Here is a 113,278-nt window from a genome sequence, read left to right as displayed (position 1 = left end):
AGATCATCCTGTGTGACGTTAGGGGGGGGGCGATGCAGTGTGCGCAGCGCGGTGTGGATATCCATCAGCGAGAAGCGCTGACGCAGAGCGGCCGGCACCAGTTCGGGAAGGGCTTCAGGGGTGTCGTCGAGCATCGACAGTGCCTGTTTGACCAGCGCGCGCAGACGCGGCTGGGTCAGCCCTTCTGTGGTGGGGTAGATCGGTGTGAGCGCATCATCGGGGGCCGGAGCATCGTGCACGCTGTCCAGCAGCTGGTATTCGGGATGATACATCTCGATACCCGTGCTGCCCGTCCGTGCCTCACCGAACAGCCTTACTCGCGTGCCGCGCGTGAACTGCTGCACCTGCGCCATCGCGAAATGGAAGAAGCGCAGCGAAACGACACCGCTGCCGTCACGCAGCCGTACCAACAGACTGCGGCGACGGCCCTGTACGATATCCGCAGCGGTGACTTCACCCTCGATGACCGCTTCCTGCCCTGCGCGCAGCGATGCGATGGGTACCACGCGGGTGCGGTCCTGATAGCGCAGCGGTAAATGGAACAGCAGATCCATCACGCGCTGAATGCCCAAGCGTTCCAGCTTGGCAGCCAGCGCATCGCCTACACCGGAAAGCGTCGTGATATCGGCATCAAGCGTGCGCATGGTTCATTCCTTATCGCGTTGTGGCTGCTATCCTTAACGTAGGGACAGCGAATGAAGAAGCTTAGCGCCGGTGTTCGGGCAGTTCGAGGTTGCTGCTTCCCGGAGCCTCTCCCAGTGGCTGGCAGTGCCCGATGGCATTGGTCAACACGTCGATGGCTTTTGGACGCGGGAAGCTAGTACGCCACGCCACGGCAATCGAGCGCCCCGGTGCAGGGTTACTGAACGGACGCGTTGCCAGCATGCCAGAATCGTATTCGTGCACGCCAGTGGCCATCTTCGGCAGTACGGTAATGCCGAGACCTGATGCCACCATGTGGCGAATGGTTTCCAGCGATCCGCCTTCTGCCACCAGTGCCTTGTCAGGATGATTGATCTGGTGGGCAAGCGCTGGGCAAGCATCCAGAATCTGATCGCGGAAGCAGTGCCCTTCACCCAGCAACAGCACGCGCTCCTCGCTTAGCATCTCGCGGTCGATGGATTCGCGTTCCAGCCACGGGTGCCCCGCGGGCAGCAGCACTTCGAACGGTTCTTCGAACAGCGGTTTGGTGAGCACGTCCGGTTCGGTGAACGGCAGCGCCACGATGATGACGTCCAACTCACCCGCGCGCAGCTTGCGACGCAGCAGCCCGGTCGTGTTCTCTTCGATGTAGAGTGGCATCTGTGGCGCTAGCTCGTTGAGTGCAGGCACCAGATGCGGAAAGAGGTATGGACCGACGGTATAGATGGCGCCGATGCGCAGCGGGCTGGAGAGTTGATCTCGCCCCTTATGCGCCAGTTCTTTGATGACGTTGGCTTGTTCGAGGACGCGGTGCGCCTGTGCCACGATCCGCTCCCCCATTGGGGTGACCTGCACCGTGGACTTGCTGCGCTCGAACAGGGCGACGCCCAGTTCTTCTTCAAGTTTTTTGACCGCGACCGAAAGCGTCGGCTGCGAGACGAAGCAGCGTTCGGCTGCACGGCCGAAATGGCGTTCTTGGGACAACGTCACGATGTAGCGCAGTTCTGTCAAAGTCATGATTCAAACCCATCTGCGGGGCGAGAGTCTCGCCCGGTACCCTTGGTCCTGACATGAATCCCGGCATGTGGCAGCGTGCCTTTCGGCAGGATGCCGGCACATTGCACATGCTTTCAGGGCCTTGCATCACGCCTACCAAGGAGAGGTACAACGGTGAATTCTACAACGCTCATACTCGGTTGTGGTGATATCGGCAGCGCACTCGGCGAGCGCCTGCTCGCGGCAGGCCATCGCGTGATCGGTGCGCGGCGTCATCCTGAACGGCTACCTAGCGGTATCACACCGCTGGCCTTCGATGTGACACAACCGCCGGAGGCGTTACCCGATGCCGATATTCTAGTCTATGCCGTCAGCGCCGAGCGTTTCGAGGAATCGGCCTATAAGACGGCCTACCCCGAGGGGCTGGATGCCGTTTTGACGCTGGCAGAGCAGCAGAAGCGTCCGCCGCGTCATGTCTTCTTCGTGTCATCGACATCCGTATATGACCAGAATCAGGGTGAAGAGGTCGATGAAGAGAGCGCAACGGAGCCCAAAGGGTTTTCGGGACGATTGATGCTTGAAGCTGAGCGCCGACTGCTGGCGAGTCCGCTTCCGGGAACCGTGGTACGGCTGTCTGGCATTTACGGCCATGGCCGTGAAAGATTGATCAGGCAGGTCGGAGAGGGGCGCATCGCGCCGCAGGTCCCCATGCTGTATTCCAACCGCATTCACCGTGATGATGCGGTTAACGTACTGGCCTGGCTGATCGAGCGCGTTATCGAAAACGATACGCTGGATGACTGCTATTTGGCATCGGACCTTGAACCGGCCCCGCTGCACGATGTCATGACGTGGCTGGCGCAGGAGCTGAAGGTCGAGCCGCACGACTATATCCAGTCGCCGCTGCGTCGGCGCTCAAGCAAGCGGTGTAGCAGTGCTCGGCTGGTGCGCCAAGGGTATCGCTTCCTGTATCCCACCTATCGTGATGGGTACCGGCAGATCCTTAAAGCGCGCGGCTAGCCGCGGGCATGCAAGCCCAGGCATCCCCACGGGCTTGCATGTTGACGGCCGCCGCTAGGACGACGGTCTCAGTCGCCCAGTACCATGATGCCTTCGGCTTCGAGCAGGCTGCCTTTCGGAAGCTGGCTGATGCCGATGGCCGCACGTGCCGGATACGGTGCGTCGAAGAATTCCTTCATCGCTTCATTAACGGCTTCGAAGTTGGCGAGATCGGTCAGGTAAAGGTTGAGCTTGACCATATCGCCCAAGGAACCGCCTGCGGCTTTGCAGACAGCCGCCATGTTTTCGAAAACACGACGTGCCTGGGCTTCGATGCCGCCGTCGACCAGCGTCATGGTTGCCGGGTCGAGCGGAATCTGACCGGACAGGTAGATGGTGTTGCCTGCCTTGATGGCCTGTGAGTAAGGACCGATCGCTGCAGGGGCTTTGTCAGTGTGAATGGCAGCACGGTTGCTCATCTTGTTGTACTCCTCAAGAGGTTCTGCAATGACAGAAGGAAATGAATAACGCCAGAGCAAATGCACTGGCGCCTACTGTCGGAAGTGAACTGAAACCATATCCTACTCCCTTCATCGTCGCCAGCCGCTAGATTCTTGAGTGCTAACTTACACTGGCGTACTGGGAGCCGCAGGGGTGTTGATGACGCGTGTGATGCGCTCTAGCCCCGGAACACCGCGCAATCGCTTGATGACGCGTGCTAGATGGACGCGGTCGCGTACCGCCAGCGTCAGTGTGACCACCGACAGGCGGGCATCGTGTTCCTGAATGCGGATCTGCTCGACGTCGGCATCGCTAGAGTCGATGCGCTCCGTCAGCTCGGCCAGCAGACCGCGGCGTGTTGCCACATCCAGTCGCAGTGCCGAGGGAAAATCCTCGTCCAGCGTGTTGGGCCATACCAGCGCTAGGCACTGATCAGCTTCGCGGCGGTAGAACTTCTGTGCCTGTTGACATTCACGGCGGTGCACTTCTAGCCCGCGTCCCGCATTGATATGCCCGATCACCTCGTCGCCCGGCAGCGGATAGCAGCAGCGCGCGAAATGGACCGCTACGTTGTGCGGATTGATCTCAAGTGCATCCTGCTGCGGCAGCGTAGGGTTGTCGAGCGTCATTTGCTCGTCGACCAAGCGCCGTGCCGTGCTATAGGAAATGCGGTTGCCCAGTCCAATGGCATGCAACAGATCATCGACGTTCTCAAGCTGCTCCTCATGGAGGAAGGCTTCCATGCGGCCCGGTGGCAGCTCTTCAAGCCGCGTTCCGAAGGCGCTGAGCGCCTTGCTGAGTAGACGACGCCCCAGTTGGACAGAATCACTGCGTTCTTGGTGCTTCAGGTAGTGGCGGATCGATGCGCGTGCCTTGGCAGTTACCACGAACGATAGCCAGTTGATATTGGGTGTCGCACCGGGAGCGGTGATGATTTCAACCGTCTGCCCACTGGTCAGCGGTGCTGACAGTGAGGCCAAGTGACGGTTGATGCGGCAGGCGATGCAGCTGTTGCCGATGTCGGTATGCACAGCATAGGCGAAGTCGACGGCCGTCGCGTTGTGCGGCAGCTCCATGATGTGTCCTTTAGGTGTGAACACATAAATATCGTCAGGGAACAGGTCGTTTTTGACGTGTTCGATGAACTCCAACGAGCTGCCGGCATTGCGCTGAATTTCGACCAGATTTTTGACCCATTCCTGAGCGCGTGCGTGGCTGCCGTCGCCCAGCGGTCTGTCGGTTTGGCCTGCCTTATAGAGCCAGTGCGCCGCAATCCCGTTGTTGGCCATGGTGTCCATATCGCGGGTGCGGATCTGCACCTCGATCGGGAACCCGTTAAGGCCGAACAGTGTGGTATGCAGGCTTTGATAGCCATTGGCCTTCGGAATGGCAATGTAGTCCTTGAAGCGGCCCGGTACCGGCTTGTAGAGCCGGTGCACGATGCCGAGAATGCGATAGCAGTCGTCGATGTTCTGCGCAATGATGCGGAAGCCGAATACATCCATCAGTTCGTTGAAGGAACGCTGCTTGCTGCGCATCTTGCGGTAGATCGACATCAGGTGCTTCTGGCGCCCATGCACCTTGGACTGTAAGCCCGCATCGTCCAGCCCTTCCTGCAGGCGGTGCTGGATATTCTGCATCATTGAGCGGCGCGTACCGCGTGCTGCGGCCACCGCGCGCTGGATGCGTTCCGCGCGCATGGGATGGATGGCTTTAAAGGCCAGGTCCTCAAGCTCAATCTGGATGGTGTTGATGCCCAGACGGCTGGCGATGCGCGCATACAGCTCCAGCGTTTCGCGAGCGATACGGCGTTTCTTGTCGGGGCGGAGCGATCCCAGCGTGCGCATGTTGTGTAGACGGTCGGCCAGCTTGACGATGATGACGCGAATGTCACGCGACATTGCCAGCACCATCTTCTGGAGGTTTTCCGCCTGCGCAACGGCCTTGTCTTGGAACGCAATCTTGGCCAGTTTCGATACACCATCCACCAAGTTGGCGACATCTTCGCCGAACTGTTTAGCCAGCGCATCGCGCGGCACATGGGTGTCTTCGATAACATCATGCAGCATGGCGGCCATCAGGCTTTGATGGTCCATGTGCATGTTCGCCAAGATATTGGCAACGGCCAGCGGGTGGGTAACGTACGGTTCGCCTGAGCGGCGACGCTGACCGTCGTGTGCCTGTTCGGCAAAGTAGAAGGCCCGCTTGACCTGTCGGATTTCATCATCGGGCAGGTAGCTGCCTAGGCGGTCCGCCAGATCATCGATAGTGAACATGGGCGTGGCTCACGATTGCGGGCATAGGGTATGAGCGATGGCCGCTTATACGTTGCTGTCGGTCTGAGGCATGCGACGCTGCGGCATGGCTTCGAGCGGTTCTTCGAGCACGCTGACATCGACCTGACCGGCAGCGATTTCACGCAGTGCCATGACGGTCGGTTTGTCGTTTTCCCAAGGCAGGTCGGGGGTACGGGAGCCGCGGGCCAGCTGACGAGCGCGCTTGCTGGCGATCATGACCAGTTGGAAGCGGTTTTCGACGTTTTCGAGGCAGTCTTCGACGGTTACACGTGCCATGGAGAATCACCTGATCCTAGTGGTGACGCGGTGTGCGCCACCAGAAAAAAGGAAACACCCGCGCGATCCGATGAAACATCAGGCCGCGACAGGTGAGTTGTTCGCTTGTCTTTCAGTCTACTCGACTATGTCAAGAAGTGACAAGCGCTTCGAGCAGAGCGGCCTGTGCTTTGCCGATACGTTCACGGCGCACGCGCTCTGCGCGGATGATGCTTTCGAAGTCGCGTAAGGCTTCGTCGAAGTCATCGTTGATGACAACGTAATCGAATTCATCGTAGTGAGACATCTCGCTGACGGCATCGCGCATGCGGCGCGCGATGATCTCGTCGTCGTCCTGACCGCGGCCCTGCAAGCGGCTTTCGAGCGCTTCGCGCGACGGCGGCAGGATGAAGATGGAGATGGCATCGGGGCAAACGGCACGCGTTTGGCGAGCGCCCTGCCAGTCGATCTCAAGGATTACGTCTTCGCCGTTATCGCGCTTTTCGCTGACGGCGCGGTGCGACGTACCGTAATAGCGGTCGAATACACGGGCATGCTCGAAGAATTCGCCGCGAGCGATCATTGCTTCGAACGCTGCGTCGTCAACGAAATGATAGTTCACGCCGTCTGCTTCGCCGGGGCGCATGGCGCGCGTGGTGTGCGATACGGAGACACCAATGCGGTCGACGCGCTCCAGCAGCGCTTTCACTAGGCTGGTCTTGCCGGCGCCGGAGGGCGCAGACACGATGAACAGCGCCCCATGATCAAGGGATGCAGTGGAAGGAGTGTGTGCCATGGTTGTTCATAATCCTCAAGAGCCAAGGACACAGTATGCCATAGACGCTGGGTCTTCCAGAACGGCCGTGGCTTTGAAGGCGTGCACGCGTCAATAAGCGCGCACTCTTATCCGTAGCGATATGAAGCTGCGGCAATATTGCCCTACACGCAGACTGTGCAATTCGGGATGATGGGCAGGTTAATCCTATAGATAATAAGTGGTTTTCACGCGGAAAGTGCGTGTGGAACAGTGCGTGTGGAAGACGCGCGCTTTCATGTCAGAGGGGAAAAACGATGAGCTATACCGGTGTTCTGGATATGCAGGTTGGGGTCGAAGAGGCCTACAAGATGCTGCGCTATATGATGCTGGATCTTGATGCGACTATCGCGTCAGAGAATGCGGCGCAGCATACGCTGCTGGCCAAGAGTGCGCCGTCCATGTGGACGTACGGCTTCAACTTCAACTGCAGTATCGAGGCCGTCACGGAAACGACCAGTCGCCTGACGGTCAATACGACGCTGCGCAAATGGAGCCTGATTGACACTCAGAGCAAGCGCTATACGAAGCGACTGCTGACGGTGATGGAGGCCTATGCGGCTAACAGCAATAAGGGTGAGGACAATCGCGCCGATGCGCTTGCCAATGCTGAGGTTCAGCGCGCGTTCAATTCCGTACACGGGCATCGACAGGCGTTCTACATCATCGTGCCGATCGTACTGGGACTGATTGCGGTGATGAAAATCGCCATCTTAAGTCGTTAAACGCGCGTAGATCACGAACGGATGAAAGAAAGGGAAGGCGTTAGCCCTCCCTTTCTGCTTTCTGGGCTTCAGACGATCAGATCGCATGTTCGTCATAGAGCGGGATATTGCAGCGCTCGGCCATGCGGCGGCGGTAGGTATCGACTTGTGTCGGGTACTGAACGCCCTTGACGACGGACAGCTGATGCAACAGCGGAAAGACGCTGAAATCGTCGAGCGATAGCTCACCGTTCACGGCATCGTCCGCTTCGATCAATGGTTCGAGTTGAGCGAGGGCGCGGTGTACGTCGTCCAGCAGTTCCGGCGTTTGGCGCAGCAGTGGCTTGAACGGCCCCACCCAAGCTTCCTTGCCACGAACGTAGAAGGCCTTCGCACTGGGTGTTGAGAACTCGTGGACGGGCATTTCACCCCAGCGGCACATCGACAGCTGATATACCGTGTACTCAATGGCACTGCACCACTGAGCGATTTCGCGACGACGCTTGCCAGTGATCACGGCCGAAGTGTCCGGTAGCGCATCGACGTAGTGCACGATATCCATGCTCTCGCCCATTCGGCTGCCATCGTCTTTTTCGAGAATTGGCAACAGTTTGCGCCCGATCAGTTGGGTCGGGGTACGGATGTCGTCGTCCAGCAGAACTTCCATGTCAAACGACAGCCCTTTGAGCGGAAAGATCATGCGCGCCTTGATGCAGAACGGGCAGTATTCATAGACATAGAGTTTCATTGAAACAGTATCCTTGCGGGAAAGAAGCGAGTCGCTGCCCGTTGGCCCCATGTTAGGCGACAACGGGCATGCTGATTGGAAAATGGTGAGATCAGAGCGCCACGCTGGTGTGTAGCGGGATATCCGTGCGGGCTGCCATGTGATGCAGGTAGGCATTAACGGCTGGTGGGAAGGTCAGGCCTTTCACGACGGTCAGTTGGCGCAGTACGGGGAAGAGGGTGAAGTCGTCTTCGGACAGTGCGCCATTCACAGCTTCAGGAGAAGCGATCAGCGGGACGAGGGCATCTAAATGAGGCTGGAGTTCGGTCAGCAGGCTATCGGTCTGGGCCAGCGCTTCATCGAAGCTGATGCCAATCATTTTCTCCTTATTGTGACGGAAGTAGCTGCGTGCGCTTTCGGTCGCGAATTCCTTCAGCGGTACTTTCACCCAGCGCGGCATCGTTAGGCGCATGAGGATTGGCATGACGCTCTTCGTCCATTCGGCGATCTCGGGCCGCATTGGCCCCGCGAGGCAGGACACTTCTTCGCCATCCGGCATCGGGTAGCGTTCGTCGATGTAGCGCACGATATCCATGCTTTCGCCCATCGCGGTGCCGTCGTCTTTCTTAAGGATCGGCACCATCTTCTTACCGACCAGTGCCGTGGGGGTTTTGACGTCATCGTTGAGCACGGTTTCCAGCTCGACGGGGACCTGTTTCAGACCGAACACCATGCGGGCTTTAATGCAGAACGGGCAGTGGTCGTAAACATAGAGTTTCATGGGGCCTCCCGGCGAAAGCGTATTTCGATGCGTCGTTAGCACTTCTTGATAACGAAGATGGGTCTATTGAACGCAGACTTCAATTATTTCCTTATGACTTTTTTTTCTTAATGTGTTCAGCCCTCTAATGACGCGGTGTCAGAGCTTAGCAGCAGGCCGAGATTGCCCTCAATCCAATCTACCAGATCGGCTATGCGGCCGGCCACTTCCTGTCCGGCGGCGGTCAGGCGATAGTCCACGTGCGGTGGCACAACAGGATGCACGGTACGCGAGACGAATCCATCGCTCTCGAGTGTGCGTAGGGTCTGGGCCAGCATCTTTTCGCTGATGCCGCCGATGCGGTGCCTGATTTCACTGTAGCGCAACGTACCCCGGCGCAGGACGGTCAGCACCAGCACGCCCCACTGACTAGTGACGTGGCGCAGCAGCGCGCGCGATGGGCACTGGGCGGCCATCACGTCGCCGCGTTCCAGCCGATCGGTCAATGTGTCTGGGGTCATCGTCATTTTATACTAACCTTTTGGTGCGTACTTCCATGATAGAGAGTGTCAGTCTACAGTGAATGCAAGACGGCGACTACGGGCCGTCGTGACGACTTTCGATCTTGTAGCGGTATGCGGATAGACACAGAGGAGTACGACGATGATTGCCATAACAGGTGCAACAGGGCAGCTTGGCCGACACGTAATCGAGTGGCTCGTGCAGGCGGGAAAACAGCAGGAGATCGTCGCACTGGTGCGTTCGCCCGAAAAAGCGGCGTCGTTGGGTGTGGACGTGCGTGAAGCGGACTATGACCGCCCAGATACCCTTACCCGCGCGCTGGCCGGTGTAGACGTGCTACTGCTGATTTCGTCGAATGAAATAGGCCAGCGTGCTGCCCAGCATCGCAACGTTATTGCGGCTGCCAAAGCGCAAGGCGTGCGGCGCATCGTCTATACCAGCCTACTGCATGCCGATCGTTCGGTGCTGAACCTAGCGGAAGAGCATCGCGATACCGAGGCGGTGCTGCGGACCTCAGGGCTTTCCTACACGATTCTGCGCAATGGTTGGTATACCGAAAACTACACTGACAGCCTAGGCAGTGCGCTTGAGCACGGTGCGGTAGTGGGCAGTGCCGGCAATGGACGCATTTCATCGGCCATGCGTAAAGACTATGCCGAAGCCGCGGCGAAGGTGTTGACGCATGATGGTTTCGACAACAAAACGCTGGAACTGGCCGGTGATGAATCGTGGACGCTGAGTGATCTGGCCGCCGAAGTGTCGCGCCAGACGGGCCGCGATATCCCTTACCGCGATCTGCCGGAAGCCGATTACGCCGCAGTGCTCGAACAGGCAGGACTGCCTAAACCGGTAGCGGACATGATCGCGCACTGGGACGTTCAAGTAGCGCACGATAATGCCCTGTTCGACGATCAGCACGGGCTGTCGAAACTGCTGGGCCATCCGTCTACATCGCTGGCGGACGCGGTGAAGGCGGCACTGGCACACCGTTAACGCCTTGCGCTGGACATGCTTTCCCTCGCCCGGGGGTGTGGTAAATGTGGGGGTAGTACAGCAGGACAGGCGGTCGTGATGTAGCGTTGTGGCGGGTAAGATAAAGGCGACTCGGTATCGAGCCGCCTTTTTGTTTATGGGAGGTAGTGCCATGGCTGTTCCCCAAACACAGCAGGAACTGTTGCAGGCTATCCAGACGACTTATGCAAAGCTCGTGGCCGATCTGGCAACCGTGCCACCGGAACGTGCGCGTGAAGCGACGATGGAAGGTCATGCCAAAGGCACGCTGATGAGTGTTGCCGACTTGGTGGCGTATTTGGTGGGCTGGAATGCACTGGTGCTGAAATGGTGTGAACGTGATGCGCGTGGTGAACCGGTCGACTTTCCTGAAACGGGGTTTGGCTGGAACGAACTGGGGCGGCTGGCACAGACGTTCTATGCCGATCGCGCTGATCTCTCTTTTCCTGTGCTGCTTCAGCAGCTTGCCGACGTTAATGCACGCATTGTAGCACTGGTCGCTTCCGGTACCGATGCGTCGCTCTATGGATGTGACTGGTATCGCACCTACACCAAAGGCCGGATGATTCAGTTCAACACCTCGTCGCCCTATGCCAATGCGCGCACGCGGTTGCGCAAGTGGCTGCGGGCACAAGGTATCTAGATAACGAAGGAGGCCTTATGGTCAATACCACTCGGCGTATCCAGTCCGTCGAGCGAGCGCTTAATTTGCTGGAAGCGCTGGCATCCAGCGGCGGTGAAGCACGCCTGTCTACTCTTGCCGAACTCACGTCATTAGATAAGGGCACGGTACACGGCCTACTCAACACGATGGTGTCGATGGGCTATGTAGCGCGCCACGGTACGGACTATGCGTTGGGCCTGCGGTTGCGCGACCTAGCCCAGCCCTTAATGGATGCCGATGCTGAGCTGCGCCAGTGTTTTTCCCCCGCGCTTCATGATCTGGCACTGCGCAGTGGTGAAACCTGCTATCTGGCGGTGCCCTGCGGCACGCGTGAATATCTGTGCGTAGACGTGGTGAGCTGTCAGAGCGCGCTGTGCGCTGCCGTGCCGCGAGGCTGTCGGCAGTCGCTGACGGCCTCTGCCATCGGACGTGTGTTTTTGGCCCACGACCCTGATCTGGTGCGCAGCCTGCGTCGTGCAGGCGATATGCCTGCCGCACTGGAAGCCCGGTTAACCGATATCGTCGAACAGGGCTATGCGCTGGATATTGAAGAGGCAGAGCCGGGGCTGCACTGCATGGCGGTGCCGCTGCGCCAGCAAGGGCGGGTTGTGGCGGCGCTAGGTGTCGCGGGGCCAGCACAGCGGCTGCCCGTAGAGCGGCTGAAGCGGCTGGCCGCAGAGTCGATGTCCTGTGTGTTTGATATTGTCAAAAAATAGCCGCATCGTTGCGTGGCGCCTTCACTCGCCCTGTCTTCCTGACGATGATGAAAGCCTTCATTTTTCGTCAGGGGCTCTCTTATGACTCATTCGCTTACCGAAACGCTTATCCAGCAGACCATTGCCCGCGCCCAGACGCGCGCCCGCGAGCAGGGCTATGCCGTCTGCATTGCGGTGGTCGACGATTCCGGCCTGCTGCGTGGTTTCCTGAGAATGGACGATGCCGTTCCCGGCGCATCGATCAAGAAGGCCCGTACCGCCTCCCTGTTCCGCACTGACAGCCTTGATCTGGGTCAGATGGCACAGCCCGGCGGTGCGATCTACACGCTGGAAGCTACTAACGGCGGCCTGATCAGTTTCGGCGGTGGGATCGTCCTTCATGGCGATGATGGCCGTATGATCGGTGCCGTTGGCGTTGCGGGTGCTACGGTACCGGACGATCAGGCGCTCGCACTGTATGCAGCGGGGCGCGTATGACATCATCAACGTCAACGCGTATCCATCGCGGCGTATGGGCACTGGCGATTATGGCGTTCGCCATCGGAGTGGCGGAGTTCATTGTCGTCGGGGTGTTGCCGTCTATTGCTGATGACTTCGGATTGCCACTGGCGCGCGTCGGCGGGCTGGTCGGGCTGTACGCCTTTGCACTCGCTGTGGGCACGCCCATTGTGGTGCTCGCGCTGGGCCGTTGCCCTCGTAAGCGGCTGCTGATCGGTTTAGTCGCGGTCTTCCTTGCTGGCAACCTGATATCTGCGGCGGCCAACAGCTACAGCTTACTGTTGCTGGGACGCTTGATTACTGCCGTGGCACACGGCAGTTTCTTTGCCATTGGCGCGACCGTTGCGGCACGATTGGCTCCCAAGGGGCAGGCCAGTCGCGCCATTGCATTGATGTTTGCAGGCCTGACACTGGCCATGGTCATCGGTGTACCGCTGGGTAGTCTGGTGGGCAACTCGCTGGGCTGGCGTCTGCCATTCTATGGTGTGGCGCTGCTGGCGGCTCTGGCGCTGATCAGCGTCGCGTTGTGGGTGCCTGAGCTGCCCGTCACCACGGTCAGCAAGCCTAAGGATGCACTGGGAGCACTGGTGAAGCTGCCGATTCTGGCCATGATGGGCATTACCATTCTTGGCTTTGGTGCCAGCTTTGCCGCTTTCACCTTTATCACCTCGATCATGGTGGATATCACGCGATTTTCGACCAGTATGGCAAACGTACTACTGGTCGTCTTCGGCGTGGCGACGCTGGTCGGTAACCTGCTGGGTGGTCGTCTCGCGGCGCAGTGGGGCTGGCCGACGGCACTGGCGCGTTTGCTGGCAGGGCTTCTGATCGTGCTGGTGGCACTGGCGATGGCCATGTCGCATCAGGTGGCAATGGTGGTTGTGCTGTTTATCTGGGGTCTGCTGGCGTTTGGTATGTCGCCGGGCTTTCAGGCGGGCATGCTGGAAACGGCCGAGCGCTGGACACCGCGTGCGATCGACTTTGCTTCGGCGCTGAATATCTCCGCCTTCAATCTAGGCATTGCGCTGGGTGAGGCACTGGGCGGTCTGCTGGTGGCTCATGGCCGACTGGATATGACGCCGTGGGCGGGCATCTGGTTGGTAGCCTTGGCGCAGCTGCCACTGGCATGGTTGACCTTCCGTCATCGACAGGCCGCACAGGGTTAGCGGCTGGCAGATCCACTGCTAAAACGAAAGCCTTCGCCCCCTTCCTGGGAGTGAAGGCTTTTTATGGCCGTATGCTTGTTATGGTGGTGAGGCCCGCTAATCAGCGGATGCCGTTCGCCAATATCGGTGTGATGGACGACGCTCCAGCCGATGACCGTGGCGTTTACTGAACGCTTACCGGCCCCATTTATGCCTAGTCCAATGTCACTGAACGGCTCCCTGCCCGATTTTTCGAGGCTGACGCCAGTCATGATGTGTTTTCGTACAAGCAGCATGGAATAAAGAGTGCCATAGGATTGCTTTGCAGCATCTTAATGGGCTTCAGACCAACCGTTCTTTTTCCTTCTTGCTTGGGAATATCAGGCTGATGATCACGCCACCTGCAATTAGGCCTAGCACAACGGCAAGGCTGATGAGGTGATTGATAGTGAACAAACCGAACGCACTGCCCGCCAGTTTTGCGGCGATGAACACCAGCACCAGCGCAACGGCTTTCTCTAAGTGTACGAGGTATTTCGCAGCAGCAGACAGCATGAATTAGAGATTGCGCAGGCCTAGAATGGCGAAGATGACCGAGGCATAGACCAGAAACGGCTCCTTGGTGACCGCGATGATGGCGGGCACGCTATCGAAGCTGAAGATGACGTCGGAAATTTCGATGCACATCAGGCACAGCAGCATCGGCGTAGCGTACATTACCGCACGTTTCGGCAGCGAAAAGCCCTCCTTGTGGGCCACGTCTTCCGCATGCTTGCGGCTGACGACAAAATGATGGCCCATCAAACGCGGCGTGACCGGCATAATACGGTTGGCCAGTCGAACCGACCAGTGGTTGGAATAGTCCTCCGTGTCATCGCCTTCCTCGCTGCCCATGAACATCTTGACCCCTGTCCACAGCACGATGGCGGCGAAGATCGCTTCCACCCAGTGAGAGATACCGAAGATCCACGTACCGACAGCCACGAAGAGGGCGCGAAACAGCAGCGCGCCGATGATTCCGAAATACAGAATGCGGTGCTGCAAGATCCCCTTGATGTTGAAGCTCGCGAAGATCGCGACGAAGACCATCATGTTGTCGATAGAGAGGGCTTTTTCCAACACGTATCCCGACAGAAACAGGCTGGCCTGCTGTGGGCTGTGGCGCAGGAACAGGTAGGCGTAGAACGACAGGGCCAGCGTGATCCATACACAAGACCAGACCGCTGCGTCTTTAAACGTGATTTCTTTGGCTTTCCGGTGAAAGAACAGATCTATCCAGACGGACACGGCAACAGTGACGGCAAGTATCATGCCGGCTTCAAATGTGAGGGGAACATCCATATCGCCATTTACCCTTGGTTTTGTTGTAGTCCTGCCGTGTTTTCAAGCACTGATGCATGAACCGTAATCTTCTTTCAACGCACCAGAAGCGCTATTCATTTCTGACGTGTCTTTCGCATCATAACTTACCCATTCCCTTTACCAATGCAGATTGAACGGTAACGATTTCTATAACGTTGCCAGAGGCTCAGCAGAGAATTTGTTGATGATCATAACCGGGTAGGCCGGGATATCGGCCGCTTACGTTGGGTGAGGACGTGAACGGGTGCTCTTCACGTAGAGTCGGCAACAACGCACGGCGAATAACGAAACCTTAAGGTAAGCGGCAAACGTTGATGCGAAAGAGAGGGCCAATCGTTTGCCGCTTTATGGTTGTGCACCTTGCTGGCGATGAAGATAGGCCTCGGTCAGCGAGGCATGGCATAGCTGCCGTTTTCGAAGAAGTCGCGTGCTCGCTCATTGTCTTCGCCGTGAGCGATCAGTCCTTCCCATGTGATTGTGGCACTGTCCTGTAGCAGAAGCGCGACAGTGGCCAGTACGGCGTGGCGTGTGGCGGGCACTTCGATCCAATCCTGGCCGAGGCAGCCCGACAGCATCGGCAGCGGTGTCAGCCCACCGAATGTTCGGGGAGACGTTGGCGCGAGCATCATTGCGGTGAGAGACGGCGCATCACTACAGCGTGGGGATGCAATCTCCGCACGGCCAAGGGTCATTTCGGGTCGCCCGATGCGGCGCACGTCCAGCGCACCAATGAAGAGTATCTGGCGAGGGTCGTACCACGACTCTTTGACCAGCCACGTTGAGCCGTCAGGGCGTGGGTTGGGGTGCCACGCTTCTCCCGCATGATGCTGGTCGACGATGTAGTACGCCAGCCGATGAGCCGAAAGCGGCAGTGCCATGATGAAAAGCGCTATTAAGGCCACCCCGCCATAGGGCATGGCATTGGCCTGCGGTACATGAAAGGGCGAAGTACGCGAAAAGGCCAGAATCGCCGTGATAAGAGGGAACAGCAGCGCGCACAGCCAGACCACACTCACCCCGCTTGATGAGATGAGGATGGCGATGAGGCATACCGGTACCATCGCAATCGTCAGCGCCTTCATCAGTCCCTGTAGAAATGACATCCGCGCTGTCGAGTCGTGTTGGTGGTAGAGCCAGGCCCACACACCGGCCAGCAGGATCACGAGTGCGGCAAGCAGCAAACCGCTGAACCAGCCAGCCCATTCCAGATCATGATGCATTGGGTCCCTCTATGGTCGAGGAAAAGGGAATCGTAACGCCATGTCCGCAGCGAGCGTCATGGCTGAGGCATAGTATTCTATATGGAGTTGATACCTGCTGTAACATTGAAACACTAGGTATGCATCACCGTAACCCTTTAAAACCGTGGGTTTCCAAGGATTGTTACGATGAAGGAAATAAATGACATGCCTATACGAAAAGAACAGAAATAGGAAAGAAAATAGAGCGTTCACTTACTGGGAATGAGAATGCATGAAGACCCTATACCTTTCGGCACAGGGTCTTCGAAAAGTGGCGCCCTCGCCTGTCATCACGCACAAGGGCACCTTGGGATCAGGCGGGCAGCAGGCTGTAACCGATCTCACCCAAGCGGGTTGTCGTGCCATCAATATGCAACTGCACGCTCGGTCCTGCCGTGCGGCAGCGCTGCACGCCACCTCGCCCATCACTGCAATAGTTGGCGTAGGTGATCACGCTCATATCTGGCAGTACCAAGAAGGAATAGACGTTCTGCGGGTTGCTACCCTCACCGCCGGCCCCGTGGTGCTGACGGATGACCACACCGCTGTCGTTGAGCGGCACATACTGGCCGAATAGGCTACTGGCGCGGAACCCCAGCATGAACGCGCTATCAAGGATGGCGCTGTTGGTCAGGGTCATCTTGCGGGCGCGCGTGACGCAGAACAGATAGTAACCGCCTTTGTGAACAATGATGTTGGCGCGCTCGATCTCATCGGTGACCATGTTCGCAGTCAGCAGGGGCGGCAGATACTTGATCGTCCGATAGGTGGTGTTGGTCAGCTCCGCAATCCCGATACAGCCATTGGCCTTGTACGCATCCGTGGTGGGCACATAGCGAGGTTCGTAGCGGCTGCTACCGACATAATCGCGACTCGTGGACGCTTCGGCACAATAGTCCGAACCCGTATTGGCTTCAAAAAGCAGGTAGGTCTTCTTGGTCGCCGGGTCCTTGAAGAAGTGCGGGTCACGGAAACAGAAATTGTTGGTCTTGTTGTTGCCGACTTTGCCCTTGGCGGCCGGGTGGCTCTTTTCATACTGGTGCGCCTGCTGCGGCGTCTGGTAGTAGTGGCCATCTGGTGTGGCCAGCAAGGCATGGTACAGAGGCTTCTGAAGCACCAGCTTGCCACCCGTCACTGTGACTTTTTGAGTCAGTGTGGCCAGACGCTGGTCTTTCTGGGTCGACGCCGTGCTGGAAGCTTTCGCGATGGTGTAGAACGTTTGCAGTGTGCCATCGGCACGCAGGATGGTAGAGCCGCTCCACTCACTTCCATCCTTGTCCAGAAGGCGATCAGTGACATAGCCCCCTTTTGTGTAGTTCACACCATCTTTTGAATAGAAGTAGTAAAGACGCGTAGGGACATTCTTGTCGGTGGGAGCAACCAGTGCGACCAGTACGCGGTATCCCTGTACGCTGGCGATCTCGCTGTTCTCGTCCAGCACAATCCAGTTATCCCAGACATTGTAGCCGGGGATCATGGCCCCCAGCCGTGCGGGATCGAAGGTAGGAAACGTCGTTGCGGTGCTGGCGTTAATCTTCGAGGCCTGTTCACGAGTCCAGTGGCTGATGACGGGAGATGTGGTATTTGTTGCCATTATTATTATCCGTTGATCGTCTCGTTTTTCGTAAAGATATCTTTCGATATCAAAGGTGTTTCTTAATGAATGCGTATCCTGACGCCATTGTTTTCAAAAGGAAACGATAACGAGTTGTAATTGATGTCATGCAGACACCTTTGATACAAGCGCACTACAAGATCGTTTGTAAGATGCTAGAAAGGCACGGCATGGACAGCCGTCTAGAAGAAGAATGGCATGCTAGAAGGCCTCTCCGCGTTGCCGCGAAGAGGCCTTGTCGTAGAAAAAAACGTACGTTTATGCAGGCAGAATGTTGTAGATCACCTCGCCTACATACGAGCGGTTGCCTTTGATGTGCAGTGACAGCGTCGGACCCGCAGAGCGATTCTTCTGCAGGTTGCCATCGGCATCGGTGCTGTACTGGGCATAGGTCAGCACGGTCAGGTCAGGCTGAAGCAGATAGGAATAGACGCTCTGGGTATCAGAGCTGTTCATCATATCGCTGCTGAAAGATTGCTGGCGCAGCACGACACCGTGGCGGTTGAGCGGCGTGTACGGACCGAACAGCGAGCGAGAGCGGAAGCCCAGCATGAAGGTACTGCGTTCCAGCGCTTCACAGCTCATCGCCATCTTGCTGACGCGGCCGATGCAGAACAGGTAGTAATCGTCCTTGATCTTGAGCATGTTAACGCGCTCAATTTCGTCGGTCACCAGGTTAGAAGTCAGCAACGGCGGTAGGAAGCGCGCAGCGGTGTAACCTTCATTGGTCAGCTCGGCGATACCGATGCAGCCATTGGCTTTCAGCTCATCGGGGGTCGGCACATAGTCGGGTTCGAACGAAGCGCTGCCGATGTACTCACGGCGTACGCTGCCTTCAGGGCAGATGGCGTTGCCGGTATTGGCTTCAAACAGCAGGTAGCTGCGGCCGTCGGACGGGTCCTTGAAGAAATGGGGATCGCGGAAGCAGAAGTTGTTGCTCTGAGTGCTGCCCGTGGTGCTGGACGTGGGGAACAGCGTTTCTCGTTCGCTGGCCTGAGTCATGGTCTGGTAGTACTGACCGTCCGGCACAGCCAAAATGGCGTGATAGCGCGGTTCAGCCAGCGACAGGCGGTTGCCTGCGATGACGACATCTTGGATGGCGGTTGCCAGACGCTGGTCGTTCTGTACGGCCCCCATCTGACCTTGCCCTGGCATCTGGCTTTGTGAGCTGCCCTGAGGACCCGCGGCCTGTGAGCCTTGTGCTGACATGCCTGCGGGCGGCATGCCTTGGCTGCCCTGACGAGAACGATGGCTGCGGCCGGAATAGTCACCGCTTTCCTTGACGACGGTATAGAAGGTCTGCAACGCACCGTCATTGCGCAGGAGGGTGGAGCCGCTCCATTCCTGAATGCCGCTCTCAAGCGGGGTGGTAAAGACCTTGCCGCCAGCCTGGTAATGAAGGCCATCGCGAGAATAGAAGTAGTACAGGTTGGTTTCGTCGAAGCTGTCAGATGGTGCCGCCAGCGCGACCAGTACGCGGAATCCCTGAACGTCAGCAATCTGGTTGTTTTCATCAAGGGCGTACCAGTTGTCCCAGACATCATAGCCGGGCATCAGTACCTTGACCTGTTGAGGGTCGAAATGCGGAAAGTCGATAGCGTCATCGGCCTCGATCTGGCTGACCTGTTGGCGAGTCCAATGTGATACGCGGGCTTTGTTAGCGGGATGATGGTGTAAATGTTTCATACCACTCCTTTCCTCTCTCTTTGTTGTGCTTTGTTTTTGAAGCCGCTCACAGCGCTATGGGCGATTTACCTTTCGTAAAGGCGCCGGTACTTTAAAAGTTTTTATCAAAAGGGTTAATTATTTTGTTTTGTATAAAAAGAACTGATAAATCAAGACGCTGTGTATTTAAGAAAAAGGCTGTAGTCGCGATTGAGACGACAAAAAACGTATAGATGAAAAGAGGAGAAAAAGGGGCGGTGGAACGGGGGACTACTGAACGGAGCGTATGGGCAGTGGTGTCGGAAAATGTAGGAGGGTAAAGGGCGCTCAGAGGCGCTCCAAGGGTAGAGGAGTAATCAGGCGATTGTCGGGAAGACCAGCGGCGGTTCAACGACGGTGGCCGGCAGGACGTTGTAGTACAGGTCAGTGATGCGCGTTTCCAGACCGTCGATTTCGAGCTGTACGGACGGACCCGCAGTTTTGACCGATTGCAGCGTCCAGTCAGATGCCGTAGAGAAGTTGGCATAGCTGACGACAGACAGATCAGGCAGTACCAGCCAGGAGTAGATGTACTGGCCGTTTTCGGACTGACCGTCGTAACGGTTGCCCAGAGATTTCTGCTGAATGACAACACCGGTTTTGTTCAGCGGTTCGTACTGACCCAGCATGTCTTTGGAACGGAAGCCGAGCAGGAAGTCACGGTTGATGAGATCTTCGTCCGGGATCGTCATTTTGTTGCCGTGGCAGACGCAGAACAGGTAGTAGTGGTTGTCGTAAACCATCAGCTTGATGCGTTCGATTTCATCGGTCACCAGGTTAGTGGTGAGGACCGGCGGCATCAGGTTGACGAAGGTGTATTCGTCGTTGGTGAACTCGGCCATACCGATGCAACCGTTGGCTTTCAGGTCGTCGGGGGTCGGTACGTATTCGACGTCGAAGTCTTCGCTACCGATGTATTTCTGTTTTACTGAACCTTCAGCGTCCAGCAGGCTGCCCGTGTTCGCTTCGAACAGCAGGAAGGTTTTGCCCGTTTTCGGATCCTTGAAGAAGGACGGGTCACGGAAGCACAGGTTGTTGGTCTGGTCGTCGCCGAGTGCCAAAGAGTGTTTGGTCGGTGCACGAGATTCGCCCGCGTCGGATTCCCAGATTGTCTGGTAGTACAGACCGTCTGGCTCAGCCAGCAGTGCGTGGTACATCGGGTCAGCCAGGCTCATGCCAGATTCGGTGACAGCGATAGTCTGGATCGCGGTAGCGAAGCGCTGGTGAGTCTGCCAGCCAGAAGACAGCTCAACACCCATTGCAACGGTGTAGAATGTCTGCAGGCGGCCGTCGTTACGCAGGATGGTGGAACCGCTCCATTCCTGTACATCGCTGAAGAGGCTTTCGCGGAATACGAAACCGCCGGGGATGTAGTGAACACCGTCTACGGAGTAGAAGTACGCGATTTTTGCGTGAGCGCTTTCTTCGTCGTCAACCGGACGAACCAGAGCGAACAGCACGGTGTAGCCATAGATGTCAGCAACGTTGCCTTCTTCGTCCAGTACGAACCAGTTGTCCCATACGTGGTAGCCAGGCATCAGCGCTTTGATTTTACCCGTGTCGAACGGAGGGAAAGTGTTGGTAGCGGTCGGGCGGATGCGAGTCGCGTTTTCGCGAGTCCAATGGCTAGCCTGGGAGACCGGGCGTTCTTCGATATCACGAACCGTGATGGTGTCAGCTTTGCGTGTCATAACATGTTTCCTTTTGTTGTTGTGCAACTAACTGTTATCAGGATGAGAGGTGAGTCATGCTCGATGCGCCGGGCATTCCGGCTGCGCCTTGGCAGGCGTCGGCTTGAACTCGCTGGAGCGGAAGCTGTTCACGGTCTTGCAGCGAGGACACTTCACTTCCAGGAGGCTATAAACCTCAGCCTTGAGCAGCAGGCGTCCGCAGGACGCACAACGTATCGGTTTCATCTCTATATGTTCACTTATGTTTCCTGTGTCGATCGAACCCGCCATATCCACGGTTGGATGAGTCGCTTCACGGCGGGGCTAGTGCGGCCAGTGGTCGAGTCAAACCTGATTGGCTAACTCGGCTGGCAGAAACATAAGAACACAATCGGCTACGTTTGAAACGCGACTGGATTTGTAATGGGGTTAATCACTATTTGCTTGAGTAAAATTCTTTCTATTTCAGCATGTTACATTTTGTAAATGCGGTTGTGGAAAGGCGTTTTACACGCCGCTGAAATGCCCTTTTGGTCAGGTAGCTGTGGCAGAATCGGAGTGGGACAGAACTCGTACTTTTCGTGCGCGATCAGTACGGCATCTGGGCATTTCGTGTTAATCTAAGCGCATCAGAGGACAGATGAGCCGCTAGCCGCTCAGCGTCCGCGATAGGCACAGGCGGGCATCTTCACGGAGATGTGTGCGCTGGCCTGCACACATCATGGAAAAAAGTAATGACAGATCAAGCAGTTGTCGGTGATGTTTCCAAGCTGAGAAACGTCGCTATTATCGCGCACGTCGACCACGGTAAAACGACGCTCGTCGACAAGCTTCTTCAGCAGTCCGGTACGCTCGACCGTAAGAACGAAGGTCAAGAGCGCATCATGGACTCCAACGACCAGGAGAAGGAACGCGGTATCACCATCCTGGCGAAGAACACAGCGATCCAGTGGAAGGACTACCACATCAACATCGTGGATACGCCTGGACACGCTGACTTCGGTGGTGAAGTCGAACGCGTTATGTCCATGGTTGACTCCGTGTTGCTGCTGGTCGACGCCGTCGATGGCCCGATGCCGCAGACACGCTTCGTTACACAGAAAGCGTTCGCACAGGGTCTGAAACCGATCGTGGTCATCAACAAGATCGACCGCCCGGGCGCGCGTCCTGACTGGGTTATGGACCAGATTTTCGACCTGTTCGACAACCTCGGTGCTACCGATGAACAGCTCGACTTCCCGGTCGTCTATGCATCCGCTCTGAACGGCTTCGCTGGTATGGATCCGGATGACATGGCAGATGATATGGATCCGATGTTCCAGGCCATCGTCGACATCGTTGAGCCGCCGGCCGTTGAAGTCGACGGTCCGTTCCAGATGCAGATTTCCGCCCTGGACTACAACAGCTACGTTGGTGTTATCGGTGTTGGTCGCGTTAAACGCGGCAGCGTCAGCCCGAACCAGCAGATCGTCGTTGTTGATGCCGAAGGCAATACCCGTCGCGGCAAGGTCGGTCAGGTCATGACCCACCTCGGCCTCGAACGCGTACAGACCGACAAGGCAACGGCAGGCGACATCATCTGCATCACCGGTATCGACTCGCTGAACATCTCCGATACGCTGTGTGATCCGGAAGCTGTTGAAGCACTGCCGGCACTGACCGTTGACCAGCCGACCGTTTCTATGACCTTCCAGGTCAACGATTCGCCGTTCGCCGGTCGCGAAGGTAAGTACGTCACCAGCCGCAACATCAAGGATCGCCTCGACCAAGAGCTGATCCACAACGTTGCACTGCGCGTACAGCAGGGCGAAACGCCTGAGAAATTCATCGTATCCGGCCGTGGTGAGCTTCACCTGTCCGTCCTGATCGAAACCATGCGTCGCGAAGGCTTCGAGCTGGCCGTAGGCCGCCCGGAAGTCATCATCCGTGACGTCGATGGCGTCAAGGAAGAGCCGTACGAAGAAGTCATCATCGACTGTGAAGAGCAGCATCAGGGCTCGGTCATGGAAGAGCTGGGCTACCGTAAAGGTGAGCTGACCAACATGCTTCCGGATGGTAAAGGCCGTATCCGCCTTGACTACATCATCCCTGCGCGTGGCCTGATCGGCTTCCGTGGTCAGTTCCTGACCATGACGTCCGGTACCGGTATCCTGACCAGCCGCTTCGATCACTATGGTCCGCTCAAACCGGATGCAGCGATCGAACGTCGCAACGGTGTACTGGTCTCCATGGCGACCGGTAAAGCACTGGCATACGCACTGTTCACGCTGCAGGAACGTGGTCGCCTGATCGCTGAACACGGTACTGAGGTGTACGAAGGTATGCTGATCGGTATCAACAACCGTGCGAACGACATGGTCGTTAACCCGACCAAAGGTAAGAAGCTCGACAACATGCGTGCCTCTGGTAACGATGAAAACATCGTCCTGACGCCGCCGGTCCGCTTCACGCTGGAACAGGCGATCGAGTTCATCGATGACGACGAACTGGTCGAAATTACGCCGATCCACATCCGTCTGCGTAAGAAATTCCTGACAGAACAGGAACGTAAACGTTCTAGCAAGAAGTAACGCTAGCGTTTGACGCTTCCAACGAAACGTCCTGCCGGTAACGGTGGGGCGTTTTTTTATGCCTAGAGGCCGACAAAAGAAGCACTACTCGCACCATGCCGATGAAGGGCAGCAGCGTACGCTGTGCGGTGTCGGGCATGCGCAAGCCCTAGCAGGTGCTGCACCATGCATATTGCTCATGATGGAGCAATTGCCGCGAAGCTTGCGTCCGTGCCTATACTCCAGACAGGCCACGCAGCAGGAATCGCCCTGCCTGCGCCTTCGTTTTTCACGCTGATGAAAGGACGCTTCGATGAGCAAGGTACTGGTGCTGTATTACTCCATGTATGGACATATCGAAACCATGGCGAACGCCGTGGCGGACGGGGTGCGTAAGGTCGACGGGGTGCAGGTCGACATCAAGCGCGTTCCCGAGCTGATGGATGAGGATGCTTTTCGCAAGGCGGGGGGGAAGGCGGATCAGTCTGCACCGGTCGCTACACCGGACGAACTGGTCAACTACGATGCGATCATCCTTGGCGTGCCTACCCGTTTTGGCAACATGGCGAGCCAGATGCGCAACTTCCTCGACCGGACTGGCGGTCTGTGGGCGCAGGGCAAGCTGTTCGGCAAGCTGGCGAGCGTCTTTGCTTCTACAGGAACAGGCGGCGGTCAGGAGCAGACCATCACCTCGACATGGACGACCCTGGCCCATCACGGCATGGTGATCGTTCCGATCGGCTATGGTGCGCCGGGAATGGGCGGCGTAGAAGAGCTGCACGGTGGTACGCCTTACGGGGCCACTACGATCGCGGGTGCAGATGGCTCACGCCAGCCGTCCGAAGTCGAGCTGACCATTGCCCGCTTCCAAGGTGAACACGTGGCCAAGCTGGCAAAAGCCCTCAAAGGCTGAGGATCGACTGTGGCGCTTCGTTCGCCGCTAGTCGCATTTGGATACGCGAAGGCCCCGATGGCATAACCATCGGGGCCTTTGTTGTCTTCCGCTGTACGGAATCAGCTATAGCGCACCACGGTACGTTTTTTATCCGGCACGATGACGGTGTCACCGGCCTGCAGATCGTGCTGGACGCTCTGGTCGTCGACGCCGATGACTTTTGCCACCGAGCGCTTGTCGCCGTCGCGGTCAATGACCTTCATGCGGACGTTGGTACCATGATAGCGCGCGGTGATGATGCAACCCGCTCGGGGAGCGGTTTTCACCGGGCGTCGAGAGTCGAACATGCCGCTTAGGCCGCTCGCAGGAGAATCCCAGTTAATCGTACGTGCATTCATGACAGCCTCGCTGAACCCAAGGCCCGAAGACAATGGGAAATCGATCTGAAGTGTGTAGCACATCGCACGGACGCAGGGGCCCCTAGGCGATGTCAGGTGAACAGCAGGCGAAGATACTCCTGTGCTCACGGTGCTGTCACGGGAATTCTATTGTCATGCCGAATCGGCATGACATGCGAAATAGGTATAGCGGTCGGGTACGGTAGAACCGCGGAACGCGTGGCTTACAGGCCCAGTGAGCGGCACAGATCGGGCTGGACGATTTCGATCCAGTAGCCGTCGGGATCCTTGACGAAGGCGACGTCGCGCATTTTCCCCTGCTCTGGGCGCTTAACGAACTCGACGTTGTTGGCATCGAACCATTCAACGGCGGCGCTTAGGTCTGGTACGGCGAAACAGATATGACCATAGCCCTGCGGCTGAGCGTTGCCGTTGTGATAGTGGAAATCGGCGTCATCTTCCGTGCCCCAGTTATGGGTTAGCTCCAGCAGGCCTCGCTGTGAGAACGTCCACTGGTTGCGGTCAGCGGTGTCGCTGGGCACGCTGGCATCCTCGTCCAGATTAGCCAAGAAGTAGAGCGAGAAGGACATTTCCGGGAAGTCGAGCTTGCGCAGCAGTCGCATGCCAAAAATTCGCGTATAGAAGTCGAGCGTGATCTTCGGATCCTTGATGCGCACCATGCTGTGGTTGAGCGTGAAGCCCTTGGTCTGCGGCGCGACCTGTTCGCTGACGCCGGCAGCCTGTTCGGTGAAAGCCATTATGCAATTCCTTCTCTACGCGTGTGATGTTGGCAAGAACATAAGGGCTTCACCGTTCTCTATCAAGAATAAAATCACTAACTGTTAAAGTGTTACATTAGCTGCTTTGCAGTAATAGTGAGATGAAAAAGGAGGGGGGATGAAAATTGATGAACTGATTGAAAAGCAGCGTCGGCGCAATGCTGAGAGAGGATGGTGTGTGCTGATCATTGCTTTTCTATTTGTATCAGTCTGCGGGATAGGTGCTTTGCTCGGCTACTTTAACATCATGACGCGCTTCCGATTATTTCACGAAGAAGCCCAGCGCGAGCTTGATGATAAGGCTCGGGCTAAACAGAGAGAAGAGGAGCGAGTGGCCCATTTCTGGGAAACAGAAGAGGGGCAACGTCGCGCTACTTGGCTAGATCGTCCTTTGCTGTCGCCTCAAGCTCATAATTTATACAAAGAAATTCTTGTGAAAAACTATGGCGAAAGTCCATTGCACCCTAGTGATGATGATCCTGTCGTAGCGCAGCTGCTTGAGCAGTACCCTGTGATCAAATGGTCTGATGACAACCACGCTGTACCGTTTAAATGCCAACCTGCTGGCGGAGAATGCCATCCCTCTGAGCCAAAGGATGGAGACGCTGTAATTGTTGCTGGGTGCCAGTCTCAAGTGGTCAAGCGGCGTGGAAGAACATTATCAACTTACTGGGATAATGGCATTCCTATTCAGTTTCGGGCTGCAGCTGATGACAATGTTACTATGAGTTATATCCGAGATTATAAAGATAGTAGATTCTTTTTGGGTGGAAATTATCAGATGACACTCTGCCGATATCATGTGTTACCTTCCAATAAAGATGATAAAGAAGTTATTTTAGATCAATGTATAGCGCCCTCACGTGTAACTGCTCCTGTTGTGGAAAATTTAGCTAACACTACACAGCAGCTGACTTACCGTGATATATGGTATCTGCTTCATCAACATCAGGAAACGCAATATAGACAATCTATTATTGATTGGCCTTTTAGCAAACCAGGCGATGATAATGTCGCGCCAGAACATAAAGTGAAAGGGGCTGATTTCTATACTTATGCAGTGTGGGCGGCCATTGCTCAGCAGGATAAAAAATGTAATATTCGCCATTTTAATAACTGCCCTAATGTAGGCGACGATGATGTTATTGACTACTTCCAGTCGGTGTTTAGTGATAATGGCATCCCTGATCCCTTTGGGGATAATAACTTGACGGATATAAATATCAAACGTCAAGGAGAATGGTAATGAATAATAATATATATCGATATGTTTATCGATTTACCCTTTTTGTGTTTTACATACTATTATTTATCAATATATTGCTTTGTTTAGATGCTACGATACGTGTACTAAGCTTTGATCAATCAAATCATTTTGCCCCATTCGATACGTTCTACATCGGAACAATCAGAACAAATAGTACGGCTGCAATATTTCTGAGTTGGATGTGGTTTATTCCGTTGGCTACTTCCCTACTGTTCCTCCATTTCATGTGGCGAGCTCAGCGAAAGTTATTGGCATGCTACGGAAGTTGGGCAATATTGATTATTGGCATATGTTCTGCGCTATCAATAACACCTGGCCCTTATATTTTTAAGGTCGAACTTGAAGATCCTTATCGCTATATAACAGTGGCTTCACCTTATTCTAATTTGAGCGGTGTGTTCGATAAGCATGAGCTACCTTATCTTGATATTTTTAGCACTAACTTCTCCCTTGTTGGTGACGATGATGAGATGAACGAGCCTTGTGTTGACCGCTATATAAGGTTCCGTTGGCCGGTGTATATAGAGACCAGCTGGGTGTGGTGGCACTCTTATAGAGAAGAGGAGGATAGAAGTAACCCTTATCACGATAGCTCCCATTATCGCCAAGAGGAGAAATCTCCTCAGATGATTGAGCGTCGGCGCCAGCAGTGCCGTGCTGTTACCGCTTCGTTTAAATAAATATGAAAAGGCCCCGCTCGAATCATCGAACGGGGCCTTTTGGGTCAGCAGTAAGGCTTATTCGCCAGTCGCTTCGTTGATGCGGTCAGTGGCCTGCTGTTTCTGTTCTTTGATGGTGTCGCCTGCTTTCTGCTTGGTTTCGGACGCTTTGTCCTGCGCTTTCTGCGCTACACCGCTTTTGTTGCCTGTGTTGGTTTTGGACTGCACTTTGCGGCGTGCATCGTGGGATGTTTTGGTTGCAGATTCTTTAGCGCTATCGGCTTTCTTCTGAGCGGCTTCTTTGGTGTGGTTCGCTTTCTGCTGCAGCGTGGTAGCTGTGTCAGTAGCGCCAGCAGTGGTCGGTTCTGCTGCCAGAGCGACGGAAGAGAAACCCAGAGCGCTGATGATTGCCAGGGTGCTGCCGATGCGACGAGAAACTGAAGACATAGTGATGCTCCTTGCTTTCTTTTGATGCGAAAGGATACCCCGCCTGCTGGTCGCTATCGTATTGCGCCATCAGGAAGATGTGTTCATCTGCTAGTGGTGTCCCACTGTAGGCTGAGACTCGGTTGTGTAGGGGGAGTTCACTTAAGATCCGCTTCAGTTTCATGTGTTCATATTTTTTCCTTATTTTTGCCGGTGGCATGACTGGGCACGCAGACTGACTGGTGGGCCTTCATGTTGAAGGCTAATTCGCTGTTTATGAACACTTTTATTTGTGGGAGAGAGTAGCGCTATCGGGGGCGTGAAACGGGCGCTGGCAGCTATACGCTATACATACGCTAACAGAGCACTTTGGCCGATCAATGAGTCAGGGGACAATCGTCGTTGACACGGGTCTCTATCATTGAAGAGACGCTGCGACGGGTCTGACGAGCTATGCTTTCACACTGGGAATACCGTGGATGAACGAGATAAGCGGCAGAGAGAGGAAGGCTATGGCGGCACTGGGGCGTTGGATAGTGATGATGAGCATGCTGCTGCTGATGGCAGGGTGCGCAACGACGGCATCGCGTGCACCGCTCAAGGTGACCGACGGCCCAGTTGATGGGCGACGCCAGAAGGTCATTGCCACGGCTCAGCGCAGCGTTGGGGTGCCCTACAAGCTAGGGGGAACGTCGATCAACGACGGCGTCGATTGCAGCGGCCTTGCCCTTCTTGCCTATCGTCAGGCAGGCGTAGCGCTGCCGCGCAGCAGTAACCAGCAGTACCACTTCCTTCCCAAAGCGCGTGTTGCTCAACCGGGCGATCTGCTGTTCTTCGGCAGCAAGGGCCAGGCTTGGCATGTTGGGCTGTACGTGGGCAACAACACCATGATCCATGCGCCTGGAAAAGGGCGGAAGGTGCAAAAGACATCACTAGACGTCGCCTACTGGAAATCGCACTACCTCGGTGCGGGGCGATTAGCGCCCTGACCCCCATATCTTCATATTCCCACTGCCTTGCAGTGCGAAAGCGTTCGGTCAGGGACAGGGCGCTGTAGCCCTACTGCGCTATCAGGCGTCGTCCGACGTCTGCTGCTGCGAACTCTTCAGGCGGGCATGCCGCTGACGGTAGCGGGCCAAAAAGTCGGCGATGCGCCCGATGGCTTCGCGCAGATCGGATTCGTAAGGTAAGAACACGATGCGGAAGTGATCCGGATCGGGCCAGTTGAAGCCGGTCCCCTGCACGAGCATGACATGCGTCTCTTCCAGCAGTTCTAGGAAGAACTGTCGGTCGTCGGCGATGGGGTATACCTCAGGATCGAGGCGCGGGAACATGTATAGCGCCGCGGCTGGCTTGACGCAGCTCACGCCAGGAATCGCATTGATCAGTTCATAGGCCAGATCGCGCTGACGGCGCAGTCTGCCACCTTCCTTGACCAGCTCTTCGATACTCTGGGTGCCGCCTAGCGCTGTCTGGATTGCCCACTGCCCCGGCACATTGGCACACAGCTTCATATTGGCGAGCATGTTCAAGCCTTCGATGTAGTCCTTGGCCGCCTGCTTATTCCCAGACACGATCAGCCAGCCCGCGCGGTAGCCGCAGGCGCGGTAGCTTTTCGACAGCGAGTTGAAAGTGAGGGTCAGTACGTCGGTGGACAGGCTGGCGAGTGCCGTATGCTTTGCACCTTCATACAGGATCTTGTCGTAGACTTCGTCAGCAAGAATGACCAGTTCATACTCGCGTGCGATCTGAATGATCCCTTCCAGCACGCTGTCAGGGTAGATGGCCCCCGTCGGGTTGTTAGGGTTGATCACAACGATCCCTTTGGTGCGGGGTGTGATCTTGCTGCGGATATCGTCCAGATCGGGTATCCACCCTTCGGCCTCGTTGCACCGATAGTGCACTGGCTCGCCCCCTGACAGGCTGGTGACGGCGGTCCACAGCGGATAGTCCGGGGCTGGGATGAGCAGTTCATCGCCGTTGTCGAGCAGGGCATTGGTGGCCATTGCGATCAGCTCGGAGGCACCGTTCCCCAGATAGACGTCGTCCATCGTGACATTGGCGATACCCTGGGTCTGCGAGTAGTGGACGACAGCCTTCCTTGCTGAAAAATTGCCCTTGCTATCCGAGTAGCCTGACGACTGGGGAAGGTTGCGGATCATATCCTGCTGCACTTCCTCTGGGGCGTCGAAGCCAAAGACCGCTAGGTTGCCAATGTTGAGTTTGATGATCTTGTGACCGTCATCTTCCAGCTGCTTGGCTTTGTCCATGATCGGACCACGGATGTCGTAAAGCACGTGGTTCAATTTGTTTGACTTCGTGATGGCTCTCAATGCCTTCTCCTTGTTCGCTGATGAACCCTTTCCCCGCGTGCGCCTAACGTTGGCCATCTTCATCACTGTCGCGCTGTCGGGGGGCATGACAGCGGGCGGAGCGTGGTCTCAAGCAGCGCTTTCAGCGGCGAGCGCTCCTGTCCGGACAGTGCCTTCAGTGGTTGGGGCAGGCACGGCGACGCTACGATACCCAGTCGCTCTGCCATGGTTGCAGTGACGCGCAGGCTCCCGTAACGCTGGAACAATTCCCATAGTGGTGCCAAAGGCGCGTCGAGGCGACCGATTTCGTTCCTATCATCGTCTCGGGCTGCCTGATCGTACCTGTGCTTGTCATTAAATGATCATAAGGTTGCTGGCCTGTGGTCTCAATGTCGTTACCAGCAGTGCTGTGTATAAGAACATGAATTCAATAGCATGCTGATGGGAAATATAGGTGCCTATGCCGTTCAGTAAGCCACATCGACAATACTGGTTTGCGTTAAGGGGGGAAGAACGGTTGGCTCGGCGACTGACCGTCCATCGGGCGACTGGCCGAAAAAAGTACCGTCGGCTTGGTTCGAGCGGATGAAGATTCCTGTTGCTTGAAAGCATGGGGGATAAGGGGGCTTGTGGCGCAGCTCCGTTGATTTTGCAGCCTGTTAGGCAGATAAAGGGGAGCGGTGGGTGGGCTTAAGTGTGATTCTCCACCGCCTAGATTAGGGTTAGGCTGACGTGTCGCAAGACGCAACGTGATGGCTGTGGCCGCCTATTCTTTCGCACGGACGAAAGCGATGGCGAACGGCCTAGCGCAATAACAACAGTGCAATAACGACAGCAGGAAAGGCACCGTGCTTCGCGACCGTGTCTTTCGCAACGATCGACTGCCCCGTGCCCAGCGTGCGGGACGAATGACAGGATTCAATAACAATGACAGATAGAATTGCAGTTATTCGCGGTGATGGTATCGGCCCTGAAATCATGGAGGCTACGTTGCATGTACTGGACGTGCTGAAAGCCGATCTTGAGTATGAGTTCGTCGAGGCAGGGATGAGCGCTTATGAAAAGACCGGTGAGCTGCTGCCGCAGGCCACGCTGGATACGATCGCGCGGCTACGCGTGGCGCTCAAGAGTCCACTGATGACGCCGATTGGCGGTGGCTTCTCTTCCATCAATGTGGCGCTGCGTCGTCACTTCGATCTTTATGCCAATGTGCGCCCAGCCATTAGCTTTCCCAATACGCAGGCCCGCTATAGCGATCTGGACCTGATCGTGGTGCGCGAGAATACCGAAGGGGCCTATCGCAGTGAAGGGCAGACGCTGTCCGACGACGGTGAAGAAGCCCACGGTGATATCTGTGTTACCCGTAAGGGCAGCGAACGCATTGCGCGCTATGCGTATGACATGGCGAAGAGCACCGGGCGCCGTAAGGTCACCATCGTGCACAAGGCCAATATCATCAAACAGGCCTCCGGGCTGTTTCTTGAGACAGCACGGCGGGTGGCCGCTGAGTATCCTGAGATCGAGACCAACGAGCTGATCGTCGATAACACCTGTATGCAGCTGGTCATGAAGCCCGAGCAGTTCGATGTCATCGTGACCACCAACCTGTTCGGCGATATCCTGTCCGATCTGTGTGCGGGTCTGGTCGGTGGGCTGGGCATGGCACCGGGGGCCAACATTGGCCAACGCGAGGCTATCTTCGAAGCTGTGCACGGCTCTGCGCCGGATATCGCGGGTCAGGGCAAGGCCAACCCCTGTGCGTTGATGCTGGGAGCCGCCCAGATGCTTGATCACCTTGGCAAGACCAATAAGGCCGCTACGCTGCGTCGGGCGATCCGTGAAACGCTCGAAGCGCGCGATCATCTGACCCCTGATTTGGGGGGCAAGGGCACCACGATGTCCTTCGCGGAGGCCGTCGCGCGTCGCTGCTGAGCGACACCGCTTTCTTTCCTGACTTCGGAGTGACAGATGTCCCGACTGACAGCTCGACATTGGGTCTTCGACATGGATGGCACCTTGACGCGGGCTATCCACGATTTCGACCTGATGCGGCGCACGATGAGCGTCCCGGCAGGAATCGATATCCTCGATTACCTGAATGCCCTGCCTCGCGATGAGGCGGAGCGCCATTTCCAGTGGCTGCGCCAGTACGAGTACGAATTGGCCGAGCAGGCCCAGCCCGCAGAGGGCATCCACGACCTGCTGTCGCAGTTGCTGGAGCAGGGCGTCACGCTGGGACTGCTGACCCGCAACATGGCACCCCTGGCGCGCCTGACGCTGGAGCGTGCCGGACTTTCCGGCTTTTTCCCCGATGAAACGTTGCTGGGGCGAGACGATGCCGAGCCGAAGCCCGATCCCGATGGCCTGAACCGTCTGGCCTCGCAGTGGCAGGTTGCTCCGTCGTCGCTGGTGATGGTCGGCGACAGCATTATCGACGTGATGACCGGGCGCGCTGCGGGGGCCTATACGGTCCTGATGCACTCTGATGACGAAGAAGCGCAGGCGCTGGCGGATCTGAGTGTCACTACGGCGGATGCACTGATCGCACGGTTGGGTCGTCGCGCATGATGGCGACCGCTTAGCGCATGCTCTGGCAGGTAGGATGGCGCTGGCACTGTCCGTTTCGGGCGGTGCCAGTCGCTTTTCTGCAGGATGATTTCGATACGTGGGCGCTTGAACCGCGCCTGATTCATAAACGACAAGGACCCTCAATGAACAGCATTCTCGTCCTCAACGGCCCCAACCTGAACCTGCTGGGCAAGCGCGAGCCGCATATCTACGGCCACGAAACGCTGGCTGATGTCGAACAGAGCGTCATCGCTCACGCGGCAGGGCGCGCAACGGTGGTCTGTCAGCAGTCCAACCATGAAGGCACGCTGGTTGATCTGATCCAAGACGCACGCGGCCAGTTCGACGGCATCATTATCAATGCTGGAGCTTATACCCATACGTCGGTCGCCATTCTTGATGCGCTGAATGCGTTCGAAGGAAAGGTAGTCGAGCTGCATATCTCTAACGTCCATCGCCGCGAAGCATTTCGTCACCATTCCTACTTGTCAGTGCGCGCTGACGCTGTAGTCGCTGGTATGGGGACATTCGGCTATCTGGCATCGCTTGATTATCTATTAAAGGTACTCGGCGACTAGCCGATAGGGTCAGGGCAAGGATTAATCGGCATTATCAGCGAAGATCGCGTCATTATCTGGTGATTTGTCAGCATCTTTTCTGTTATTTCAGCCGGTTGCGCCTTACAGAAATCTTATGGCCACTGCCGTGGCCATCTAGTCTGACTGCGCCCTCCCGATGTCCGCCCGTCCGGAAGAGGGCTGAACACGAGTGCCCTAGCCATGCGTCTATCTTTTTGCCTTGTCCCTGTTACGATCGCGGCCATGCTGGCCGGCTGTGCGCAGTCGTCGCTGGTCGATAACGTTGCTTCCTCCAACAAGCGTCTCGACCCGTGGCTGCCGCCGCTGCCTACGCCCGTACCGAGCTTCCGTGCTAATGACTGGGCGATCCAGCCTCAGCCAGCCGCTCCTGTTGCACAGCGTGTGCAGCCTGCGCCGGTAGCGGCTCCCGTTGCTGCGCCGGTTGTTGTACCGCCTCCCGCTGCGCCTGTTGCTGTGGCTGCTTTGACCTCTGAACCGGTCAAGTGGATGCGTCAGGCCAACAACTGCGAGAACAACGAGCGCTGTGCCGAAGTCAGTGTCGAATACCCACGCTTCCCGCAGGATCAAGAGCTGACCGGTGCGATTGAACGTCAGCTGGGAGCTGTTCTGACCGGCTTGACCCAGCCGCAGCTGATCCAGCCCGCTGTCTCTAGCGCTAGCTATACCGTTGAAGCCAGCGTTGAACGCTACCTGACCGACTCCTACTCCGAAGGGTTCGTCGAGCTGTCCGCCGATGTACTGCGTGCCGATGCTCAAGTGGCTGTGCTGTCCGTCAATGGCACACTGCACCGTGCTGCTCGTGATGTGAGCGAAACCCAGTACCTGCTGTTCGACCGTACCCAGAAACGTCTGGTCGATCCGTCTGAGCTGGCTCAGTCCGGCACGCTGTCGCATCATGTTGCACAGCTTCTGCGCGATGGCGCACCCAGCGAGAACCTGAGCCGTGCTGCCGGTGCCCTGCTGAGCGAAGATGCCATTGCGGGTGGCGAATAAGGGCTGAACGGCTTCATCCAAGTGCATGCTGGACGAGGCGAGCAGGCTGAGAGGCATAGTCCCTGCATGATGGCAGGGGTATGCTGTGGATCCCTGTTCAAATCAAGAGGATATTGCCATGATGGATATGTCTGACCCGCGGCCTCGCCACCATCCTCTCGAGGATGCGCTGGCGCTGGTCATTGGTATCCTGTTGATCTCCTTTGGCGTGCAGTGTTACCTGTTCCAGCATTTCCTGACCGGTAGCACGGCAGGCATGGCCTTTCTGATCAGCTACGTCTCTTCGTGGTCGTTTGGTTCCTGTTTCTTCATCATCAACCTGCCTTTCTATGTGCTGTCGTTCATGAGAATGGGGTGGCGGTTCACTGTGCGCACCTTCATTGCCGTGGCGATGCTGTCCTGCGTGTCGAATGTGCTGTCCGGTAAGCTCACGCTGTTCGGTCATCACATGGAACCGTTGCAGGGCATGCAGATGCACCCGCTCTACGCCAGCGTGATGGGTGGGTTGTTGATGGGCGTCGGCTTTCTGATCCTGTTCCGGCATGGGTTCAGCCTCGGGGGCATCAACATTCTGGCGCTGTTTTGTCAGAAGCAGTTCGGCATTCGCGCCGGGTTGCTCCAGATGATTATCGACCTGTGCTTGATGGCCGTCGCGTTCACGCTGTTGCCGTGGGATGCCGTGCTGTATTCCGTGATTGGGGCTGTGCTGCTCAACCTGGTACTGCTGATGAACTTCAGTAACAAGCGGTATATTGCATTCAGCTAAACGTATTCTTGTCATCATGATGCTATCAAAGGCGCCTTCAGGCGCCTTTTTTGTCTCTGGCCTGTGCGAACGATACGCGTGGTAGCATGCGTAATACCCCCCTTTATGGACCAGGAGCGTTTCATGTCACATGCCGTGCCCCAGAGAGAGGAAGATCCCGCTTTATCGTCGCAGCAGCGAGGCGCGCTGATTGCTGTGGCGATCGGACTGTCCATGATTACGCTGGACGGCAGTGCACTGAATCAGGCGCTGCCCGCCATTCAACGAGAGTTGATGGCCACCTCGACTCAGCTGCAATGGATCGTGACGGCCTACACGCTGCCGCTGGCGGGCTTGCTGTTGCTGGCAGGTGTGCTCGGGGACCGTTGGGGGCAGGGGCGACTGTTCACCGGTGCGCTACTGGGGTTTGCCGCAACATCGCTGTGGTGTGCGCTGGGGCAGTCATCGGGGGCACTAATTGCCGCGCGCACTGCACAGGGTATTGCCGCCGCTGGCATTCTACCCATGACGCTGTCGCTGATGGGGCAGCTCTTTCCCGAACGCGCTGCCCGCATTCAGGCCGTCAATACCATCTCCATCGTGGCGTCCGTTGCGATGGTGCTTGGACCGTTCATGGGCGGCGTGCTGACCCAGCTAGTCGGGTGGCGTTCGATTTTCTGGCTGAACGTGCCGGTCGGTCTGTTCGGTGCGTGGCTGGCATTCCGTCATCTGCCGCATTTCCCACCGCATCGGCGGCCCATGGATCTGGCGGGCACGCTGGTCGCGATGCTGTCGCTGTGTGTTTTCATCGGTGGCCTGATCGAGAGCAGCTCGCTGCCGTGGTTGCATCCCCGTGTACTGGGAGCACTGGTGCTGGGTGTGCTGGGGGCGGTTGTATTCGTCATGATTGAACGGCGCGTGCACCATCCGATGCTGCCGCTGACGATCTTTCGCCACGGCCTATTTACTGCCGCCTCGCTGAGCGGCATGGCGTTTCAGTTCGCGGGGTACGGCATTCTGTTTCTGGTAGCGCTGTTTTCGCAGAAGGCATGGCATATGAATGCGCTGGACGCCAGTCTGCTGGCGTTCCCCTTTACACTGATGCTGGTGATTGTGTCGCTGTGGGTGAACCCGCGCTTACATCTGAGTGCGCGGGGACGCATGCTGATCGGTAGCAGCATTGCCCTGTGCGGCAGTCTGCTGATGGCGTTTCTGAGTGGCCGCGATAGCTGGCCGCTGATCGTCATCGGTCTGACCCTGATGGGCGGTGGGCTGATGCTGTATTCGCCAACCCTTAACGTGGTCGCAACCTCCTGCCAGGACAAAGCCTTCGGTGGAGGGTTGGCCTCCGGTATCTACCATACGTCTCGACAGATCGGTATGGCGTTCGGGATGGCACTGCTGGGCGGGCTGGGCACTATTAGCGGCGAGTGGGCGATCTGGGGCGCGCGCGCAGGCATGCTGCTGATTTCTCTGGCTTCCTTTATTGTGCTGTTGTTGGCTTGGCGCTGGATAAAGACATGACGGGACAGCGTGACATGAGCGTGCGAACGGGACGATTGACGGTTTTGCTGGGGGCCGCGCCGGGCGTGGGAAAGACGCATGCGATGTTGACCCGTGCGCACGAGCTGCTGCACCGAAACGCCGATGTCGTAGTGGCGGCCGTCAATACGCATGGCAGCAAGGCGCTGGAGGAACTGCTGGCCGCACTGCCGCACCATGAGCGTGAGGGTTGGGATACGACCGAGCTGGACCTGGATGGCATTCTGGCACGGCGTCCTGAAATAGCGCTGGTCGATGACCTTGCTCACCGCAACCCTATCGGCTCGCGCCACGAACACCGCTGGCAGGATATCGAAGAGCTGCTGGATGCCGGTATCGACGTACTGACCACCGTCAATGTGCACCATCTGGAAAGCCTTAATGACGTGGTCGAGCAGATCACGGGCATACGCATCAGCGATACGGTGCCTGATGCACTGTTCGACCGCCTGCACGATATTCGCCTCGTTGATCTGCCTGCGCGTGAATTGATCGAGCGTCTGAGTCAGGGCAAGGTCAGTTTGCCCGAGCCGAATGCCTCGCAGGTGCGGGCTTTCTTCAAGCCGTCTCATCTGATGGCGCTGCGTGAGCTGGCGATGCAGACCGTGGCCGAGCATGTGGATGCCGACCTGCGTGAGCGCCGCAGCGAGGCTAAGGCCAGCAGTGCCATTCAGCGCCATGTGATGGTTGCCATCGACGGGCGGGGGCAGTCGGACTATCTGGTGCGTGCGGGCTGCCGCATTGCCGAACGGCGCGGTGTACCGTGGTCGGTGGTGACCGTGAAGTCGGCAGCAGAAAGCACCTACAAAGGCACGCGCCGTCGTTTCCAGTGGCATCGACGGGCCCGGCAGGCGCGCCAGCTCGAAATCGACCGTGCTTTTGCGCTAGCCCGCAGTCTGGGGGGCAGCACGACGGTGCTGCACGGTGCCGATATTGCAGCGACATTGCTGAACGCCGCGGATGCGCGTAATGCCCGTACCATCGTGATTGGCCGTACGCGCCGCCGCCCTCTGGCGAAGCTGCTGACCCGTAGCCTGACGCAACAGCTGCTGCTGCATGGTGCACGCTATGAACTGACCATTGCTAGCCTACCTCGGGGGCGCGAAGAACCGCGTCCCTTGCCGCCATCGATGCCGCCGCGCTGGACGCTGCGTGAGCCTGCGCTGTTGATTGGTGGCACGCTGGCAGCCGTTGTTGCTGCGTTGGCTGGCGAACATCTGCTCAACCTAGCCGACATCTCGATGGTCTTCATTCTGGCCGTGCTGCTGGTCGCCTCGCGCACGCGCATGGCCGTGGCGCTGATGATGGCGCTAGTGTGCTTTCTGGCCTACAACTTCCTGTCGATTGAACCGCGTGCCACGTTCTATATCGGTAGCCCTCGTGGCATCACGACCGTCGCGATGTTTTTGGCTACGGCCCTGATCGCAGGACGGCTAGCGTCGCGGCTGCGTTCTCAGGTGGTGGCACTGCACGCGGCCAATGCGCACGCGGTTGCCATGCAGTTGCTGGGGCGTCAGCTGGCGCAGGCCGCCGATCTGGGACAGGTTATCTCGGCCAGTGCGCAGGTGTTGCAAGGCACGCTCAAGGTCGAGGTTTGGATGTCGATCGGTGAGGAGCGCTATCCGCCGGGGCCTGATGACCCTTTAAGTGCGCGCGGTCGAGAGGCTGCTGAATGGACGCGCCAGCACGGCCAGCCCAGCGGGCGCTTCACCGATACACTGGCGCAGAGCCGCTGGTGGTGCCTGCCCGTGGCTTCCGATCGAACGGTACTGGGGGTCATCGCACTGAAATTTCCCGACAAGGTGCGTTCGCTGACGTTTGAGCAGCGTCGTCTTGCGGAAGGGATGGTGATGGACATCGGCCAGGCCGCACTGCGCACGCGGCTGGTTGAAGACCTAGAAGCTGCGCGCGTCAGTTCCGAGACTGAACGACTGCGCGCTGCGCTGCTATCATCGGTCTCACACGACCTGCGTTCCCCTTTGTCGTCCATGATCGGTGCCTCGGACAGCCTGCTGCATTATGGGTACGCGATGAACGACGATGACCGTACTAGCCTGCTTGAAACGATCAAGATCGAAGGCGAACGGTTGGATCGCTATATCCAGAACCTGCTGGACATGACACGCCTCGGGCAGCCAGGGCTGACCTTGACGTGGGACTGGATCGGGATTGACGAATTGATTGGTTCAGCCGTGCGACGTCTGAACCGCTATGTGCCGCATGCGCGTGTGGCGATCCAGATGCCTGAGCGCTTGCCGCCCGTGCAGGTGCATCTTGCGCTGCTGGAGCAGGCGATCTTCAACGTGATGGAGAACGCGGCCAAGTTCTCGCCCAACGCTCCGATCGACGTGCAGGTCTCGCGGACCGAGCAGGACTGGCTGCGGATCGACGTTTCTGATGCGGGCCCCGGTATTCCTGCCCATGAGCGTCATCGTGTCTTCGACATGTTCTACAGCGTCGAACGAGGGGACCGTGGTCATCACGGTACGGGATTGGGGCTGACCATCGTACAGGGCATCATCAAGGCCCACGATGGGCAGGTCGAAGCGCTGCCGGGGCCACAAGGCACCGGTACTACGATAAGAGTGGAGTTGCCGTGGCGAGCATCGACGCGGCAGGAGGAGGCCCATGTCGAAGAGCATTCATGACCCTTCACTGACGTTACCCCCCGCCCGGATTCTGGTCATCGACGATGAACCGCAAATACGGCGTTTTCTCGACATCAGTCTGCGTGCACAGGGGTATCAGACCTTGCTGGCTGCCACGGGGGAAGAAGGGCAGCGATGCCTAGTGGAAGAGGGAGCCGATCTGGTCATTTTAGATCTGGGGCTGCCCGATCAGGACGGCCGCGACGTGCTGAAAGCGATCCGGCTGTGGTCGGATGTCACCATCATCGTGCTGACCGTTCGCGCCGATGAGCACCAGAAGGTGGCGCTGCTGGATACAGGGGCCAACGATTACGTGACCAAGCCGTTCGGTATCGAAGAACTGATGGCCCGTATCCGTGCCTTCCTGCGCAATCGCAGCCAACCCGAAGATCTTCAGCAGCCCCTGTATGACGACGGTCATTTGCGCATTGACCTGATGCGCCACGAAGTGGCGCTAAACGATGAGCCGGTCGCCCTCACCCCGAAGGAGTTCGCACTGCTGGCCTTTCTGGTACGCCAGCCAGGCGGCATCGTGACCCAGACCCAGCTGCTGCGCGAGATATGGGGACCGACGCATCAAGATGACGCCCACTACCTGCGCATACTGGTGAATAAGCTCAGAAGTAAACTGTGCGACAACGCCTCGTCACCGCGGTATATCATTACCGAACCCGGGGTTGGGCTACGCTTCCTTCCTCAGCGTTGATAATGACGCTGCTGATGGGTGCGGGCATGATGTCTGACCGCGGGTTCTGCACGCAGAGATGACCCACCTTTTTAGCTTTCAACGGCCATTACGATACTCGAATAAAGGAGCCGCTATGTCTTGGATGACCAGAACAACGACCGCGTTCACTGCCTCACTGATGCTGCTGACGGGCACGGCGTGGGCCACGCCGCTGGACTGGGCTACCCCTGAAGGGGTCAATCGCCTGAGCCAGTCCACCAATAAGCAGGACTTGTTCACCCTTGCGCCGCAGTTCGAAGGCCAAGTCAATAAAGTGGACTGCGGCGTTGCCAGTGCGGTGATCGTGCTGAACGCCCTGCGTGCCGGCAAGGACGGCGCGAACATTCCGCTCGACACCTCTGTGATCACGCCGGAGGAGCAACAGTATCTGCCGCACAAGGAAGGTTGGAGCCCGTTCTGGAACCGCTATACGCAGAACGTCGTGCTGGATCACCTGCCCAAGCCTCGACAGGAAATCTTCGGTAAACCGTCCACTGAAGGCGGCCCCTCGCACTACGGCCTTGGACTGGCTGAGGAAGTGGCTCTGTTGAAACACTTCCAGCTTGATGCCCAGCCGTACTACGTCAGCTCGCTGACGGGTGAAGCCAGAACTAAGGCCAAGCAGGCCCTGATCGACGCACTGGCGGCTCCCGACACCTTCGTGATCGCCAATATCTACCGCCCGGCACTGGGCCAGAAAGGGGGTGGCCACTTCTCACCGCTGGGCGCATATGACGCCAGAAGTGACTCGTTCTTGATGATGGATGTCTCGAACACCACCTTTACGTGGGTCTGGGTCGATAGCGACGAACTGTTGAAATCGCTGAATACCGTTGATGGCGATAGCGGCATGTATCGCGGATTTGTCGTGGTGAAATGAGCGCAGGATAGGGAAGGCGCACTCATGCCTTCCCTTGCGGGCCTCCGAGATTTGACCGCGCTAGGCAGGCCAATACAGCCTTTTCAACGGTACAAGCCTCTTGGTTGCCGTATCCGTTTGATCATAGTGTTCGACCAGTGCGCGTACGACGTTGTTTGACGTTTTCCCTTCATATGGACAAATGACCATGGCCTTTACCCATCAGGACGGTGCCTTTCACGATGCTGCACATGGGGCACAGCTCTACTACGAGCAGAAGGGCAATCCTCAAGGGTTTCCTCTGCTGTTTCTGCATGGTGGCACCTGTGACATGAGTTCTTTCAATGCCATGGTTGAGGTATTGGGCGAACGCTATCGTTGTATCGGGCTGGACACCCGTGGCCACGGACGCTCTACGCTGGGCAGTGCGCCGCTGTCCTATGCTTTGCTTCAGCAGGATGTCGAATCACTTCTAGCGGCGCTAGGTATTACATCGTGTCATGTCATCGGCCATAGCGATGGCGGCATTGTGGCGCTGCGCATGGCCGTTGCCCGTGCGTGTCTGTTGAACAGAATCGTTGTTATCGGGACGCACTGGACGATTGCAGAGGATACGGCTGTCGCTGAGCTGTATGCCGATGTGTCGCCTGAATTCTGGCGCCAGCACCTTCCTCAATTGGTCGATCAGTATGAGCGGCTTAACCGTGAGCCGGACTTCGATCGGTTACTGTCGCATCTGAGCGCCATGTGGCTTGACGACAGTGGCGACGGTTATCCTGGCAACCGCGTGCAAGGTATCAACGAAGAGGTGCTGGTCGTACGCGGTGACGACGATCCCTTGGTATCGCTGGCGCATACGGCGGCTTTGGTGGACCAGCTTAAAGAGGATCACTTCTTGAACGTCCCTTTCTGCGGGCACTCTGTTCATGAAGAAGCCCCCGAGCTGGTCACTCAGGTAGTCAGCGAGTTTTTAGCATAAGGTCTCGCGCTTTAGAGGCACTGCGTTGATCAATGCCTCGCTTATCGGGGCTTGGACTGCGCCATCACCGTCTCGAACAACAGTTGATCCAATGCCGCTGTTTCCGTATAAGCGGCTGGGTCAATATCCGTACGCATGGCGGCGGCATCAAGCTCGCGGGCAATGAACGCATGCAGTTGTTCGCAGCAGGGGGCGTAGTGACTCTCACCCGCCTGCTGCTTGGTGTCGAGCAGGGCTTCCAGCTCGCTGTATGCCGCAGCAGGCAGGGTCGATCCCGCCAGCAGCTTGCCGAACGGCATGGGGGGAATGCCTTTCCCCTCATCTATCCACTTCACGGCCAGTAATGGGCGCAATACGTAGAAGTATTTCTTCAGCCGGATGCTATCGCCCTGCAAGTGCTCCTTGAAGTTGCGTTGCGCCATCGACAGGTAGTGGTAGCGCGCCTTCAGTGGCGAGAAGAACTGTGGCAGTGTCTGGCGAAGCCGATTCATCCACAGGGTGTCTTCACGGTAGATGATCGGGGAATCTTGCCACTCAATCAGCGTTGGGTTGGCACGCTTCAGTAGCCCCAGCGCCTTGCGCCATTCCCAGCCGCTAATATCCAATTCATCGCTGATCGGACGTTCGATCACATCGCGCTGCGGCTCGACTTTCAGATACCACTCCGGCCGGTGCACATACAGAAAGCGCACATCGTAATCGCTGTCGGGAGAAGCAAACCCCCAGCCGCGGCTGCCTGATTCACAGGCAAACAGCACTTTGACATCGTGCTCGCGTTCGATGCTATCGAGCGTCTCGTTGACGCGCTGGCGCATGGTGTCATCGACACCGTGAATGTTCAGTTTCATGGTTTCCCCCCTGCAGGTAAGCGCGCTTTCTTCACGCTTTATCGTTGACACGAATGATAAATACGGGTGATAGCAACGCTTTTATTCAAATGGCTCATAAATATGAATATCGACCGCCTCCAGTCTTTGCAGCTGTAGTTCGATTAACGCTTTCACTTCATCCCAAGGCAATCCCCCATTGCCTGCACCTAATGCAGGAATAGCGATCGACTGGATGTGATGTTGCTCGATCACGCGTTTAAGATCGGTCAGCCCTTCCTCAATCCATGCCATTTGGGACTTGCCGCGCCAGTGGCGCTTGGTCGGGAAGTTAATGATCCACTGTGGGCCAGATTCGGCATGTGTTGCCGTAATGAACATTCTGCCCGGCTCTAGCTCGCCTGCTTTGCACGCTTTGGCATAGGCCTCCATGTTGTCGGGAAAGCATTGCTTGAAGGCTAGAGCGATGCCTTTACCCATCACGCCGACCGTGTTGACGGCGTTGACCAGTGCATTGACGTTAGCCTCCAGTAGATTGCCTTGGGTGTAAGTGATCATGAAAGCCCTCATCTCTCGTGAAAAGTTCGCCATTATACAAGCGAGTCGAAGTGGCTCTGCCCATAAATACACAGAAGCCGCTTTCCCTAAGGAGAAAGCGGCTTGAGCAGCTCAGTAAAGATCACACGCTATGGCGGAGGCTGATCCGGTAGGTAATGAAAGCCAGCAGTGCTGCCATGAGCAGCAGCAGGGCGCTGGCTGAAAACGTCGCTGAGTAACCGTGGCTGTCGAACAGCAGGCCTCCAAGCGTTGCGCCCAGTGTGATGGCCAGTTGGATGATAGCAACGATCAGTCCTCCCCCTGCTTCGGCATCGTCTGGCAGGGATTCCGCAAGCCATGTCCACCAAGCCACCGGTGCAGAGGTAGCGATCAGTCCCCATACGGCCAGCAAAATAGCGGTCATGAACAGTGAATAGCCCACCGCGATAAGTGCAAGAGCGATGATGGCCATTAGTGCAGGAATCACTATCAGTGTGCGATAAGGCCCACGCTTGATGAACATGCCGATCAATGTGGTACCGATGAAGCCCGATACGCCCACGACCAATAGCATAAGTGACAGCATCGTTGGTCCTGTATGCGTGATGGTCTCAAGAAACGGGCGCAGATAGGTGAACAGCGTGAACTGCCCCATAAAAAAGAACGTGATTGCCAGCATGCCGACAGCAATCAATGGGCGTTTCAGCAAGCCAAAAACGTTCTTCGTTGCCGCTCTTTGTACGGGCAGTGACGGCAAGCTTATCCACAGCCATGTGAAGGCAATGATCGTCACGGGAACGATACAGAAGAATGCACCGCGCCAGCCAATGACGGCACCTAGAAAGCTGCCCAGTGGTGCTGCAATTACGGTAGCCAGCGCGTTTCCGCCATTCAGAATTGCTAGGGCTTTCGGTACGCTTTCCTTCGGTACGAGACGCATAGCCGTAGCCGCTGACATCGACCAGAACCCCCCGATGGCAATCCCGATTAATGCTCGCCCGACCATAAATACGATGTAACTGGGCGCAAACGTTACCACTAGCCCCGAAGCAATCATGATCAGCGTGAGCCCCAGTAACACTAATTTTCGATCTACTCGGCCGGCTAAGTATGAAATGAACAGACTGGTGAACAGTGCGAAAGCACCAGAGATAGAAATCGCCTGCCCTGCGCTTCCTTCAGAAATATGCAGGTTGGCGGCAATGGGCGTCAGCAGGCTGACAGGCATGAATTCCGATGCGATCAACGCAAAGGCGCATAGCGTCATGCCAAATACAGCGCTCCATGAATGCTGACGTGATGAAGAAGAATTCGTCATTTAGCGGATCTCGAACATCTGGATGAGTAATGCGGAGTTGAGGGAATGCAGTGCTAGTTCAAGGCTGCATGCCTCTTTTCAGTCTTTGCAGGAAAAAATCCGAGCTCAGGGCTGACAGACCTAGAGCTCGGCACAGGGGTAAATCGATATGGTAGTAATGTTTAGAGAAGGTATTACAGGTTCTTTTTGAAGAACTGAGTCAGTTTGTCGAAGGGAATCAGGTCCGTGCGATCGTAGAGGTCGACATGGCCTGCTCCGGGAACAACCACCAGCTCTTTGGGTTCGCCTGCACGCTGATAAGCGTCTTCGCTGAATTCGCGTGAGTGGGCTTCAGCGCCTGTAATGAACAGCATCGGTCGTGGCGAAATCGTCTCGATATCGTTGAACGGATAGAAGTTCATGAACTTGGCATTACTGGTCAACGTCGGGTGGGTCGTCAGCGCTGGAGAAGACCCCTTCGGCGTAAACTCACCGCGCGGCGTGCGATAGAAATCATAGAACTCGCGCTGGATCGCCGGCGTGTCCGCAGTCAGCTCGTGCACTGTGCCACCGGTGTAGGCCGTCTTGCCGCCAGTGAACTCGACATAGCGTTGTTCGGCAGCGGCGGCGATAGCCTGCTTGCGCTGCTCAAGTGTCTGGCCGTGGCGCAGCCCGTTGCGGTTGGCCGCTCCCATGTCATACATGCTGACTGTCGCGATTGCTTTCATACGTGGATCGATCTTAGCAGCACTGATGACGAAACTGCCGCTGCCACAGATACCCAAAGCACCGATGTGGTTCCGATCCACGAAATTGCGGGTGCCGAGGTAGTCCACGGCAGCACTGAAGTCTTCAGCGTACATATCTGGAAGCACAGCGTTGCGCGGCTGGCCTTCGCTTTCACCCCAGAACGACAGATCAATGGCGAGCGTGACGAAACCCTGTTCTGCCAGTTTGGTGGCATAGAGCGTCGAGCTTTGCTCCTTGACGGCGCCCATAGGATGGCCGATGACGATGGCCGGTGCCTTGGCGTTCTTGTTCAGCGCCTTGGGACGGATGAGATTGCCAGTGACCTTCATATGGTACTGGTTCTGGAAGGTCACTTTTTCCACTGTGACCTTATCGCTTTTGTAGAAATTATCTGCTCCATTCGACATGTCTGCCGCCTCCGCAAAGAGTGAGTGAAATGTCCCGATAAAAATGCCAAGCAGTAAGAACAATCTTTTCATAGGGCGATGCTCTGTATAGGGGTGAGGAGATAAGACTGCTACCTTCACCTAATCTGTTACGGAGTAGCTAGGCTAGCGTTGTCGATCACGAAGCGATATTTGACGTCGCCCTTGAGCATGCGCTCATACGCGTCATTGATATCCTCTGCACGGATCAGCTCGATGTCGGCAACGATGTTGTGCTGCGCACAGAAATCCAGCATCTCTTGTGTTTCGGGGATGCCGCCGATCATCGAGCCTGCAATGGCGCGGCGCTTGCCGATGAGGTTCATGACGGACGGTGACGGATGAGGAGAGGACGGCGCGCCGACCAGCGTCATTGTGCCATCGCGTTTGAGCAGCGTTACGAACGCGTCTAGATCATGAGGAGCCGCTACGGTGTTCACGATCAGATCAAAGCTCTTGGCGTGCGCCTGCATTTCCTCAGCGTTACGCGAGACTACGACCTCATCGGCTCCCAGCGCACGTGCTGCCTCACGCTTGGTATCGGAGGTAGTGAACGCTACGACGTGCGCACCCATCGCATGGGCCAATTTGATGCCCATATGGCCAAGACCACCAATACCGACAATGCCGACCTTCTTGCCCGGGCCTGCCTGCCAGTGGCGCAGTGGTGAATAGGTCGTGATGCCAGCACACAGCAGCGGTGCAACAGCAGCCAGATGTTCCTCGGCGTGGTTGATGCGCAGCACATAGTGTTCATGAACGACGATCGTTTGGGAGTAGCCCCCCAGCGTCCAGCCTGGCTCGTCCTGTGTCGGGAAGTTGTAGGTGCCGATCATGCCGTCGCAGTAGTTTTCCAGCCCGTCATCGCACTCTTCGCAGTGCCGACAGCTGTCGACAATGCAGCCGACACCGACCAGATCGCCTACCTTGAAGCCAGAGACGCTCGCGCCCAGTGCGGAGATACGGCCAACGATTTCATGGCCCGGAACACAAGGGAAATGTGTGCCAGCCCATTCTGCGCGTACCTGATGCAGGTCCGAATGGCAGACACCGCAGTATGCGATGTCTATCTGTACATCGTCTTTACCAGGCGTGCGACGGGTGATTTTAAGCGGCTCAAGCGGTTTGTCACCGGCATAAGCGCCATAAGCATTTATATGCATGATATTGCTCCCATACGCTGAAATAATTCCACTAGAACTTTTAAATATGAGTGTTAAATATGCTAGATTATTGCAATGGATAAGAATGAATATGAATATTTAATGCTGATATTAATCAGCCTAGCAGAGTTTATAAAAAGAGACATCTTAATTCAGTTGTAAGTTGTACTAATCAATCCAAGGAAAATGAAGTTGATGACCAGACATAACCTGAATGACCTCTGGGTTTTCATATCCGTGGCCAGAGAAGGCAACTTCACGCGAGCGGCTGCTCGGCTGGGGGTTTCACCGTCGGCTGTCAGTCAGGCGATCGCAGGGTTAGAAGAGCGCCTTAAGATCAGGCTGTTGACGCGTAACACGCGCAGTGTCTCGCTGACGTCAGCGGGGCAGATACTCTTCGAATCCGTACTTGATCCGCTAGAAACGGTATCGAACAAGCTGGACGAACTGGCAGAGCTGCGCGAGCGTCCCGCGGGTACTGTGCGCATTACATGTGGCGACTTTGTACTACAGGATTTATTACTGCCTAAACTGGCGCCGGTACTTAAGCAATACCCTGATATAAAAATTGAGTTCGATATAAACTATGGATTGCGGGATATTGTTGCTGACCGTTTCGATGCGGGTGTGAGATTTAATGAAACCGTTGAGAAAGATATGATTGCCATACCTATCGGCGCGGAACAGCGAATGGCTGCCGTTGCTTCACCTGATTATATTCGCCAGCATTCTGTACCTATAACACCACGCGATCTTGTTCATCATAACTGCATTAATATAAGAATGCCGACATATGAAAAATTATATGCGTGGGAGTTTGAAAAGGAAGGCAAGAAGCTAAATATTCACGTGGATGGACAGCTTATCTTCAATACTTCGACGCATATCGTGGCTGCTGCGGTCAGTGGGTTGGGAATCGCTTTTCTGCCCGAAGAAGAATTCTCACCCTATATCGAACAGGACAAATTGGTGAAGATGCTCGAAGACTGGTGCCCGCCGTTCCCCGGCTATCACTTGTACTACCCTAGCCGCCGACAGCCTTCGGCGGCCTTTTCCTTGGTCATCAATGCATTGAAGATATGACGCCCCCTGTATTGCATATGGTTTGAGGCGCCATCAAAGCATTTACTTTCCAATGCAGAAGCTTCCAAATATCTCGCCCAGCAAATCATCGGCGGTGAACTCGCCCGTGATCTCGCCCAGTGCCTGCTGTGCCGCGCGTAAATCTTCTGCCAGCAGTTCGCCTGCCATCGCGCCATGCAGCTGCGCTGCGCCGTTCTCCAGAGCTTCCTCGGCGCGTGCGAGTGCGTCCAGATGGCGACGGCGGGCGGAGAACAGTCCTTCGGCGGTGCTGTCCAGTCCCATCACGTCTTTGAGGTGCTGCTTCAAGTTATCCACACCGGCTTGCGTGGCGGCGGAAATACGAATCACCGGAGGGGTTGTGGATAAATCAGCATCCGTGCCTTCGCTGGTCAGGTCGACCTTGTTGCGCACTAGCGTCAAGCGGCTGGGGTCGGGCAGGCGCGAGACAAACTCGGGCCAGATTTTCATCGGCTCAAGCTCGGCAGTATCGCGGGCGTCGACCATCAGCAGCACGCGGTCGGCCTTTTCGATTTCACTCCATGCGCGCTGAACGCCGATCTGTTCGACGGCATCGGGGGTGTCGCGCAGTCCTGCGGTGTCGATCACGTGCAGCGGCATGCCATCAAGGTGGATGTGCTCGCGCAGTACGTCGCGGGTGGTGCCGGCGATATCGGTGACGATGGCGCTGTCGCGTTCGGTCAGTACGTTCAGCAGGCTTGATTTACCCGCGTTGGGGCGACCCGCGATGACAACGCTCATGCCATCGCGCATCAGGGCGCCCTGTGCGGCGGAGGCCTTCACGTTGGTGAGGTTGGCCTGTACGGCAGCTAGCTGGGCCGCCACTTCGCCATCAGCCAGAAAGTCGACTTCTTCTTCGGGGAAGTCGATCGCGGCTTCGACATAAGTGCGCAGGCCGATCAGTTCCTGTACCAGCGCGGTCACGCGCTTTGAGAACTCGCCTTGCAGTGAGCGCATCGCATTGCTGGCCGCTGCGCGCGAGCTGGCTTCGATCAGGTCGCTGATGGCTTCGGCCTGGGCCAGATCGAGTTTGTCGTTGAGGAAGGCGCGTTCGGAGAACTCGCCGGGATTGGCGAGCCGTGCGCCAAGGCGCAGGGTGCATTCAATCAACCAGTCCATGATGACCGGACCGCCGTGGCCTTGCAGTTCGAACACGTCTTCGCCTGTGAACGAATTAGGGCCGGGGAAGTACAGCGCGATGCCTTCATCCAGCACTTGCCCGTCATCGCTCAGAAACGGCGTGTGATGGGCGTGGCGGGGGCGGGGATAGAACCCCAGCATCTTTTCCGCGATCTCGCCTGCACGAGGCCCAGAGACGCGTACGATGCCGACGCCGCCGCGTCCCGGAGCTGTTGCCAGTGCGGTGATGGTGTCGTTGGACAAGTTGTCGAAGGCAGCCATGGAAGAAATCCCGTCGTGAAGCGAAGCGCTCGCCCGCAGTGGGCCAGCGCCAGAAATGAGTGAACATGTTGCCACAGACGACAACGGCCCCGCACGCGAATGCAGGGCCGAAGGTCTTCATGCTTGCAGTCGGTCAGATCAGAGCTTGCTCTCGATCTGCTTCGTGATGAAGTACTGCTGGGCAATCGACAACAGGTTGTTGGTGATCCAGTAGATGACCAGACCTGCCGGGAACCACAGGAAGAAGAAGGTAAAGATGACCGGCAGCATGCGCATCACCTTGGCCTGCATCGGGTCCGGCGGTGCTGGGTTCAGCATCTGTTGCAGGAACATGGAGATCCCCATGATGATCGGCAGGATGAAGTACGGGTCCTGTGCCGAAAGGTCATGGATCCACAGCATGAACGGTGCATGACGCAGTTCGATGGATTCGGAAAGCATCCAGTACAGCGCCAAGAAGACCGGCATCTGGATGACCATCGGGAGACACCCACCCAGCGGGTTGATCTTCTCTTTCTGGTAGAACTCCATCATCTTCTGGGACATCTGCTGACGCTCGTTGCCGTACTGTTCTTTGATGCGCGCCATTTCCGGACCGAGCTTACGCATCTTGGCCATGGAACGGTACGCTTTCGCAGACAGCGGCAGCAGGATCGCCTTGACCACGCAGGTCAGCAGCACGATGGACCAGCCCCAGTTGCCGATGACGCTGTGGATCTTGGTCAGCAGCCAGAACAGCGGAGAGGCGAGGAACCACAGCCAGCCGTAGTCGATGGTCTTCGACAGGTAAGGGGAGACCTTTTCGAGCTGTGCCTTCTCTTTCGGGCCCATGTAGATCTGGGCAGAAAGGTCGAGCTGCTGGCCCGCTTGGATGGTCGCATCCGGCGTTTCGTAGCTGACGTGAGCGCGTTGGCGAGAGTCCATCGACGCTTTGTAGGTCACGACGTCCTGCGCCTGCGGAACCAGTGCGGCCAAGAAGTAGTGCTGGCTCATAGCCGCCCAGCCTTCGGCTGACGTGATGCCGCCGAATTTGCCATCCTTGATGTTGCTCAGGCTGACTTTCTGCGCACGTGCATTAGGAGACGAGAAGATAGCACCCAGATAGGAGTGGATGCCGCCAATGCCTTTGCTGGAACTGGTCGGATCGGCACTCTGGTCGCGGATCAGCTCGTTGACGACGCGTGCATCGACCGCGTGGCTGTTCTGGTTGTTCAGCAGGATGTCCTGCTTCACGGCATAGTCACCACGAGTGAACGTGAAGCGCTTGATGACGTCTACGCCGTTGAGCGTGCCGTGCAGATCGACGACCAGCTGGTTCTGGCCATCTTCAAGGCGGTAGTCGGTGCGGTCGGCCGCGAGGGTCAGACGATACTGGCCATCAACGAAGACGTTCGACTGAGCCACGTAGTACATAGAGCTGCTTGTCGACATCAGCACGAACGGTTCTTCGCCATGCAGCTGGGCTTTCTGCTGCGGCAGAGCGGCGTACACGATAGCGCCGTCGTTCGGATTGATCCGAACGTTGAGAACGTCGGTGTTCACGCTGACGAGTGCTGACGAATTGGCCGCGCGGGCGTTATCGGCAGCAGGAAGTTCGGAGGCGGTCGCGGGGGCCTGTGTCACGTCGTCAGGCTGCTGGGCATCGCTCTGGGTGGCCGTCAGGACACTTTGAGGCGCCTGCGACTGGGGAGTGTCCTCGTTCCACTTGATGACGAGCAGGTACGCTACGATCGCCAGTGGAATGAGCAGGATGATGCGTTTCACGTCCATGAGGGAAAACTCGGTGGAATAGAGTGTCGTATCAACGTGATGCCTGACGTACAGGCACGAACGCCATGAGGGTTATCAAGACAGTCGCTGTTCCGGCGGCTTCCGCTGGGCACAACGCAAGAAAGCCCGTCGGCACCGGGCCGTCAGGCAGAAGTCTTGGCGTCGGCTGCGCGCTTCACGTCCTTTTCAAGACGTCGCCACATACCATGCAGTTGACGTGCGAGGGTCTGGCGATCCAGCTCGAGAACACCACGTCTAGACAGAACGACTATGTCGACCGCGGGCAGCCGATGCTGCTGCAGTCGAATTGACTCGCGCGTCAATCGCTTCAGCAGATTACGATCCACTGCGCGACGTGCATTCTTCTTGCTGAATACCAGACCGACGCGTACGTGCCCCACATCATTGGGGCAGGCCAGGGCCAGAAGACCCTTGCCGTGCACCTTGAAGCACGCACTGTCAAAGACATGGCGGTATTCGCGGCTGCTGAGAATACGCAGTTCACGCGGAAAACCGAAGGTCGGTGTCGAACCGCCCATGCCGATAATGATCAGGCGCTCAGGCGTTTGCGGCCTTTGGCACGACGACGTGCCAGAACCTGACGGCCACGCATGGTAGCCATGCGAGCACGGAAACCGTGGTTACGTTTGCGTTTCAGAACGCTGGGCTGGAAAGTACGTTTCATTGGATCGAATTCCTGTTGTAGAAGGATGTCGAGTCAGCTCGGCTTCCCTCAAACAGGGAATGACACGGGCTGTCAAGAGCGGCGATTTTAGAGAATCCCCGCCACAGGTGCAATTCCTGTTGTGTCATGGACACATCAAAATTATCACCTGCCGATGCAAGCTGCCCATCGGTAGAGCCGATGGGCAGCAGGGCAAGGGACCCCAAGCCAAGCTTGGAATCCCTTAGGCAGCAATTACTTGGCTGCGTCTTCCAGTGCTTTTACAGCTGGAAGAACTTTGCCTTCGACGTATTCAAGGAATGCGCCGCCGCCAGTAGAAATGTAAGACACTTGGTCTGCAATGCCGTATTTGTCGATAGCGGCCAGCGTGTCACCACCACCTGCGATGGAGAACGCTTTGCTTTCTGCAATCGCTTTGGACAGTGCTTTGGTACCTTCTGCGAACTGGTCGATTTCGAATACGCCGACCGGACCGTTCCACAGGATGGTGCCAGCGCTTTTCAGAGCGTCAGCGAAAGTAGCGGCCGTTTTCGGACCTACGTCCAGAATCAGGTCGTCATCAGCAACGTCGGCAACGTCTTTGACAGTTGCTTCGGCTTTGTCGGAGAACTCTTTGGCTACGACAACATCGACCGGTACCGGGATGTTGACTTTGCCCATCAGGTTCTTAGCAGCATCGACCAGATCAGCTTCGTACAGGGATTTGCCCACGTTGTGGCCAGCCGCTGCGATGAAGGTGTTGGCAATACCACCGCCGACGATGATGGCGTCGCATTTTTCGGACAGCGCGTTCAGCACTTCCAGTTTGGTGGATACTTTGGAACCACCAACGATAGCCACCATCGGGCGTTTCGGTTCAGCCAGCGCTTTGTGCAGAGCGTCCAGCTCGGATTCGAGCAGCGGACCTGCAACGGCTTCAGGCGCGAAACGAGCTACGCCATGAGTAGAAGCCTGGGCGCGGTGAGCGGTACCGAAAGCGTCCATGACGAAGATGTCACACTGGCTAGCGTATTTCTTGGCCAGCGCTTCATCGTCTTTTTTCTCGCCTTTGTTGAAGCGAACGTTTTCGAACAGGACGATGTCGCCATCGTTCAGTTCGACTTTCTTGTCGAGGTAGTCTTTTTCCAGACGAACCTGAACGCCGAGCAGTTCGCTCAGGCGGTTAGCAACCGGTGCCATGGAAGAAGCTTCATCCGGTTCGCCTTCAGTCGGGCGGCCCAGGTGGCTCATCAGCATCAGTTTGGCGCCAGCGTCGTGGGCCATTTTGATGGTTTTGAGGCTTGCGCGAATACGCGCGTCAGAAGTGACACGACCGTCTTTGACCGGAACGTTCAGGTCTTCACGGATCAGGACGCGTTTTCCTTTGAGGTCCAGCTCGGACATCTTGCGCACTGTCATGGCAATAGCTCCTGCATGTATGAGATTGGAAACAGCAAGGTTTTTCGGCAAGTCGCCGCAACTACTTGATGCCGCAGCTTGCCAATGGAAGCTTGTCTTGTTGGTGGACGCCGTCGTCAGGGCGTCCACACCGTGGGCTCAGTATACGGAACCTGTCCCACCCCCACCTGCTACAAATTGACTCAAAAACGATGGGGCAACAGAAGGGTACGCGTGTCGAGCGTTTCCCTCAAGACAGCATCTCTTCAGCGACCTTCACGACGTTCTCGACCGTGAAGCCGAACAGATGCGCCAGATCTTCCGGCTTGGCCGATTCGCCGTACGCTGTCATGCCAATAATGCGGCCATCCAGCCCGACATATTTGTACCAGCCATTGATGGACGCCGCTTCGACGGCCAGACGCTGGGTGATATGCCGCGGCAGTACCTGTTCGCGGTAGTCTGCATCCTGTGCATCAAACACGCTGGTGCACGGCATGGACACGACGCGGACGCGGCGGCCCTTGGCTTCCAGTTCAGCAGCGGCGCGCACGGCCAGTTCAACTTCGGAACCGGTCGCGATGATGATCAGTTCAGGTTCGCCTTCGCTGTCACGCAGAATGTAGCCACCGCGCGCGATGTTCATCAGCTGCTCGTCGGTACGCGGCTGCATGGGCAGTCCCTGGCGGGACAGGGCCAGCGCAGTCGGTCCGTAGCGGTGCTTGAGCGCTTCCATCCATGCCATGGCGGTTTCGGCCGCATCGGCAGGGCGCCAGGTGTGGAAGCCCGGCAGGGCGCGCAGCGCTTCGAGGTGTTCGATGGGCTGGTGAGTCGGGCCATCTTCACCCAGACCGATGGAGTCGTGGGTGAACAGGTGCACGATGCGGGTGTGCGTCAGTGCCGACATGCGCAGTGCGTTGTACATGTACTCCATGAACACCAGGAACGTGGCGTCATAGGGGATGAATCCGCCGTGCAGTGCGATACCGTTGGCGATCGCCCCCATACCGAATTCACGTACACCGTAGTGCAAGTACGCGCCGCCATGACTGTCCTTACTGATCGCCTTCACGCCTTCCCATTTAGTAAGGTTGGACGGTGCGAGGTCGGCGCTACCGCCGAACAGTTCGGGCATCATTGGGCCGATCAGGTCGAGTACGTTCTGAGAGGCCTTGCGGGTTGCGATTTTCTCACCGCGAGCCTGTACGTTACGTACGACGGCCATCGTATCGAAGCCTTCCGGCAGGTCGCCACGGTAGCGGCGCTGCAGCTCGCGGGCTTCTTCAGGATACTGGCGTGCATAGGCGGCCATGCGAGCATCATGCTCGGCCTGAAGCAATGCACCACGCTCACGGGCATCCCAGGCAGCATAGATGTCGTCGGGAATTTCGAACGGCGCATGTTCCCAACCCAGAATTTCACGGGCGCGGGCAACTTCTTCCTCGCCCAGCGGTGCGCCGTGGGAGGTTTCCTTGCCTGCTTTGGTGGGAGCACCGAAGCCGATCACGGTCTTGCAGATGATCAGTGACGGGCGTTCTGTCTCGGCCTTGGCGGCTTCGATGGCCGCGTCGATGGCTTCAGGGTCGTGGCCGTCGATCGGTCCGATCACGTGCCAGTTGTAGGACTCGAAGCGCTTGACGGTGTCATCGGTGAACCAGCCTTTCACATCGCCGTCGATGGAAATGCCGTTGTCATCGTAGAACACGGTCAGCTTGCCGAGGCCGAGTGTACCGGCCAGCGAACAGACTTCGTGGCTGATGCCTTCCATCAGGCAGCCATCGCCGACGAAGGTCCAGACACGGTGATCAATGATGTCGTGACCGTCACGATTGAATTCTGCGGCCAATGCACGTTCGGCAATGGCCATACCGATACCGTTGGCAAGCCCTTGGCCAAGTGGTCCTGTCGTCGTTTCGATACCGACCGTCAGACCGTGCTCTGGGTGGCCGGGGGTTTTGGACCCCAACTGCCTAAACTGACGCAGTTCTTCCATGGGCAGATCATAGCCGGTGAGATGCAGCACGGAATAAAGCAGCATCGACCCATGACCGTTGGACAGAATAAATCGGTCACGATCAACCCACTGCGGATTCGCAGGGTTGTGTTTGATGTGACGATTCCACAAGACTTCGGCAATGTCGGCCATGCCCATAGGCATACCTGGGTGACCTGAATTGGCGGCTTGCACGGCGTCCATGGACAGCGCCCTTATGGCGTTGGCGAGCTGACGTCGGGATGGCATGAGGTTCAAGACTCCTGAGATGTCGGCGACCGTTTGAGCGTAAGAATCACAAGGCTGTCATCATAACAGTCGTGATGAGAGGGGTCGTCCTACATGAAAACGTACCCTTATTCCGAACAAAACGCCACGCCTGGATGGCAATTCCTATCACTAACGGCAGTGCTAGGCACGTCTGTAAAGGCCATGTACACTGCTAAGCTGTTCGCTTGCCACACAGGGTGCTTGTCTTGGCGAGAGTCTGTAATACCAGCGCTCACAATAAGTTGGGGCGAAAATCCTGGCGAACACTGTCCCCATGACCGGAAGGTCCCCCTCCCGGCCTCTCATGAGCCAACAACTATGAGGGTAGACACGTAATGAGCGACTCCTACCTCTTTACTTCGGAATCTGTATCCGAAGGGCATCCCGACAAGATCGCGGATCAGATTTCTGACGCGGTACTGGACGCCTTGATTGCACGTGACAAGCAGGCACGTGTTGCGTGTGAAACGCTGGTCAAGACTGGCGTGGCGATAGTGGCAGGCGAGATCACCACAAGCGCATGGGTTGACCTGGAAGACTTGGTTCGTAACGTGATTCTCGATATCGGTTATACCTCGTCTCAGGTCGGTTTCGACGGCGCAACGTGCGGTGTCATCAACCTGATCGGCAAGCAGAGCGTCGATATCGCTCAGGGCGTCGATCGTAGCCGCCCCGAAGATCAGGGTGCCGGTGATCAAGGGCTGATGTTCGGCTATGCCACCAACGAAACCTCTTCGCTGATGCCTGCGCCGATCCATTACGCACACCGACTGGTCGAACGTCAGGCCGAGCTGCGCAAGGATGGCACGCTGCCATGGTTGCGTCCGGACGCGAAAAGCCAGCTGACCTTCCGCTACAACGCCAAAGGCGAGCCGGAAGCGGTCGAAGCGGTCGTGCTGTCCACTCAGCATGATGAAAACGTGTCTCAGGAAAAACTGCGTCAGGCCGTGGAAGAGCTGATTATCCGCGATGTACTGCCGGCAGAATGGATCACCAAAGACACCCGCTTCCACATCAACCCGACCGGCAACTTCGTCATTGGTGGCCCGGTGGGCGACTGTGGTCTGACTGGCCGCAAGATCATCGTTGATACTTACGGTGGCATGGCGCGTCACGGTGGCGGTGCGTTCTCCGGTAAGGATCCGTCTAAGGTTGACCGCAGCGCTGCTTACGCTGGCCGCTATGTCGCGAAGAACATCGTGGCAGCGGGTCTGGCGGATAAATGCGAAATCCAGGTCTCCTACGCCATCGGTGTGGCGGAACCGACGTCCATCTCCGTCAACACCTTCGGCACGGGCCGCATCAGCGACAGCCGTATCGTCGAGCTGGTACGTGAGCACTTCGACCTGCGTCCGTACGGCATCACTAAGATGCTCGACCTGTTGCACCCGATGTACCAGCTGACCGCTTCTTATGGTCACTTCGGACGTGAACCGTTCGAACACCGCTATGAGTGGACCGACACTCAAGGCCAGCCGCATGTCGAAACCTTCACGGCATTCCCGTGGGAGAAAACCGACAAAGCCGCTGATTTGCGCAAAGCCGCGGGCATCTGAGTCAAACGTCGCCTAGCGTCATCCAACAGCGCCTGAGTAGCCATACTCGGGCGTTGTCGTCTTATTTCCCCGCTGTCTCACCTATTTTCTATACGATACGGCTGGTGTCGTGTGTTCATTGACGACGGTCGAGGAGATGCCGCGCGCTGCGTACTGCGTCATACTGCATCTCGACGTCACACGACGTATCACTCATCTTTTACCGAAAAGGTAGTGTTCATCCTGTATGATGCGTCTCCTGCCTTTATTGAAAGCCCTGCAATGAGAGAGTCATGAATCTTTTCAGACGCAAGAATATTGATGCCATGGTGACGAGTGCCCCAGGCCCTTTGCGCAAGGTTATGGGGGCCACCGATCTGGTGATGATGGGACTGGCGGCCATGGTGGGAACGGGCATCTTCGTGGTGTTGGGACGTGCGGCGCTGAGCGCCGGCCCGGGCATCACACTGTCCTTCCTTGCCGCGGGCGTTGCCTGTGCGCTAGCTGCGCTGTGCTATGCCGAATTTACGGCCATGATTCCGGTTGCTGGTTCTACCTATACCTACGCTTATGCTGCGATTGGGGAAATCGTTGCATGGGTGACAGGCTGGAGTCTTATCGCTGAGTACGGACTGGCCGCCTCTTCGATGGCGGTGGGCTGGTCAGGTTATTTTCAGACGTTCCTGTCCACGATCGGCGTTCATCTGCCTGTCGCGCTGACGGCAGCGCCGGGGGCGCAAGAAGGGCATATGACCTTCTTCAACCTGCCGGCCTTCGCGATCGTCATGCTGGCGACTGCACTGCTGTCGTTGGGCGTGCGCGAATCCAAACGCATCAGCAACCTGATGGTGCTGATCAAGGTCGCGGTTATCGTGTTGTTCATTGCGGTGGGCATCTGGCACGTCGAACCGACCAATTGGACGCCTTACATGCCAATGGGAATGGGCGGTGTCGTCAGCGGTGCAGCCATTGTCATCTTCTCGTTCCTCGGGTTTGACGTTGTGTCTTCGGCCGCCGAAGAGGTGAAGAATCCACAGCGCGATCTGCCTATTGGTCTGCTGGGTTCACTGGTGATTTGTATTTTGCTGTATGTGGGCGTTTCTGCGGTCGCAACGGGGATCGTACCGTTCATGGACTTCCGCGGCAGTGATAGCCCGCTGGCGCTGGTGTTGCAGCGAGCTGACATCCAATGGCTGGCCGAGCTGGTGCTGCTGGCGGCCATCTTCGGCATGGCGTCGATGGTGATGGTAATGGGCTACGGCATTGCGCGTCTGGTGTTCGCGATTTCCCGCGATGGCTTGCTGCCCAAGTTCCTGTCGACCGTCAATCATCGTCAGGTGCCGATTTGGTCCACGTGGCTGCTGGGAACGTGTTCCGCGCTGATGGCGGGTCTGTTGCCCCTTCAGGTGCTGACCGAGCTGATCTGCATGGGAACACTGCTGGCCTTTATCATCATTGCGGCTGCCATCCCGATTCTTCGCCGTACACAACGTCATCTGAAGCGCCCGTTCCGCGTCCCGTTCTCGCCGTTCGTACCGCTTCTGTCGATCATCATTAGTGTCGTTCTGATTTGTAGCCTGACGCAGCTGACTTGGATTGCCTTCGGTATTTGGCTGCTGATCGGGTTCGTCATCTATTTTGGCTACTCACGTCGACACTCGAAACTGCGCCGCGCCTGACGCGGAACGCAGTCGCTCGCAGGCGTGCTCCTGAGAGTCACCCATAACAACGGACGTTGAGGGATACGTCCTGCCCGATCCTTGTCAGGGCCAGCAAGTGCCGGGTAATCACAATGCCATGGCCCGAGACAGGATCAACGCATGTCTTTTCAACAATCTTTCTCCTATCGGAACGCTGACCGTCAGCGTTCCGCTTTCCACTCACGCGCACTAAAGGGCTGTCTGTGGGCCTGTGGGGCTTTGGCCGCGGTGCCTTTCCTCGCGCCTTCCGCTGCTCATGCGTGTCAGACTGAATGCACGCCACGTACGGCATTGATGACGGCCTATACCACTGAGATACAGCCGCTAATCAAAGCGACGAAGGATCGTCATGAATACCGCATCCAGGGCGTCCGATTCACGATCGGATCGCTCAATGGTGAGCCTGTCGTCGTCTTTATGAGCGGGGTGAGTACCACCAATGCTGCGATGAATGCGCAGCGGGTGCTCGATCAGTTCAACATCAAACAGATCGTGTTCAGTGGCATTGCCGGCAGCGTGGATGCCTCACGCAATATCGGTGATGTCGTCGTGCCTTCGCGCTGGGCTAACTATGGCGAGAGTCTTTACGCTCGTGAAACGGATGCGGGCTATCAGCCGTCGACTACCGTACGCAAGGCGGGGTTGGCCGCCTATGGCATGATTTACCCGCGGCTTACCGATGTGCTCAGTGCGCGGTCGCGCAACAAGGAAGAGCGGCTATGGTTCCCTGCCAGTGAGTCCCTGCTGGCGCTTGCCAATACGGTTAATGGCGTTGCCTTGGAGTCGTGTGCCTCGGCGACCCAGTGCACCCGCGATAAACCCGTTCTGAAGGTGGGGGGAAGTGGTGTTTCCGGCTCGATCTTCATGGACAATGCCGACTATCGCGATTACCTGCACGATGTATTCGATGCTCAGATCGCCGATATGGAAAGCGGTGCCGTGGCCCAAGTGGCCTATGCCAATCAGGTCCCCTTTATTGCGTTCCGTAGCGTGTCTGACCTGGCTGGAGGCGAGGACGACCAAAACGGCAAGCACATCTATTCGAGCATGGCGGCTAACAATGTCGCGGCGGTCGTGTGTGCCTTCTTCAAGCAGCTTTCAGCGTCGCCTCTTTCTGCCAGCAAGGTGTAAAGAATAAGCGCATGACGTAGTGTCATGATGTGAGGGCGTTTAGCACGTCCTCACCTATGTTTCTGTGCCGCCCTCGTACTGAAATTTCCTTCCTCTCTCCCTTACCTTTTGCATGGCTTTCCCGATTGAGTTGCTAGGCTCATATGCATGGGGCCAGCACCTATTCACAGAATAAAATTTTTATCGCGAAAGGCTGTGGAAAACTGTGTGTGTATCCTGTTGTACACCTGTTTCTTGCTTGTGAAATACCTGCGTCAATAGTGCACAGTAGAGGGCTTTCCCCCTTGTTGCATGGAGGCTTTTAGGGCGCGCAAGGCTGTGCATATCTCGGGGGATAGTTGTAAATTGAGAAAGTGGCCAAAGGCACTATATATAGTGTGGTAATGGGTTCTCTTGGCCTATATGTGGTGGTATGTCAAGAGTGGAGAGATGGCCATTTTGAGTGTAGAATCGCGCACCACAACGTGGGTCAAAGTTGCACATTGACAAACAGCCGTGACAGGTAGGTTTGTGGCTGTTTTTTTACCGTCTTTGTGGTTCTGCACCTTGCCACTTATTGATCATGCCTATCCTTTTTCAACTGCCGGAAAAGGACGCGTGCATACCGGATAGCTAGCGAGATTTTATGACTTTCATTGTTAAGGATAACGGCAAGCGCCAGATGGCTTTCGAGCGCGCACGTCTCGAGCGCTATCTGGACAATATCCACGCTGAATTTCCGCAGCTGGATATCGAAAGCTACAAGCGCAAAGTGTTTTCCTACATCGAACGCCGAGAATCCATCGCGGCTGACGATATGGTCGACTACCTGATTCGCGAAGCGGAATCGCTGACCGATATCACGACGCCCGAATGGGAAATGTTTGCTGCACGCCTGTACCTTAACAAGCTGTACAAGAAAGCCAGCAAAAATCGCTTCTACAACGATGACGACAAGTACGGTTCCTACGTTGGCCTTCAGGAAAGCCTAGGTGAACGTGGTATCTACTCTGGCGATATCCTGCGCAACTATTCCAAAGATGAGCTGCTAGAAGCCAGCGCGGTCATTGAGCCGGAACGTGACAAGCTGTTCACGTACAACGGCCTGTACCTGCTGGCAACGCGCTATCTGGCATCTGATCACACTAAGAGCGTTTACGAGCTGCCTCAGGAACGCTGGCTGACCATTGCACTGTACCTGATGCAGGATGAGAAGCCGCGTGAGCGTCGTATGACGCTGGTCAAGGAAGCGTATTGGGCACTATCCAACCTCTACATGACCGTGGCAACGCCGACACTGGCCAATGCCGGCAAGATCGGCGGTCAGCTGTCCAGCTGCTTCATCGATACCGTCGATGATAGCCTGCAGGGTATCTACGACAGCAATACTGATATCGCGCGCGTGTCCAAGCACGGTGGTGGCGTCGGTGCCTACCTCGGCTATGTACGCTCTACCGGCTCCGAGATCCGCGGTGTCAAAGGCTCCAGCGGCGGTGTCGTGCCGTGGATCAAGCAGCTCAACAACACGGCAGTCAGCGTTGATCAGCTCGGTCAGCGTAAAGGAGCCGTGGCGGTCTATCTTGATATCTTCCATAAAGACATCGAGATGTTCCTCGACCTGCGCCTGAACAATGGTGACCAGCGCCTGCGTGCGCACGACGTATTCACGGCCGTCTGCGTTCCCGACCTCTTTATGGAAGTGGTTGAGCGCCGCGGTGATTGGTATCTGTTCGACCCGCACGAAGTGAAACAGAAGAAAGGCTGGTACCTGCAGGACTTCTTCGACGAGCGTCGTGGTGAAGGTTCTTTCCGTCGCAAGTATGAAGAGCTGGTGGCCGACGAGAACATCAGCCGTCGCGTCGTGAAGGCGATCGATATCTTCAAGCGCATCATGATCAGTCAGCTGGAAACCGGCAACCCGTTCATGTTCTACCGTGACGAAGTCAACCGGATGAACCCGAACAAGCACAAGGGCATGGTCTATTCCAGCAACCTGTGCACCGAGATCCTGCAGAATATGAGCCCGACCCGCCTGATCCAAGAAGTGATCAGCGGCGATCAGATTGTGATCACCAAGCAGGCCGGCGATTTCGTTGTCTGCAACCTGTCTTCCATCAACCTAGGACGCGCGGTCACGGCCGAGTCCGATCTGGTGGAAGAAGACATTCTCGAGCGTCTGATTGCTATCGAAGTGCGCATGCTCGACAACGTTATCGACCTCAACAAGCTGCCCGTGCCGCAGGCGACCATCACTAACCGTCGCTATCGCTCGATCGGCTTGGGAACGTTTGGCTGGCACCACCTGCTGGCCCAAAAAGGCATCGACTGGAATTCGCCCGAAGCCGAGCAGTACGCGGATGAGCTGTACGAGCGCATTAACTACCTCGCCATCAAAGCAAGTAACGCGCTGGCGAAGGAAAAAGGCTCTTACGAGCATTTCGCAGGCAGTGACTGGCAGACGGGTGAATACTTCGAGCGCCGTGACTACACTTCCGCAGCGTGGAGCACCCTGGCCGCCGACGTTGCCGAAAATGGCGTGCGCAACGCCTATCTGATCGCCGTCGCGCCGAATATGAGTACCGCCCAGATCGCAGGTTCTACCGCGTCGATCGACCCAGTCTTCAGCGCCTTCTACTATGAAGAAAAGAAAGACTATCGCCGCCCGGTCATCGCGCCTGATCTGTCGCTCGATACCTACCCCTTCTACGAGAAGGGCGCTTACAAGGTCGACCAGTTCGCTAGCATCCGTCAGAACGCGCGTCGTCAGCGCCATGTCGATCAGGCGATCAGCTTCAACTTCTACGTGCCGAGCACGATTCGTGCAGCAACGCTGCTGAATCTGCACATGACGGCATGGAAGGAAGGCATGAAGACGTCGTACTACGTGCGCTCCAACGATATCGATATCGAAGAATGCGAGTGGTGCGCTAGCTGAGGACACCTCCTCCTCGCCGCACCTCATCAGAAGAAGCACAGGAGCCCATTCTCCTGTGCTTTCGCCATTCTTTAAACCCAGTTTTCAGTAGGTAAGTGTCATGTCCAACGCCAACGGCCACCTCAAGCGTATCAAGATCCTCGAACCGACTTTCCCGAACCGCTCCACCGGCATCATCAATGGTGAAACCAGCGGTATCCTGAACTGGAACGACATTCCGTACCCGTCCTTCTATCGCGCGTACAAAGAACTGTCGACCAACTACTGGATTCCCGATGAAGTCGACATGAAAGGGGACGCGCGTCAGTACGAGGAGCTGGATCGTCACGAGAAGTACGCCTTCGATGCGATCATTGGCCTGCTGGCGACGCTGGACTCCCCGCAGACACGCTTTATCTACAACATCGCGGAATACATCACCGATCCTGCTGCGCATGCCAACGCGGCGATCATCGGTCAGCAGGAAGTGATCCATAACGAGAGCTATTCTTATGTGCTCGCGTCGATCACAGGTCTGCAGGATCAGAAGCGCGTGTTTGAACTGGCGCGTACCCATCCGACGATCATCAAGCGCAACCAGCCGATCATGGACGCCTACAACGAGTTCATGACAGAGAAATCGCCAGAAACCATGCTGAAGGCGCTGGTTCAGTCGTCGATCCTGGAAGGCATCAACTTCTATTCCGGCTTCGCATACTTCTACAATCTGGTGCGCCAGAACCGCATGACGGGTACCGGTAAGATTATCAGCTTCATCAACCGCGACGAGCTGGCCCACTCCAAATTCATTTCTGAGTTGATTCGCGCCATTCTGGCTGAGAACAACCAGCTCAATACCGATAACCTGACGGAATACGTCCACGAAGCGTTCCGCCACGCGGTCGATCTGGAAACCATCTGGTCCGGTGAAGTGCTCGATAAGGTGGATGGTATCGACGTCGATGAAATGATCGGTTACGTGAAGTACCGCGCCAACAAGATGGCGGGCATGCTAGGCATCGAAAGCATGTACAGTGAAAGCAGCAGCAACATCATGCCGTGGATCAAGGCCTACGCAGACAACTTCACGCATACCAAGACGGACTTCTTCGAAATGCGTAACGCCAGCTATAAGAAAACTAACCTTGATAACGGCTTCGACGATCTCTGATCGACGCCGCAGGGCATGTCGGCGGTTCTTGCCGTACGCTGCCTTCTGGTAGAACGGTCGATTCTTGGAGTGGCCGTCTGCCATGCCATATTCCGATATGAATTCGGGCAGGAACGGGCCTGCCCATGAAAGGTCTTCATCTGGGGGAGCTCGACAATGCGTGTGCTGATGGCCTATGACTCATTAAGCGGCAACACGAAGGAAGTGGCCGATATTGCGGCTGCCGAAGTGCGCCGCCTGGGCCATGCGCTGGACGTGACGTATGCCACCATCGAGCACTATCAGGAACGAGGCGACTACGACCTCTACCTGCTAGGTAGCTGGACCAGCGACTATGGCCGCACGCCCCCTGAAATGAAGGAATTCATCGCCGAACTGGTCGATGCCAAGGGCAAGCCCGAGCACGTGGCCGTGTTCGGCACGGGTGAAACCCAATGGGGCATGGAAGTGTACTGCGGTGCCGTTAACCGTATGGCCGCGTTCTTCGGCTCGCACTACCCCACGCTCAAGATCGAACAGATGCCTCATTCGGCAAAGGATACTGCTGCTATCCACGATTGGGTGCAGCGCGTCATCGCACAACGAGAAGAGTCTCCGCTCGCATGAACAAGATCGAAATCACGACCGTTGAAGCGTTTCACGAAGCGCTGGCCGCACACGACTACGTACTGGCGGATTTCTACAAGGACAACTGCCCGGGCTGTAAAATGCTCGATATGTCCCTGAACCGCTTTGCCACGACACCTGCGGCCGAAGGCGTTACGCTGCTGAAAGTGAAGCTGGAAAACGTGGGTGAGGCGTTCTTCCATGAGTTGAAGCTGCGCCAGACACCGACGCTGATCATGTATCGCGGCAGTGAAGAGCTTGGCCGCCAGCCGGGATTCGCCCAGCCCGCGCAGATCGAAGCGCTGGTGGCACAGCCTGCATAAATTGACGTTGCCTCGTTAGTGTCTGCTATCGCGCCATTCCCAATAGTACAGGTATATTGGCCGGGCAGAATATAAAGGGTGGTCTATAGTGAGTAGTGTGTTGTCACCCTTGATGATTGGGCAGCGTTGATTGGTCGTACAGGTACCCTCCTGTGCGGCCTTTTGTTTATGGGGAGCGAGTGCTCATGATGAGCGGAAGTCTCCACGGGTATTGGAACAAGGCATATGACACGCAATGGATTTTGCAGGACGCTATCGGCGTTGGCGACAGGAGTGGTGGCGCTGATCGGTACGTTCATGATGGTGGCTTCATGCCGTGCGCATGCCACTTCCCAGCCCGCTTTTCAGTTTCCGACCTCGGTGCAGCAGGGCAGCCTGATCATTGGGCGTGTGGCCGCGGGTATCAAAGAAGTGCGCTATGACGGGCATGTGCTGCGTATCTCACCAGAAGGCTGGGTTGTGTTGGGGGTAGGGCGCAATGCTGAGCAGCCTGCCGTTGTCGATGTCGTGACCAGTAGCGGTCAGCGCAGTCAGGCGCATATTGACGTCACTCCGCGCGACTGGCCAATAGAAAACGTCAACGGTGTCCCACCCAAAACGGTGGCACCTCCGCCTGCTATTGCCGAGCGTATCAAGCGTGAGCAGGCCGAAGTCACGTCGGCACGTCTGCGTGATGATGCACGCACTGACTTCGCTACACGGTTCATATGGCCTGTGGAAGGGCGCATCAGTGGCCGATTCGGCAACCAGCGCGTCTATAACGGTACGCCAGGTACTCCTCATTCGGGAATGGACATTGCTGCCGCACAGGGGACGCCTGTTAAGGCGCCAGCAGCGGGTTTGGTCACCTTCGCCAATGCGAACCTCTACCTAACTGGAGGCACCATACTGATTGATCACGGGCAAGGGGTCAGTTCGAACTTTCTGCACCTGTCACGTATTGATGTGAAGCCGGGCCAGTACGTACAGCAAGGCCAGGTCATCGGTGCCGTCGGTGCAACAGGGCGCGCGACAGGGCCTCATCTGCACTGGGGAATGAACTGGTTCGACGTACGCGTCGATCCTCTGTTAGTGCTGGAAGCCACAAAGGCCATGCCTCGCTAGAGGCACAGCCTTTGCTGTGAATGTTGCTCTGTAAAGATTAGAGCATTAGTTGACGACCACCTCCGTATTAACCTCGCTGGCCGTAAAGTTGGTCAGCGTGCTCAGCATGCCGCGCCCTGTCATGTAGACCTTGTTGCCACCGTTGCCTGAGCCGGTCAGCGAATCTGCGGCATACATCGAATTGCCGCGGATATGCCAGCCATCGGTGGCGTTGTTGGTCGACGTGCTGGGGTGGAACATGACCGCATGGTTGGCCACGATGAAGCCGTGAATGCGGTTGTTGTTCGCCGTCGCACCATTGATGTCCATTGCGGAGGCGTGCCATGCGCCGAAGCCGTAGTTGTTGCGCTCGGCCGTGGAGTCAAAGGCCAGCAGATAGCTCCCATCGGTCGCGACGAATCCGCAGTCGGGGTTGTCGTAAGCCTCACTTTTATTGGCTTCCATCATCCCTCCATTGAGGGCATAGAACCCGTGGGTGATGTTGTTGTGGGACTTGCACCTCGAGGCCCACATATGGCCGCCATTGCTGTAGAAGCCTGCCTTGTAGTTCCCTGTCGCTTCACTGTTCGTTGCGTCAACGAATCCGCCTGCTTCGGCTGTTACCCCGAACCCTAGCGACGTGCCATCACGACAGTCGGTGACCTTGATACCGTTGCACTTGATGCTAGCAGCATACGCATGCACGCCGCAGTCTCCGGCGCGGTTGATGATGATGCCCTCATCGCAGTTGACGGATGCACCGAACTTGGCCTGGATGCCGTAATACATGTCGTTGATGATCATGGCACCGCCAATGTTGACGGAGCTGCCATCGGTGACGTGAATACCACAGCCATAGCACTCCGAGTTCCAAGTGCCATTGTCCGCATGGCCGTTATAGCCTTGGATGGTGAATCCATTGATCTTGCCCAGAGAGTGGCCTTTCTCGAGGTTAAAGCAGCTCTGGTTGCTGGTGCAGGCGATCTTCAGCACGCAGTTGCTTGGCGTGCTCGTGTTGCCCAGAATCGCGACGCGCGGGCCGATGTTGATCTGCGGCGACATCTGCGCCACTTCATAGGTGCCATCGGCGACCTGAATGTTGCAGAATCCGTCGTGGATCTCGAACAGCTCGACGCAGGCAATGGCCTCGGCCAGTGTCGCGAAGGTGTTGGGTACATGGATAGTGATTGTCGAATGGATGGGTCCCACCAGGAACGACTGTCCGTTGTAGACCAGAGCGCCAGCGCCTCTAAATGAGCATAAATGTTTCAGTAAGGTGTTATCTGTGATCAGATAGTTACCTTCTGGAACCATAAGAACGCCTTGCTCAAGAGCGCGGCGGATGGCATCGGTATCATCATGCTGGTTATCGCCCAGAGCGCCGAACTGACGGACGGATTGTGCAGATCCTTCCGCCAAGCGCCAGTGGCGTACCTTGTTGGTGCTGATGATGACGTTGCCGCCACTGTCTTCGGTCCAGTTGTCGCCATCCTGATAGGAATAGATGCCGCCACCGCCGTCTCCGGGGAAGTAGTAGCCTAGGGTCATGACAGCCTTGATGCTGGCATCTTCGATCGTACGCAGTACGCTAACGTTATCAACGACCTGGATATTGGAAATATCGGTCATAGGGACTTTCCTTTAAGAATATAAGTTGGGCGCTGCAGCAGTGCGCGCTCAGTGATTCGGGTATCAATTCAGGAAGGGAAGGCGCTATGGCAGAAGTGAAGCGCAGTGAGGTCGTGACGTAAAATCACGATGAATTCACATCGTCTGCATGCTTGCTCTGGTCGATAACATATCCTCGGCTTTATGATTCAATGCAATGACAGCAAATGGCCTAAGCAAGGAGATGCCATCATGAAGCGGCTAGGTACGATGCTGCTATTCCTGTTCACACTGACGGGCTGTAGCCTGAATCCGTGGCAGGAATCCCAGCCAAAGCGTCAACCTTTTCCTGAAGACGTGTATAAGACTTTGCCGAAGACCGGTGATTCCTCTTTATCCGGTGTGGTTATGGTGTCTACACAACAGGGCGAGGTACATTACGGTAACCGTGTCGAAGTGGTTGCTGCTCCGGCAACGTCTTATTCACAAGAGGCGTATGATGCACTGAGTAAAGGGCAACCTGTACCTTCGGCAGACCCTCGGGCACAGGCTTACACCCGCCATGCTCAAACCGACAAACAGGGCTTCTTCCGCATGATGTACATGCCGGCGGGACGCTATTTCGTTATCAGTCAGGTGCGCTGGAAAGACGAGCAGGGTGAACAGCATCAAATCGTGCGCGATGATGTCACGTTGAAACCGCACGAAACGACCTACGTCAACCTGATGAATCCATAATGGTCTATATATGAGCGATTTCGATATTTAACATCGAAATTAATCGGTGTTTTCCTGCCTCTAGAACATACAGAATCGAAGTTATTCATCTTCAATGTATCTATAGCAGGAAGCCCCGATGTCCAATGCTCTGGAAACCAGCTTTGAATTCTTTCCGCCCAGGACACCCGTCGGGCAGGAAAAACTGGCCTCATTGTGCGACCGTCTGGTGGCCTATGATCCTACTTTCTTTTCGGTAACTTACGGGGCGGGTGCCTCCGTGCGCGAACGCACGCTGGATGCCGTCATTCGTGCGCGCCGTGGCAATGTCGATGCGGCCCCACACCTGTCCTGCATTGGCAGTGACCGCGAAAACCTCGCCGAATTGCTGGCCACTTATCGGCGCGAAGGCGTGCGCCGCATCGTAGCGCTGCGCGGTGATGTCCCGTCCGGTGAGATTTCGGTCGGTGAATTCCGCTATGCCAATGAGCTGATCGAATTCATTCGTGAGGAAACGGGCGATGCGTTCGAGCTGATCGCGGCAGCCTACCCTGAAATGCATCCGCAGGCGCCGAACTACGAAACTGACCTGCGCTATTTCGTCAACAAGATGCAGGCGGGTGCTGACAAAGCGATCACGCAGTATTTCTACGATGCAGAAGCCTATTTCCACTTTGTCGAAAAGGCGCAAGCACAGGGTATCGACAAGCCGATCATTCCCGGCATTATGCCGATCGTCGATGCCGATAAGCTGCGTCGCTTCTCGGCAACGTGTGGTGCCAGCATTCCCCGCTGGATTGACAAGCAATTGGATGCTTACGCTATGGACCCGCAAAGCCTGCAGGCATTCGGTCAGGAAGTTGTCACGCGCCTGTGTGAACGTCTTATCGAAGGTGGCGCACCGGGATTGCACTTCTATACCCTGAACCAAGCAGAACCGACTCTGGCCGTGCTCGATAACCTGAACGTCAATCGCGCTTAGGTGCCATGAGTTAGCCCAGCCTTGTACTGCGGGAATGAAGGACGGTAGGCTGTGTGACGAATACGAAAAAGGGACGCTATCAAAGCGTCCCTTTTTGCGTCAGAAGGCGACGAAGCCGTCGCCTGCCGATGATCTATTACACAGAAGCAGTAATGCCGGAGTGGCGCAGCAATGCATCAATACGCGGCGCGCGTCCGCGGAAGTTCTGGAACAGCACGGCGGCATCTTCCGCCCCCCCTTTCTCAAGAATCTCCTGGCGAAAGCGCTGGCCTGTGGCACGATCGAAAACGCCTGCTTCTTCGAAGGCGGAATACGCATCAGATGACAGCACTTCTGCCCACTTGTAGCTGTAGTAGCCCGCCGCATAGCCACCGGCAAAGATATGACTGAAGCCGTGCTGGAAACGGTTGAAACGTGTCTGCGGCACAACGGCGACTTTCAGGCGGACATCGTTCAGCAGTGACTGGATGTCGTCGGCACTCGGCGTTTTCAGCTCATTGTGAAGACGGAAGTCGAACAGCGAGAATTCCAGCTGACGCATCATCATCATGGCCGACTGGAAGTTCCGTGCGGCCACCAGCTTGTCGAACAGCGCCTGCGGCAGTGTTTCGCCGGTATCTACATGAGAGGCGATCAGATCAAGTCCTTCACGTTCCCAGCAGAAGTTTTCCATGAACTGGCTGGGCAGCTCGACCGCATCCCATGCCACGCCACTGATGCCGGACACATCGGAGACTTCCTGCTGGGTCAGCATGTGGTGCAGACCGTGACCGAACTCGTGGAACAGGGTGGTCACTTCATCGTGCGTCAGCAGCGCTGGGCGATCACCCACCGGGCGTGTGAAGTTGCACACCAGATAGGCCACTGGCAGCTGGAGTGAGCCATCTTCGCGACGACGACGTGTCCGGCACGCATCCATCCATGCGCCGCCACGTTTGCCTTCGCGGGCATACAGATCGAGATAGAAGCCAGCGATGGGCTGGTCATCTTCAAGCACTTCGAAATAGCGAACGTCAGGGTGCCATACCTCTACATCCTTGTTTTCACGGAAGGTCAGGCCGTACAGGCGGTTGACTACGCCGAACAGCCCTTCGATCACTTTGGGAGCGGGGAAATAGGGACGCAGTGCTTCCTGAGAAATGGCATAGCGCTGTTCACGCAATTTTTCGCTGGCGTAGGTGATGTCCCATGGTGCCAGCGTATCAAGCCCCAGCTGTTCCTGTGCGAACTGCTGCAGCTCGCCGAATTCGGTTTCTGCCTGCGGACGAGCGCGGTCCGCTAGATCGTTAAGGAAATCCAGCACCTGTGCAGGCGATGCCGCCATCTTGGTCGCCAGTGACAGCTCAGCATAGGTGGCAAAGCCCAGTAGTGCGGCCAGTTCCTGACGCAGCGTCACCATCTCGCTCATGATGACCGAGTTGTCGTACTGGCCCGCATTCGGCCCTTGGTCGGATGCGCGAGTAACGAAAGCGGTATAAACCTCTTCTCGCAGAGCGCGGTCATCGGCATAGCTCATGACCGGGAAATAGCTCGGGAAGTCGAGCGTGATGCGGTAGCCTTCAACGCCTTTGGCTTCGGCATTGGCTTTCAGCATGTCGAGCGCACTTTCCGGCAGGCCCGACAGACGATCGCGTTCGACATCGAGGTGCCATGCCTGCGTTGCATCCAACACATTGTTGGAGAACTGGTTCGACAGCTCGGACAGACGTGCGCGAATTTCACCGAAGCGTTTCTTCTTGTCTTCGGGAAGATCAACACCGGCCAAGCGGAAATCACGCAGCGTATTGTCGATGGCACGTTTCTGGGCGATGGAAAGCTGAGCGTATTCTTGCCCGTCACGCAGTGCCTGATAGGCCTTAAACAGCCCTTGGTGTTGTCCGAACCATGTGCTGTAGGCGGACAGTTCGCCCAGACAGGACTGATAGGCAGCGCGCAGTTCCGTAGAGTTCATGACGGAATTCAGGTGCGATACCGGCGACCATGCCTGTCCCGTGGCTTCACCGTAGGTGTCCAGCGGTTGAACCAGTCCCTTCCAGCTGTAATCGCCTTTGGCTACGACTTCTTCCACGATATGGCGGTCATCGGCCAGCAGCTTTTCGATAGCAGGCACGACGTGCTCAGGACGAATATCATTGAACGGCGGCAGGGTGTGCGGCGTCAGCAGAGGGTTCTGATCGACAGCGTGAGACATGGCGGATACTCGCTTGTGCGTAAGTGATACATAGTAGAGTGAGGGTGGTAGGCAATAGTTTCAATGCGTATGAGAAGCACTCTCTTCATAATGGGTATCGGCTGCGCAAGTGTCATTCCGTGATACACATCGCGCCGAGGCTTGCTGCAGCTGGTGTGTGGCGGATAGCCTTGCTAGATTGCTGCGCTTTGGCTCGTGCTATGATGAGCCCCTCCATTTTTTAGAACAGTCCCATTAGCCCTGATCGTGGGTGCGTCACCAGCAGGAAGTGAACATGAGCGAAGTTGTTGAGCGCTGGAGCTCCAAGCGTGCATTTATATTAGCCGTTGCCGGCGCTGCCATTGGTCTGGGGAATATCTGGCGCTTCCCTTATATCGCAGGTGAGAACGGCGGAGCGGTGTTCTTTCTGCTCTACGTCTTCTTTGTACTGGCGATGGGCTTGCCGATCATGGCGGCTGAAATCATGATCGGGCGTGCAGGGCGCCGTCCTCCTATTCAGGCACTGGGCACGTTGGCGGCCAGCGTAGGTCGCTCACAGGGCTGGAAGCTTATCGGTGTGCTGGGCTTGGTCACCGTTTTCCTCGTCCTGTCCTTCTACTCTGTTGTATCAGGGTGGGTGCTGGAGTATTTACGCGAAGTGGTCACTGGGACCGTAGTGACAGGGCCTGCCGAGCAGGTCAACGCGTCGTTTGGCAACTTCTTGGAAGATCCGGTACGCGTTGTAGGTAACCATACCGTGTTTATGGTTATCACGATGGCTGTGGTGGCGGCTGGTATTGCCAAAGGTTTGGAAAAACTCAATAACTGGCTGATGCCGCTGCTGTACTTGTTGATGATCGCGCTAGTGATCTACGCCGCAACCACGCCGGGCTTCGGTGCTGCTGTGCATTGGCTGTTCACGCCGGATATTTCCAAGCTGTCGATGAAGGTTGTGCTTAATGCGATGGGGCATGCCTTCTTTACGCTGGCCGTAGGTGCCTGCGCACTGATGGCCTACGGTGCCTACATGCCGGAACATCAGAGCCTGCCCAAAGCGATCACCATTGTTGCGCTGCTGGATATTCTGGTGGCCATTCTCTCGGGTATCGCCATCTTCTCGGTTGTCTTCACCGAAGGATTTGACCCCGCAGGCGGCCCTCAGCTGGTGTTCGTGACGTTGCCGCTGGCGCTGGGGGCGTTGCCTCTTGGCCACGTACTGCTGGGCATGTTCTTCGCGCTGCTGCTGTTCGCTACGTGGACATCGTCGATCAATATGGCCGAACCCATGGTGTCCACCCTGCAGGACAAGGGTATGCGCCGACCGATGGCGGCCCTATGGGTAGGCATCTGCGTATGGGCCTTCGGCCTGCTGCCAGCGCTGTCCTTCTCCAGCCTCAAGGAGGTGCACCTGTGGGCAGGGCAGTCGATCTTTGATGTCATCACCAACATCCCTTCCGACCTGTTTCTGCCGTTAGGCGGGCTGCTGATCGCCATCTTTGCTATCTACGTGCTGGATCCGTCCAAAGCAGAAGAGGCTTACGGGGCGCATCATGCAGGCTTTGTACTGTGGCGGGCGGTGACCCGCTATGCAGCGATACCGCTCGTTGCCATCGTGCTGCTAGCGGCCGCGCTGGTCATGCTCAAACCCTTCCTGAGTGACAATGAGGTGACACGATGGGTATTCGCACATATCGGGGCATGACGCCCACGCTAGGCGCACGCGTCTATGTCGATCCCGACAGCGTGGTGTTGGGTGATGTCACGCTAGGAGACGATGTCTCCATCTGGCCGAAAGCCGTGCTGCGGGGTGATGTAAACGGCATTCGTATCGGTGCGCGTAGCAATGTGCAGGACGGGGTTGTCTTGCACACCACATACGATGGGCCTTTCACTCCCCAGGGGTTTCCCGTGACGATTGGTGAAGAGGTCACTATTGGTCATAGCGCTGTCATTCATGCCTGCACTATCCATGATCGCGTGCTGATCGGCATGGGCGCCATCGTATTGGACGGTTCTGTTGTCCAGACGAACGTCATTGTGGCGGCAGGTGCCGTAGTCCCTCCTGGCAAAGTGCTGGAGAGTGGCTATGTCTATGCAGGGAACCCCGCACGGCCACTGCGCCCACTGCGAGAGCAAGAGTATGAATTTTTGCCTTACTCTGCCGACTGCTATGTGACGTTGAAAGAAACCTTTCTCGCTGATAGCGAATAAAAGACCTCGCTGGCGGCATAGGGCCTGTTTTTGTCTATTGGCATGAAGTGCAATGTTACGTCATGATACTGTCTGTTCATTCAGTACTGTATCTATAGTGAGGCGTTACTGCATCACATGGCCAATTTCAGAACACATCTTGCGGTAGCCTCCCTGGCCGGAGGGTGCTTTGCCATTGCAGGCTATCATGCCTCTGCTCTCAACCTTTCCGATGCCATCAGCGTTGCGGGTCTCATGGCGCTAGGTGGCATCATGCCCGACATAGATGCGGATCGTTCCCATACGGTGCGCCTAGTCTTTACTGTATTGGCAGTTGGCGCCGTCATCATGACCGTCATCAGTGCCTTACCTCTGGTCACGACGCCCGGTCTAATCCTTCTCGCATTGCTCTCCTTCCTAGGCACACGCTATGTCGCAAGTGCCTTTTTTCGCAGATTGACCGTGCATCGCGGCATATGGCATTCGCTGCTGGCAGGCCTGACCGTAGGTGTTGTCATCACGGCCGCCAGCGTTCATTTGTTTGGAAGCTCTGCTTGGCTCGGTTGGCTGCAAGGGTGCGCAATGCTGGTGGGCTACGTCATTCATCTACTGTTGGATGAGATATGGAGCATCGACGCATCGGGGCTGCGATTGAAGAAGTCGTTTGGTACCGCACTCAAACCACTGGACATACATGCTCCCCAGACAGCGCTCCCCATGGTCGCTGCCATCGTTATTTGTCACCCTTGGTTGCCGCCGCTGGACGCGCTGTGGGGGGTATGGCACACCGTGCAGGGCGTATGGCGGCATCTTCTTTAATGAATATTTTTTATGGATGTAGAAATAAAGATCACAAAGCCCTTGCCAACCCCCGGTGATCTCTGTAAAGTACGCCCTCGCTGCCAGGGCAAACGTCGGGTGGCACGGAAGCTAACCTCTTGTAGGTCTTCGCTTTTTTTGAAGAGGTTTCAGTTGAGATGGTCGTATCGTCTCCTGAAATGATCGCCAAATCGGCGGTTGACAAAATCTTCAGAAAATGTAGAATGTGCTTCCACTTGCTGAGCAGCAAACGCCGCTCGCAAGACGCTCTTTAACAAGATGATCAGGCAATTTGTGTGGGTGCTTGAGGTTTTCGAAGTGAATCATCATTTCGAGCATCAAGTAGCTCATCGATTCAATGAGTTGTTTCGATACTCGAGCCGGATTGGTCACCTAATGACCAATGAAAGATTTAAACTGAAGAGTTTGATCATGGCTCAGATTGAACGCTGGCGGCAGGCCTAACACATGCAAGTCGAGCGGCAGCACGGGAAGCTTGCTTCCTGGTGGCGAGCGGCGGACGGGTGAGTAATGCATGGGAATCTGCCCGATAGTGGGGGATAACGTGTGGAAACGCACGCTAATACCGCATACGTCCTACGGGAGAAAGGAGGGGATCTTCGGACCTTTCGCTATCGGATGAGCCCATGTTGGATTAGCTAGTTGGTGAGGTAATGGCTCACCAAGGCAACGATCCATAGCTGGTCTGAGAGGATGATCAGCCACACTGGGACTGAGACACGGCCCAGACTCCTACGGGAGGCAGCAGTGGGGAATATTGGACAATGGGCGAAAGCCTGATCCAGCCATGCCGCGTGTGTGAAGAAGGCCTTAGGGTTGTAAAGCACTTTCAGTGGGGAAGAAAGCCTGAGACCTAATACGTTTCAGGAAGGACATCACCCACAGAAGAAGCACCGGCTAACTCCGTGCCAGCAGCCGCGGTAATACGGAGGGTGCGAGCGTTAATCGGAATTACTGGGCGTAAAGGGCGCGTAGGCGGTCTGTTAAGCCAGATGTGAAAGCCCCGGGCTTAACCTGGGAACAGCATTTGGAACTGGCAGACTTGAGTGCAGGAGAGGAAGGTAGAATTCCAGGTGTAGCGGTGAAATGCGTAGAGATCTGGAGGAATACCAGTGGCGAAGGCGGCCTTCTGGACTGACACTGACGCTGAGGCGCGAAAGCGTGGGTAGCAAACAGGATTAGATACCCTGGTAGTCCACGCCGTAAACGATGTCAACTAGCCGTTGGATCCCTTGAGGATTTAGTGGCGCAGCTAACGCACTAAGTTGACCGCCTGGGGAGTACGGTCGCAAGACTAAAACTCAAATGAATTGACGGGGGCCCGCACAAGCGGTGGAGCATGTGGTTTAATTCGATGCAACGCGAAGAACCTTACCTACTCTTGACATCCAGAGAACTTTCCAGAGATGGATGGGTGCCTTCGGGAACTCTGAGACAGGTGCTGCATGGCTGTCGTCAGCTCGTGTTGTGAAATGTTGGGTTAAGTCCCGTAACGAGCGCAACCCCTATCCTTATTTGCCAGCGATTCGGTCGGGAACTCTAAGGAGACTGCCGGTGACAAGCCGGAGGAAGGTGGGGACGACGTCAAGTCATCATGGCCCTTACGAGTAGGGCTACACACGTGCTACAATGACGAGTACAGAGGGTTGCGAAGCGGCGACGTGAAGCTAATCCCAGAAAGCTCGCCTCAGTCCGGATCGGAGTCTGCAACTCGACTCCGTGAAGTCGGAATCGCTAGTAATCGCGAATCAGAATGTCGCGGTGAATACGTTCCCGGGCCTTGTACACACCGCCCGTCACACCATGGGAGTGGATTGCACCAGAAGTGGCTAGTTTAACCTTCGGGAAAACGGTTACCACGGTGTGGTTCATGACTGGGGTGAAGTCGTAACAAGGTAGCCGTAGGGGAACCTGCGGCTGGATCACCTCCTTAAACGTAAAATGATCACCTCGTGATCTTAAGTACCCACAACAAATTGCCTGATCTTGATAGAGCGAAGTACTGCAGGGGATATTCCCTGGCCGTGCGCAAGCAGTTGCCGGGTCTGTAGCTCAGTTGGTTAGAGCGCACCCCTGATAAGGGTGAGGTCGGCAGTTCGAGTCTGCCCAGACCCACCATTATTATATGGGGCCATAGCTCAGCTGGGAGAGCGCCTGCCTTGCACGCAGGAGGTCAGGAGTTCGATCCTCCTTGGCTCCACCATCTGACTGTCTTGATGGCCGGTTACCCAGTACTTAGTTTAGTGATCTAGCTTCTAGTCACGAACCAATCTTCATTGCCTGATGATTGATTATTAGAGAGTGTAATAATCAATACCACATCATGTGATGCATGTTGTTTCCTGACTGTAAGCTTCTTGCTCGCAGTATTGCTCTTTAACAATGTAAATCATGCTGATGCCAAGTCCAATGGAACGCCGTCAGATTTTACTTCCTCGGAAGTAGCATCCGATAGGCCGTGACATTGGCAAATGAGATACGTCTCAAGCGTATCCGGCGAAAATTGTTTTCGTTTGAATCGTGATCTATGACTCTTTCGGGTTATATGGTCAAGCGATTAAGCGCACACGGTGGATGCCTAGGCAGCCAGAGGCGATGAAAGACGTGATAGCCTGCGATAAGCATCGGGGAGGTGGCAAATGACCTTTGATCCGGTGATCTCTGAATGGGGAAACCCACCCGTCATAAGACGGGTATCCTTACCTGAATACATAGGGTATGGAGGCAAACCGGGAGAACTGAAACATCTAAGTACCCCGAGGAAAAGAAATCAATCGAGATTCCCCCAGTAGCGGCGAGCGACCGGGGACTAGCCCTTAAGTCTTAGTTGTATTAGCGGAAGTGTTTGGAAATGCACGCCATAGTGGGTGATAGCCCCGTACGCGAAAATGCAATTAAGGTGAAATCGAGTAGGTCGGAGCACGTGAAACTTTGACTGAACATGGGGGGACCATCCTCCAAGGCTAAATACTCCTGGCTGACCGATAGTGAACCAGTACCGTGAGGGAAAGGCGAAAAGAACCCCAGTGAGGGGAGTGAAATAGATCCTGAAACCGTGTGCGTACAAGCAGTGGGAGCAGACTTGTTCTGTGACTGCGTACCTTTTGTATAATGGGTCAGCGACTTATTCTCAGTAGCGAGCTTAACCGTATAGGGGAGGCGTAGGGAAACCGAGTCTTAAATGGGCGACATAGTTGCTGGGAATAGACCCGAAACCGGGCGATCTATCCATGAGCAGGTTGAAGGTTGAGTAACATCAACTGGAGGACCGAACCGGGATCTGTTGAAAAAGATTCGGATGACTTGTGGATCGGAGTGAAAGGCTAATCAAGCTCGGAGATAGCTGGTTCTCCTCGAAAGCTATTTAGGTAGCGCCTCATGTATCACCGCCGGGGGTAGAGCACTGTTTCGGCTAGGGGGTCATCCCGACTTACCAACCCGAGGCAAACTCCGAATACCGGTGAGTGCAGCATGGGAGACACACGGCGGGTGCTAACGTCCGTCGTGAAAAGGGAAACAACCCAGACCGTCAGCTAAGGTCCCAAAATCTTGGTTAAGTGGGAAACGATGTGGGAAGGCTCAGACAGCTAGGAGGTTGGCTTAGAAGCAGCCACCCTTTAAAGAAAGCGTAATAGCTCACTAGTCGAGTCGGCCTGCGCGGAAGATGTAACGGGGCTCAAACCAAGTACCGAAGCTACGGGTTCAACACCTTAGTGTTGAGCGGTAGAGGAGCGTTGTGTAAGCCTGCGAAGGTGTGCTGTAAGGCATGCTGGAGGTATCACAAGTGCGAATGCTGACATGAGTAACGATAAAGGGAGTGAAAACCTCCCTCGCCGGAAGACCAAGGTTTTCTGTTCGACGTTAATCGGAGCAGAGTGAGTCGGCCCCTAAGGCGAGGCCGAAAGGCGTAGTCGATGGGAAACAGGTTAATATTCCTGTACCAGACAGTACTGCGATGGGGTGACGGAGAAGGCTAGGTGAGCCAGGCGACGGTTGTCCTGGTGAAAGTATGTAGGCTGAGCAAGTAGGCAAATCCGCTTGCTTAAAGTCGAGATACGAGACGAACTGATTCCTCGGACTCAGGAAGTCATTGATGCCACGCTTCCAGGAAAAACCTCTAAGCTTCAGGTACTGTGTGACCGTACCCCAAACCGACACAGGTGGTCAGGTAGAGAATACCAAGGCGCTTGAGAGAACTCGGGTGAAGGAACTAGGCAAAATGGCACCGTAACTTCGGGAGAAGGTGCGCCGGCGTAAGGTGAAGAGACTCGCTCTCAGAGCCCCAACCGGTCGAAGATACCAGGTGGCTGCAACTGTTTATTAAAAACACAGCACTCTGCTAACGCGTGAGCGGACGTATAGGGTGTGACGCCTGCCCGGTGCCGGAAGGTTAATTGATGGTGTTAGGACTCGTCCGAAGCTCCTGATCGAAGCCCCGGTAAACGGCGGCCGTAACTATAACGGTCCTAAGGTAGCGAAATTCCTTGTCGGGTAAGTTCCGACCTGCACGAATGGCGTAATGATGGCCACACTGTCTCCACCCGAGACTCAGTGAAATTGAAATCGCTGTGAAGATGCAGTGTTCCCGCGGCTAGACGGAAAGACCCCGTGAACCTTTACTATAGCTTCACACTGGATGCTGATGTTGTCTGTGTAGGATAGCTGGGAGGCTTTGAAACTGTGACGCCAGTTGCAGTGGAGCCAACCTTGAAATACCAGCCTGACATCATTGGCGTTCTAACTTGCTACCGTTATCCGGTAGAAGGACAGTGTGTGGTGGGTAGTTTGACTGGGGCGGTCTCCTCCCAAAGAGTAACGGAGGAGCACGAAGGTACCCTCAGTACGGTTGGAAACCGTGCAGTGAGTGCAAGAGCATAAGGGTGCTTGACTGCGAGACAGACACGTCGAGCAGGTACGAAAGTAGGTTCTAGTGATCCGGTGGTTCTGTATGGAAGGGCCATCGCTCAACGGATAAAAGGTACTCCGGGGATAACAGGCTGATACCGCCCAAGAGTTCACATCGACGGCGGTGTTTGGCACCTCGATGTCGGCTCATCACATCCTGGGGCTGAAGTCGGTCCCAAGGGTATGGCTGTTCGCCATTTAAAGTGGTACGCGAGCTGGGTTTAGAACGTCGTGAGACAGTTCGGTCCCTATCTGCCGTGGGCGTTGGAAGTTTGAGAAGAGCTGCTCCTAGTACGAGAGGACCGGAGTGGACGAACCTCTGGTGTTCCGGTTGTCACGCCAGTGGCATTGCCGGGTAGCTATGTTCGGACGGGATAACCGCTGAAAGCATCTAAGCGGGAAGCCCCCTTCAAGATGAGACTTCCCTGGGGCCTTGAGCCCCCTAAAGGACCCTCGAAGACTACGAGGTTGATAGGCACGGTGTGGAAGCGCAGTCAATGCGTTGAGCTAACGTGTACTAATGGTCCGTGAGGCTTGACCATATAACCCCAAAGGGTTATAGACACGATCCGAAAACAACGGATACGCGACGAGACGATCTCGGCCCAGCATGATTTACAGATTTAGGTCGCGGTGCCTTAGGCATCGAGACCGAACCGAATACGCTTGACGACCATAGCGAGCGGGTACCACCTGATCCCATGCCGAACTCAGAAGTGAAACCGCTCAGCGCCGATGGTAGTGTGGGGCTTCCCCATGTGAGAGTAGGTCATCGTCAAGCATCTTTACTGAATACCCCCGGCCAGCAATGGTCGGGGGTATTTGCTTTTGGGGGCTTGGGGGGGGGGAGGGGCCAAGGCAGCAGGCTAAGGCCGAAGGCGGGTGATAACGGCCGCGCCTGCCCCCGTAGCCGTGGCTAAGAAGCACAGATGAGTGACTAGAACCAAGAGAAGAAGGGCGGCAGTGTAACCCTAAGGCCCTGCCTCCAAAAACGGCAGGCACCCCAGTAACGCACCGCTCCATCGTCTGCCGATCGCTCATCTGTCCCAAACAGCCAACGCCACTAGATACCGTCATGAAAACACCCCAATGATCCGCTACTCAGGCCATCATCGGGGTGTTTTGTTATCGCTAAGACAGTCGCTACGGTAGCGTCTATCCGTAGCAAGCGTACGCGGGTGTCCAGAAGTGTGCCTCAAGGCGTTCCTTCAAAGGCGTACTATTACGGCCTTCGGTCACGCCCTCTTCAACGGCTTGCTGGGCGACGGCCTTTGCGATGCGCAAGCTCACCTCTTTTATATCCTTCAAAGCGCCTCGCTGCTGCTTTATGGTCCGTTTTTTTGATGGATCCTGCTTGGCATAACGCCTCAACACGCTCTCGCTTCGTACTCTTATCTTTTCTCTTTAACTGTCTGCTCCGGCGAATAGCCCTCACTCTCTTTATCTTGTGGATCTATTGTCTTTACGGCGTGCTCCTTCACGCCGCCTGCTTTGTAGTCGCCTCAGATTGCCTCGCTTATATTGGTTAATCCGTGGTGGGTTTAGCCTCGGGTGCAGACGCGGCCCTTGTATGCTGCCTTGCCTTATTATTTTTTGTTGATGGGACCGCCAGCCACCGGAATTGGTGTTTCCTCGGCGGTTAAGGGGCACTGAGCTTATGAGTGTTGATCTAGTTTGAGTCGATGATTCCTGAGCAAAATAGCAGGGCAGATATTCGTTTTTTAAATTTGTTCAGTTCTTTTCGTTATAAAACGATCAGGATAGATATTTATAGGTATTAGTTAAGGGGTAGCGAAAACATTCGGCTGTTGATGCCTTCTGGCGTATCCCAGACATCAGCGGCGGGCCTGCTGGAATATTCTTCGCCTAACTAGTGCGTTGATTTTCATAAGCACCTTCTGTGAGAGAGTTTGGGTGCCTGTTCGTGGCGGTATTTTAACGGGTGTCTATTTTTATGTGTGAAAGGTGATATTTGATGTTTTTTTTGCAACGGTGGAGTGCTGCAGTATGTAAATTCTTGACTCTACTGGGCCTAAGGTCCCTGTTTTTGTGGCTAGGCGAACAGTCTATAAACAGGTAATGTCATTGGGAGCGCTGCTTTTGATTTGAAAAAGTAGGGCTTCCGTGACTCGTTCACGCTGCTGATAACAAAAATAACTTTGACAGCGCATCTTCCCTAAGCTCGTGAAGCTGGTTTGTAGGAAATCATTGTTCCAAGCCGTTCTAGGCAAGTCTTCAATGTGTTTCCTGCCGTGACGGTTTCTGAGCTTTCGTGCAAATAAGGACAATAAGGTATGAGCAGTACGACGACTACGCATGACTCCTATGATACGTGGCGGCGGATCAGAGCAATTATTGGGGCCTCTTCTGGCAATCTGGTCGAATGGTTCGACTTCTACATCTATTCATTTGCTTCTCTTTATTTTGCACATGCCTTCTTCCCTCAAGGGGATGGTACGGTGCAGCTATTAAAGACAGCGGCTGTCTTTGCCATCGGGTTCCTGATGCGTCCCATAGGGGGCATCATTTTTGGGCGCTTGGCGGATCGGCGCGGGCGACGGGCAGCAATGATGCTGTCGGTTGTCATGATGTGTGGCGGGTCGTTGATGATCGCGTGCCTGCCAACCTATGGACAGGTTGGGGTGTGGGCGCCGACACTGCTAGTGATCGCTCGTATGCTGCAGGGGCTTTCTGTCGGAGGTGAATACGGTACCAGTGCGACCTACATGAGCGAGGTCGCTGTCAAAGGGCATCGTGGTTTCTATTCGTCTTTCCAGTATGTGACGCTTATTGGTGGGCTATTGTTGGCCAGTCTTGCTGTTGTCATCATGCAGCACATTCTGACCGACAGCGATATGCGTTCTTGGGGATGGCGGATACTGTTCCTGTGCGGGGCCGTTGCTGCGCTGCTGTCGCTGTTCCTGCGCCGCTCTCTGCACGAGACGGTGTCTAAGGACCGTTCCACTGAGCAGAGCGAAAAGGCAGGCACTCTGTCACTGCTGTTCTCCAAACATCAACGGGCATTCTGGACCGTGCTGGGCTTTACGGCAGGCGGCTCGTTGATGTTCTACACCTTCACTACGTACATGCAGAAGTATCTCATCAATACGGTTGGCATGAATGACAAGACCGTGAGTGTTGTGGTGACGGTCGCATTAGTTGTGTTCATGCTGATGCAGCCGGTACAGGGGGCGCTGTCGGATCGCATTGGCTTGCGGCGTATGATGCTGATCTTTTCGGCATTGGGTACGCTGCTGACGATCCCGATTCTGTTTGCGCTGCAGTATGTCGGTCACGTATGGGCGGTATTCCTGTTGTTGGCTCTGTCGCTGATTATCGTCGGCTTCTACACATCAATCAGTGGACTGATCAAGGCGGCCATGTTCCCGATGGAGATTCGGGCGCTTGGTGTAGGTGTTTCTTATGCTATTGGTAATGCGCTGTTTGGTGGTACGGCTGAATGGGTCGCACTTACGATGAAAACTCATGGCGTGGAGCCGCTGTTCTTTGTGTATGTCACGCTGATGGTCTTTATTGCGTTCGTAACCTGCCTGAAGATGGCCCCTATGAGTGAAAAGCGCTGGTAGGCCTAAGCCTCAGAGGCAGCTACTCATTCTTTAGAATATGGTTGAGTATGAGATGGCCCCATCACTAAGTGATGGGGCCATCTTGTTTGAAAGCGGTAGATCTCGCCGCAGAGGGTAAAGACGATAGGCAGTGATGTTGTTGCTAGGCACCTATGGAAGAACGGTTAGTCGTTACCTCTCTAGCCAGACCGCTGTGAAAGCGTATTTCTAAGAGTCTATTCATAACCTGAGTAATTGATTTTGCCCTTTCTAAAATAGATGGCTTTTACCGCAATTTATGGTTTGAAACCTCCTCAATGACACGGTATTGGCGTTATGAAACACACTCTAAGCAGAATAACGAGCCAAAATATCGGGAACCTGTGGACGCAGCGCTTTGCGATCGGGCTTACCGTTTGTGTTGGTCGGTAAGCGCGACATGATCTGGCAGCACGTTGGATGTTTATAGCTTTCTAGAGTAGATAGGGCGCTGCTGATTTCGCGGGATAGAGTGTCTGTTGATTGGAATTGGTGTGTCTCAACGAATAGCACCGATCCTGTAATGCCGTTTTTCATTGGTCCCTCGATCAACAGGCAGCTGGTGATGGACGGAATATGCTGCAGCACCTTTTCTTCGACCTCGATAGGGGTGACCCAGCGCCCTTTTATCTTGAAGCAGTCATCCCTTCTTCCTTCGAAATGTAGGCATCTATGCTCATCCTCTCTGAATATGTCGCCTGTGGCATGCCAGCGATGCCCTTCTTTATCACAGAGGAATCGCTGTGCCGTGAGCGACGGGTTATTCCAATAGCCCATAGATAAGAAATGACTGTGAACCCATAGCTCACCTAGAGCGCCTTGAGCAACGGGTTGCCGATGTTCATCAAGCAGTCGGATATCGCAGGCAGGTGTGACATAGCCCACGCCGTTACATTTGAGGGGGCTGTGAGGGAATGTCGTGGCGATGAACCCTGGCGTTTCTGATGAGCCGACCGCATCGTGTATCCAGGTGCCACAGGTATCGTGCCAGCGTTGAATAAGTCTGCGGGATAGCGGCGATCCGCCTGCGAGTATGAAGCGCGGTCTGTAGTGTGGTGGGAGGTTTTCTGCGTTATCTAGCAGGCTTTGAAAGTGCAGTGGGACGCCAAGGAGCATGCTTGGACGATAGCGCTGGATATTTTCGATGATCCTCTCTGGCGCGGGCCAGTGGCTGTCTCGGACGGTGGTGGCATTGGTACTTAGCGGGTTGATGAGGTTATGCAACAGTCCATAGGAAAAGAAAGTGCGGGGGATCGCGTAGATAACGTCTTCGGCAAGAAATCCTAGGAATCCGAGCATTTGGCAGCGAACAAAGTCCAGTAGCGCTTGAGCGCTATGCATGACGCCTTTTGCGGTGCCCGTCGTGCCGGAAGAGTACTGGATGGTGTGTACTCGGTCTGAAAGGCAAAGATGAAAATCGCGCCACGTGGGATCCCCATCGCTGAGGCGCCAGTCCATCTCTGTCAGAAATGCGTGGGGAGGCACTGGCAGTAGGGTCGTCGCCACGTCGATATTGTCCAGCGCCTCCCGTGCTTCCGCCGCGCGATCGCTGCGAACGACGCATAGGGCGGGGGTTATATCGTTCACTATGTGATCAAAAGAGGCGGCACCGAGCTGGGGGTTTATCAGTACGGGAATTGCGCCGATGGCCCAGCATCCCAATGCAAGGCAGAGCTGCATATGATCATCATCAAGTGCGATGAGGACGCGCTCTTCTGGGTGTATACCGCGCTGTGCGAGTGCCAAAGCGGTACGACAGGTCTCATGAAATAGCTGACGATACGTTAGGTCGCCATCTGGGCTTGCCACCGCTGTCTTATCCATCTGGGGGTGGCAAAGCAGCAATTGGGCAAAGTTGATACGGAGATTGAGCGTTGGAGCTGTGTGCTGCCAGTAATCGTGAAGGGTCGGGCAGTACACGCTTTTGTTGGAAGAAACGGATGGATTGGGCATCGTTGCTGCTCTTTAGGCAAGCTCATGACCCCGGTGCGAGTGATCCAGTAGGCATGAGACCGTTGATAACAGACCGTAAGGAAACGTTATCATTTGGGAATGCACTATCTACCGGATAAAGGTACAGGAGTGTTGCCTGTCGGTAAGAGTAGGCATTTTATAATGCTGGTTCTATTCATTATTTTGAGATTAAAAGTCGGCGAGGGATTACCGGCTGCTACGCTGTGTCACAGGCGTTTCATAGAGTTCAAGAGGGGTGCCATCGGGGTCGCTGAAGAATGTGAAGCGCTGCTGTGTCAGTGGGTCAATGCGAATGGGTTCACAGGTAATACCCTGTGAGGTCAATGCAGCGACGCTGTGGTCGATATCGGTAACGGCAAAGGCGAGGTGGCGCAGGCCACATGCTTCGGGGTAGCTGGGGCGTGGGGGCGGTGATGGGAAGGAAAACAGCTCCAGCTGGGCGTTACCCAGCCGGAGGTCGAGCTTGTAGCTTTGGCGCGCTTCGCGCCATGTTTCCGCGATGATTTCTGCGCCCAGCACCTCTACATAGAAGTGACGGGCACGCGGATAGTCCGCGGTGATAAGGGCGACATGATGTACCCCGATCACATTTGGGGTCATGGGTGCTGGCCTTCGCCGGGCAGAATGCCGTCCAACGCGTTGATCAGCTGCTGCATTTCATCGTCGGTACCGATCGAGATGCGTAGCCAGTCGCTCAGCTCCGGGGTGTTGAAGTAGCGAACGACGATGCCTTGTTCACGCAGTGCGTTGAATACCTCTACCGCCGGCCGTGTGGTCGGGCGTGCCAGTACGAAGTTGGCGTTCGACGGCAGCACATCGAAGTGGCGTTGTCGCAGTGCTTCGACGCTCCAAGTGCGCGTGTCGATGATGGCTTGGCGAGTCTTCTCGAAGTGCTCCTGATCCTTCAGCGAAACAATCGCGACCTGTTCGGCCAGACGGTCGATTGGGTAGGAGTTGAAGGCATTTTTGATGCGCTCCAGCCCTTCGATCAGTTCGCGGGAACCGATGGCGAAGCCGATACGTAGGCCCGCGAGCGAGCGCGATTTGGAGAAGGTGCTGACGATAAGCAGATTGTCGTGCTCTGGGATCAGCGGCAGGCAGCTTTCAGCACCAAAATCGACGTAGGCTTCATCCACCAGTACGACCTTGTCCTTCTGGCGTGCCAGCAAGTTGGCAATGGCATCGCGCTTGTGTGCGTGACCGGTTGGTGCATTGGGGTTGGCGATCGCGATACCGCCGTTGGGGCGGTCGAAGGCATCAAGGTCGACCGACCAGTCTTCGGCTAGGGGAATGCGTTCGGCGTTGATGCCGTACAGGTTGCAGTAAACGGGATAGAAGCTGTAGCTGAGCGATGGCATCAGTAGCGGTTCGGGCTGGCGGAAGAAGGCTGCGAAAGCCAGCGCCAGCACTTCATCGGAGCCGTTGCCCACGAAGATGCATTCGACGGGCACCTGATAAACCTCGGCAAGCGTCTGGCGCAGGGCCGTAGATTCTGGATCCGGGTAGAGCCGAAGCTGTTGTGTATCGAAATGATCGAGCAGATCGCGAACGCCCGGTGCAGGAGCATACGGGTTTTCGTTGGTGTTCAGCTTGACCAGACGCTGGCGAGGTTGCTCACCGGGCGTATACGGGGTCAAGTCATGTAGGGCGGGACTCCAGAATCTGCTCATATCGTCTCACTTGTGGTACGTGATCATTGTTATTGAAATGCTCAGCAGGCCAGAACCATTCCGGTGTGCTTGGCTTCCATAGTGGCGCGTAAGCTGAAGTGGTGCAAGGGGAGGGCATGCGGTGGGCTAAGGCTATGGTCGTTATCACCTTCGAGCGTGCTGTCATGTTAGGCTGAACGCTACCCGTCAGGAACGACGGACTCTGCCGCTGAACTGTACTGGATATTACGGTGCATCACTTGCACGCAAGGAGAGCAGCATGAAACAGATCGTGAAATGGGCGCTGTCGATGATGGTCGTCGTGCTGGCTGGCTGTGCGGGTTCTGCGCACAAGGGTGGGGTGCCGGAAGGACCTCTGCCGCCGGCGGTGAAGACGCAGGTATATAGTGGCAACCTGCCGTGCAAACACTGTAGCCGGATCGAGACACGGTTAGTGCTGAACGGGCTGGATAGCAGCAATGCCAAAGACCATACCTTCATCATGGACGCTAAGTACGTTGAGCATGAAGGTGCCCAAGGTGGACGTCGCTATACCGGGTCGTGGGATCGGTTGCAGGGCACGCCGGCTGATCCTTCCGCAGAGGTCATCAACCTGCTGGATCAGCAGGCCGATCCTCAGACCATGTTCCATTTTCAGCAGATCGACGGCAAGACACTGGAGCTGATCGACGGCCAGTTGCAGCGCTACGAAAACGGGCGGGGCTTGAGACTGAACCTGGAGCCTTCCACCGAGGGGTGGCGCAAGCAGGACCCTACTTCCTGACGGAGCGTCGCTGTCGCAAGAACCGTCCTACGGGGCGATGGCTGTGCCGTCGCCCCTGTCATCTCGAAGGGGTAAGTGAATGGCGAAGGCCAAGACGGCATTCGTATGCACCGAATGCGGTGCTGAATACGGCAAGTGGCAAGGGCAGTGTACCCAGTGCCGTGAATGGAACACGTTGAGCGAGGTGCGCTTGTCGGCGCGTGCATCGGCTGCATCGCCCCGGACGGATGGGCGCGGTGGCTATGCCGGTGCTACGGTGCGAGATGTGGTTGACCTTTCTGCTGTCGATTTGACGGAAGTGCCGCGTATTTCCTCGACGTTCGAAGAATTCGACCGTGTACTGGGGGGCGGGCTTGTCCCCGGTTCGGCAGTGCTGCTGGGGGGGCACCCTGGGGCAGGTAAATCGACACTGCTGCTGCAGACGGCATGCAAGCTGGCGCAGCAACACAAGGTGTTGTATGTCACGGGTGAAGAATCGCTGAGCCAGGTCGCGATGCGCGCCCATCGTCTGCAGCTGCCGGTGAAGGGGCTGTCGATGCTGGCAGAGACCAGTGTCGAGAACGTGCTATCGACGGTCGAACAGCAGCAGCCAAAGGTGCTGATCATCGACTCCATTCAAACCATGCATCTGGAGGAGATCAGTTCTGCACCCGGTAGCGTGTCGCAGGTACGTGAATCGGCAGCCGCGCTGACACGCTTTGCCAAGCAGACGGGTACGGTACTGTTGCTGGTCGGGCACGTGACCAAGGACGGTACGCTGGCGGGCCCCAAGGTGCTTGAGCACATGATCGATGCATCGCTGCTGCTGGAAGGAGGGGCCGATTCGCGTTTCCGTACTCTGCGTGGGCAGAAGAACCGCTTTGGGGCTGTCAATGAGCTGGGGGTTTTCGCGATGCTTGAGCACGGTCTCAAGGAAGTGAAGAATCCGAGCGCGATATTCCTGTCCCGTACGGAAGATCAGGCACCTGGCAGTGTGGTGATGGTGGTCTGGGAAGGGACGCGGCCGCTGTTGGTCGAAGTGCAGGCGCTGCTGGATGAATCAGCGTTTGGCAACCCACGCCGCGTGGCAGTGGGGCTAGACGCTCAGCGTCTGGCTATGTTGCTGGCGGTATTGCACAAGCACGGTGGCATGTTCACGGGCGATCAGGATGTCTTCTTGAACGTGGTCGGTGGGGTGAAGGTGCTAGAAACCAGTGCCGACTTGGCACTGCTGTTTGCCGTCGTGTCTAGCCTTCGCAATCAGCCGTTACCGCGGGATATGGTCGTGTTCGGCGAAGTAGGGTTGTCCGGTGAGATCCGTCCGGTGCCCAGCGGTCAGGAACGCATTGTCGAAGCGGCCAAGCATGGGTTTACGCGTGCGATTGTGCCTAAGAGCAACATGCCGCGCCAGATTCCAGAGGGCATGAAGGTTATCGGGGTCGAAAAGCTTAGCGAAGCACTAGCGGAGCTGTAGCCATGAGTGATAACGGTAGAGTCTCTCCCCGCGAGCAGGTGCTGAGCGTTGTGGCGCGAATTCCTTACGGCCGCGTGACGGGTTATGGCACCATTGCACGGATGACCGAAGGAACGTCGGCGCGCAGCGTAGGTTCCTTTATGCGCCAGTTGCCACGCGGGCACGGTCTTCCGTGGCATCGCGTAGTGCGCAGCGATCGCACTCTGGCTGACCACGGCGGCAATACCCATCAGCGCGAGCTGCTGGAGGGCGAAGGCATCCGCTTTGACGCGCGTGGTCGCATCGAACCTCGTTTCTTCTGGCCTTGAACCTCTAATCTGTCACTGGATACCCATGAACGAACAGCAACGCGAATCCCGTATACATGCGCTCAGCGAGCGTGACGCACAGGCATTTATGGCCGCTTTGGCCGAACGCATGCTGATCAACCTGCATTTCTATGCGGCGCTCTCCGAGCTTGAGAAAAAGCAGGTGAAGCGTGCGGACAATGCCCTTGGTCTGGTATGGGAAGCGTTGATGACGCCGCAGGCGCAGATCGACTTCCTGCTGCAGGAAGAAAAGCTGGCGGCTCTGGAAGAACGGCTGGCCGAAGATGAGGACAGTTTCGGTGCCCGGATGGCCGGTGACGCGCTGATGGCGCTGTCCACACTGCTGGAAAGCATGGCCACCGACCGCAAGGGCGGCGCCGTCGAGGTGTCTCGCTTGTCGGCGCACGGTGTGGCGCAGCTGGTGATGATGCAGAGTGATGAAGCACTGGCTGAGTCGGAATGGCAGCAACGCATCGACGCACATCCCCTGATGGCTGATGAATGCGACTTTCAAGACGGTATTCTGGATGCGCTGTATGAGGCGGGTACGTCACGCGAGGCACTGAAGATGCTGCGGCGCATGGGACAGAACGACGGCGTGAGCAATCTTGGGCTATCGCTGAACGACGACTGAACCTGTCGGTATCGTGCATGAGTGAAAAAAGGCAGTCTCCTTTCGGGAGCCTGCCTTTTTTGCTGTCGGCGGGCGGCGTGGTCAGCCGCTCGCGGCCAGAGGGCTTACTGACGAACGGTGATGCCGCGTGCGGCCATGCACTGCTTGGCTTCTGCAATGGTGTGTTCACCAAAGTGGAAGATGCTGGCGGCCAGCACTGCATCCGCATGGCCTTCCGTAACGCCATCAGCAAGGTCTTCCAGTGAACCGACGCCGCCTGAGGCGATAACCGGTACCGATACGGCATCGCTGATGGCGCGGGTCAGTGCTAGATCGAAACCGGAGCGGGTGCCGTCACGGTCCATACTGGTGACTAGCAGCTCGCCTGCGCCGTATTCCACCATCTTGCGTGACCACTCGATGGCGTCCAGTCCGGTGCCATTACGGCCGCCGTGCGTGAAAATTTCCCAGCGCAGCGGTTCGCCATCGGCGGAAACGCGCTTGGCGTCGATGGCGACCACAATGCACTGATTGCCGAAGCGATCGGAGGCTTCACGGACGAACTCAGGGTGCGTGACGGCGGCGGTGTTGATCGACACTTTGTCGGCCCCCGCATTCAGCAATGCGCGAATATCGTCACAGGTACGGATGCCTCCACCGACGGTCAGTGGAATGAACACCTCGCTGGCGATGCGGCTGACCATGTCCAGCGTTGTGCCGCGGCCTTCATGGCTGGCGCTGATGTCGAGGAAGGTCAGCTCGTCAGCTTGCTGAGCGTTATAGCGTTTGGCGACCTCAACGGGATCACCTGCGTCGCGAATGTCGACGAAGTTGACGCCTTTCACGACACGGCCCTGATCGACGTCAAGGCAAGGGATGATGCGTTTAGCAAGACTCATGGCGTGTTCCTGCGCGGAGATGGATTAGCGAGCGTGTTCATCGCAGAGGCGCTGCGCGTCGGCGACGTCCAGCGTGCCTTCATAGATGGCTCGGCCTGTGATGGCCCCCATGATGGCGCTATGCTCGCTGGCATCGACCAGCGCGCGGATATCGTCGAGATTGGTGACGCCGCCGGAGGCGATGACGGGCAGACCGCCCTTGCGTGCCAGCTCGGCCGTCGCTTCAACGTTGACCCCCTGCATCATGCCGTCGCGAGAGATGTCGGTATAAACGATGGCACCTACGCCGTCAGCGGCAAAGCGGCGCGCTAGGTCGACGGCGCGGATATTAGAGGTTTCCGCCCAGCCGTCGGTGGCCACCATGCCATCGTGTGCATCCAAGCCGACGATGATACGTTCGCCGTACAGCGATGCCATTTCGGTGACGAATTCTGGCTCTTTGACGGCTTTAGTGCCGATAATGACGTAGCTGACACCTGCATCGAAGTAGCGGTCGATGATTTCGCGGGAACGAATGCCGCCGCCGATCTGGATCGGCAGGTCAGGAAAGGCTTTGGCGATGGCGGTGACGGCGTCAGCGTTGACCGGGCGACCAGCAAACGCGCCATTGAGATCGACAAGGTGCAGGCGGCGCGCGCCAGCGTCGACCCAGCGGCGTGCCATGGCAACCGGGTCAGCGCCATAATCGGTGGCATCGTCCATACGGCCCTGCTTCAGGCGCACGCAGTGGCCGTCCTTGAGATCGATCGCGGGAATGACCAGCATTGTTGTTTTCCTTGATGAAAGCGTAAAACGTAAAAAGAGAAGGCGTGTGGTGCTGGATCAGATCTGCTCTGGCTGCCAGTTCACAAAATTGTGCAGTAGGCGAAGCCCCGCGTCCGAGCTCTTTTCCGGATGGAACTGTACGGCGACGTTACTGCCCTTGACGATGGCGACGTGCGCATCGACATCACCGTAGCGCGTTGTTGCGAGAACGTGATGGCGGTCGGCCGCTTCGACGTAGTAGCTGTGCACGAAGTAGAAGCGCGTGCCCGACGCGATGCCTTCCCACAGCGGGTGGCTGCGGATGGTCGCCACTTCGTTCCAGCCCATGTGGGGTACCTTCAACAGGCTGCCCTGTTCATCGGTCATGCCGTTAGGGAAGCGTTTTACCTGCCCGGGGATATAATCGAGGCAGGCGATGCCACCGTTCTCCTCGCTGTCGGTCAACAACATCTGTTGGCCGACACAGATGCCAAGCAGCGGTACGCGTTCATCGTTGAGCAGCGTACGTACCAGCGGCATCAGTCCGGTGTCTTCCAGCGCATGCATGCAGTCGCGAATCGCCCCTTGACCGGGCAGAATGATGCGGTCGGCTTCTTGCAGGACGTCAGCGTCCCGCGTGATCACGACCGGCTCATTTGCGATGTGTTCCAGCGCCTTAGCGACGGAGTGGAGATTGCCCATTCCGTAGTCGATTACTGCGATCGTCATGAATAACTCACCCTATACTGAACTGTTCTGTAGTCGAACAGTCGGAAATCGAGAACGGATACGGCAGCTGCGCGCCGCCGATGTCCTTACCCTTGCAGGGTCCCTTTGGTCGAGGCCACTTGGCCTTGGCGTGCCGGATCGACGGCGATCGCCTGACGCACTGCGCGACCGAAGGCCTTGAAAATGGTTTCGATCTGGTGATGAGCGTTGATGCCTTTCAGGTTGTCGATGTGCAGTGTTGCGCCCGCATGGTTGACGAAGCCTTGGAAGAATTCGAAGCAAAGCTGAGTATCAAAGCGACCTACATACTCGCGGGTGAACTCGGCGTCCATGTAAAGGCCGGGGCGGCCTGAAAAGTCGATGACGACGCGTGACAGTGCTTCGTCGAGCGGAACGTAGGCGTGGCCATAGCGCTGGATGCCGCGCTTGTCGCCCAGTGCCGCTGCGAACGCCTGACCCAGTGCGATACCGATGTCTTCGACGGTATGGTGGTCGTCGATGTGCAGATCACCGTGGGCATGTACGCGCAGATCCAGCATACCGTGGTGGGCGATCTGGTCGATCATATGTTCAAGGAACGGGACGCCACAGTCGATGTCCAGGGTTCCCTTGCCATCGAGGTTCAGTTCAATATCGATCTGAGTTTCGCTGGTGTTGCGAGTAATGCGTGCACTGCGTGCAGGGGAGTCGCTCATCTGCTGTCCTGTTGGCATGTATTGGAGTTGTATGCGTTGGCAGAGGACAATGGATAGCCTCTGCGTCACCGAATGACAGGTTCATTCCGATTATAAGGAAGGGGACAGCGTTTGCCATACGGATGGTCGAAACTGCAGATTTTCTGCGTGTCTTCAAGATTCAGAACGTTTCGTGTCGATGCTACCATGTACCTGAAGTACGATGGTGTACGTCGTGCCGAGGGGACTTCATGAAAGTAGTGTGCAGAGGGATACTGCTCGTTATCGCGCTGGCGGTCGTCATGGTAGTGGCGGCGGTCATCTATGCGCTGGCTTTTTTCGACCCCAATGATCTCAAACCGCGAATCGTCGATGCGGTGCGTGAGAAGACGGGATTGACGCTGGTCATGGACGGCAATATCAGCTGGCGTTTCTATCCGCATATCGGTTTTTCCATCGACTCGGTCAAGGCGTATGCCCCCGATCAGTTGATCATGAATGGCCCGCAGGCCAGCATTCGGCACGCCGACATCTCGCTGAGCATGTCGCGTTTGCTAATGGGTGATGTGATCGTGGATGGCCTTAACGCGCAGGGCGTTCGCGTCAATCTGTTGTGCGATGAACGCCGTCAGCAGTCATGCCTGACCTGGCTCAGCGGCTTCAAGGACGTGCTGGCAACCAGCATGCCCGTGCCTCCTCGTCCTTTCCTTGTCGAAGCGCCGCACCGCATGGGCGACGGCGCTGCTGCTTTCCCACAGCGCGCCGAAGGCGGCAATGAGATGGGGATGCGTGGTATGCCGCCGCCGCGGGAAATGAACGAACAGAATGCTCGCCCATCTTCATGGCCAAGGCTGATCTTCGATTTGCATCGCATCAAGATCGAAGATGGTGAAGTGCACTACCAGGGGCGTGAGGATGGGTTGGTCCAGCGACTCGATATCAACCAGATGACGTTGGTAGGTACCCAGGTTGCGCTGGGGCGCCACTTCCCCATTTCTGTGACGTTTGATGTGGCCAGTGGCACGCGCCTGCCGCCGGCCACCGTGACGGCGCAGGCCGAGGTATGCTCCAACGTATTGATGGGGCGACATGAGATCGAACACCTGCGGTTGGCTGCGCTGTCGGGCAATAAGCGCTATAGCCTGTCGATGGGGCAGCTAGCGGCGGATACCGATCATCAGGAGTACCGCATCCGCGACGTGCGCATCGACGGTATGTTGCGCAGTCTCTTTAACGATGACAGCGAATCGCCTTTCTCACTGGCGTTCGATGGCCGCTACGACGGTCTGACGGATAAGGCTCAGATCGAAAACATTGATTTTGGTCATCAGGGCGTTGATGTTCAGGGCAGTGTGGAAGGCCTGACGCTGCTGAGCAGCCCGCGCTGGAAAGGTACGCTAGCGCTGGCGACCAACAACCTGCGTCAGTGGTTGTCTGCGAATGCCGTCACGGGACTGCCCGAGGACACGCGCGCGTTCCGTCAGCTGACAGCGGATATCGACTTCAACGTTGACGATCGTCACTTGGCCGTCGACAGCATCAAGGGGCGTTTGGATGGACAGCCGCTTAATGCCAGCGTGCAGTGGGACTATGGCGATGCTCCCGCCTTCGAGCTGGAGATGCCGTCGCTGTCACTGGATCGCTATCTGCCGCCAGAAAGCGGGCTGTGGTCGCTGGTTGGAGGCAACGGTGTGCGTGACATGGTCGCGCCCGCCTGGGTCAACTGGCTGCGTCAGCATCGCAGTTTGATGTTCAAGGCGCGGGCCGATATCGACGAGCTGATGTGGAACGATCGCACGCTGCATAATTTGTCTCTGGCGCTGTCGACGCAGGATGGCCGTTGGCAGCTGTCGCGTCTTGCAGCAATGGTCGGCGATGGACAGGTTATGGCGACCGGTGGGGCACAAGTCGATCAGGCACCGGGCCGACTGTACTTCAACGCAAGTTTCAAGGATGTGCCTCTGTACGCCGAGCGGGTGGCCGATGTTGACAAGCCTGATCCTACACTGAGCGGTCGCATGGAGCTGGCGGCACAGCTCAACGATCCGTGGGGCACGCTGTCAGGGCCGGTATCGCTGGCGCTGCGCAATGATGATCAAAGTGGGGCATGGCTCAGCCATACGGTATGCCGCGCTGTGGCGCAGGCCAGCAATATCCCGACCGGCGAGGTGGTGCCTGCGCTCATGGAAGCCGCCAATGGGCGCTTCACACTGCGAGATGGCATCCTGTATAGCGATGACCTGCGCGGACGCCTGTCGGGCAACAGTGTCGAGGGTGAGGGTATCTTCGATCTGGCGCGACATCGTTTCGATTACCATGTGCTGGTGCGATCGACGACGACGGCACTGGCGGGATGTACGCTGCCGCGCGAGATGAGCAGCAACGGTGTACCGCTACGCTGCTCGGGCACACTGGCCGACATGGCGGACAGCTGGTGCGGGTTGGATGATGAACGCAGTAGCGGTATCCTGAGAAATTCACTGCGTCATAATGACCGGTGGTCGACTTCTCCCTGAGGGCCGTAGCGCCCTCAGGTACGCACGCCAGCCATGTTCGTGCCGAACATGCGTAACAGACGAGTGACTCGCCGTATGGCCCGTCAGACTGATGGCCCGATAGCCCCGCTTCCTTCGCTTTATCCTGCCGCTGCCTTTCAGCAGCGCGTACTCGCTTGGTTTGATGAACACGGTCGCAAGCATCTACCGTGGCAGCAGAATCAGACGCCCTATCGTGTCTGGGTGTCCGAGATCATGCTGCAGCAGACGCAGGTAGCGACCGTCATCGACTATTTCGACCGCTTCATGGCGCGCTTTCCCACAGTAGAAGCCTTGGCGGCTGCGCCGCTGGATGATGTGCTGCACTTGTGGACGGGATTGGGGTACTACGCCCGAGCCCGCAACCTTCATAAGGCGGCTATCGTGGTGGTCGAGCAGTATGGCGGCCGGTTCCCGACTGATAGTGTCGATGAGATGGCCTCGTTGCCAGGTATCGGGCGTTCGACAGCGGGGGCTGTGATCAGTCTGGCGACGGGGCAGCGCGCGCCTATTCTGGACGGCAACGTTAAGCGCGTACTGACTCGGCTTCATGCCGTGGAAGGCTGGCCCGGGCGCCCAGCGGTCGAGCGCACTCTGTGGGATATTGCCGAGCACTACACGCCCACCGAGCGCGCCGGTGACTACACGCAGGTGATGATGGATCTGGGAGCCACGCTGTGTACCCGCAAGGCGCCTGCTTGTCTGCTGTGTCCCGTGCAGAACTGGTGTGAAGCGCACCGTATGGGGCGTGAAACTGATTTCCCTTCTTCAAAGCCCAAGAAAGCGGCGCCGACACGGTACGCTCACGCGCTGATGCTGGTGAATCGCGCTGGGCACGTGATGCTGGAGCAGCGCCCAGCAGAAGGCATCTGGGGTGGACTGTGGAGTTTTCCGCAGTGCGACGGTGCCGCGGAGGTCAAAGACTGGTGTGAAAGGTGGGGCATTGGAGACAGCATTGAATACTGGACACCGTTTACACATATCTTCAGCCATTTCCGGCTAGAGATGACACCAGTGCTTATAGAGTGCTCTCACGCACTGCCCGCCGAGGCCTTCTCTCGCCCCACGTGCTGGCGTTCGCCGGCCACGCTTGACGGCATCGGGCTGGCGGCCCCCGTCAAGACGCTGCTGGGCCAGCTGGCCGCGCATCTGGATGCCGCGGGCTGATACCTTCTATCTTTCCTATAAGGGCTGCTCGCGCATATAGCGAGGGTGGCTCATCCTTCTTTTGTTCATTCAACAGGAATTGACGCCATGACGCGCACTGTATTCTGCCGCAAGTATCAACAGGAACTGCCCGGTCTGGTAACGCCACCGTTGCCCGGTGCTCGTGGTCAGGAAATTTTTGATACCGTTTCTCAGCAGGCCTGGCAGGAATGGCAGCAGCTTCAGACCCGCCTGATCAATGAAAAGCACCTGAGCCTGATCAAAGCCGAGAACCGTCGCTATCTGCTTGAACAGATGGAGGCTTTCTTCGACAACAAGCCAACGGATCTGGCTGAAGGCTACGTCCCGACTGACGCTGCGCAATAATGGCGTGCGGTGGTAGACCGCATGTGGCCGTTACAAAAGAGCTGTTGCATCAGGGGCTCGTAGGTATATTCTGTTTTTTTCATCAACTTGCTTGACGCCGAGTCCGTTTTTCGGTTTAATGCACGGCGTTGGCTGGCAAGGGCCAGATAGCTCAGTTGGTAGAGCAGGGGATTGAAAATCCCCGTGTCGGCGGTTCGATTCCGTCTCTGGCCACCACCCCAACCTCAATTGCTGGGGTATCGCCAAGTGGTAAGGCACCGGTTTTTGGTATCGGCATTCCCAGGTTCGAATCCTGGTACCCCAGCCATATCACCGTCGTGATATATTTGCCGGCATAGCTCAGTTGGTAGAGCAACTGACTTGTAATCAGTAGGTCCCGAGTTCGACTCTTGGTGCCGGCACCATATTTAAGTCCTTGATTTATCAGGGATTTCAGAACCGCCCCACGGGGCGGTTTCTTCGTTTTAGCACCTTCTACATAACTATTTTCCGTAATATTCCCCGTCATTTTGCAGCTCCAGGCGTAGCCACGACGGGCACGCTTAGGTCGTACACATCCATCATCCCGCTCGACCGATGTCCCGATGCTTCCTGCTTTTCATGACGTGTTCCCAGCGTGTCAGTAATGCCTTTTCGCTTTAGGTCGTGCAGACCGAAACGTTCAGATGAGTCGAGCACTCCATCCTCAATCATTCGCTTCATGAAGCGCTGCCACGCGGTGTCCAGTCCGCTTTTTTTCAACGCTTCTCCATCTCTGGCAACGATCAGGGCACGGTTTTCTGCCAGCCTTGGCAAGTTACGCCCAGCGTCTGACCATATGCGCGCACGGCGTTGCTGGGCCGCTACCCACACGGCCCGCAAGCGCGGCGTCCAGCGGACAATGTTGTCCCGCGAGCCTTTGCGGCGGTTGGTCATAATTCCTTCTGCGAGGCCGTGTGCATCCGTCAGAGTGATGACCTCAATGCCACGTAGGCGGCACAAATAGGCCAGCTCCATCACAATCCACAGATACTCTGGACATGATCCCGCATTACCTCGCTTTGGCTGGTCGCTACCCTTTAATCTTGCATGCGCTATGACTCTCTCCATCACCTCTGTGGAGGGCAGTCTCCTTTGCTTGCGCTCAAGGGCTGCCTCGACTCCCACTGCAGGGTTGCTTTTGCAATGCCCTCGGTTCATTCCCCATCGGAACAGTCGTCGCAGATACCGCAGCACGCTGTTTGCTTTCGTCGGGGTACCTTCATCGGCAATTTTGTCGACAACACGCTGAATCAGTGGCTGTGAGAAACGCTCTGTCGACAAGTCGCCTAAGACCATCCCTGTTTGCGTTGGCATTTCCAGTACGATCCCCCTGCAGTACTCGTACCCCTCGCGTGTTTTCGGCATGAGCGAACAGAATTTCGCCGACATATGAAATTGGTCACACAGGTATCGAAGCGTATAGCGGTCAATCCCTGCGCGTAGTTCCATGATGCGGTGCAGCTCGGACAAGGTTGCGGTTCGGTCGGCAATGGTTTGCGATTTCTGCACTCCCGCTTCATTGCGGTAGACCACGTACCATCGCCCGCGACCACGGGCATCAAAGTAGACGCCCGTCGGCAATTTCCGTTGGTCAATGTGCTTCGGAATGCTCGGATTATGTTTGCGCGGCTTGCCGCGTGTGCCGGTCTTCATAGGATGGTCGGGCTGTATGCTTCATTGTTGGCAGCGGCGTGCATGCCGCCCGCACTGTTGATTAGATCAAGGGTCGTCCACGGGCCATTTTTTCCCATGAACACCCTAATCCCTTGGCTGCGGAGTGTTCGCGATATGTCTGCAGGACGGCTATAGCCCGTGATTACTCTCAGTTCGTCACATGTCACGATGCTGCTGTTTTTCATGCTTCCCCCTGTTTCTTCTTCCAAAAATCAAACCTTGAACGGATGCCCGTTAACACCCTGACGGCGCTGGGATTGCCGTCGATGTCTTTTCTACTGGCCACCTCGCAGGCTTTGCGGATCCAGTCGGCGGCATCGGTTTCGGTATGGGTACCATCAGGCACATCCTGTCCGAACTTGGCCCGTGCACGCTGATCGAGATAGAGCCTAAAGGCCGGATCGGCACATAGGATGCCCGCGACATTGGCCCAGCGCTTACCCCTTGCGACCATGCTGGCCTCGGCGTTCAACGATGGTTTGGCAGTCGATGCAGCGAGTGGCGTAGGGCAGGGCGGCGCGGCGGCTAGCCGGTATCGCTTCGCCGCAGTCCATGCACTCGGCTGTTCCTACGGTCATCGTCTGATGCTGCTGGGCGGCCATATGGTGAGTGATCGCCTGTGCGGTCATGCGCTCGGCGTGCGCCTGTGCCGCGTCTATGTTGTCAGCCATTTTTCTGCCTTATGCATTCAGTGAGGAAGCGCTGGCTTCCATGTTTTCTTGAGTAGGTTTTTAGGGTTTGCCGTATAGAAAACAGGCTCATGCGTCATAGGATGGCGTGGCATCCATGCGCCATTTGCGGGATCCGGCATAGGGTCATTGCGTCGGCAGGCCATGATGCGTATCAGACGTATCATTTCTTGCTCATCCTCTGCCTCTGCCTGCATTTCCGCTGATGCCGCCCATCGGCGGTACCGTTTTTCGGTGGCCACGCGCTCGGATTCAGGCTTGGGTTGCGGTGCTAGGATCGTGTTCATCCTGATTTTTCGGTTCAGGTAGTCGGTGACCGTCGAAATTTGCTTATCCGGCGGCAGCGACGGGAATGTGTGGTCGGTTTCGAGTAGACGAGCGTGCGTGCTCAGGAATTCGTCGACCGCTGGCGGCCCTACGTATTCGCCTTTGCCGAGGGGGGTACAGTTATTCACACGAGTCCAAGGCGACGCTGTCGCGTCGCTGTCTTCAAACCCTCGGCGCTTCGAGGCTGGGCGCACTGTCCACTTGTAGAAGCGCGTCATGTACTGGCTACCTTTCACCAGCACCCCATAGCGCACTTCGCACGTCTCGCCGTAACCGTTGTGGGCGATGTAGTCCGGTGAACGCTCATCAAGGCGCACCTCGACCCACGGGCGGACGGGCTGATCTTTAAGCGGTGTGCAAGGCCCACCCATCAGGCTGATGTAGCGATCCCACTCGCTGTTATCACAGGCGTCACGCATCGCGGCCATCAGTTCGATAACCGAGCTGGCGTAACCAAAGGTCTCTTCCCATTCGCGCAGCAGGGTCTGCTTGTCGCTGGTGATACGGCGCATTTCACGCCATACAGTGACCGACGGCAGGCCGACGAACTGAAACTGACGAATGCCCCAGACCCCTGCCCATGCTTCGATGCGCGGGGCACTGCTTTCCAGCGGCTTGCCATACTGATCGAACTCGGCAAACTGCTGGCCATTGATGTTCTTGCTGATGTATTTGGCGATATAGCTGATGGCACCGCCCTTGTGCGGGTTCATCACTTCATGATCGAAGCGGTAACGCTGTGCGCCATGTTCGTCGCCATCTTCAGCCAGCGCATAGCGGCGCATGATGCTTGTGACCAGCTCCCTTTCTTCGGGCTTCATCCACAGCAGCAAGTGCCAATGCGGGGTGCCGTCGTGATGCGGCTCAGCCACGCGCACTCCGTAAACCTGAATTTTCTTGGCCTTAAAGCGGGCACGAATGCGTGCCCACAGCTGGGTCAGATAGTCTTGCGCATCGCGCGGGGTAGCCCCGTTGTATTTAGGGTTGCGCTTGCAGGTGCCGGAATGCACGGGGTGAAACTTAGAGGGGCAGGTGATGGTGTAGAAAATGCCCACATCGCCGGCGCGCAGTGCTTCCTTCTCGGTGTCACGGATACGCAGCATCAGTTCGGCGCGACGGATATCGGGGTTGGCCACCGAGCGATCGGACAGCTCGGCCAATGTCATGCACTGGTCGTGCTGGTTGACCGCTTCTTGCGACATCAGCATGTCGCGGTTACGGCGGTGCTGCTTGCTGCGGCGCTTCACGTTGAGATCAGAACAGTAGATACCGGCGCGCTTATGCACGCGGCCCACTTCACGCATGAACTGTTCTAAGCGACGTGCAGAAAGCACACGCAGCTTGCGACGCCACCACTTGGCACTGCTCATACGCAGCACGCGCCCCTTGAGTGAGAAGAAGCTTTCAGCGGGCGGGTCTATTTCATGGGCACGACAGCACAGCTCACCCACTTGGATGGCTGTCCACATGCCGCCACGTTCTTCGACAGCACTTGCGCGCGCCATGAACCGGTAGGCTTCTGCACGACTAGCCACTGGCCATACCAGCAGGCGATCGACCGGACGGAAGACGTACACGCGGAACTTGTCGTTCGTATACGCGCGCGCTGTAGCCCTCTCGATGGCCAGCGCCTGCGCCTTGGCATAGTCGACCAGCGCCTCATCATCATGCGTGACGTTCCACGGCCCAGCCTTGAGCGATTCCGCGATAGCGCGCAGCCAGCGGTTGCCTGCTGCGTTGCCCTCGATACGGGCAACACTGACAAAGCCTGCGGCCAGATCTTCCGCGACCGAAGGAAAGAGGTCGAAGAACTGCTGACGCCACACAGGACAATCGCGTGCGCCGTAGCTCTGGCTTAGCTGGATAGCGCTGACGCGGGGCTTCTTGCTCATGATGCGGTCTCGATCAGGCTGATGAAGTGACGGGCAGCGGTCATATCCCCTTTGTCGAGCGCAGTACGGGCCAATGCGGCCAGCTCGACGGGACGGGATGCCGAATGCTTGTGGCAGCGGTCTTTCAAACCGCTGGCAAAAGCACTCATGCGATGAATGGCATGGCGAATAGCGACACGATCCTCGACAGACATTTGTCGCAAAGGCGTAGTGAGCAACTCAGCGCGGTGATTGCTGCTGTCGTCTGGTTTTTTACTGCCACTGTCCGGCTTGATGATCGTGGCGGAGAGCAGGACGGCCTTGCGCTCGCTGCGCTTCATGCCGTCCCACACCTCTGCCAGATCCAAGTCGGCATGACGTGCCTGCAGCTCATCGCGCAGGGCTAAAAACCCTGCGCGTGCATGATTGATCTCACGCGATGCCGCTTTCGTCATTACCGCGGATCTCCTGCGAGACGAATGTATTCGGGATGATTAACGGTGATTTCTTCACCGCTACCGACAATATTGATGATGGCGGCAGGCGTATGTGCAGCCGTGATATGACCGCACCCCACGCGGTTTTTGACGACAACAGCAGGGCCGCTCCAGCGCGCGCCGTCGAGAAACTCAACCAGCGCACCGACGGGATAGAGCTGCTCAAAGACGCGCTGCTCCTGCGCGGCATACGACGCCCGCGTACGACGAAAAGCTTCCATTGATGCTTGTAGTTCTGCTGCGCTGTTCATTTCGTTGCCCCCATCATGAATGCGATTGTTCCTACCGTGACGATGACGCCACCTGTCATGCCTAGCACCATTCCTGCAAAGAAGATCATCTCAGCACCGCCTCCATCACTGGCATAGCGACCCCCCAGACCCCCAGCGCTACCCATGCCCAGAATGCCATTCGGCGATCCTTGCGGCCGCCCTCATGGATCTCTGCCGAGATAAGCCCAAGCCGTTGATCTAGGCTGCGGCTCAATTCCCGCAGGCTTCTTGCCAGCCCCGCATCGTGCGCCATCGCTATTTCGATAACGTTGCGCGCCCTGACAAGCGCATCCCGATCCGCATTTAACGCTTGCTCGATGCGCTCTACGCTTCCTTCCAAACGCTCAACCTGTTGCCCTAGGCGCTTAACGTGAAGCTTGATAGAACGCCCTGTGTGTCGTTGTCTTTTCATCTGCCTTACACTCTCCATCCGAATAACACGGTCGCTGTCAGCCCGATCAGCGTGCCCCATACCACCCATTCCCAGCGCTTCATATCGCGACGTGTTTTACGCTGATGCCGTTCTGTGCCTTCCACATGCCAACGATGTCATCGACGGTCAGGGCAAGCAGTTCGCTGCAGCCGTCCATGCGCACCATCACCATGCTGGAGGTGCTGGCATCGACATCGATGCGGTTGCGGCTGTTGAACGCGGCTAGATGGGCAAAGGCTTGTGATGCCGCGATGGCCGCTTCTTCGCGAGATGCTCCTGACACTTCGAGATGGCCGACGCAGCGTGCCAGCAGCGCTTGGCGACCAATGCGACGGCTCTGCTTGATCAGGTAGTCGCAGGCGACTTCAAACAGGTTGACGCCGGAGGCCATCAGGTTGGCGGGCATCGAAAAGCGCTGTACCTGTGTTGCGTTAAGTGCGGTCGTATTCATCAAAAATGCTCCTTCTGGGCTTATCGAAAGCGCAGAAATCCCCTACCCATTGAACGGGCATAAAAAGCGCTTTCGGGGAACGTTAGGGGTTAGCTGTGATTAGCGTCGTTAGCAGACTGGAACATGTCGATCTGATGCTCCTGTTCATATTGCTTGGCCATTCGCTTTTGCAGGAATGGCGTCGGTTCGAGGTGAACGTCTGGGTTAGGCATGTCACTGGGCGCGACCGTGGATGCAATCTCAAACCAGAACTGACCACGGAAATTGCATTCATTGTTCATACAGTCGACCAGCCCCTTGCGCAGCGTCGGCATGACTTCCTGACTGCTGCGCACCATCATGAACTCACCGCAGTGCGGGCAGTGAAGGCGGGGCTTGTTGAAACGCTTCTTTGACATGCTCACCCTTTGACGATGCGGAGCGTTCTACGACACCCCATAAGTCTCTCATCACCGTGACGAATGGCTCGCCGTAGAAGAAACTCAAGGGCCTGATCAAGACTGGCCAACTGATACCGTACTCGCACTTCTTCGAGGCGTTCTCTCAGAGCCTCATCGACGATAACGTCAGTCGATTTTGTGTTGTTCATGCACACCTCTCTTTTGCACGGTGCCAACACAGTGCGGGAACGGTTCGCAAAATACGGCGAATCATCCGAGAATGTGTTGGCGGCCTTGAGTGTCATACAGACCGAGCAATTCGTCGGCCTCTTTCATTGCTAACTGGCGAACCAGTTGTGCCTTGGGGATGCCATGCAAAGCGGCATGGGCATTTATCACGTTATCTTCCAGCTCGTTCAGGTACACCGTGATTCGTCTTGAGCGTACTTGCCGTGGATCTTGATACATGAAGAGTCTCATTTGTTAGTGTTGATGTTCGGACTGGCGTGATATTGCTGCCTTCATCCCCAAGGCTACAGCGGCACGATGTGCAGCTCCGCTATAACCTTTGTAAGCACCACCAGACAAAACCTTGTACACCGTGTGCAAAGGCAGACCATGCCGCTTTGCAAAATCTGTGATGGTAATTCCTTGGCCCCTTAACCACGCCTTCGCCTGTTCAGGGGTGCGTAAAACGGGCATAGTGTCGTCCCTGTATCTAAAATTATCTAAGCTGTGCGGTGCATATTGGTTCAATATAGTGAACCAGTCAAGAGGTAGGTATGAAAAAAAACACCTTGGGAGAGCGTTTGAAGAGCGAGCGAATGCGATTAGGCCTGAGCCAGACTGCATTAGGTGCCGCTTGTGGGGTAAAGAAAACCACTCAGATCAATTATGAAAAAGACCTCACAAGCCCGTCAGCTGCCTACTTAACTGCAGCCAAAGGACTTGGCGTTGATATCTGGTATGTGATTGAAGGTGAGGTTTGTAAAAAACAACCTGGCTCAAGTGTTGAAAAAGTTACCATGGTTCCTTTATATGACCTGGAAGCCGCAGCAGGCCACGGCAGAATACTTTCTCAAGAAAATATTGCTCGCATGTGTTCAATTGATGAAGAGCTTCTAGGCCAGCACGGCCTTCGTCCTGAACTGTGCGCAATGCTGACCGTAAAGGGAGATTCGATGGAACCGACTCTCCAAGATGGTGACACTATCTTGGTCGATCGCACTCAGACGACGCCTGATGGCATTTTCTTGATTCAAATGGACGACACCTTACGTGTTAAGCGCGTCCAGCGCGCAGCTGGAGGTGCCTATATCCTGATTTCTGACAACACTCGGTACCGTGAAGAACTTATTCCGCCTACAGAGTTGAATACTATTAGCCTGTTGGGTAAGTGCGTGCTTAAAATCAGCTCAGTTTCGTAACAAACTGTACTTAAGTGATAGATCGGCTTACTATTTGCATATAATATACTGTACATATAAACAGTATTTCTATAGTAAAGTACAGGTAAGCAGGATGATCACCGTTAGATACGTGGCACCGCTGAAGCGCACTGAAATGAGGGCAGATCACACTTGCGGTATAGATCCATATGCCATGCTGTCACCACGGCAGGGCAGCTTAGCGTATGTGGTCGAGGTGGAGCGCGACTGGAAAGAAGCAGGAATTCAGGAAGGAGATCAATTAGTAGTAGATGAAAATCTCTATCCTCGTTCAGGGGATATTTGCGTTTTCGCTGGGGATGACTGTCTGTCTATACGCTTTGTGTGTGAGAAAAACGGGGAGCTTTGGCCGGTAGGCAGAGATAAAGAAGAACTGTACAGAATTGCTTTTGGAGGCACTGTTACTCAGCTGGTTCGTTGTTTTAGAGAATGAGTTCAGATTGAAATGCAGCCCTTTGCGGTGAAGGGCTGCAATATATATTAGTTCTGTGGGGCGCACTCTTTCAATATAGGCGCTTTAGCAATATCTCCATCACCTGTACAAACTAATGTAATTTTCATTCCTTTTTTAAGTTTGGCTACATAGTCCTCATAATTATCGTTAAATTTTAGCTGAGGCTCGAGGAATTCATTAACCCCGCCTCTCATAGTTACATACGCAGTTCCAAAAAGATCGGTGCTGATTGCGGATATGACACCTGTGACAATGAACCTCTTATTTTTAAAGGTTCGATCAGCTGACACGGTGTTTTCTTCGTATGCCTTTGCAATCCTCTGAATCGAGTATGATTCTAAGTGCTCTGCTGGCTTAGAATTTGCCGGTTTGGAATCTGCCGGTTTTGTATTTGAAGTCGATGTCGAGATGGCCGGCTGTGGTTCTGAAATATTGCTATCACTTTGAGAAGTTAGTACAGGGATAACCGATACTGCAAGCCAAATGAAGCCCGCTACTCTACTAAAAGTGGAGTACCCCTTGCGAAGCAAAAACCAAACAAAAATCATAGGAAGGAATATGATTCCTATAATCAACCCGATACTTACTTTCCTTGAAGAAGTAGTGTTAGTTGGCTTACCGCACTTGGGGCATGCGGTTGCTTGATTATTCATTTCTGTACCACAAGCACTGCAATAGATCGTAGACATATCAATGACATCTCTTTTTAAGTTCTATATCAAAACGTGCCTTATTTTTGCACGTAAGTGAATGTTACTGTTTTGTCTACGTGGTCGCAATGAGCTAAACCAATGAGAAATCGCCTTAATCTCCAATATGCTTCATTCACACTGCATTGTGGCGGTACCGCCAGCCTCTGATAGACCTCGCCTTACCTCGATGATCCCCACAGCTGCTGGTCGATAAAGCCTTCCAGCCTGATTGGTGATTCTGGTAGCAGTCTGAGCGCTGACGGGCCAGTATCATAATCTAGCGAGCAGTACTCGCACGGCTATATGTGCTGCCTTGGTGGCATGGGTTAAGTGCCAATGATGTAAGCCATTTTCCTGTGCCTTGACTCTATATCGCTACTGTCTTCAGCTTGCTGTGACTTATCTATCTAGGAGCGTCAACAAGGTAGCGGCATACCTACAGGACAGTCACCATGTGTGTGCGTTGCCACCGATTGCACTCATATGCAAACTAGCCTTAATATTAAAATCCATGGTAAGTTGGACTACATGATCACAGTTGCCGCTACTTTCACCAAGATTAAAACGTTTTGATTTTTATCTAGATGGTTTTTTATAAAAAACGCATACTTTTCAGAAGATTATTTTTAATAAAGGTTAACTAAAATGATTAAACCTAGTTTTGCTTCTGCGTGGGCGGCTGCTATAGAAATCTACGATCCATTAGATTCTGCCGAAAGGGTGGCAACCGTTGTGGGGGGATATGTTGAGAAGAATATTCACAACACTGATCCTGCGCTGCGATGGGTAAATACGTGTGCTGTCCGCATGAGCTATATTTTAAACAAGTCGGGGGCACTGGTTCCCAAAATAGCAGGACAAACCGTGTCAGGGGCTGATGGCCGCCAGTACTTTTTCCGCGTTAGTAATCTCATCGCTTACTTGAAGCAGCAATGGGGCCAACCTGAAATCGTAAAATACCCGCAGGCAGGCGGTGGCACACTGGCAGGAAAGAAAGGGGTGATCCTGTTTGAAGTTTCGGGATGGTCTGATGCTCAAGGGCATGCAACGCTGTTCAATGGGAACACATGCTATGACCACTGCTATTTCAATGAGCCAACGGCTAGATATCAAACAAATCAAGCGAACTTCTGGAGCCTAGCGTGAGCAAAATATCATTTGGCATGTTGGCTGCATTTACGCTTATCTTCTGGCCTTCTGTGAGCTATGCCCACAAAGGGCCTGAAGCGGGCAGCCGATCTTATGCCCAGAATTATAAGGACATGGTGTTAACGACCTGCATAGCACAGGCATATGCCGGTGATAAGAATGCGGCTATGGATGCAGGAAGTAGCGTAAGCGCTTTAATAGACTGGACTGAATACGATTTAGAGAAAAGCCCTGATGCAGTAAAGTCACTTGTAGACCGCTATCTCGCACGGGACTATTACAACCCTTTAGTTGAGTCGGATATTAAAGGGATTAAGTTTGATATGTTGAAGTGCTTGGATATGTATCATAGTAAAGAGCTAGATACCCTAACCAAGAAGATGGTTATAAATCCTAACCACACCTATCGGCAAGATAGTAAAAAGTAACGACCATAATAGAAAAGCGCCCCAATTAACGGGGCGTTTTTTATTTGTCATCTATATTTAATTTTATAATGATTATAAATGTATTGTCTTGTCTTTTAGGAAATCGCATCTTTGATTTCTTTTATTAGAGAAGTTATAGATATATTTTTTTCATTGCTTTCATCTTTACCCTTTTTGTTTGGAGAACAAGAATAATGAAAGCTAGATACAAACCTAACCAAAGTGATCAATATGAGCAACGCAACTACAGAGGATGTGACGGCAGGGATTATAATAATTGCTGTCATTGGAATGTGTTGAGTGCTGAATGAATTATTACTATTTTCTTCTTCCTTGCTTTTTTCTGTTTCTTCGATCTTTATGTTCTTATTCTCTGTTTTTAAATGTGTAGTGCGCTGGTTGCTAGTGCTAGAATCTTCTTTTTTTGTATCTGTTATTTGGGCATTAGATAATTTTGCATATGTTTTGATGATTTTGATATCCGAGCATATAGTTATACCAAAAAAAACAAGAACTATAGTTGCCATAAAGATACTGAGGTATTTAACCCATTTATATGCGCTTCTTTGCTTTTCTAAGCCTAACTCGCTAGTGCGTTTCTCTAAGTCGTTAAGGTATTTTTTGTGCTCTTCATTAATTTGGTCAAAAGATGATAGCTGGCCACGGTCTTGGGCAAAGCCAGCTTGATCAAGAGATCCGCCACCATTTGGATAAGATGATGGCGGAGGGTTTCCATTACTATTAGGAGAAGGATCAATTATGAAATCGGGAGAGGTTTCATCTGTCATCAGAGAATTAAACCTAGATTTTTAAGACGATATTGCATTGCTATTTCAGAAACATCAAAAATGTTCGCTAGCTCTGATAAAGTCGCCCCTCCCTGGAAAAGTCTCTTAACTCTTTCTTCAGGCATCAGTAATTCAGCAGCAAAACTGTTGGCTGATATTTCCTCATGATCTATTGCTGTGGAGGGGTCATCTCGTTTTGGAGTATGATCATATTGCACATGTCCAAGAAGAATGTGACCTAATTCGTGCGCAATAGTGAACCTACTACGCAGCACATTTTCATAGCTGTTAAACTCACACTGGAATACAGCATATCCTTCTTTGTTACGTGACAATGATGCTTGACCACTTGCCCCACTTAAGGCTAATGGAGATCGTCCTACTACTTCGATTGGACACCACTCTCCATCAACATTTTTTACCTTAATAGATTCTGCAATTCTTACAGGGTCAATAGGCAATACGCCATTCCATGCTGCATTTAGTACCCGCTTTGCGGTATCTATAGCTGAGGCTTTCATATCTTACCTCCTAATTAAACGAATAACCGGCCCACATAAGGAGCCGGTGGCTAGCAAGGAGCCTTTTCTACATAGATAGATAGTAAGCTTCTTGACACCCTTCAAAGTATAGAGAACCATCGATAAAGAGTGGATAAAGCCACGCTCGCACCTTGTTAAGCACAACCGACAAGCACCAAAGCCCGTTGACACTAGCGTGTCATTGGCCTAACCGAGCATTTTGCAAGCGTTTTCGTTACTGCTCGCCGCTTTTACAGTATAAACATACTGTACATATGTATTGTCGATTGAATAAAGCATTTAGTCAATGCCAATAGCCCCTTTCTTAGTAAAATGCAAGCACATTCTCTTTGATTTCGCAGGTTACAGCCATCGTATATCCTGTTTTCGAAAGGTCATGTCTTACCTCAATGACCACCCACGGTTGCTGGTCGACATCCCGCTTGAACCCTTCCAGCCTGATCGGTGATTCCGGCAGCAGCTCGGGTCGGCCGTAGGCGAGCATCATGTCCAGCGAGCAGCGCCCGCGCTGGAGACGTTGCCATTCCGAACGTGCGGCGCGCAGGGCTTCGGCTGCGCTGGTGTAGGTTTCTTTCAGCACCTTGGCATTGTCGCCGCTGCCTGCCACCACCGTTTTCAGCTTGGCGTGACTCTTCTCGTTCCACCGTGCTTTGACGCCGCTATAACTGTCGGCGGTGGTCGCGCTGTAGCTGAACCCATCGCCTTCGCTACGATGGATCGTGATCGTGGGCAGGGGCTTGCCGCTGGCGGTCAGGCTTTGCCCTCGGTGGATCAGCATCAGGCGGCCCGCCTTTACGGCCGCGACGGCGTCAAAGCGCTTGCTAATGCGGTTGATGAAGCTCAGGTCGCTTTCATCGGTCTGGTCGATATGCGCGATGCGCACCTTATCGAACTGGGCATCAATGCCGGCCTTTAGCTTATGGCGGGCGGCGATAGTGCGCACGATCGTGCCTAAGGTGGTCTTGTGCCATGAGTAGGTATGTTGACCTGGCAATGTGTCGTTAGTGTCGACCGAACGGGCGCGGATAGTGATCTGGTCGGGCGGGCCGCTCATCTGCACTTCGTTAATGATAAAGCGCCCTTTGTCGACCAGCCCCTGCGCTGGCCACCCTAGCCATAGCCGTAGCTCCTTGCCGTTATCAGGGAAGGGCACGCGACCGTCTTGGTCTGCCAACACCAGATCCAACTGATCGGCGGCACCACCGCGTGTATCGGTTAGCGACAGGCTGACCAGTAGCCCGTTGATGCGCGGGGTGATATCGGTGTCGCCAATCGTGATGCGGTAGGAGGGTTCGTTATAGCCCAGCATTACAGTGCATCCTGCAGGTAGTCGCTTGCGTTATCCAGATAGCCGTTCAGGGTGTCCGCCAGCGATTGCTTGCCCATGCGGTTAGGATCAGGTTTGTCGACACGCTTAAGCGCCAGCGTGAACTCAATCTTGTTGGCGTGGCCAGTCGACATAAACACGCTGGACGTTTCGTTGATCGACTCGATCACGTACCAGCCGTACATCCGCAGAGACCCTTCAATAAGCGGCCATGCCTTACCGGTCTTGGCCATCGCCCGAATCAGGTCGAGCGATAGGCGGCCACCGGTAAAGATGGGCAGCAGGGTGCCCGTAAGTGTGATGCGGTCTTCACCTAGCCCCACGAACTGGCTAGCGGGGCGCTCACCGACGCGCTCAAGGGAAGCGTGCTTGTACTCGGTGCTACGCTGTAGCTGCTGATACGGCACCGTCTCACGGCGGAACAGGAACTGCCCCAGTATCATCATCGATGCAATGACCATTGCCTTACCCCCTGTCTGCCATGCCGCTGCGACCGCGCGCTTTCAACTGATCCATCGCGTTCTTCAGCTGACGTTTGACCTCAAGACCGACCGCTTGGGCATCTTCCTTGTTGCCTACGCCATTCACGGCAATGTTGATGACCTGACTGGCCGTCGCCACCGATTTGCTGGCGATCTGCGAGCCGGTGGTTGCGACCTGCTGACCCTCATGAATAGCCGCATTGCGTAACTTGTCATCGCCGATGACGGACAGTGTGCCCATCACGGCACCACCGACCTTGTCTGCCCCTATCAGCGCTTCGATCTCTCTGCGCATCTCATTCAGTTTGTTGACCAGCATGCCGACCGGCGACCAGTCCCAAATCAGCGCACCAAGCTCGCGCAGGTTGCCGTTGAACGCCTCCTTGATGGCATTCAAGAACCGTTTCAGGCGCTCACCAATGACCTGCCAACTGAACATGTCGATAAAGGTCTGCTGCAGCTTTCGCCCTGCGCTCACCAGCCAATCGGGCATCTGGATACCCAGATAGTCCAGCAGCGCCCCGCAGGCCCTCATGACCAGCCCTATGGGCGACCACTTGGCGACCAGCAGCAAAATACCGCCCAACCCTTGGCCGAAGGCCGTTTTCACTTCGTCAATGTGCCGCTTGATGGATTGCCAGCTGAACAGGTCGATAAGGGACTGCTGCAGCCTATGCCCCACCTCCACCAGCTCATCCGGTATCTAAATGCCCAGATAGTCCAGTAGCGCACCGCAAGCCTTCATCGCCAGCCCGATCGGCGACCACTCCATCATCAGCAGCAAAATGCCACCTAGTCCCTGATCAAAGGCCTGACGAATCCTATTCCATGACCGCTTGACCAGATCTTCCAGCCACGTCAGATCAATGCCGATACTGGCAAACCATTGCTTGATCGGCTCCCAGTAGGTGTAAATCAGCACCGCCGCGATAGCGATCGCTGCGATCAGCGCAAAAATCGGGTTGGCCATCATCACCGAGCCGAGAAACATCACGGTGCGAGCCACCATCATGATGGGGCCGGATAGGGCGGAAAAGGCTAGCGATAAGCCGCCCAGCACGGCCGCCGCTGCGCCAAAGGCCATGATGGCCTTGACGATCATCTCGGCTTGCCTGGGGTGTTTCGTCATCCAGCCGGATAGCGCCACCATGTGCGCGTTGATTTTCTCCAACGCAGCGTTGTACGTGGGCAGTACCTTTTCGCCGATCAGCCTCATTAGGTCGTGATAGCGCGCTACGGTTTCGACCTCACGGCCGCTAGTTGAGACACGCAGTACGTCATAACTGTCGTTGAGGCCTTTGGCGTTCGAGTTGATCCCGAACCGGCGATCCTGCGAACCATCCTTCACCTGCAGCAGCATGGTGGAAATCATCTGTGCAGCGGTGCGGTTCGAGACCAACGATCCTACTGCATCTATTTGAGCCTTAGTGTCTGTGATCCCTTTGGCATTCAAGGCAGGAAGCAGAGTACTACGTACCCATTCGATGGGGTTTTCACGGAATATATTGGCGTTCTTCAATCCCCCCGGGCCGCCAAAGGCCTGCTGACCCACCTTATCGAAGGTGACGTGCTTACCGTCCATAAGGCCTAGGCTGATCATTTTCTGAGCGGCCTGTTTCGTCACACGGCCTTGGTACAGGTTCTGGTAAGCGCTCATCATGGATGTGCCTGCCGTACTCGCGCCCATTTCCTGAATGAAGGGTTCAAACCTTAGATAGAGCGCCTCATCACTCAGTCCTTTGGCGGCGATACCCGCGTGACTTAGGAACTGGTTGTAGCTAGAGCCGTTGACGCGTCCGCCCGATGCAGAGGCCACGCGCTGCTGATAGTCCAGCGCTTTCTCAAAGGCTTCTGCTGACACCATGGAGCCAGGCCGCCACTCGGCACTTTTGAGGGTGTCCATCATCAACTTGTCGATTTCTTCCTCGCCCATCATGGGGTTCTGCATTTTGAGTGAGGTCGCCATCTTGGTAATCGCAGGCAAGGCCATCTTGGCATGATGCTCATCACCCAATACGGTGTAGGCATCGACCATATAGCGGCGACGCTCTGATAGCGAAGAACCCGCCAGCTTGGCGGCATCAGCAAACTGCATCAGACGCTTTCGGGCTTCTTCACTCACACCAACAAGGTTGAGGCTGCGCTCGCTGTTCTCGCTGTCCTTGGCTTCATCAACCGAACCATGAAGCCCTCGACCCACCGCGTACCCCGTCGCTACGCCCGCTGCACCGCCTACGGCGGCACCGTTTCTGACGCTTTCGAACTTCTCGCGTGCGGCGGTTGCTCGTTCTTGTGCTTGCCGCAGCTTATCCAGCCGTTCGCGCTGCGTTCTCAGTGTGTCATTGAGGCGGCCCTCGTTTTGATTAAGCGCGCGTGATTCACGCCCGAGGTGCTGCATATCGTGACCGGCTTCGCGTAACCGCCTGCCGACGATCTCTATGGTCTTGCGGGCCTCATCCGTTTGATGCCGCGTACGGCCTTCCTGTTCGCCAAGCGTACGCAAGCGACGGCTATGCCTCTGCACCTCTTCGCTGGCCTTGGACTGGGCCTTGCGGATCTGATCCATGCGCAGCCGCGTTTTATCCAGCTCGTTAGAGAGCGTCGCCGAGTGACCGC

The 113,278-nt window shown here is 55.9% G+C and carries 109 protein-coding genes, 5 tRNA genes, 3 rRNA genes and 1 pseudogene (2 of these 118 running past the window's edge); 56 read left to right on the top strand and 62 right to left on the bottom strand.

Annotated features, from left to right (window positions below; all coding sequences use genetic code 11):
* Positions 1–644, bottom strand: the 5' portion of a protein-coding gene (gene recG / locus ZBT109_RS13345) for an ATP-dependent DNA helicase RecG (protein ID WP_027704337.1). 1,444 nt of this gene lie to the left of the window's left edge; the window shows 644 of its 2,088 coding nt (coding positions 1–644); it begins with the start codon at positions 642–644; its stop codon lies beyond the left edge, outside the window.
* 61 nt (positions 645–705) lie between these two features.
* On the bottom strand, positions 706–1,659 hold the full coding sequence (locus tag ZBT109_RS13340) for a hydrogen peroxide-inducible genes activator (RefSeq protein ID WP_027704336.1): 954 nt from the start codon (positions 1,657–1,659) through the stop codon (positions 706–708).
* 153 nt (positions 1,660–1,812) lie between these two features.
* Between ZBT109_RS13340 and ZBT109_RS13335 the strand changes: the two genes are divergently transcribed.
* Positions 1,813–2,658, top strand: coding sequence for an SDR family oxidoreductase (locus ZBT109_RS13335; protein ID WP_027704335.1), 846 nt, complete (start codon positions 1,813–1,815; stop codon positions 2,656–2,658).
* Positions 2,659–2,726: 68 nt separating this feature from the next.
* Here the strand turns inward: ZBT109_RS13335 and ZBT109_RS13330 are convergent, their stop codons facing one another.
* The 4 genes from ZBT109_RS13330 to gmk form a co-directional block, all read right to left on the bottom strand.
* A complete protein-coding gene (locus ZBT109_RS13330) occupies positions 2,727–3,116 on the bottom strand; it encodes a RidA family protein (RefSeq protein WP_027704334.1) in 390 nt (129 codons plus the stop codon).
* Positions 3,117–3,263: 147 nt separating this feature from the next.
* On the bottom strand, positions 3,264–5,414 hold the full coding sequence (locus tag ZBT109_RS13325) for a RelA/SpoT family protein (protein WP_027704333.1): 2,151 nt from the start codon (positions 5,412–5,414) through the stop codon (positions 3,264–3,266).
* Positions 5,415–5,459: 45 nt separating this feature from the next.
* Positions 5,460–5,711 (bottom strand): DNA-directed RNA polymerase subunit omega, encoded by a 252-nt coding sequence (gene rpoZ, locus ZBT109_RS13320; RefSeq protein ID WP_027704332.1) that lies wholly within the window; start codon positions 5,709–5,711, stop codon positions 5,460–5,462.
* 130 nt (positions 5,712–5,841) lie between these two features.
* Positions 5,842–6,486 (bottom strand): guanylate kinase, encoded by a 645-nt coding sequence (gene gmk / locus ZBT109_RS13315; protein WP_051523616.1) that lies wholly within the window; start codon positions 6,484–6,486, stop codon positions 5,842–5,844.
* 275 nt (positions 6,487–6,761) lie between these two features.
* On the opposite strand from gmk, the gene ZBT109_RS13310 reads away from it, so the two are divergent.
* Entirely contained in the window at positions 6,762–7,229 is a 468-nt protein-coding gene (locus tag ZBT109_RS13310; protein ID WP_027704330.1) for a hypothetical protein, read from the top strand.
* Positions 7,230–7,305: 76 nt separating this feature from the next.
* Here the strand turns inward: ZBT109_RS13310 and grxB (ZBT109_RS13305) are convergent, their stop codons facing one another.
* From grxB (ZBT109_RS13305) to ZBT109_RS13295, 3 genes are all read right to left on the bottom strand, one after another.
* A complete protein-coding gene (grxB, locus tag ZBT109_RS13305; protein WP_027704329.1) occupies positions 7,306–7,956 on the bottom strand; it encodes a glutaredoxin 2 in 651 nt (216 codons plus the stop codon).
* Between the two features lie 91 nt (positions 7,957–8,047).
* Entirely contained in the window at positions 8,048–8,716 is a 669-nt protein-coding gene (gene grxB, locus ZBT109_RS13300; RefSeq protein ID WP_027704328.1) for a glutaredoxin 2, read from the bottom strand.
* A 116-nt stretch (positions 8,717–8,832) separates the two neighbouring features.
* Entirely contained in the window at positions 8,833–9,222 is a 390-nt protein-coding gene (locus tag ZBT109_RS13295) for a winged helix-turn-helix transcriptional regulator (RefSeq protein ID WP_027704327.1), read from the bottom strand.
* A gap of 136 nt (positions 9,223–9,358) precedes the next feature.
* Between ZBT109_RS13295 and ZBT109_RS13290 the strand changes: the two genes are divergently transcribed.
* The 5 genes from ZBT109_RS13290 (at position 9,359) to ZBT109_RS13270 (ending at position 13,272) form a co-directional block, all read left to right on the top strand.
* Positions 9,359–10,210: an SDR family oxidoreductase gene (locus ZBT109_RS13290; protein ID WP_027704326.1), complete on the top strand. Its 852-nt coding sequence runs from the start codon at positions 9,359–9,361 to the stop codon at positions 10,208–10,210.
* A 151-nt stretch (positions 10,211–10,361) separates the two neighbouring features.
* Positions 10,362–10,871 carry a ClbS/DfsB family four-helix bundle protein gene (locus ZBT109_RS13285; protein ID WP_027704325.1) on the top strand — a complete coding sequence of 170 codons (510 nt, stop codon included), beginning with the start codon at positions 10,362–10,364 and terminating at the stop codon, positions 10,869–10,871.
* Positions 10,872–10,888: 17 nt separating this feature from the next.
* Entirely contained in the window at positions 10,889–11,608 is a 720-nt protein-coding gene (locus tag ZBT109_RS13280; protein ID WP_027704324.1) for an IclR family transcriptional regulator, read from the top strand.
* An 81-nt stretch (positions 11,609–11,689) separates the two neighbouring features.
* Positions 11,690–12,085, top strand: coding sequence for a GlcG/HbpS family heme-binding protein (locus tag ZBT109_RS13275; RefSeq protein WP_027704323.1), 396 nt, complete (start codon positions 11,690–11,692; stop codon positions 12,083–12,085).
* Entirely contained in the window at positions 12,082–13,272 is a 1,191-nt protein-coding gene (locus tag ZBT109_RS13270; protein WP_038277515.1) for an MFS transporter, read from the top strand. The genes ZBT109_RS13275 and ZBT109_RS13270 overlap by 4 nt, the downstream gene beginning before the upstream one ends.
* A 321-nt stretch (positions 13,273–13,593) precedes the next feature.
* Here the strand turns inward: ZBT109_RS13270 and ZBT109_RS13985 are convergent, their stop codons facing one another.
* From ZBT109_RS13985 to ZBT109_RS14250, 7 genes are all read right to left on the bottom strand, one after another.
* Positions 13,594–13,806: a hypothetical protein gene (locus tag ZBT109_RS13985; RefSeq protein WP_197714354.1), complete on the bottom strand. Its 213-nt coding sequence runs from the start codon at positions 13,804–13,806 to the stop codon at positions 13,594–13,596.
* A gap of 3 nt (positions 13,807–13,809) precedes the next feature.
* Positions 13,810–14,592, bottom strand: coding sequence for a TerC/Alx family metal homeostasis membrane protein (locus ZBT109_RS13265; protein WP_197714353.1), 783 nt, complete (start codon positions 14,590–14,592; stop codon positions 13,810–13,812).
* A 407-nt stretch (positions 14,593–14,999) separates the two neighbouring features.
* The gene (locus tag ZBT109_RS13260; protein ID WP_027704321.1) at positions 15,000–15,833 is read right to left on the bottom strand and encodes a hypothetical protein; all 834 of its coding nucleotides are present in this window, start codon (positions 15,831–15,833) and stop codon (positions 15,000–15,002) included.
* Positions 15,834–16,167: 334 nt separating this feature from the next.
* Positions 16,168–17,448 (bottom strand): glycoside hydrolase family 68 protein, encoded by a 1,281-nt coding sequence (locus ZBT109_RS13255; RefSeq protein ID WP_027704320.1) that lies wholly within the window; start codon positions 17,446–17,448, stop codon positions 16,168–16,170.
* A 279-nt stretch (positions 17,449–17,727) separates the two neighbouring features.
* Positions 17,728–19,155, bottom strand: coding sequence for a glycoside hydrolase family 68 protein (locus ZBT109_RS13250; RefSeq protein WP_027704319.1), 1,428 nt, complete (start codon positions 19,153–19,155; stop codon positions 17,728–17,730).
* A 335-nt stretch (positions 19,156–19,490) separates the two neighbouring features.
* A complete protein-coding gene (locus ZBT109_RS13245; protein WP_027704318.1) occupies positions 19,491–20,864 on the bottom strand; it encodes a glycoside hydrolase family 68 protein in 1,374 nt (457 codons plus the stop codon).
* 54 nt (positions 20,865–20,918) lie between these two features.
* A complete protein-coding gene (locus ZBT109_RS14250; protein ID WP_120185394.1) occupies positions 20,919–21,089 on the bottom strand; it encodes a Com family DNA-binding transcriptional regulator in 171 nt (56 codons plus the stop codon).
* 488 nt (positions 21,090–21,577) lie between these two features.
* On the opposite strand from ZBT109_RS14250, the gene typA reads away from it, so the two are divergent.
* Together typA and wrbA are read left to right on the top strand one after the other, a co-directional pair.
* Entirely contained in the window at positions 21,578–23,413 is a 1,836-nt protein-coding gene (gene typA, locus ZBT109_RS13235; RefSeq protein WP_051523615.1) for a translational GTPase TypA, read from the top strand.
* A 292-nt stretch (positions 23,414–23,705) separates the two neighbouring features.
* Complete coding sequence (gene wrbA / locus ZBT109_RS13230; RefSeq protein ID WP_027704315.1) at positions 23,706–24,305, top strand: NAD(P)H:quinone oxidoreductase; 600 nt, start codon at positions 23,706–23,708, stop codon at positions 24,303–24,305.
* 101 nt (positions 24,306–24,406) lie between these two features.
* On the opposite strand, the gene ZBT109_RS13225 is transcribed toward wrbA, so the two are convergent.
* Complete coding sequence (locus tag ZBT109_RS13225) at positions 24,407–24,685, bottom strand: hypothetical protein (protein WP_038277514.1); 279 nt, start codon at positions 24,683–24,685, stop codon at positions 24,407–24,409.
* Between the two features lie 224 nt (positions 24,686–24,909).
* A complete protein-coding gene (gene gloA, locus ZBT109_RS13220; protein WP_027704314.1) occupies positions 24,910–25,443 on the bottom strand; it encodes a lactoylglutathione lyase in 534 nt (177 codons plus the stop codon).
* Positions 25,444–25,582: 139 nt separating this feature from the next.
* Here gloA and ZBT109_RS13215 point away from each other — a divergent pair, with 139 nt between their 5' ends.
* Positions 25,583–26,710, top strand: a complete 1,128-nt coding sequence (locus ZBT109_RS13215; RefSeq protein WP_027704313.1) for a hypothetical protein — start codon at positions 25,583–25,585, stop codon at positions 26,708–26,710.
* Positions 26,710–27,411 (top strand): hypothetical protein, encoded by a 702-nt coding sequence (locus tag ZBT109_RS13210; RefSeq protein ID WP_027704312.1) that lies wholly within the window; start codon positions 26,710–26,712, stop codon positions 27,409–27,411. Before ZBT109_RS13215 ends, ZBT109_RS13210 begins: the two co-directional genes overlap by 1 nt.
* A gap of 57 nt (positions 27,412–27,468) precedes the next feature.
* On the opposite strand, the gene ZBT109_RS13205 is transcribed toward ZBT109_RS13210, so the two are convergent.
* Positions 27,469–27,837, bottom strand: coding sequence for a hypothetical protein (locus tag ZBT109_RS13205; protein ID WP_027704311.1), 369 nt, complete (start codon positions 27,835–27,837; stop codon positions 27,469–27,471).
* 458 nt (positions 27,838–28,295) lie between these two features.
* Between ZBT109_RS13205 and ZBT109_RS13200 the strand changes: the two genes are divergently transcribed.
* Positions 28,296–28,805 (top strand): C40 family peptidase, encoded by a 510-nt coding sequence (locus ZBT109_RS13200; RefSeq protein WP_084261685.1) that lies wholly within the window; start codon positions 28,296–28,298, stop codon positions 28,803–28,805.
* 81 nt (positions 28,806–28,886) lie between these two features.
* Here the strand turns inward: ZBT109_RS13200 and ZBT109_RS13195 are convergent, their stop codons facing one another.
* Both ZBT109_RS13195 and ZBT109_RS13915 read right to left on the bottom strand, forming a co-directional pair.
* Positions 28,887–30,113 carry a pyridoxal phosphate-dependent aminotransferase gene (locus tag ZBT109_RS13195; protein ID WP_324603170.1) on the bottom strand — a complete coding sequence of 409 codons (1,227 nt, stop codon included), beginning with the start codon at positions 30,111–30,113 and terminating at the stop codon, positions 28,887–28,889.
* Between the two features lie 98 nt (positions 30,114–30,211).
* Positions 30,212–30,412, bottom strand: a complete 201-nt coding sequence (locus ZBT109_RS13915) for a hypothetical protein (RefSeq protein ID WP_156934020.1) — start codon at positions 30,410–30,412, stop codon at positions 30,212–30,214.
* A 643-nt stretch (positions 30,413–31,055) separates the two neighbouring features.
* Between ZBT109_RS13915 and ZBT109_RS13190 the strand changes: the two genes are divergently transcribed.
* The 10 genes from ZBT109_RS13190 to ZBT109_RS13140 all read left to right on the top strand — a co-directional run bounded on the left by ZBT109_RS13190 (position 31,056) and on the right by ZBT109_RS13140 (position 41,788).
* Complete coding sequence (locus ZBT109_RS13190; RefSeq protein WP_027704309.1) at positions 31,056–32,060, top strand: isocitrate dehydrogenase; 1,005 nt, start codon at positions 31,056–31,058, stop codon at positions 32,058–32,060.
* A 36-nt stretch (positions 32,061–32,096) separates the two neighbouring features.
* Positions 32,097–32,696, top strand: coding sequence for an HAD family hydrolase (locus tag ZBT109_RS13185; RefSeq protein WP_051523613.1), 600 nt, complete (start codon positions 32,097–32,099; stop codon positions 32,694–32,696).
* Positions 32,697–32,839: 143 nt separating this feature from the next.
* Entirely contained in the window at positions 32,840–33,274 is a 435-nt protein-coding gene (gene aroQ / locus ZBT109_RS13180) for a type II 3-dehydroquinate dehydratase (RefSeq protein WP_027704308.1), read from the top strand.
* Between the two features lie 201 nt (positions 33,275–33,475).
* Positions 33,476–34,288 carry a hypothetical protein gene (locus tag ZBT109_RS13175; RefSeq protein ID WP_120185392.1) on the top strand — a complete coding sequence of 271 codons (813 nt, stop codon included), beginning with the start codon at positions 33,476–33,478 and terminating at the stop codon, positions 34,286–34,288.
* Between the two features lie 118 nt (positions 34,289–34,406).
* Entirely contained in the window at positions 34,407–35,054 is a 648-nt protein-coding gene (locus ZBT109_RS13170) for a YitT family protein (protein ID WP_232012852.1), read from the top strand.
* A gap of 123 nt (positions 35,055–35,177) precedes the next feature.
* Positions 35,178–36,557 carry an MFS transporter gene (locus ZBT109_RS13165; protein ID WP_051523612.1) on the top strand — a complete coding sequence of 460 codons (1,380 nt, stop codon included), beginning with the start codon at positions 35,178–35,180 and terminating at the stop codon, positions 36,555–36,557.
* Positions 36,554–39,223 (top strand): ATP-binding protein, encoded by a 2,670-nt coding sequence (locus ZBT109_RS13160; RefSeq protein WP_027704305.1) that lies wholly within the window; start codon positions 36,554–36,556, stop codon positions 39,221–39,223. The genes ZBT109_RS13165 and ZBT109_RS13160 overlap by 4 nt, the downstream gene beginning before the upstream one ends.
* The gene (locus ZBT109_RS13155; RefSeq protein WP_027704304.1) at positions 39,204–39,929 is read left to right on the top strand and encodes a response regulator; all 726 of its coding nucleotides are present in this window, start codon (positions 39,204–39,206) and stop codon (positions 39,927–39,929) included. The genes ZBT109_RS13160 and ZBT109_RS13155 overlap by 20 nt, the downstream gene beginning before the upstream one ends.
* Before the next feature lie 115 nt (positions 39,930–40,044).
* On the top strand, positions 40,045–40,830 hold the full coding sequence (locus tag ZBT109_RS13150; protein ID WP_197714352.1) for a phytochelatin synthase family protein: 786 nt from the start codon (positions 40,045–40,047) through the stop codon (positions 40,828–40,830).
* 187 nt (positions 40,831–41,017) lie between these two features.
* Positions 41,018–41,788: an alpha/beta fold hydrolase gene (locus ZBT109_RS13140; RefSeq protein ID WP_038277513.1), complete on the top strand. Its 771-nt coding sequence runs from the start codon at positions 41,018–41,020 to the stop codon at positions 41,786–41,788.
* Between the two features lie 41 nt (positions 41,789–41,829).
* Here ZBT109_RS13140 and ZBT109_RS13135 read toward each other — a convergent pair whose 3' ends face one another.
* From ZBT109_RS13135 to ZBT109_RS13115, 5 genes are all read right to left on the bottom strand, one after another.
* Entirely contained in the window at positions 41,830–42,636 is an 807-nt protein-coding gene (locus ZBT109_RS13135) for a nucleotidyltransferase domain-containing protein (protein ID WP_232012851.1), read from the bottom strand.
* An 81-nt stretch (positions 42,637–42,717) separates the two neighbouring features.
* A complete protein-coding gene (darG, locus tag ZBT109_RS13130) occupies positions 42,718–43,173 on the bottom strand; it encodes a type II toxin-antitoxin system antitoxin DNA ADP-ribosyl glycohydrolase DarG (protein ID WP_051523611.1) in 456 nt (151 codons plus the stop codon).
* 121 nt (positions 43,174–43,294) lie between these two features.
* Complete coding sequence (locus ZBT109_RS13125; RefSeq protein WP_027704301.1) at positions 43,295–44,470, bottom strand: MFS transporter; 1,176 nt, start codon at positions 44,468–44,470, stop codon at positions 43,295–43,297.
* A 173-nt stretch (positions 44,471–44,643) separates the two neighbouring features.
* Entirely contained in the window at positions 44,644–45,606 is a 963-nt protein-coding gene (locus tag ZBT109_RS13120) for an alpha/beta hydrolase (protein WP_197714351.1), read from the bottom strand.
* 128 nt (positions 45,607–45,734) lie between these two features.
* The gene (locus ZBT109_RS13115) at positions 45,735–46,787 is read right to left on the bottom strand and encodes an NAD(P)-dependent alcohol dehydrogenase (protein WP_027704299.1); all 1,053 of its coding nucleotides are present in this window, start codon (positions 46,785–46,787) and stop codon (positions 45,735–45,737) included.
* Positions 46,788–46,982: 195 nt separating this feature from the next.
* Between ZBT109_RS13115 and ZBT109_RS13110 the strand changes: the two genes are divergently transcribed.
* Positions 46,983–47,870 carry a LysR family transcriptional regulator gene (locus ZBT109_RS13110; protein ID WP_027704298.1) on the top strand — a complete coding sequence of 296 codons (888 nt, stop codon included), beginning with the start codon at positions 46,983–46,985 and terminating at the stop codon, positions 47,868–47,870.
* A gap of 42 nt (positions 47,871–47,912) precedes the next feature.
* Here ZBT109_RS13110 and mnmE read toward each other — a convergent pair whose 3' ends face one another.
* From mnmE to tkt, 6 genes are all read right to left on the bottom strand, one after another.
* Positions 47,913–49,289, bottom strand: coding sequence for a tRNA uridine-5-carboxymethylaminomethyl(34) synthesis GTPase MnmE (gene mnmE / locus ZBT109_RS13105; protein ID WP_027704297.1), 1,377 nt, complete (start codon positions 49,287–49,289; stop codon positions 47,913–47,915).
* A gap of 138 nt (positions 49,290–49,427) precedes the next feature.
* Positions 49,428–51,059 carry a membrane protein insertase YidC gene (gene yidC, locus ZBT109_RS13100; protein ID WP_027704296.1) on the bottom strand — a complete coding sequence of 544 codons (1,632 nt, stop codon included), beginning with the start codon at positions 51,057–51,059 and terminating at the stop codon, positions 49,428–49,430.
* Between the two features lie 143 nt (positions 51,060–51,202).
* Positions 51,203–51,598: a ribonuclease P protein component gene (gene rnpA / locus ZBT109_RS13095; protein WP_084261683.1), complete on the bottom strand. Its 396-nt coding sequence runs from the start codon at positions 51,596–51,598 to the stop codon at positions 51,203–51,205.
* 11 nt (positions 51,599–51,609) lie between these two features.
* On the bottom strand, positions 51,610–51,744 hold the full coding sequence (rpmH, locus tag ZBT109_RS13090; RefSeq protein ID WP_027704294.1) for a 50S ribosomal protein L34: 135 nt from the start codon (positions 51,742–51,744) through the stop codon (positions 51,610–51,612).
* Between the two features lie 234 nt (positions 51,745–51,978).
* Positions 51,979–53,142: a phosphoglycerate kinase gene (locus ZBT109_RS13085; RefSeq protein ID WP_027704293.1), complete on the bottom strand. Its 1,164-nt coding sequence runs from the start codon at positions 53,140–53,142 to the stop codon at positions 51,979–51,981.
* Between the two features lie 229 nt (positions 53,143–53,371).
* The gene (gene tkt / locus ZBT109_RS13080) at positions 53,372–55,363 is read right to left on the bottom strand and encodes a transketolase (protein WP_027704292.1); all 1,992 of its coding nucleotides are present in this window, start codon (positions 55,361–55,363) and stop codon (positions 53,372–53,374) included.
* A 356-nt stretch (positions 55,364–55,719) separates the two neighbouring features.
* Here tkt and metK point away from each other — a divergent pair, with 356 nt between their 5' ends.
* The 8 genes from metK to ZBT109_RS13040 all read left to right on the top strand — a co-directional run bounded on the left by metK (position 55,720) and on the right by ZBT109_RS13040 (position 65,847).
* On the top strand, positions 55,720–56,940 hold the full coding sequence (gene metK, locus ZBT109_RS13075; protein WP_027704291.1) for a methionine adenosyltransferase: 1,221 nt from the start codon (positions 55,720–55,722) through the stop codon (positions 56,938–56,940).
* A gap of 272 nt (positions 56,941–57,212) precedes the next feature.
* A complete protein-coding gene (locus tag ZBT109_RS13070; RefSeq protein ID WP_027704290.1) occupies positions 57,213–58,598 on the top strand; it encodes an amino acid permease in 1,386 nt (461 codons plus the stop codon).
* 141 nt (positions 58,599–58,739) lie between these two features.
* On the top strand, positions 58,740–59,750 hold the full coding sequence (locus ZBT109_RS13065; protein WP_051523610.1) for a 5'-methylthioadenosine/S-adenosylhomocysteine nucleosidase: 1,011 nt from the start codon (positions 58,740–58,742) through the stop codon (positions 59,748–59,750).
* A gap of 625 nt (positions 59,751–60,375) precedes the next feature.
* Positions 60,376–62,664, top strand: coding sequence for a ribonucleoside-diphosphate reductase subunit alpha (locus ZBT109_RS13060; protein ID WP_027704289.1), 2,289 nt, complete (start codon positions 60,376–60,378; stop codon positions 62,662–62,664).
* A 100-nt stretch (positions 62,665–62,764) separates the two neighbouring features.
* On the top strand, positions 62,765–63,814 hold the full coding sequence (locus tag ZBT109_RS13055; RefSeq protein WP_027704288.1) for a ribonucleotide-diphosphate reductase subunit beta: 1,050 nt from the start codon (positions 62,765–62,767) through the stop codon (positions 63,812–63,814).
* 156 nt (positions 63,815–63,970) lie between these two features.
* Positions 63,971–64,420, top strand: a complete 450-nt coding sequence (locus ZBT109_RS13050) for a flavodoxin (protein WP_027704287.1) — start codon at positions 63,971–63,973, stop codon at positions 64,418–64,420.
* On the top strand, positions 64,417–64,743 hold the full coding sequence (locus ZBT109_RS13045) for a thioredoxin family protein (RefSeq protein ID WP_027704286.1): 327 nt from the start codon (positions 64,417–64,419) through the stop codon (positions 64,741–64,743). The genes ZBT109_RS13050 and ZBT109_RS13045 overlap by 4 nt, the downstream gene beginning before the upstream one ends.
* A gap of 225 nt (positions 64,744–64,968) precedes the next feature.
* Positions 64,969–65,847 (top strand): M23 family metallopeptidase, encoded by an 879-nt coding sequence (locus tag ZBT109_RS13040; protein WP_051523609.1) that lies wholly within the window; start codon positions 64,969–64,971, stop codon positions 65,845–65,847.
* Between the two features lie 45 nt (positions 65,848–65,892).
* On the opposite strand, the gene ZBT109_RS13035 is transcribed toward ZBT109_RS13040, so the two are convergent.
* On the bottom strand, positions 65,893–67,455 hold the full coding sequence (locus ZBT109_RS13035; RefSeq protein ID WP_027704284.1) for a right-handed parallel beta-helix repeat-containing protein: 1,563 nt from the start codon (positions 67,453–67,455) through the stop codon (positions 65,893–65,895).
* A 231-nt stretch (positions 67,456–67,686) separates the two neighbouring features.
* Between ZBT109_RS13035 and ZBT109_RS13030 the strand changes: the two genes are divergently transcribed.
* Complete coding sequence (locus ZBT109_RS13030; protein ID WP_027704283.1) at positions 67,687–68,172, top strand: hypothetical protein; 486 nt, start codon at positions 67,687–67,689, stop codon at positions 68,170–68,172.
* Between the two features lie 118 nt (positions 68,173–68,290).
* A complete protein-coding gene (metF, locus tag ZBT109_RS13025) occupies positions 68,291–69,133 on the top strand; it encodes a methylenetetrahydrofolate reductase [NAD(P)H] (RefSeq protein ID WP_027704282.1) in 843 nt (280 codons plus the stop codon).
* 136 nt (positions 69,134–69,269) lie between these two features.
* Here the strand turns inward: metF and prlC are convergent, their stop codons facing one another.
* Positions 69,270–71,324, bottom strand: a complete 2,055-nt coding sequence (gene prlC / locus ZBT109_RS13020) for an oligopeptidase A (RefSeq protein ID WP_027704281.1) — start codon at positions 71,322–71,324, stop codon at positions 69,270–69,272.
* A 274-nt stretch (positions 71,325–71,598) separates the two neighbouring features.
* On the opposite strand from prlC, the gene ZBT109_RS13015 reads away from it, so the two are divergent.
* The 8 genes from ZBT109_RS13015 (at position 71,599) to rrf (ending at position 80,019) form a co-directional block, all read left to right on the top strand.
* Positions 71,599–73,005: a sodium-dependent transporter gene (locus ZBT109_RS13015; RefSeq protein WP_084261682.1), complete on the top strand. Its 1,407-nt coding sequence runs from the start codon at positions 71,599–71,601 to the stop codon at positions 73,003–73,005.
* On the top strand, positions 72,978–73,514 hold the full coding sequence (locus tag ZBT109_RS13010; RefSeq protein ID WP_027704280.1) for a gamma carbonic anhydrase family protein: 537 nt from the start codon (positions 72,978–72,980) through the stop codon (positions 73,512–73,514). The genes ZBT109_RS13015 and ZBT109_RS13010 overlap by 28 nt, the downstream gene beginning before the upstream one ends.
* A 117-nt stretch (positions 73,515–73,631) precedes the next feature.
* Positions 73,632–74,312, top strand: coding sequence for a metal-dependent hydrolase (locus ZBT109_RS13005; protein WP_027704279.1), 681 nt, complete (start codon positions 73,632–73,634; stop codon positions 74,310–74,312).
* Positions 74,313–74,726: 414 nt separating this feature from the next.
* Positions 74,727–76,266 (top strand): 16S ribosomal RNA (locus tag ZBT109_RS13000).
* A gap of 108 nt (positions 76,267–76,374) precedes the next feature.
* A tRNA-Ile gene (locus ZBT109_RS12995) sits at positions 76,375–76,451 on the top strand.
* Positions 76,452–76,460: 9 nt separating this feature from the next.
* Positions 76,461–76,536 (top strand) — tRNA-Ala (locus tag ZBT109_RS12990).
* Between the two features lie 344 nt (positions 76,537–76,880).
* A 23S ribosomal RNA gene (locus ZBT109_RS12985) occupies positions 76,881–79,780 on the top strand.
* 123 nt (positions 79,781–79,903) lie between these two features.
* Positions 79,904–80,019, top strand: a 5S ribosomal RNA gene (gene rrf / locus ZBT109_RS12980).
* Together the 16S, 23S and 5S rRNA genes with 2 tRNA genes alongside form the textbook arrangement of a ribosomal RNA operon.
* Positions 80,020–80,393: 374 nt before the next feature.
* On the opposite strand, the gene ZBT109_RS14140 is transcribed toward rrf, so the two are convergent.
* A complete protein-coding gene (locus ZBT109_RS14140; RefSeq protein WP_269460471.1) occupies positions 80,394–80,528 on the bottom strand; it encodes a hypothetical protein in 135 nt (44 codons plus the stop codon).
* Positions 80,529–81,532: 1,004 nt separating this feature from the next.
* Between ZBT109_RS14140 and ZBT109_RS12970 the strand changes: the two genes are divergently transcribed.
* The gene (locus tag ZBT109_RS12970) at positions 81,533–82,825 is read left to right on the top strand and encodes an MFS family transporter (RefSeq protein WP_027705069.1); all 1,293 of its coding nucleotides are present in this window, start codon (positions 81,533–81,535) and stop codon (positions 82,823–82,825) included.
* Positions 82,826–83,152: 327 nt separating this feature from the next.
* Here ZBT109_RS12970 and ZBT109_RS12965 read toward each other — a convergent pair whose 3' ends face one another.
* The 3 genes from ZBT109_RS12965 to hisC form a co-directional block, all read right to left on the bottom strand.
* Positions 83,153–84,796, bottom strand: coding sequence for a class I adenylate-forming enzyme family protein (locus tag ZBT109_RS12965; protein ID WP_027705068.1), 1,644 nt, complete (start codon positions 84,794–84,796; stop codon positions 83,153–83,155).
* A 207-nt stretch (positions 84,797–85,003) separates the two neighbouring features.
* Positions 85,004–85,417 carry an SMU1112c/YaeR family gloxylase I-like metalloprotein gene (gene gloA2, locus ZBT109_RS12960; RefSeq protein ID WP_027705067.1) on the bottom strand — a complete coding sequence of 138 codons (414 nt, stop codon included), beginning with the start codon at positions 85,415–85,417 and terminating at the stop codon, positions 85,004–85,006.
* Positions 85,414–86,487, bottom strand: a complete 1,074-nt coding sequence (hisC, locus tag ZBT109_RS12955; RefSeq protein ID WP_027705066.1) for a histidinol-phosphate transaminase — start codon at positions 86,485–86,487, stop codon at positions 85,414–85,416. Before hisC ends, gloA2 begins: the two co-directional genes overlap by 4 nt.
* Before the next feature lie 259 nt (positions 86,488–86,746).
* Between hisC and ZBT109_RS12950 the strand changes: the two genes are divergently transcribed.
* From ZBT109_RS12950 to ZBT109_RS12935, 4 genes are all read left to right on the top strand, one after another.
* Positions 86,747–87,250: a copper resistance protein NlpE N-terminal domain-containing protein gene (locus tag ZBT109_RS12950; RefSeq protein ID WP_051523777.1), complete on the top strand. Its 504-nt coding sequence runs from the start codon at positions 86,747–86,749 to the stop codon at positions 87,248–87,250.
* A gap of 79 nt (positions 87,251–87,329) precedes the next feature.
* Positions 87,330–88,703 carry a DNA repair protein RadA gene (radA, locus tag ZBT109_RS12945; RefSeq protein WP_027705065.1) on the top strand — a complete coding sequence of 458 codons (1,374 nt, stop codon included), beginning with the start codon at positions 87,330–87,332 and terminating at the stop codon, positions 88,701–88,703.
* A gap of 2 nt (positions 88,704–88,705) precedes the next feature.
* On the top strand, positions 88,706–89,011 hold the full coding sequence (locus tag ZBT109_RS12940; protein WP_027705064.1) for an MGMT family protein: 306 nt from the start codon (positions 88,706–88,708) through the stop codon (positions 89,009–89,011).
* A 25-nt stretch (positions 89,012–89,036) separates the two neighbouring features.
* Positions 89,037–89,645, top strand: a complete 609-nt coding sequence (locus ZBT109_RS12935) for a YjaG family protein (RefSeq protein ID WP_038278084.1) — start codon at positions 89,037–89,039, stop codon at positions 89,643–89,645.
* 104 nt (positions 89,646–89,749) lie between these two features.
* Here ZBT109_RS12935 and hisF read toward each other — a convergent pair whose 3' ends face one another.
* The 4 genes from hisF to hisB form a co-directional block, all read right to left on the bottom strand.
* Entirely contained in the window at positions 89,750–90,523 is a 774-nt protein-coding gene (hisF, locus tag ZBT109_RS12930) for an imidazole glycerol phosphate synthase subunit HisF (protein WP_027705062.1), read from the bottom strand.
* A 24-nt stretch (positions 90,524–90,547) separates the two neighbouring features.
* Positions 90,548–91,288 carry a 1-(5-phosphoribosyl)-5-[(5-phosphoribosylamino)methylideneamino]imidazole-4-carboxamide isomerase gene (gene hisA, locus ZBT109_RS12925; protein WP_027705061.1) on the bottom strand — a complete coding sequence of 247 codons (741 nt, stop codon included), beginning with the start codon at positions 91,286–91,288 and terminating at the stop codon, positions 90,548–90,550.
* Positions 91,289–91,345: 57 nt separating this feature from the next.
* Positions 91,346–91,996, bottom strand: coding sequence for an imidazole glycerol phosphate synthase subunit HisH (gene hisH / locus ZBT109_RS12920; protein WP_027705060.1), 651 nt, complete (start codon positions 91,994–91,996; stop codon positions 91,346–91,348).
* An 86-nt stretch (positions 91,997–92,082) separates the two neighbouring features.
* Entirely contained in the window at positions 92,083–92,691 is a 609-nt protein-coding gene (gene hisB, locus ZBT109_RS12915) for an imidazoleglycerol-phosphate dehydratase HisB (protein ID WP_027705059.1), read from the bottom strand.
* A gap of 230 nt (positions 92,692–92,921) precedes the next feature.
* Here hisB and ZBT109_RS12910 point away from each other — a divergent pair, with 230 nt between their 5' ends.
* From ZBT109_RS12910 to ZBT109_RS12885, 6 genes are all read left to right on the top strand, one after another.
* Positions 92,922–95,186, top strand: a complete 2,265-nt coding sequence (locus ZBT109_RS12910) for an AsmA family protein (protein ID WP_027705058.1) — start codon at positions 92,922–92,924, stop codon at positions 95,184–95,186.
* 75 nt (positions 95,187–95,261) lie between these two features.
* The gene (gene mutY, locus ZBT109_RS12905; protein ID WP_051523776.1) at positions 95,262–96,371 is read left to right on the top strand and encodes an A/G-specific adenine glycosylase; all 1,110 of its coding nucleotides are present in this window, start codon (positions 95,262–95,264) and stop codon (positions 96,369–96,371) included.
* A gap of 87 nt (positions 96,372–96,458) precedes the next feature.
* On the top strand, positions 96,459–96,737 hold the full coding sequence (locus ZBT109_RS12900; RefSeq protein WP_027705057.1) for an oxidative damage protection protein: 279 nt from the start codon (positions 96,459–96,461) through the stop codon (positions 96,735–96,737).
* A gap of 140 nt (positions 96,738–96,877) precedes the next feature.
* Positions 96,878–96,953 (top strand) — tRNA-Phe (locus tag ZBT109_RS12895).
* Positions 96,954–96,969: 16 nt separating this feature from the next.
* Positions 96,970–97,044, top strand: a tRNA-Gln gene (locus ZBT109_RS12890).
* Positions 97,045–97,065: 21 nt separating this feature from the next.
* Positions 97,066–97,141, top strand: a tRNA-Thr gene (locus ZBT109_RS12885).
* Positions 97,142–97,241: 100 nt separating this feature from the next.
* Here the strand turns inward: ZBT109_RS12885 and ZBT109_RS14040 are convergent.
* The 13 genes and pseudogenes from ZBT109_RS14040 to ZBT109_RS14240 form a co-directional block, all read right to left on the bottom strand.
* On the bottom strand, positions 97,242–98,411 hold the full coding sequence (locus ZBT109_RS14040) for a site-specific integrase (RefSeq protein ID WP_027705056.1): 1,170 nt from the start codon (positions 98,409–98,411) through the stop codon (positions 97,242–97,244).
* Between the two features lie 104 nt (positions 98,412–98,515).
* A pseudogene (locus tag ZBT109_RS14245) lies at positions 98,516–98,617 on the bottom strand (DUF4224 domain-containing protein); the annotation flags it as partial.
* The gene (locus ZBT109_RS12870) at positions 98,614–98,886 is read right to left on the bottom strand and encodes a hypothetical protein (RefSeq protein ID WP_038278078.1); all 273 of its coding nucleotides are present in this window, start codon (positions 98,884–98,886) and stop codon (positions 98,614–98,616) included. The pseudogene ZBT109_RS14245 and the gene ZBT109_RS12870, both read right to left, overlap by 4 nt.
* Positions 98,870–99,103, bottom strand: coding sequence for a TraR/DksA family transcriptional regulator (locus ZBT109_RS12865; RefSeq protein ID WP_027705054.1), 234 nt, complete (start codon positions 99,101–99,103; stop codon positions 98,870–98,872). The genes ZBT109_RS12870 and ZBT109_RS12865 overlap by 17 nt, the downstream gene beginning before the upstream one ends.
* A 17-nt stretch (positions 99,104–99,120) precedes the next feature.
* Positions 99,121–101,340, bottom strand: a complete 2,220-nt coding sequence (locus ZBT109_RS12860) for a replication endonuclease (RefSeq protein WP_051523775.1) — start codon at positions 101,338–101,340, stop codon at positions 99,121–99,123.
* Complete coding sequence (locus tag ZBT109_RS12855) at positions 101,337–101,774, bottom strand: hypothetical protein (RefSeq protein WP_027705053.1); 438 nt, start codon at positions 101,772–101,774, stop codon at positions 101,337–101,339. The genes ZBT109_RS12860 and ZBT109_RS12855 overlap by 4 nt, the downstream gene beginning before the upstream one ends.
* A complete protein-coding gene (locus ZBT109_RS12850) occupies positions 101,774–102,067 on the bottom strand; it encodes a hypothetical protein (protein ID WP_027705052.1) in 294 nt (97 codons plus the stop codon). Before ZBT109_RS12850 ends, ZBT109_RS12855 begins: the two co-directional genes overlap by 1 nt.
* Before the next feature lie 85 nt (positions 102,068–102,152).
* A complete protein-coding gene (locus ZBT109_RS12845; RefSeq protein ID WP_145984534.1) occupies positions 102,153–102,500 on the bottom strand; it encodes a hypothetical protein in 348 nt (115 codons plus the stop codon).
* Between the two features lie 79 nt (positions 102,501–102,579).
* On the bottom strand, positions 102,580–102,972 hold the full coding sequence (locus ZBT109_RS12840; protein WP_027705050.1) for a hypothetical protein: 393 nt from the start codon (positions 102,970–102,972) through the stop codon (positions 102,580–102,582).
* Between the two features lie 89 nt (positions 102,973–103,061).
* A complete protein-coding gene (locus ZBT109_RS12835) occupies positions 103,062–103,370 on the bottom strand; it encodes an ogr/Delta-like zinc finger family protein (RefSeq protein ID WP_051523774.1) in 309 nt (102 codons plus the stop codon).
* 2 nt (positions 103,371–103,372) lie between these two features.
* The gene (locus ZBT109_RS12830; RefSeq protein WP_027705049.1) at positions 103,373–103,561 is read right to left on the bottom strand and encodes a hypothetical protein; all 189 of its coding nucleotides are present in this window, start codon (positions 103,559–103,561) and stop codon (positions 103,373–103,375) included.
* A gap of 61 nt (positions 103,562–103,622) precedes the next feature.
* The gene (locus ZBT109_RS12825) at positions 103,623–103,820 is read right to left on the bottom strand and encodes a hypothetical protein (RefSeq protein ID WP_038278072.1); all 198 of its coding nucleotides are present in this window, start codon (positions 103,818–103,820) and stop codon (positions 103,623–103,625) included.
* Positions 103,821–103,835: 15 nt separating this feature from the next.
* Entirely contained in the window at positions 103,836–104,054 is a 219-nt protein-coding gene (locus tag ZBT109_RS14240; protein WP_084261783.1) for a helix-turn-helix domain-containing protein, read from the bottom strand.
* 80 nt (positions 104,055–104,134) lie between these two features.
* Between ZBT109_RS14240 and ZBT109_RS12815 the strand changes: the two genes are divergently transcribed.
* Together ZBT109_RS12815 and ZBT109_RS12810 are read left to right on the top strand one after the other, a co-directional pair.
* Positions 104,135–104,779 carry an XRE family transcriptional regulator gene (locus ZBT109_RS12815; RefSeq protein ID WP_027705048.1) on the top strand — a complete coding sequence of 215 codons (645 nt, stop codon included), beginning with the start codon at positions 104,135–104,137 and terminating at the stop codon, positions 104,777–104,779.
* 94 nt (positions 104,780–104,873) lie between these two features.
* Positions 104,874–105,233: a S24 family peptidase gene (locus ZBT109_RS12810; protein WP_027705047.1), complete on the top strand. Its 360-nt coding sequence runs from the start codon at positions 104,874–104,876 to the stop codon at positions 105,231–105,233.
* A 47-nt stretch (positions 105,234–105,280) separates the two neighbouring features.
* On the opposite strand, the gene ZBT109_RS12805 is transcribed toward ZBT109_RS12810, so the two are convergent.
* Positions 105,281–105,943, bottom strand: a complete 663-nt coding sequence (locus tag ZBT109_RS12805; RefSeq protein ID WP_027705046.1) for an OB-fold protein — start codon at positions 105,941–105,943, stop codon at positions 105,281–105,283.
* 648 nt (positions 105,944–106,591) lie between these two features.
* Between ZBT109_RS12805 and ZBT109_RS12800 the strand changes: the two genes are divergently transcribed.
* Positions 106,592–107,092 (top strand): type VI secretion system amidase effector protein Tae4, encoded by a 501-nt coding sequence (locus ZBT109_RS12800; RefSeq protein ID WP_027705045.1) that lies wholly within the window; start codon positions 106,592–106,594, stop codon positions 107,090–107,092.
* Positions 107,089–107,523 (top strand): type VI secretion system amidase immunity protein Tai4, encoded by a 435-nt coding sequence (locus tag ZBT109_RS12795; protein WP_027705044.1) that lies wholly within the window; start codon positions 107,089–107,091, stop codon positions 107,521–107,523. Before ZBT109_RS12800 ends, ZBT109_RS12795 begins: the two co-directional genes overlap by 4 nt.
* Before the next feature lie 95 nt (positions 107,524–107,618).
* Here ZBT109_RS12795 and ZBT109_RS12790 read toward each other — a convergent pair whose 3' ends face one another.
* The 6 genes from ZBT109_RS12790 to ZBT109_RS12765 all read right to left on the bottom strand — a co-directional run.
* On the bottom strand, positions 107,619–108,311 hold the full coding sequence (locus ZBT109_RS12790) for a hypothetical protein (protein ID WP_027705043.1): 693 nt from the start codon (positions 108,309–108,311) through the stop codon (positions 107,619–107,621).
* A complete protein-coding gene (locus ZBT109_RS12785; RefSeq protein ID WP_027705042.1) occupies positions 108,311–108,832 on the bottom strand; it encodes an ImmA/IrrE family metallo-endopeptidase in 522 nt (173 codons plus the stop codon). Before ZBT109_RS12785 ends, ZBT109_RS12790 begins: the two co-directional genes overlap by 1 nt.
* A gap of 325 nt (positions 108,833–109,157) precedes the next feature.
* Positions 109,158–110,162, bottom strand: coding sequence for a contractile injection system protein, VgrG/Pvc8 family (locus ZBT109_RS12780; protein WP_038278068.1), 1,005 nt, complete (start codon positions 110,160–110,162; stop codon positions 109,158–109,160).
* Positions 110,162–110,641, bottom strand: a complete 480-nt coding sequence (locus tag ZBT109_RS12775; RefSeq protein WP_027705040.1) for a phage tail protein — start codon at positions 110,639–110,641, stop codon at positions 110,162–110,164. Before ZBT109_RS12775 ends, ZBT109_RS12780 begins: the two co-directional genes overlap by 1 nt.
* Before the next feature lie 4 nt (positions 110,642–110,645).
* A complete protein-coding gene (locus tag ZBT109_RS12770; protein WP_027705039.1) occupies positions 110,646–111,344 on the bottom strand; it encodes a hypothetical protein in 699 nt (232 codons plus the stop codon).
* A gap of 21 nt (positions 111,345–111,365) precedes the next feature.
* On the bottom strand, positions 111,366–113,278 hold the 3' portion of the coding sequence (locus ZBT109_RS12765) for a coiled-coil domain-containing protein (RefSeq protein WP_027705038.1). Its footprint extends 343 nt past the window's final position; 1,913 of the gene's 2,256 nt are visible here — the last part of the coding sequence; its start codon lies beyond the right edge, outside the window; it ends in the stop codon at positions 111,366–111,368.

The organism is Zymobacter palmae, from assembly GCF_003610015.1.
GTDB lineage: Bacteria > Pseudomonadota > Gammaproteobacteria > Pseudomonadales > Halomonadaceae > Zymobacter > Zymobacter palmae.
The sequence above is the reverse complement of the archived record's forward strand: the minus strand, read 5'-3'. Positions and strand labels throughout refer to the sequence as shown.

Excerpts from the sequence above, each read along its gene's own strand:
- ZBT109_RS13330 (WP_027704334.1), bottom strand. The coding sequence starts at position 3,116 with ATGAGCAACCGTGCTGCCATTCACACTGACAAAGCCCCTGCAGCGATC.
- ZBT109_RS13275 (WP_027704323.1), top strand. The coding sequence starts at position 11,690 with ATGACTCATTCGCTTACCGAAACGCTTATCCAGCAGACCATTGCCCGC.
- ZBT109_RS12780 (WP_038278068.1), bottom strand. The coding sequence starts at position 110,162 with ATGCTGGGCTATAACGAACCCTCCTACCGCATCACGATTGGCGACACC.
- ZBT109_RS13200 (WP_084261685.1), top strand. The coding sequence starts at position 28,296 with ATGAACGAGATAAGCGGCAGAGAGAGGAAGGCTATGGCGGCACTGGGG.
- ZBT109_RS13290 (WP_027704326.1), top strand. The coding sequence starts at position 9,359 with ATGATTGCCATAACAGGTGCAACAGGGCAGCTTGGCCGACACGTAATC.
- ZBT109_RS13255 (WP_027704320.1), bottom strand. The coding sequence starts at position 17,448 with ATGGCAACAAATACCACATCTCCCGTCATCAGCCACTGGACTCGTGAA.
- ZBT109_RS13150 (WP_197714352.1), top strand. The coding sequence starts at position 40,045 with ATGTCTTGGATGACCAGAACAACGACCGCGTTCACTGCCTCACTGATG.
- ZBT109_RS13280 (WP_027704324.1), top strand. The coding sequence starts at position 10,889 with ATGGTCAATACCACTCGGCGTATCCAGTCCGTCGAGCGAGCGCTTAAT.
- ZBT109_RS13135 (WP_232012851.1), bottom strand. The coding sequence starts at position 42,636 with ATGAAACTGAACATTCACGGTGTCGATGACACCATGCGCCAGCGCGTC.
- ZBT109_RS14250 (WP_120185394.1), bottom strand. The coding sequence starts at position 21,089 with ATGAAACCGATACGTTGTGCGTCCTGCGGACGCCTGCTGCTCAAGGCT.
- ZBT109_RS13245 (WP_027704318.1), bottom strand. The coding sequence starts at position 20,864 with ATGACACGCAAAGCTGACACCATCACGGTTCGTGATATCGAAGAACGC.
- rpmH (WP_027704294.1), bottom strand. The coding sequence starts at position 51,744 with ATGAAACGTACTTTCCAGCCCAGCGTTCTGAAACGCAAACGTAACCAC.
- ZBT109_RS12865 (WP_027705054.1), bottom strand. The coding sequence starts at position 99,103 with ATGGCTGACAACATAGACGCGGCACAGGCGCACGCCGAGCGCATGACC.
- metK (WP_027704291.1), top strand. The coding sequence starts at position 55,720 with ATGAGCGACTCCTACCTCTTTACTTCGGAATCTGTATCCGAAGGGCAT.
- ZBT109_RS12950 (WP_051523777.1), top strand. The coding sequence starts at position 86,747 with ATGAAACAGATCGTGAAATGGGCGCTGTCGATGATGGTCGTCGTGCTG.
- grxB (WP_027704328.1), bottom strand. The coding sequence starts at position 8,716 with ATGAAACTCTATGTTTACGACCACTGCCCGTTCTGCATTAAAGCCCGC.
- radA (WP_027705065.1), top strand. The coding sequence starts at position 87,330 with ATGGCGAAGGCCAAGACGGCATTCGTATGCACCGAATGCGGTGCTGAA.
- ZBT109_RS12870 (WP_038278078.1), bottom strand. The coding sequence starts at position 98,886 with ATGGTCGCAAGGGGTAAGCGCTGGGCCAATGTCGCGGGCATCCTATGT.
- ZBT109_RS13175 (WP_120185392.1), top strand. The coding sequence starts at position 33,476 with ATGCGTCTATCTTTTTGCCTTGTCCCTGTTACGATCGCGGCCATGCTG.
- ZBT109_RS12860 (WP_051523775.1), bottom strand. The coding sequence starts at position 101,340 with ATGAGCAAGAAGCCCCGCGTCAGCGCTATCCAGCTAAGCCAGAGCTAC.
- ZBT109_RS12775 (WP_027705040.1), bottom strand. The coding sequence starts at position 110,641 with ATGGTCATTGCATCGATGATGATACTGGGGCAGTTCCTGTTCCGCCGT.
- hisF (WP_027705062.1), bottom strand. The coding sequence starts at position 90,523 with ATGAGTCTTGCTAAACGCATCATCCCTTGCCTTGACGTCGATCAGGGC.
- ZBT109_RS12790 (WP_027705043.1), bottom strand. The coding sequence starts at position 108,311 with ATGACAGATGAAACCTCTCCCGATTTCATAATTGATCCTTCTCCTAAT.
- ZBT109_RS13085 (WP_027704293.1), bottom strand. The coding sequence starts at position 53,142 with ATGACAGTGCGCAAGATGTCCGAGCTGGACCTCAAAGGAAAACGCGTC.
- ZBT109_RS12845 (WP_145984534.1), bottom strand. The coding sequence starts at position 102,500 with ATGAAAAGACAACGACACACAGGGCGTTCTATCAAGCTTCACGTTAAG.
- ZBT109_RS13050 (WP_027704287.1), top strand. The coding sequence starts at position 63,971 with ATGCGTGTGCTGATGGCCTATGACTCATTAAGCGGCAACACGAAGGAA.
- ZBT109_RS13040 (WP_051523609.1), top strand. The coding sequence starts at position 64,969 with ATGACACGCAATGGATTTTGCAGGACGCTATCGGCGTTGGCGACAGGA.
- ZBT109_RS13070 (WP_027704290.1), top strand. The coding sequence starts at position 57,213 with ATGAATCTTTTCAGACGCAAGAATATTGATGCCATGGTGACGAGTGCC.
- ZBT109_RS13170 (WP_232012852.1), top strand. The coding sequence starts at position 34,407 with ATGATGGATATGTCTGACCCGCGGCCTCGCCACCATCCTCTCGAGGAT.
- aroQ (WP_027704308.1), top strand. The coding sequence starts at position 32,840 with ATGAACAGCATTCTCGTCCTCAACGGCCCCAACCTGAACCTGCTGGGC.
- grxB (WP_027704329.1), bottom strand. The coding sequence starts at position 7,956 with ATGAAACTCTATGTCTATGAATACTGCCCGTTCTGCATCAAGGCGCGC.
- yidC (WP_027704296.1), bottom strand. The coding sequence starts at position 51,059 with ATGGACGTGAAACGCATCATCCTGCTCATTCCACTGGCGATCGTAGCG.
- darG (WP_051523611.1), bottom strand. The coding sequence starts at position 43,173 with ATGATCACTTACACCCAAGGCAATCTACTGGAGGCTAACGTCAATGCA.
- ZBT109_RS13985 (WP_197714354.1), bottom strand. The coding sequence starts at position 13,806 with ATGCTGTCTGCTGCTGCGAAATACCTCGTACACTTAGAGAAAGCCGTT.
- ZBT109_RS13250 (WP_027704319.1), bottom strand. The coding sequence starts at position 19,155 with ATGAAACATTTACACCATCATCCCGCTAACAAAGCCCGCGTATCACAT.
- prlC (WP_027704281.1), bottom strand. The coding sequence starts at position 71,324 with ATGTCTCACGCTGTCGATCAGAACCCTCTGCTGACGCCGCACACCCTG.
- ZBT109_RS13120 (WP_197714351.1), bottom strand. The coding sequence starts at position 45,606 with ATGTCGAATGGAGCAGATAATTTCTACAAAAGCGATAAGGTCACAGTG.
- gloA (WP_027704314.1), bottom strand. The coding sequence starts at position 25,443 with ATGGCTTTCACCGAACAGGCTGCCGGCGTCAGCGAACAGGTCGCGCCG.
- ZBT109_RS13005 (WP_027704279.1), top strand. The coding sequence starts at position 73,632 with ATGGCCAATTTCAGAACACATCTTGCGGTAGCCTCCCTGGCCGGAGGG.
- ZBT109_RS12835 (WP_051523774.1), bottom strand. The coding sequence starts at position 103,370 with ATGTCAAAGAAGCGTTTCAACAAGCCCCGCCTTCACTGCCCGCACTGC.
- rpoZ (WP_027704332.1), bottom strand. The coding sequence starts at position 5,711 with ATGGCACGTGTAACCGTCGAAGACTGCCTCGAAAACGTCGAAAACCGC.
- ZBT109_RS12840 (WP_027705050.1), bottom strand. The coding sequence starts at position 102,972 with ATGAATACGACCGCACTTAACGCAACACAGGTACAGCGCTTTTCGATG.
- ZBT109_RS13115 (WP_027704299.1), bottom strand. The coding sequence starts at position 46,787 with ATGCATATAAATGCTTATGGCGCTTATGCCGGTGACAAACCGCTTGAG.
- ZBT109_RS13285 (WP_027704325.1), top strand. The coding sequence starts at position 10,362 with ATGGCTGTTCCCCAAACACAGCAGGAACTGTTGCAGGCTATCCAGACG.
- ZBT109_RS12800 (WP_027705045.1), top strand. The coding sequence starts at position 106,592 with ATGATTAAACCTAGTTTTGCTTCTGCGTGGGCGGCTGCTATAGAAATC.
- ZBT109_RS13055 (WP_027704288.1), top strand. The coding sequence starts at position 62,765 with ATGTCCAACGCCAACGGCCACCTCAAGCGTATCAAGATCCTCGAACCG.
- ZBT109_RS13185 (WP_051523613.1), top strand. The coding sequence starts at position 32,097 with ATGTCCCGACTGACAGCTCGACATTGGGTCTTCGACATGGATGGCACC.
- ZBT109_RS12940 (WP_027705064.1), top strand. The coding sequence starts at position 88,706 with ATGAGTGATAACGGTAGAGTCTCTCCCCGCGAGCAGGTGCTGAGCGTT.
- hisB (WP_027705059.1), bottom strand. The coding sequence starts at position 92,691 with ATGAGCGACTCCCCTGCACGCAGTGCACGCATTACTCGCAACACCAGC.
- ZBT109_RS12855 (WP_027705053.1), bottom strand. The coding sequence starts at position 101,774 with ATGACGAAAGCGGCATCGCGTGAGATCAATCATGCACGCGCAGGGTTT.
- ZBT109_RS12970 (WP_027705069.1), top strand. The coding sequence starts at position 81,533 with ATGAGCAGTACGACGACTACGCATGACTCCTATGATACGTGGCGGCGG.
- ZBT109_RS12935 (WP_038278084.1), top strand. The coding sequence starts at position 89,037 with ATGAACGAACAGCAACGCGAATCCCGTATACATGCGCTCAGCGAGCGT.
- mutY (WP_051523776.1), top strand. The coding sequence starts at position 95,262 with ATGGCCCGTCAGACTGATGGCCCGATAGCCCCGCTTCCTTCGCTTTAT.
- hisC (WP_027705066.1), bottom strand. The coding sequence starts at position 86,487 with ATGAGCAGATTCTGGAGTCCCGCCCTACATGACTTGACCCCGTATACG.
- gloA2 (WP_027705067.1), bottom strand. The coding sequence starts at position 85,417 with ATGACCCCAAATGTGATCGGGGTACATCATGTCGCCCTTATCACCGCG.
- ZBT109_RS13325 (WP_027704333.1), bottom strand. The coding sequence starts at position 5,414 with ATGTTCACTATCGATGATCTGGCGGACCGCCTAGGCAGCTACCTGCCC.
- ZBT109_RS12810 (WP_027705047.1), top strand. The coding sequence starts at position 104,874 with ATGATCACCGTTAGATACGTGGCACCGCTGAAGCGCACTGAAATGAGG.
- ZBT109_RS13060 (WP_027704289.1), top strand. The coding sequence starts at position 60,376 with ATGACTTTCATTGTTAAGGATAACGGCAAGCGCCAGATGGCTTTCGAG.
- ZBT109_RS13065 (WP_051523610.1), top strand. The coding sequence starts at position 58,740 with ATGTCTTTTCAACAATCTTTCTCCTATCGGAACGCTGACCGTCAGCGT.
- ZBT109_RS13015 (WP_084261682.1), top strand. The coding sequence starts at position 71,599 with ATGAGCGAAGTTGTTGAGCGCTGGAGCTCCAAGCGTGCATTTATATTA.
- ZBT109_RS13295 (WP_027704327.1), bottom strand. The coding sequence starts at position 9,222 with ATGACGATGACCCCAGACACATTGACCGATCGGCTGGAACGCGGCGAC.
- hisH (WP_027705060.1), bottom strand. The coding sequence starts at position 91,996 with ATGACGATCGCAGTAATCGACTACGGAATGGGCAATCTCCACTCCGTC.
- wrbA (WP_027704315.1), top strand. The coding sequence starts at position 23,706 with ATGAGCAAGGTACTGGTGCTGTATTACTCCATGTATGGACATATCGAA.
- ZBT109_RS14040 (WP_027705056.1), bottom strand. The coding sequence starts at position 98,411 with ATGAAGACCGGCACACGCGGCAAGCCGCGCAAACATAATCCGAGCATT.
- ZBT109_RS13155 (WP_027704304.1), top strand. The coding sequence starts at position 39,204 with ATGTCGAAGAGCATTCATGACCCTTCACTGACGTTACCCCCCGCCCGG.
- typA (WP_051523615.1), top strand. The coding sequence starts at position 21,578 with ATGACAGATCAAGCAGTTGTCGGTGATGTTTCCAAGCTGAGAAACGTC.
- ZBT109_RS13310 (WP_027704330.1), top strand. The coding sequence starts at position 6,762 with ATGAGCTATACCGGTGTTCTGGATATGCAGGTTGGGGTCGAAGAGGCC.
- ZBT109_RS13205 (WP_027704311.1), bottom strand. The coding sequence starts at position 27,837 with ATGTCTTCAGTTTCTCGTCGCATCGGCAGCACCCTGGCAATCATCAGC.
- ZBT109_RS12805 (WP_027705046.1), bottom strand. The coding sequence starts at position 105,943 with ATGTCTACGATCTATTGCAGTGCTTGTGGTACAGAAATGAATAATCAA.
- rnpA (WP_084261683.1), bottom strand. The coding sequence starts at position 51,598 with ATGGGCGGTTCGACACCGACCTTCGGTTTTCCGCGTGAACTGCGTATT.
- ZBT109_RS13030 (WP_027704283.1), top strand. The coding sequence starts at position 67,687 with ATGAAGCGGCTAGGTACGATGCTGCTATTCCTGTTCACACTGACGGGC.
- ZBT109_RS13125 (WP_027704301.1), bottom strand. The coding sequence starts at position 44,470 with ATGACGAATTCTTCTTCATCACGTCAGCATTCATGGAGCGCTGTATTT.
- ZBT109_RS13045 (WP_027704286.1), top strand. The coding sequence starts at position 64,417 with ATGAACAAGATCGAAATCACGACCGTTGAAGCGTTTCACGAAGCGCTG.
- ZBT109_RS12830 (WP_027705049.1), bottom strand. The coding sequence starts at position 103,561 with ATGAACAACACAAAATCGACTGACGTTATCGTCGATGAGGCTCTGAGA.
- ZBT109_RS13215 (WP_027704313.1), top strand. The coding sequence starts at position 25,583 with ATGAAAATTGATGAACTGATTGAAAAGCAGCGTCGGCGCAATGCTGAG.
- ZBT109_RS12825 (WP_038278072.1), bottom strand. The coding sequence starts at position 103,820 with ATGTATCAAGATCCACGGCAAGTACGCTCAAGACGAATCACGGTGTAC.
- metF (WP_027704282.1), top strand. The coding sequence starts at position 68,291 with ATGTCCAATGCTCTGGAAACCAGCTTTGAATTCTTTCCGCCCAGGACA.
- gmk (WP_051523616.1), bottom strand. The coding sequence starts at position 6,486 with ATGGCACACACTCCTTCCACTGCATCCCTTGATCATGGGGCGCTGTTC.
- ZBT109_RS12850 (WP_027705052.1), bottom strand. The coding sequence starts at position 102,067 with ATGAACAGCGCAGCAGAACTACAAGCATCAATGGAAGCTTTTCGTCGT.
- ZBT109_RS13340 (WP_027704336.1), bottom strand. The coding sequence starts at position 1,659 with ATGACTTTGACAGAACTGCGCTACATCGTGACGTTGTCCCAAGAACGC.
- mnmE (WP_027704297.1), bottom strand. The coding sequence starts at position 49,289 with ATGGCTGCCTTCGACAACTTGTCCAACGACACCATCACCGCACTGGCA.
- ZBT109_RS13260 (WP_027704321.1), bottom strand. The coding sequence starts at position 15,833 with ATGCATCATGATCTGGAATGGGCTGGCTGGTTCAGCGGTTTGCTGCTT.
- ZBT109_RS13270 (WP_038277515.1), top strand. The coding sequence starts at position 12,082 with ATGACATCATCAACGTCAACGCGTATCCATCGCGGCGTATGGGCACTG.
- ZBT109_RS13160 (WP_027704305.1), top strand. The coding sequence starts at position 36,554 with ATGACGGGACAGCGTGACATGAGCGTGCGAACGGGACGATTGACGGTT.
- ZBT109_RS13225 (WP_038277514.1), bottom strand. The coding sequence starts at position 24,685 with ATGAATGCACGTACGATTAACTGGGATTCTCCTGCGAGCGGCCTAAGC.
- ZBT109_RS12815 (WP_027705048.1), top strand. The coding sequence starts at position 104,135 with ATGAAAAAAAACACCTTGGGAGAGCGTTTGAAGAGCGAGCGAATGCGA.
- ZBT109_RS13210 (WP_027704312.1), top strand. The coding sequence starts at position 26,710 with ATGAATAATAATATATATCGATATGTTTATCGATTTACCCTTTTTGTG.
- ZBT109_RS13110 (WP_027704298.1), top strand. The coding sequence starts at position 46,983 with ATGACCAGACATAACCTGAATGACCTCTGGGTTTTCATATCCGTGGCC.
- ZBT109_RS12900 (WP_027705057.1), top strand. The coding sequence starts at position 96,459 with ATGACGCGCACTGTATTCTGCCGCAAGTATCAACAGGAACTGCCCGGT.
- tkt (WP_027704292.1), bottom strand. The coding sequence starts at position 55,363 with ATGCCATCCCGACGTCAGCTCGCCAACGCCATAAGGGCGCTGTCCATG.
- ZBT109_RS13265 (WP_197714353.1), bottom strand. The coding sequence starts at position 14,592 with ATGGATGTTCCCCTCACATTTGAAGCCGGCATGATACTTGCCGTCACT.
- ZBT109_RS13035 (WP_027704284.1), bottom strand. The coding sequence starts at position 67,455 with ATGACCGATATTTCCAATATCCAGGTCGTTGATAACGTTAGCGTACTG.
- ZBT109_RS12910 (WP_027705058.1), top strand. The coding sequence starts at position 92,922 with ATGAAAGTAGTGTGCAGAGGGATACTGCTCGTTATCGCGCTGGCGGTC.
- ZBT109_RS13190 (WP_027704309.1), top strand. The coding sequence starts at position 31,056 with ATGACAGATAGAATTGCAGTTATTCGCGGTGATGGTATCGGCCCTGAA.
- ZBT109_RS13010 (WP_027704280.1), top strand. The coding sequence starts at position 72,978 with ATGGGTATTCGCACATATCGGGGCATGACGCCCACGCTAGGCGCACGC.
- ZBT109_RS13165 (WP_051523612.1), top strand. The coding sequence starts at position 35,178 with ATGTCACATGCCGTGCCCCAGAGAGAGGAAGATCCCGCTTTATCGTCG.
- hisA (WP_027705061.1), bottom strand. The coding sequence starts at position 91,288 with ATGCTGGTCATTCCCGCGATCGATCTCAAGGACGGCCACTGCGTGCGC.
- ZBT109_RS13140 (WP_038277513.1), top strand. The coding sequence starts at position 41,018 with ATGGCCTTTACCCATCAGGACGGTGCCTTTCACGATGCTGCACATGGG.
- ZBT109_RS12785 (WP_027705042.1), bottom strand. The coding sequence starts at position 108,832 with ATGAAAGCCTCAGCTATAGATACCGCAAAGCGGGTACTAAATGCAGCA.
- ZBT109_RS14240 (WP_084261783.1), bottom strand. The coding sequence starts at position 104,054 with ATGCCCGTTTTACGCACCCCTGAACAGGCGAAGGCGTGGTTAAGGGGC.
- ZBT109_RS12965 (WP_027705068.1), bottom strand. The coding sequence starts at position 84,796 with ATGCCCAATCCATCCGTTTCTTCCAACAAAAGCGTGTACTGCCCGACC.